At 44.2% G+C, this 92,575-nt stretch carries 86 protein-coding genes, 8 tRNA genes, 1 rRNA gene, 4 pseudogenes and 1 riboswitch (1 of these 100 running past the window's edge); of the genes and pseudogenes, 24 read left to right on the top strand and 75 right to left on the bottom strand.

The window, feature by feature from the left end:
- From OCV70_RS10455 to OCV70_RS10535, 17 genes are all read right to left on the bottom strand, one after another.
- On the bottom strand, positions 1–555 hold the start of the coding sequence (locus OCV70_RS10455; protein ID WP_195587826.1) for a M20/M25/M40 family metallo-hydrolase. It extends 708 nt beyond the left edge of the window; the window shows 555 of its 1,263 coding nt (coding positions 1–555); its start codon is at positions 553–555; its stop codon lies beyond the left edge, outside the window.
- 33 nt (positions 556–588) lie between these two features.
- Positions 589–1,545, bottom strand: a complete 957-nt coding sequence (gene dusB, locus OCV70_RS10460; RefSeq protein WP_195587828.1) for a tRNA dihydrouridine synthase DusB — start codon at positions 1,543–1,545, stop codon at positions 589–591.
- 83 nt (positions 1,546–1,628) lie between these two features.
- Entirely contained in the window at positions 1,629–1,967 is a 339-nt protein-coding gene (locus tag OCV70_RS10465; RefSeq protein WP_117852804.1) for a DUF6145 family protein, read from the bottom strand.
- A gap of 23 nt (positions 1,968–1,990) precedes the next feature.
- Positions 1,991–2,788 (bottom strand): biotin--[acetyl-CoA-carboxylase] ligase, encoded by a 798-nt coding sequence (locus tag OCV70_RS10470; protein ID WP_195587830.1) that lies wholly within the window; start codon positions 2,786–2,788, stop codon positions 1,991–1,993.
- Positions 2,788–3,789 carry an ornithine carbamoyltransferase gene (gene argF / locus OCV70_RS10475; protein ID WP_021926112.1) on the bottom strand — a complete coding sequence of 334 codons (1,002 nt, stop codon included), beginning with the start codon at positions 3,787–3,789 and terminating at the stop codon, positions 2,788–2,790. Before argF ends, OCV70_RS10470 begins: the two co-directional genes overlap by 1 nt.
- 19 nt (positions 3,790–3,808) lie before the next feature.
- A complete protein-coding gene (locus OCV70_RS10480; protein WP_195587832.1) occupies positions 3,809–4,750 on the bottom strand; it encodes an SPFH domain-containing protein in 942 nt (313 codons plus the stop codon).
- 17 nt (positions 4,751–4,767) lie between these two features.
- A complete protein-coding gene (locus OCV70_RS10485) occupies positions 4,768–5,196 on the bottom strand; it encodes an NfeD family protein (protein ID WP_021926110.1) in 429 nt (142 codons plus the stop codon).
- A 14-nt stretch (positions 5,197–5,210) separates the two neighbouring features.
- Positions 5,211–5,993, bottom strand: a complete 783-nt coding sequence (locus OCV70_RS10490; RefSeq protein WP_195587834.1) for a TrmH family RNA methyltransferase — start codon at positions 5,991–5,993, stop codon at positions 5,211–5,213.
- Positions 5,994–6,088: 95 nt separating this feature from the next.
- Positions 6,089–6,745, bottom strand: coding sequence for a potassium channel family protein (locus OCV70_RS10495; protein WP_195587836.1), 657 nt, complete (start codon positions 6,743–6,745; stop codon positions 6,089–6,091).
- A 55-nt stretch (positions 6,746–6,800) separates the two neighbouring features.
- The gene (locus OCV70_RS10500) at positions 6,801–8,093 is read right to left on the bottom strand and encodes a TrkH family potassium uptake protein (RefSeq protein WP_243176856.1); all 1,293 of its coding nucleotides are present in this window, start codon (positions 8,091–8,093) and stop codon (positions 6,801–6,803) included.
- Positions 8,094–8,204: 111 nt separating this feature from the next.
- Positions 8,205–9,194: a 6-phosphofructokinase gene (gene pfkA / locus OCV70_RS10505; RefSeq protein WP_117853022.1), complete on the bottom strand. Its 990-nt coding sequence runs from the start codon at positions 9,192–9,194 to the stop codon at positions 8,205–8,207.
- Between the two features lie 105 nt (positions 9,195–9,299).
- Positions 9,300–12,785 carry a DNA polymerase III subunit alpha gene (locus tag OCV70_RS10510; protein ID WP_021926106.1) on the bottom strand — a complete coding sequence of 1,162 codons (3,486 nt, stop codon included), beginning with the start codon at positions 12,783–12,785 and terminating at the stop codon, positions 9,300–9,302.
- Between the two features lie 103 nt (positions 12,786–12,888).
- Complete coding sequence (locus tag OCV70_RS10515; protein WP_117852791.1) at positions 12,889–13,734, bottom strand: CvfB family protein; 846 nt, start codon at positions 13,732–13,734, stop codon at positions 12,889–12,891.
- Between the two features lie 206 nt (positions 13,735–13,940).
- Entirely contained in the window at positions 13,941–14,681 is a 741-nt protein-coding gene (locus tag OCV70_RS10520) for an amino acid ABC transporter ATP-binding protein (protein WP_021926103.1), read from the bottom strand.
- Positions 14,682–14,683: 2 nt separating this feature from the next.
- Complete coding sequence (locus tag OCV70_RS10525; RefSeq protein WP_262579683.1) at positions 14,684–15,475, bottom strand: amino acid ABC transporter permease; 792 nt, start codon at positions 15,473–15,475, stop codon at positions 14,684–14,686.
- 23 nt (positions 15,476–15,498) lie between these two features.
- Positions 15,499–16,314, bottom strand: coding sequence for a transporter substrate-binding domain-containing protein (locus tag OCV70_RS10530; RefSeq protein ID WP_408610298.1), 816 nt, complete (start codon positions 16,312–16,314; stop codon positions 15,499–15,501).
- Positions 16,315–16,490: 176 nt separating this feature from the next.
- Positions 16,491–17,708: a glycerate kinase family protein gene (locus tag OCV70_RS10535; RefSeq protein ID WP_195587840.1), complete on the bottom strand. Its 1,218-nt coding sequence runs from the start codon at positions 17,706–17,708 to the stop codon at positions 16,491–16,493.
- Between the two features lie 298 nt (positions 17,709–18,006).
- On the opposite strand from OCV70_RS10535, the gene OCV70_RS10540 reads away from it, so the two are divergent.
- A complete protein-coding gene (locus OCV70_RS10540) occupies positions 18,007–19,026 on the top strand; it encodes an SPFH domain-containing protein (RefSeq protein WP_117852782.1) in 1,020 nt (339 codons plus the stop codon).
- The gene (locus OCV70_RS10545; protein ID WP_026649632.1) at positions 19,026–19,232 is read left to right on the top strand and encodes a type II toxin-antitoxin system antitoxin; all 207 of its coding nucleotides are present in this window, start codon (positions 19,026–19,028) and stop codon (positions 19,230–19,232) included. Before OCV70_RS10540 ends, OCV70_RS10545 begins: the two co-directional genes overlap by 1 nt.
- Positions 19,233–19,289: 57 nt before the next feature.
- Here OCV70_RS10545 and OCV70_RS10550 read toward each other — a convergent pair whose 3' ends face one another.
- The 5 genes from OCV70_RS10550 to OCV70_RS10570 form a co-directional block, all read right to left on the bottom strand.
- Complete coding sequence (locus OCV70_RS10550) at positions 19,290–20,120, bottom strand: alpha/beta hydrolase (RefSeq protein WP_021926097.1); 831 nt, start codon at positions 20,118–20,120, stop codon at positions 19,290–19,292.
- A 158-nt stretch (positions 20,121–20,278) separates the two neighbouring features.
- On the bottom strand, positions 20,279–22,291 hold the full coding sequence (locus OCV70_RS10555; RefSeq protein WP_117852779.1) for a beta-galactosidase: 2,013 nt from the start codon (positions 22,289–22,291) through the stop codon (positions 20,279–20,281).
- Between the two features lie 189 nt (positions 22,292–22,480).
- The gene (locus OCV70_RS10560) at positions 22,481–24,466 is read right to left on the bottom strand and encodes an extracellular solute-binding protein (protein ID WP_262579684.1); all 1,986 of its coding nucleotides are present in this window, start codon (positions 24,464–24,466) and stop codon (positions 22,481–22,483) included.
- 37 nt (positions 24,467–24,503) lie between these two features.
- Positions 24,504–25,433, bottom strand: coding sequence for a carbohydrate ABC transporter permease (locus tag OCV70_RS10565; RefSeq protein WP_021926094.1), 930 nt, complete (start codon positions 25,431–25,433; stop codon positions 24,504–24,506).
- Positions 25,434–25,449: 16 nt separating this feature from the next.
- Positions 25,450–26,391, bottom strand: coding sequence for an ABC transporter permease subunit (locus tag OCV70_RS10570; protein ID WP_117852777.1), 942 nt, complete (start codon positions 26,389–26,391; stop codon positions 25,450–25,452).
- Positions 26,392–26,731: 340 nt separating this feature from the next.
- Here OCV70_RS10570 and OCV70_RS10575 point away from each other — a divergent pair, with 340 nt between their 5' ends.
- Entirely contained in the window at positions 26,732–27,370 is a 639-nt protein-coding gene (locus OCV70_RS10575) for a YesL family protein (protein ID WP_117852774.1), read from the top strand.
- Positions 27,371–27,448: 78 nt separating this feature from the next.
- On the opposite strand, the gene OCV70_RS10580 is transcribed toward OCV70_RS10575, so the two are convergent.
- Both OCV70_RS10580 and OCV70_RS10585 read right to left on the bottom strand, forming a co-directional pair.
- Positions 27,449–28,150 (bottom strand): L-ribulose-5-phosphate 4-epimerase, encoded by a 702-nt coding sequence (locus tag OCV70_RS10580; RefSeq protein ID WP_021926091.1) that lies wholly within the window; start codon positions 28,148–28,150, stop codon positions 27,449–27,451.
- A gap of 196 nt (positions 28,151–28,346) precedes the next feature.
- The gene (locus OCV70_RS10585) at positions 28,347–29,057 is read right to left on the bottom strand and encodes an acyl-[acyl-carrier-protein] thioesterase (RefSeq protein WP_117852772.1); all 711 of its coding nucleotides are present in this window, start codon (positions 29,055–29,057) and stop codon (positions 28,347–28,349) included.
- 210 nt (positions 29,058–29,267) lie between these two features.
- Positions 29,268–29,364, top strand: a riboswitch (purine riboswitch).
- Positions 29,365–29,482: 118 nt separating this feature from the next.
- Here OCV70_RS10585 and OCV70_RS10590 point away from each other — a divergent pair.
- A complete protein-coding gene (locus OCV70_RS10590) occupies positions 29,483–30,811 on the top strand; it encodes an amidohydrolase family protein (protein ID WP_117852770.1) in 1,329 nt (442 codons plus the stop codon).
- A gap of 214 nt (positions 30,812–31,025) precedes the next feature.
- Here OCV70_RS10590 and OCV70_RS10595 read toward each other — a convergent pair whose 3' ends face one another.
- From OCV70_RS10595 to OCV70_RS10605, 3 genes are all read right to left on the bottom strand, one after another.
- Positions 31,026–32,333: an ATP-binding protein gene (locus tag OCV70_RS10595; protein ID WP_021926088.1), complete on the bottom strand. Its 1,308-nt coding sequence runs from the start codon at positions 32,331–32,333 to the stop codon at positions 31,026–31,028.
- Positions 32,334–32,734: 401 nt separating this feature from the next.
- A complete protein-coding gene (locus OCV70_RS10600; RefSeq protein ID WP_117852766.1) occupies positions 32,735–33,736 on the bottom strand; it encodes a GTP-binding protein in 1,002 nt (333 codons plus the stop codon).
- Between the two features lie 265 nt (positions 33,737–34,001).
- A complete protein-coding gene (locus OCV70_RS10605; RefSeq protein WP_117852764.1) occupies positions 34,002–34,538 on the bottom strand; it encodes a hypothetical protein in 537 nt (178 codons plus the stop codon).
- Positions 34,539–34,908: 370 nt separating this feature from the next.
- Between OCV70_RS10605 and OCV70_RS10610 the strand changes: the two genes are divergently transcribed.
- On the top strand, positions 34,909–35,550 hold the full coding sequence (locus OCV70_RS10610; RefSeq protein WP_243000244.1) for a LytR/AlgR family response regulator transcription factor: 642 nt from the start codon (positions 34,909–34,911) through the stop codon (positions 35,548–35,550).
- 23 nt (positions 35,551–35,573) lie between these two features.
- Positions 35,574–36,410 (top strand): GHKL domain-containing protein, encoded by an 837-nt coding sequence (locus OCV70_RS10615; protein ID WP_243280808.1) that lies wholly within the window; start codon positions 35,574–35,576, stop codon positions 36,408–36,410.
- Positions 36,411–36,483: 73 nt separating this feature from the next.
- Here the strand turns inward: OCV70_RS10615 and OCV70_RS10620 are convergent, their stop codons facing one another.
- The 9 genes from OCV70_RS10620 to OCV70_RS10660 all read right to left on the bottom strand — a co-directional run bounded on the left by OCV70_RS10620 (position 36,484) and on the right by OCV70_RS10660 (position 49,452).
- A complete protein-coding gene (locus OCV70_RS10620) occupies positions 36,484–38,046 on the bottom strand; it encodes a DUF5605 domain-containing protein (RefSeq protein ID WP_117852758.1) in 1,563 nt (520 codons plus the stop codon).
- Between the two features lie 66 nt (positions 38,047–38,112).
- A complete protein-coding gene (gene pgmB / locus OCV70_RS10625) occupies positions 38,113–38,748 on the bottom strand; it encodes a beta-phosphoglucomutase (protein ID WP_117852756.1) in 636 nt (211 codons plus the stop codon).
- A gap of 9 nt (positions 38,749–38,757) precedes the next feature.
- Positions 38,758–41,616 (bottom strand): alpha-L-rhamnosidase, encoded by a 2,859-nt coding sequence (locus tag OCV70_RS10630; protein ID WP_195587849.1) that lies wholly within the window; start codon positions 41,614–41,616, stop codon positions 38,758–38,760.
- Between the two features lie 37 nt (positions 41,617–41,653).
- Entirely contained in the window at positions 41,654–43,342 is a 1,689-nt protein-coding gene (locus OCV70_RS10635) for a glycoside hydrolase family 3 protein (RefSeq protein WP_173766185.1), read from the bottom strand.
- 109 nt (positions 43,343–43,451) lie between these two features.
- Positions 43,452–44,441: an ABC transporter permease gene (locus OCV70_RS10640; protein WP_117852750.1), complete on the bottom strand. Its 990-nt coding sequence runs from the start codon at positions 44,439–44,441 to the stop codon at positions 43,452–43,454.
- A 31-nt stretch (positions 44,442–44,472) separates the two neighbouring features.
- Positions 44,473–45,636 carry a type 1 periplasmic-binding domain-containing protein gene (locus tag OCV70_RS10645; RefSeq protein WP_117852747.1) on the bottom strand — a complete coding sequence of 388 codons (1,164 nt, stop codon included), beginning with the start codon at positions 45,634–45,636 and terminating at the stop codon, positions 44,473–44,475.
- A 58-nt stretch (positions 45,637–45,694) separates the two neighbouring features.
- On the bottom strand, positions 45,695–46,930 hold the full coding sequence (locus OCV70_RS10650; RefSeq protein WP_173766187.1) for an SGNH/GDSL hydrolase family protein: 1,236 nt from the start codon (positions 46,928–46,930) through the stop codon (positions 45,695–45,697).
- Positions 46,931–46,953: 23 nt separating this feature from the next.
- Positions 46,954–47,934 carry an ABC transporter permease gene (locus OCV70_RS10655; protein WP_117852743.1) on the bottom strand — a complete coding sequence of 327 codons (981 nt, stop codon included), beginning with the start codon at positions 47,932–47,934 and terminating at the stop codon, positions 46,954–46,956.
- Between the two features lie 12 nt (positions 47,935–47,946).
- Positions 47,947–49,452: a sugar ABC transporter ATP-binding protein gene (locus OCV70_RS10660; protein ID WP_117852741.1), complete on the bottom strand. Its 1,506-nt coding sequence runs from the start codon at positions 49,450–49,452 to the stop codon at positions 47,947–47,949.
- Positions 49,453–49,782: 330 nt separating this feature from the next.
- Here OCV70_RS10660 and OCV70_RS10665 point away from each other — a divergent pair, with 330 nt between their 5' ends.
- Entirely contained in the window at positions 49,783–52,281 is a 2,499-nt protein-coding gene (locus OCV70_RS10665; protein ID WP_173766189.1) for a GH39 family glycosyl hydrolase, read from the top strand.
- A 194-nt stretch (positions 52,282–52,475) separates the two neighbouring features.
- Here the strand turns inward: OCV70_RS10665 and OCV70_RS10670 are convergent, their stop codons facing one another.
- The 3 genes and pseudogenes from OCV70_RS10670 to OCV70_RS20175 all read right to left on the bottom strand — a co-directional run.
- Positions 52,476–53,780, bottom strand: a complete 1,305-nt coding sequence (locus OCV70_RS10670; RefSeq protein WP_117852736.1) for a sensor histidine kinase — start codon at positions 53,778–53,780, stop codon at positions 52,476–52,478.
- A 144-nt stretch (positions 53,781–53,924) separates the two neighbouring features.
- Positions 53,925–55,301, bottom strand: a complete 1,377-nt coding sequence (locus OCV70_RS10675; RefSeq protein WP_117852734.1) for an MATE family efflux transporter — start codon at positions 55,299–55,301, stop codon at positions 53,925–53,927.
- Positions 55,302–55,381: 80 nt separating this feature from the next.
- A pseudogene (locus OCV70_RS20175) lies at positions 55,382–55,429 on the bottom strand (DUF6783 domain-containing protein); the annotation flags it as partial.
- Positions 55,430–55,583: 154 nt separating this feature from the next.
- Here OCV70_RS20175 and OCV70_RS10680 point away from each other — a divergent pair.
- Positions 55,584–55,859 (top strand): hypothetical protein, encoded by a 276-nt coding sequence (locus OCV70_RS10680; protein WP_117852731.1) that lies wholly within the window; start codon positions 55,584–55,586, stop codon positions 55,857–55,859.
- Positions 55,860–55,882: 23 nt separating this feature from the next.
- Here OCV70_RS10680 and OCV70_RS10685 read toward each other — a convergent pair whose 3' ends face one another.
- Complete coding sequence (locus tag OCV70_RS10685) at positions 55,883–56,323, bottom strand: AraC family transcriptional regulator (protein ID WP_117852728.1); 441 nt, start codon at positions 56,321–56,323, stop codon at positions 55,883–55,885.
- A gap of 151 nt (positions 56,324–56,474) precedes the next feature.
- Complete coding sequence (locus OCV70_RS10690) at positions 56,475–57,950, bottom strand: nicotinate phosphoribosyltransferase (protein ID WP_173766191.1); 1,476 nt, start codon at positions 57,948–57,950, stop codon at positions 56,475–56,477.
- A gap of 232 nt (positions 57,951–58,182) precedes the next feature.
- Here OCV70_RS10690 and OCV70_RS10695 point away from each other — a divergent pair.
- A tRNA-Gln gene (locus OCV70_RS10695) sits at positions 58,183–58,254 on the top strand.
- 237 nt (positions 58,255–58,491) lie between these two features.
- Here OCV70_RS10695 and OCV70_RS10700 read toward each other — a convergent pair.
- From OCV70_RS10700 to OCV70_RS10725, 7 genes are all read right to left on the bottom strand, one after another.
- Positions 58,492–58,662, bottom strand: coding sequence for a hypothetical protein (locus tag OCV70_RS10700; protein ID WP_021926078.1), 171 nt, complete (start codon positions 58,660–58,662; stop codon positions 58,492–58,494).
- A 282-nt stretch (positions 58,663–58,944) separates the two neighbouring features.
- Positions 58,945–59,514, bottom strand: coding sequence for an aldo/keto reductase (locus tag OCV70_RS10705; protein WP_317259462.1), 570 nt, complete (start codon positions 59,512–59,514; stop codon positions 58,945–58,947).
- An 8-nt stretch (positions 59,515–59,522) separates the two neighbouring features.
- On the bottom strand, positions 59,523–59,648 hold the full coding sequence (locus tag OCV70_RS19055) for a hypothetical protein (RefSeq protein ID WP_317259463.1): 126 nt from the start codon (positions 59,646–59,648) through the stop codon (positions 59,523–59,525).
- A gap of 61 nt (positions 59,649–59,709) precedes the next feature.
- The gene (locus OCV70_RS10710; RefSeq protein WP_173766193.1) at positions 59,710–60,372 is read right to left on the bottom strand and encodes an aldo/keto reductase; all 663 of its coding nucleotides are present in this window, start codon (positions 60,370–60,372) and stop codon (positions 59,710–59,712) included.
- 3 nt (positions 60,373–60,375) lie between these two features.
- Positions 60,376–61,305: a glycoside hydrolase family 3 C-terminal domain-containing protein gene (locus OCV70_RS10715; RefSeq protein WP_173766253.1), complete on the bottom strand. Its 930-nt coding sequence runs from the start codon at positions 61,303–61,305 to the stop codon at positions 60,376–60,378.
- On the bottom strand, positions 61,233–61,505 hold the full coding sequence (locus OCV70_RS10720) for a hypothetical protein (protein ID WP_021926075.1): 273 nt from the start codon (positions 61,503–61,505) through the stop codon (positions 61,233–61,235). The genes OCV70_RS10715 and OCV70_RS10720 overlap by 73 nt, the downstream gene beginning before the upstream one ends.
- Positions 61,502–62,194, bottom strand: coding sequence for an alpha/beta hydrolase (locus tag OCV70_RS10725; protein ID WP_021926074.1), 693 nt, complete (start codon positions 62,192–62,194; stop codon positions 61,502–61,504). Before OCV70_RS10725 ends, OCV70_RS10720 begins: the two co-directional genes overlap by 4 nt.
- A 267-nt stretch (positions 62,195–62,461) precedes the next feature.
- Between OCV70_RS10725 and OCV70_RS10730 the strand changes: the two genes are divergently transcribed.
- The gene (locus tag OCV70_RS10730) at positions 62,462–62,926 is read left to right on the top strand and encodes a DUF2798 domain-containing protein (protein WP_173766195.1); all 465 of its coding nucleotides are present in this window, start codon (positions 62,462–62,464) and stop codon (positions 62,924–62,926) included.
- 97 nt (positions 62,927–63,023) lie between these two features.
- Here OCV70_RS10730 and OCV70_RS10735 read toward each other — a convergent pair whose 3' ends face one another.
- From OCV70_RS10735 to OCV70_RS10770, 8 genes and pseudogenes are all read right to left on the bottom strand, one after another.
- Positions 63,024–63,467, bottom strand: coding sequence for a sensor histidine kinase (locus tag OCV70_RS10735; protein WP_317259464.1), 444 nt, complete (start codon positions 63,465–63,467; stop codon positions 63,024–63,026).
- 84 nt (positions 63,468–63,551) lie between these two features.
- Positions 63,552–64,154 (bottom strand): thymidine kinase, encoded by a 603-nt coding sequence (locus OCV70_RS10740; protein WP_021926071.1) that lies wholly within the window; start codon positions 64,152–64,154, stop codon positions 63,552–63,554.
- 135 nt (positions 64,155–64,289) lie between these two features.
- Positions 64,290–64,739, bottom strand: coding sequence for a GNAT family N-acetyltransferase (locus OCV70_RS10745; protein ID WP_021926070.1), 450 nt, complete (start codon positions 64,737–64,739; stop codon positions 64,290–64,292).
- Positions 64,740–64,753: 14 nt separating this feature from the next.
- The gene (locus OCV70_RS10750) at positions 64,754–65,899 is read right to left on the bottom strand and encodes an aldo/keto reductase (protein ID WP_186901808.1); all 1,146 of its coding nucleotides are present in this window, start codon (positions 65,897–65,899) and stop codon (positions 64,754–64,756) included.
- A gap of 36 nt (positions 65,900–65,935) precedes the next feature.
- Positions 65,936–66,895 carry a ketopantoate reductase family protein gene (locus OCV70_RS10755; protein WP_186901807.1) on the bottom strand — a complete coding sequence of 320 codons (960 nt, stop codon included), beginning with the start codon at positions 66,893–66,895 and terminating at the stop codon, positions 65,936–65,938.
- 270 nt (positions 66,896–67,165) lie between these two features.
- On the bottom strand, positions 67,166–67,933 hold the full coding sequence (locus OCV70_RS10760) for a carboxymuconolactone decarboxylase family protein (protein WP_186901806.1): 768 nt from the start codon (positions 67,931–67,933) through the stop codon (positions 67,166–67,168).
- A gap of 13 nt (positions 67,934–67,946) precedes the next feature.
- Positions 67,947–68,416: pseudogene (locus OCV70_RS19775) on the bottom strand (flavodoxin).
- A gap of 174 nt (positions 68,417–68,590) precedes the next feature.
- Positions 68,591–69,463 carry a LysR family transcriptional regulator gene (locus tag OCV70_RS10770; protein WP_117852708.1) on the bottom strand — a complete coding sequence of 291 codons (873 nt, stop codon included), beginning with the start codon at positions 69,461–69,463 and terminating at the stop codon, positions 68,591–68,593.
- A 213-nt stretch (positions 69,464–69,676) separates the two neighbouring features.
- Between OCV70_RS10770 and OCV70_RS10775 the strand changes: the two genes are divergently transcribed.
- Positions 69,677–72,340 carry a CAP domain-containing protein gene (locus tag OCV70_RS10775; RefSeq protein ID WP_195587851.1) on the top strand — a complete coding sequence of 888 codons (2,664 nt, stop codon included), beginning with the start codon at positions 69,677–69,679 and terminating at the stop codon, positions 72,338–72,340.
- Between the two features lie 74 nt (positions 72,341–72,414).
- Positions 72,415–73,050, top strand: a complete 636-nt coding sequence (locus OCV70_RS10780) for a CatA-like O-acetyltransferase (protein ID WP_021926063.1) — start codon at positions 72,415–72,417, stop codon at positions 73,048–73,050.
- Here the strand turns inward: OCV70_RS10780 and nadA are convergent, their stop codons facing one another.
- Together nadA and OCV70_RS10790 are read right to left on the bottom strand one after the other, a co-directional pair.
- Positions 73,051–73,971 (bottom strand): quinolinate synthase NadA, encoded by a 921-nt coding sequence (nadA, locus tag OCV70_RS10785; RefSeq protein WP_207743322.1) that lies wholly within the window; start codon positions 73,969–73,971, stop codon positions 73,051–73,053.
- A complete protein-coding gene (locus tag OCV70_RS10790; RefSeq protein ID WP_195587853.1) occupies positions 73,943–74,212 on the bottom strand; it encodes a hypothetical protein in 270 nt (89 codons plus the stop codon). Before OCV70_RS10790 ends, nadA begins: the two co-directional genes overlap by 29 nt.
- On the opposite strand from OCV70_RS10790, the gene OCV70_RS10795 reads away from it, so the two are divergent.
- The 5 genes from OCV70_RS10795 to spoVT all read left to right on the top strand — a co-directional run bounded on the left by OCV70_RS10795 (position 74,193) and on the right by spoVT (position 78,345).
- Positions 74,193–75,605, top strand: a complete 1,413-nt coding sequence (locus OCV70_RS10795; RefSeq protein ID WP_195587855.1) for an L-aspartate oxidase — start codon at positions 74,193–74,195, stop codon at positions 75,603–75,605. The genes OCV70_RS10790 and OCV70_RS10795 overlap by 20 nt on opposite strands.
- The gene (gene nadC, locus OCV70_RS10800; RefSeq protein ID WP_173766236.1) at positions 75,598–76,455 is read left to right on the top strand and encodes a carboxylating nicotinate-nucleotide diphosphorylase; all 858 of its coding nucleotides are present in this window, start codon (positions 75,598–75,600) and stop codon (positions 76,453–76,455) included. The genes OCV70_RS10795 and nadC overlap by 8 nt, the downstream gene beginning before the upstream one ends.
- A gap of 32 nt (positions 76,456–76,487) precedes the next feature.
- Positions 76,488–77,036: a transcription repressor NadR gene (locus OCV70_RS10805; protein WP_195587857.1), complete on the top strand. Its 549-nt coding sequence runs from the start codon at positions 76,488–76,490 to the stop codon at positions 77,034–77,036.
- 62 nt (positions 77,037–77,098) lie between these two features.
- Entirely contained in the window at positions 77,099–77,680 is a 582-nt protein-coding gene (locus tag OCV70_RS10810) for a M15 family metallopeptidase (protein ID WP_021926058.1), read from the top strand.
- Positions 77,681–77,796: 116 nt separating this feature from the next.
- The gene (spoVT, locus tag OCV70_RS10815; protein ID WP_021926057.1) at positions 77,797–78,345 is read left to right on the top strand and encodes a stage V sporulation protein T; all 549 of its coding nucleotides are present in this window, start codon (positions 77,797–77,799) and stop codon (positions 78,343–78,345) included.
- Between the two features lie 85 nt (positions 78,346–78,430).
- On the opposite strand, the gene OCV70_RS10820 is transcribed toward spoVT, so the two are convergent.
- The gene (locus OCV70_RS10820; protein WP_021926056.1) at positions 78,431–78,793 is read right to left on the bottom strand and encodes a hypothetical protein; all 363 of its coding nucleotides are present in this window, start codon (positions 78,791–78,793) and stop codon (positions 78,431–78,433) included.
- 275 nt (positions 78,794–79,068) lie between these two features.
- Here OCV70_RS10820 and trhA point away from each other — a divergent pair, with 275 nt between their 5' ends.
- Both trhA and OCV70_RS20180 read left to right on the top strand, forming a co-directional pair.
- Complete coding sequence (gene trhA, locus OCV70_RS10825; RefSeq protein WP_021926055.1) at positions 79,069–79,731, top strand: PAQR family membrane homeostasis protein TrhA; 663 nt, start codon at positions 79,069–79,071, stop codon at positions 79,729–79,731.
- 31 nt (positions 79,732–79,762) lie between these two features.
- Positions 79,763–79,906, top strand: a pseudogene (locus tag OCV70_RS20180) (DUF6783 domain-containing protein); the annotation flags it as partial.
- Here OCV70_RS20180 and OCV70_RS20185 read toward each other — a convergent pair.
- Positions 79,875–79,952 (bottom strand): annotated as a pseudogene (locus OCV70_RS20185) (DUF6783 domain-containing protein); the annotation flags it as partial. The pseudogenes OCV70_RS20180 and OCV70_RS20185 sit on opposite strands and share 32 nt — an antisense overlap.
- Between OCV70_RS20185 and OCV70_RS19780 the strand changes: the two are divergent.
- Positions 79,926–80,018 carry a DUF6783 domain-containing protein gene (locus OCV70_RS19780; RefSeq protein WP_317259465.1) on the top strand — a complete coding sequence of 31 codons (93 nt, stop codon included), beginning with the start codon at positions 79,926–79,928 and terminating at the stop codon, positions 80,016–80,018. The pseudogene OCV70_RS20185 and the gene OCV70_RS19780 overlap by 27 nt on opposite strands.
- Here OCV70_RS19780 and OCV70_RS10830 read toward each other — a convergent pair.
- From OCV70_RS10830 to OCV70_RS10840, 3 genes are all read right to left on the bottom strand, one after another.
- Entirely contained in the window at positions 79,990–80,232 is a 243-nt protein-coding gene (locus tag OCV70_RS10830; protein ID WP_021926054.1) for a GIY-YIG nuclease family protein, read from the bottom strand. The genes OCV70_RS19780 and OCV70_RS10830 overlap by 29 nt on opposite strands.
- 414 nt (positions 80,233–80,646) lie before the next feature.
- Positions 80,647–81,450, bottom strand: a complete 804-nt coding sequence (locus OCV70_RS10835; RefSeq protein WP_021926053.1) for a M23 family metallopeptidase — start codon at positions 81,448–81,450, stop codon at positions 80,647–80,649.
- 111 nt (positions 81,451–81,561) lie between these two features.
- Positions 81,562–82,482 carry a SpoIID/LytB domain-containing protein gene (locus tag OCV70_RS10840; protein WP_195587859.1) on the bottom strand — a complete coding sequence of 307 codons (921 nt, stop codon included), beginning with the start codon at positions 82,480–82,482 and terminating at the stop codon, positions 81,562–81,564.
- A 159-nt stretch (positions 82,483–82,641) separates the two neighbouring features.
- Here OCV70_RS10840 and OCV70_RS10845 point away from each other — a divergent pair, with 159 nt between their 5' ends.
- Entirely contained in the window at positions 82,642–83,832 is a 1,191-nt protein-coding gene (locus OCV70_RS10845; protein WP_117852688.1) for a metallophosphoesterase, read from the top strand.
- Positions 83,833–83,875: 43 nt separating this feature from the next.
- Here the strand turns inward: OCV70_RS10845 and OCV70_RS10850 are convergent, their stop codons facing one another.
- Complete coding sequence (locus tag OCV70_RS10850) at positions 83,876–84,301, bottom strand: hypothetical protein (protein WP_021926050.1); 426 nt, start codon at positions 84,299–84,301, stop codon at positions 83,876–83,878.
- A gap of 265 nt (positions 84,302–84,566) precedes the next feature.
- On the opposite strand from OCV70_RS10850, the gene OCV70_RS10855 reads away from it, so the two are divergent.
- Entirely contained in the window at positions 84,567–86,531 is a 1,965-nt protein-coding gene (locus OCV70_RS10855; RefSeq protein ID WP_173766240.1) for a serine hydrolase domain-containing protein, read from the top strand.
- Positions 86,532–86,617: 86 nt separating this feature from the next.
- On the opposite strand, the gene OCV70_RS10860 is transcribed toward OCV70_RS10855, so the two are convergent.
- Positions 86,618–88,441 (bottom strand): M56 family metallopeptidase, encoded by a 1,824-nt coding sequence (locus OCV70_RS10860; protein ID WP_195587865.1) that lies wholly within the window; start codon positions 88,439–88,441, stop codon positions 86,618–86,620.
- Positions 88,438–88,833 carry a BlaI/MecI/CopY family transcriptional regulator gene (locus tag OCV70_RS10865; RefSeq protein WP_021926047.1) on the bottom strand — a complete coding sequence of 132 codons (396 nt, stop codon included), beginning with the start codon at positions 88,831–88,833 and terminating at the stop codon, positions 88,438–88,440. The genes OCV70_RS10860 and OCV70_RS10865 overlap by 4 nt, the downstream gene beginning before the upstream one ends.
- A 260-nt stretch (positions 88,834–89,093) precedes the next feature.
- Between OCV70_RS10865 and OCV70_RS10870 the strand changes: the two genes are divergently transcribed.
- A complete protein-coding gene (locus OCV70_RS10870; protein ID WP_195587874.1) occupies positions 89,094–89,330 on the top strand; it encodes a putative Se/S carrier protein in 237 nt (78 codons plus the stop codon).
- Positions 89,331–89,378: 48 nt separating this feature from the next.
- Positions 89,379–90,011: a sulfurtransferase-like selenium metabolism protein YedF gene (gene yedF / locus OCV70_RS10875; protein ID WP_195587882.1), complete on the top strand. Its 633-nt coding sequence runs from the start codon at positions 89,379–89,381 to the stop codon at positions 90,009–90,011.
- Positions 90,012–90,219: 208 nt separating this feature from the next.
- On the opposite strand, the gene OCV70_RS10880 is transcribed toward yedF, so the two are convergent.
- From OCV70_RS10880 to OCV70_RS10920, 9 genes are all read right to left on the bottom strand, one after another.
- Positions 90,220–91,497, bottom strand: coding sequence for a glycerophosphodiester phosphodiesterase family protein (locus OCV70_RS10880; RefSeq protein ID WP_186901797.1), 1,278 nt, complete (start codon positions 91,495–91,497; stop codon positions 90,220–90,222).
- Between the two features lie 124 nt (positions 91,498–91,621).
- Positions 91,622–91,694, bottom strand: a tRNA-Lys gene (locus OCV70_RS10885).
- 97 nt (positions 91,695–91,791) lie between these two features.
- Positions 91,792–91,864 (bottom strand) — tRNA-Phe (locus OCV70_RS10890).
- A 5-nt stretch (positions 91,865–91,869) separates the two neighbouring features.
- A tRNA-Met gene (locus OCV70_RS10895) sits at positions 91,870–91,943 on the bottom strand.
- Positions 91,944–91,968: 25 nt separating this feature from the next.
- Positions 91,969–92,041 (bottom strand) — tRNA-Thr (locus OCV70_RS10900).
- Between the two features lie 40 nt (positions 92,042–92,081).
- Positions 92,082–92,163, bottom strand: a tRNA-Tyr gene (locus tag OCV70_RS10905).
- An 8-nt stretch (positions 92,164–92,171) separates the two neighbouring features.
- A tRNA-Val gene (locus OCV70_RS10910) sits at positions 92,172–92,244 on the bottom strand.
- Positions 92,245–92,278: 34 nt separating this feature from the next.
- A tRNA-Asp gene (locus OCV70_RS10915) sits at positions 92,279–92,352 on the bottom strand.
- An 86-nt stretch (positions 92,353–92,438) separates the two neighbouring features.
- Positions 92,439–92,575 (bottom strand): 23S ribosomal RNA (locus tag OCV70_RS10920); the annotation flags it as partial.

Genomic DNA, 92,575 nt, shown 5'->3' on the forward strand with positions numbered 1-92,575 from the left:
AATAATCCCCGAGGTATTTTTATCATCAATAGAAATAAATCCATCAAATGGATGACGTGCACTCCCATCAACACCAAAAACATGCTTCGTCCCCCGCAAATCTCCCAGTCCCTCTTCACACACATTCGCGCAGAAAACAATATCTCCCTCGCCACGGATTCCTACAGCATTCATTGCTCTTGCGATGCTAAGAAGTTCTGCCACAGCTCTTGTATCATCTCCGATTCCCGGACAGCTGTAGCGGTTTCCATCCTGCTTCAGCGTCAGGTCTGTTTCCATCGGGAAAACTGTATCAGTGTGTCCTGCAAGCACGATACGAGGACCATTTCCGTTTCCCTTTCGGACACCCAGAACATTTCCCACCGCATCAATGTGCACATCTTCAAGACCAGCCTCCTGCATCTTACCAAAAACATATTCTGCTTTCTTCTCTTCCTGATAAGAGGGCGCCGGAATCTGGCACATTTCCAGAGTTTCCTGCAACGTCCTCTTGTCGTCCTTTTCTAAAAACCTAAATGCTTCCTGAACCGTCTTGCATCTTAATAACTCTTTCATGATAGTGATTGCTCCTTACCTGCCGTATCCTTGCTACAGCCGCTCCAACAGCTGCTGTAATTCCTCATAGCTGCTGATGTTGTTGGACTCTCTGCGAAGTCCGGCACTATGAGGCATTCCGGCTGTATACCATGCCACATGCTTCCGCATTTCACGAATTCCGATAAATTCGCCCTTCATCTGGATCTGCGCCCTCGCATGCTTCAGAATTGTTTCCTTAATCTCATCCAGCGTCGGTCTTTGCAGTTCTTCGCCCATTGCAAAGTAGTGATTCATTTCCCGGAAGATCCAGGGATTTCCCTCAACAGCCCTTCCAATCATTACAGCATCACAGCCGGTCTGGCAAAATAAAGCCTCTGCCTTTTTCGGAGAATCCACATCTCCATTTCCAATTACCGGAATAGATACTGCTTCTTTGATCCTGGCGATAGTTTCCCAGTCTGCGCTTCCGGAATAATACTGCTGCCTTGTCCGTCCGTGAACTGCAATCGCAGCCGCCCCGGCATCCTCAATACGCTTCACAATATCAATAATATCAACAGGCTCTTTCTCAAAACCAATTCGCACCTTCACAGTAAGAGGCTTACTGATTGCGGAGGATACGCTTTTCACAATATCTGCGATCAGCTCCGGGTTCTTCAAAAGTGCAGATCCTTCTCCGTTATTTACCACCTTGGGCACCGGACATCCCATATTGATATCCAGAATATCAAATGGCTCCTCTTCAATCTCCTTTGCCACCTCTGCCATCAGCTGTGGCTCACTTCCAAATAGCTGAAGAGAAATGGGATGCTCCACAGGATCTATTTTCATAAGCTCCCTGGTATTCTTGTTCTTATAGGAAATTGCCTTGGCACTGATCATCTCCATACAGAGAAGCCCAGCTCCCTGTTCCTTACACAGTTTGCGAAAAGCAAGATCTGTCACCCCTGCCATAGGAGCAAGAACAAAACGATTAGGAATCTCTACATTTCCAATTTTCCATGACATTTTTTCAGGAATTTTATGCATGGTATTCCCATTTTTCAAGTTACTGTCTAAATTACTATTCATATTAACCTTTATGTTCTGTCTTATTTTTCTTCCACATCTTCTCCCAGGAAAAATACCCGGTAATACATTTCCAGGGATTCCAGAAGTTCCTGTTTTTCCTGGCGAAGCTGTTTGATCTTCAATGCCCCACCGATATCATCATAAAAGCCATCTGCTTCTGCCGCTTCTGTCTTAAACTGAAGATCGCCCTGATTATCAAACTCCAGAGTAAAGATTCCTCCAATCTCCTCTGTATAGAGTACACACATAATCTGAAGCTCTTTCTTCACATGATCCGGCAGAGAATTAAAGTCTTTATTAAAATAATATTTCTGCTCATAAGCACTTGCACCGCAAAGCACTACATTATCCTGATACAAATAGATACCACCTTTCTTTTATTTCACACGTAGCTGTACAAGCCCCGCACAGAAACCTCTCCTGCGCTGACTTCCACTACTGTTCCATCCGTTTTTTCCACAAGCAGCTCCCCGCTGTCGGTGATTCCCCTGGCAATCCCTTCATAAGGCTCCTTTGCCAGTACACGGACAGGCTGATTATAATTAGCCAGAATACTTTCATACTCAGCTTTGAGTCCGCTGAGATTACAAGTCGCTGCAAATTTTTCATAATAATTTTCAAAGGCTTCCATTACAAGTCCCGGAATCTGGCTTCTGTCAAACTCTCTTCCGCTTTCCAGATAAAGAGAAGTGGCTTTGTCTTCCATTTCTGCAGGAAACTCTCTGATATTTACATTAATTCCCACGCCTATGACCGCATAATCGATTTTTTCATCACGAACTCCCATTTCAGTGAGAATCCCGCATATCTTTTTGTGGGAAACCACCACATCATTGGGCCACTTAATGCTTACCTCAAAGCCAAGCAGCTTCACAGCTTTCGCCACTGCCATACCCATTACCAGCGTCAGCATAGGTGCATACTGAGGCTCAAACTCCGGTCTCAAAAGAATACTCATCATTACGGAGGTTCCTTCCGGTACCTCCCAGGAGCGTCCAAGACGTCCTCTTCCTGCAGACTGAAATTCTGCAAGGGCAAGCGTTCCCTGCGGTGCGCCTTCTTTGGCAAGGCGCTTGATCCACAAATTTGTAGAATCCGTTTCTTTTGCAAAATGGACGGTTTTGCCCGCCCATTTTGTGTGTATCTGATCTGAAATTGTATTTTCGTTGTAAGCAAACATTATCTTGTCTCCGGCTCTCCTAAAGTAGCAACCATAACTGCTTTGATTGTATGCATACGGTTCTCTGCCTCATCAAATACCTTGGAAGCTGGGGACTCAAATACTTCGTCCGTTACTTCCATATCGGTAAGGTTGAAGCGCTCGCCCATCTCTTTGCCGATCTTGGTCTTAAGGTCATGGAATGCAGGCAGGCAGTGAAGGAAGATTGCTTTCTCACCAGCGTTCTTCATAACTGCGGAAGTTACCTTGTAAGGTGTCAGGTCATGGATTCTCTCTTCCCATACTGCATCCGGCTCGCCCATGGATACCCATACATCTGTGTAAATAACATCTGCATCCTTGGTTCCAGCCTCCACATCCTCAGTAAGAGTGATGGTTGCGCCAGACTGTGCAGCGTACTCCTGGCACTGTGCTACAAGCTCCTCATTCGGGAAATATTTCTTGCTTGTGCATGCTACGAAATGCATTCCAAGCTTGGAGCATGCTACCATCAGGGAGTTGCCCATGTTGTAGCGGGCATCCCCCATGTATACCAGCTTAATGCCCTTCAGGTATCCGAAATGCTCACGGATAGTCAGCATATCAGCAAGCATCTGAGTAGGATGATACTCATTTGTCAGACCGTTCCAAACCGGAACACCTGCGTATTTGGCAAGCTCTTCTACGATGTCCTGGCCAAATCCGCGGTACTCAATACCGTCATACATTCTTCCAAGAACTCTTGCAGTATCTGCAATGCTCTCTTTCTTGCCGATCTGGGAACCTGTTGGATCCAGATAGGTGCTTCCCATTCCAAGGTCATGAGCTGCAACCTCGAAGGAGCAGCGTGTTCTTGTGCTGGTTTTTTCAAAGATCAGGGCAATGTTTTTGCCTTTGTAATACTCAGTCAGCTCGCCAGCTTTTTTCTTTGCCTTTAAATCAGCGGATAAATCAAGAAGATACAGAATTTCCTCTGGTGTAAAGTCTTTCAGTGTCAAAAAATTTCTGCCTTTTAAGTTCATAATAATTCTCCTCTTTTGTTTATTCTTCAGTCTTCTTCTCATCCACTACAACTTCCTTCAAAGAAGCTGCAAGGCCCGCCAGGTTCTGAATCTCGGACGGGATAATGATCTTGGTAGACTTGCCGTCTGCCACTTTTGCAAGTGCCTCGAAGCTCTTCAGGGTAAGGACTGCACTGTCTGCTCCGGCTTCCTTAATCATGCGAAGACCTTCTGCATTTGCCTTCTGAACCTTCAGAACAGCCTCTGCCTGACCTTCAGCTTCCTTGATCATGCGCTCCTTCTGCGCCTCTGCACGAAGAATTGCAGCCTGCTTTTCGGCCTCTGCGTCAAGAATGGCTGATTCCTTTTTACCTTCTGCTACAAGAATAGTAGACTTCTTCTCACCCTCTGCAATAAGTATAGCTTCTCGTCTCTCACGCTCTGCCTTCATCTGCTTCTCCATTGCTTCCTGGATCGCAGCTGGCGGAATGATGTTCTTAAGCTCTACACGGTTTACCTTGATTCCCCACGGATCTGTGGCTACATCAAGTGACGCGCGCATCTTGGTATTGATAACCTCACGGGAAGTCAGTGTTTCATCCAGTTCCATATCACCGATGATGTTACGCAGAGTAGTAGCGGAAAGATTCTCGATCGCCATGATCGGGTTCTCTACGCCATAAGCATAAAGCTTCGGGTCTGTGATCTGGAAAAATACAACGGTATCGATCTGCATGGTTACGTTATCTTTGGTGATAACCGGCTGAGGCGGGAAATCAACAACCTGCTCTTTCAGGTTAACCTTCCTTGCCACACGCTCAACAAATGGGAGCTTAAAGTGTACGCCAGTTCCCCATGTTGCCTGATAAGCGCCTAAGCGCTCAAGTACGATCGCATATGCCTGAGGTACGATACGAATGCAAGATGCAAGGATCCATAACACCAGAATAATGACGATCAATAAAACTACCACTTTTCCCATATTTCCGCCTCCTGTTTTTATTTAGGCTCCACGATCAATCTGACGCCATGAACCGCCTTGATCGTTACTACAGTGTCAACCGGAATTGTTTTGGTATCATCGGATGTCCGGGCCATCCATTCAATATCATTAATGCGAACCTGTCCGGTCTGTGCCAGATTGTCGATTTTTTGAATCACAACAGCTGTTTTGCCCAGAAGACTATCCACATTTGTTTTCTCTGTGTTCTTATTCATAAGCTTCATGGCTACCGGTCTTGTGAAAATCAGAAGCACAAGAGAAACACCAAAAAACAGAAGAAGCTGAGGCACAATTCCAACTCCAATACCAGATGCAATGGCAGCTGCCAATGCGCCGCCGGCAAACCAGATGGTAGTAAGCGCCGTAGTAAGCCCTTCAATGACCAAAAGCACTGCCAGAATTCCCAGCCATATGATTGGTTCCATAAGACTCCCCCTTTTTATCGTCTCTGCCTTGCTGCTTCATACATCAGTATTCCTGCTGCCATAGCTGCATTAAGAGATTCCACTTTTCCACACATTGGAATACGGATAAGGCAATCCGCTGCTTCTGCCGCTTCTTCTGTCAGCCCGTTTCCTTCATTTCCAATCAGAAAAGCAGTGCCACCCTGATAATTTTCCTGATCATAGGAATTTTTCCCTTTCAGATGGGCAGCAAAGGTACGGATTCCTTTTTGCTTCAGTTCTGCTTTTAATGATACCACATCCTCCACATATAGAAAAGGCATTCTGTAAACAGATCCCATAGTGGAACGAATGACTTTTGGATTTGTGATATCCACACATGTCTTTGTGAGAAAAACTCCGGATACTCCGGCTCCTTCTCCGGTTCTGAAAATAGTCCCCGCATTTCCCGGATCCTGCAGATCCTCCAGGATCATAATAAGAGGAGAGTCTCCCCTCAGGATATCCTGTATTGTCCAAACAGGCTTTCTCAGCACAGTAAGAATTCCCTGCGGGGTTTTGGTATCACACATCTGACGAAAAACATTATCTGCTACAATCTCTGCTTTTCCCTCAGGCAGCATGCTTATCTGCTCCATTAATGAACTATCCGAAGTCAGGGATTCCGTTACATAGACTTTAGAAATCCAATCCCTGGGAGCCTCCCCGAACATTTTCCGTCCTTCTGCTACAAATAACCCCTGCTCTCTGCGGGCTTTTGCTTTCTGATTCAGCTGTATAATGTTTTTTACCTGTGTATTGCTCGCACTGGTTATCATAAATTATCCTCTGATGCTGGTACAATGAGCCTTAAATACCAAACCTATTGATTTATCTTAATTTTCATCATACCCGGTTGTTAGTTTTATTTAAATCATATGGTACGTTTCACCCGGTTCAGATCCTGATTTTTTCCGGCTGCAACCAAAACACATCCTTCTTTCAGTTTCTCTGCGGGATCTATGTTTACATTCACTTCGTCGCCAAGCTTCACAGCCACTACATTGATTTTATATTTCTCCCGGATTTTCAGCTCCGCCAGACTTTTCCCTGCCCAATCCGCCGGTATACGGAATTCAGCCATACTGAACTCTGATGATAACTCAAAAATATCTTCAAAACCATTGGAGGTCAGATTTCGTGCTACTCGAAGTCCCATGGAACGCTCCGGATAAATCACCTGATCGGCCCCGATTTTTTCCAGAATACGTCCATGAAGCGTATTCATAGCCTTGGAAACAACACAGGGAACGCCTAAATCCTTAGCCTGCATTGTTGCAGTAATACTGGCTTCCATATTTTCTGCAACAGCAACAATTGCCACATCCACATTCTGTACTCCAAGAGACTTCAGTATATCTGGTTCACGCACATCTGCCCGTACCGCATAGGTAACAGTCTCCGCAATCTCCTGAATATTTTCATCCTTATCATCGATTGCCAGCACATCATAATCTGCATTCGCCAGTTCTCTGGCAAGTGTCATTCCAAACTGCCCTAATCCGATTACTGCAAAAGATTTTGCTTTCATGGTCTGCCCTCATGTTTTCATAGTATAAATGCTTTTTAATGATTTTATTTTCTGGTTATCCAATCATAATATTTTCTTCTGCCAGATGTACCTTCTCAGATTTCTTCTGTGCACGAGATACAACAGCTGCACCTAATGTCAGCGGACCGATTCTTCCAATGTACATGGTAAAAATCACAATCCACTTGGCTGGTGTATTCAATACAGAAGTCAAACCTCTGGAAAGTCCTACCGTTCCCACTGCTGATGTCAGTTCATAAAGTACATCAATAAACGGGGCATCAGGCATTACTGCAAAAAATGCCAACAGGGAAACAAACAAAACACTCACTGCCATTCCTGCGACCACAAGTGCTGAACGGACATAGCTGCTTCGAATTTTGCGACCACAGACCTCCACATCCTTCTTTCCGCGAAGGTTCGTGATAATGCTCAGCACCAGAACTGCAAGAGTTGTCGTCTTTATACCACCTGCTGTTCCCATCGGAGAACCTCCAATCAGCATAAGAAACAGACAAAGCATTGCAGTTCCATTGGTAAACGCAGCCTGATCAACTGTAAAAAATCCTGCGGTTCTGGTTGTTACAGCCTGGAACAGCGAAGCCATCAGTTTTTGTCCCAATGTGAGTTTTCCTATTGAAGCCGGATTGTCATATTCAAACAGAAAAATCAGGAAGGTTCCTCCCACCAATAAAATGCCGGTGGTCACAAGCACGATCTTGCTCTGTAAATGAAGTGTTCTGTAGAATCTGCCAAAGGAAAGCTTTTTCTGAAAAATCAGCTTAAAACGTTTTCCCAAATCCCACCACACTGTAAAACCAAGCCCGGAGGCAATGATCAAACTGATGGTAGTAAAATTCAGCAACGGATTCGTCACATAATCAGCCAGACTATTATCTCCCAACAGATCAATTCCTGCATTACAGAATGCAGAAACCGCAGTAAATACAGCCTGACCGGCGCCCTTCACCAAACCAACTCTGGGAATAAAATAAATCCCATAGCTAATTGCTCCGATTCCTTCTGCTGCAAACACACACAGTACAACTTTCCGTACAACCTTTACAAGACCTGACATCTGCTCCAGATTATAGGATTCCTGGATCATTCGACGGTTTTTCATGCTAATTTTCTTATTTAAATAAATGAAAATCACACTTGCCAGCGCAATCAAACCAATTCCGCCAATCTGTATCAGCAGCAAGATTACCAGCTTGCCGATTAAGCTCCAGTGGGTAGCTGTGACTACAGTTACCAAACCGGTAACACATACGCATGTAGTTGCTGTAAACATGGCATCTGAAAATGATGTGGTTTGTCCCGGTGCTGTACACAATGGCAGCCACAAAATTAATCCGCCTACAAAAATTACCCCCGCAAAGCTGAGGGTAATTATTTGTGCTGTATTCAGTTTATGCAATTTATATTGCAGATTTTGAATAAACATAAAATTCCTTTATTATTTCTTATAGTTATGAGAAAGGGACTCACAAACTTCCCACATATATGGAGTTACGCTCTTCTCCATTGCAAGAGCTTCGTTAATATCAAAATCAACGAAATCGCCATGACGATAACCAACGACACGGCTCTTCTTGCCCTCAAGAAGAAGGTCTACTGCCATAGCACCCATCATAGATGCATATACACGGTCTTTACAGGTCGGGCTTCCACCACGCTGCATGTGACCAAGAATTGTCGCACGTGTCTCAATTCCTGTAGCAGCCTCGATACGCATTGCCATAGCCTGTGAATGGCCAATACCTTCTGCATTGATAATAATATGATGCTTCTTACCCATCTTACGGCTTTCAATAATGTTATTGATCAGCTTCTGCTCATCATAGTCATATTTCTCAGGAATAAGAACATCCTCAGCTCCGTTGGCAATACCGCACCACAGTGCAAGCCATCCGGCGCCACGTCCCATAACCTCGATGATACTGCATCTCTCATGAGAAGTAGATGTATCACGAACCTTATCAATTGCTTCCATAGCAGTGTTAACAGCGGTATCAAAACCAATAGTATACTCTGTACATGCAATATCAAGGTCGATGGTTCCTGGAATACCAATTGTATTGATTCCAAGATTTGCAAGCTTCTGAGCTCCGGCAAAGGAACCGTCTCCACCAATTACTACAAGTCCGTCAATACCATGCTTACGGCAGATTTCTGCACCACGCTGCTGTCCTTCCGGTGTACGGAATTCCGCACATCTTGCAGTGTAAAGAATTGTACCGCCGCGCTCGATTGTGTCAGATACATCTCTTGCTGACATATCGATGATTTCTTCACTTAAAAGGCCATTATAACCTTTCTGGATACCTTTTACTTTAAGTCCGTTGGAAAGTCCACGTCTTACAACTGCACGAATTGCAGCATTCATTCCAGGAGCGTCACCGCCGCTGGTAAGGACACCAATGGTCTTAATCTTGTTTTCTGCCATAATAATCTCCTCCATCTTATGAATCGTCGTGAGCTGTGTCTCCATTTTCATTGGAAACGCCCTCATTTTTCTATACACATATTCAGCATTAAGTTTATAGCATTTTCAAAGGTTTTTCAAGACTCTTTCAACAACTTTAACATTGTTATTTCCATATTTTTTACACATCTGGGCAAGCCAGTCATCCTGCACATTCACATGGTATGCTGCGGACAGTTTTTTCATCGCTTTTACGTCTTTTAAATAGACAATAACACTGTCCGTTCCCTGGGACTTTCGCAGATCCTCCAACAGTTCTTTTTCCTTCTGGCTGTAGTCTGCCTTGCTCTCAAACTGGATCCACAGTTCTTTTGGAATATCGGAAAAAGCGCGGACTTTTTCGAGAATCAGCTTGCTGGCTTTATCTTCCTCTGCTGATACACGCCCCTGAATAAAAACACGTGCATCCTCATTGATCATGTTCTGCCATTTCTCATAGTCTCTTGGAAAAACCATAACCTCTACAGTTCCAAGCAGATCTTCTACCGTAAGAAATGCCATGACTTTATTGGTCTTGGTGTACTTGATGTTTTTCTCCACGATCATGCCGCCGATGATAACCTTCTGGTTGTCTCTCACATGATTTTCATCTTCTTCATCCTCGTCTGTCGGCTGGAAATCTATGGTTCTGGCGGAGATCATTTTCTCCATCATATTGCGGTAACGCTCCAGAGGATGACCGCTTAAGTAAATTCCAAGAACCTCTTTCTCGTAGGCAAGAATGGTTTCTTTATCGTACTCTTCCACATTTGGCATGCGGATCTCAAACTCTTTTTTGTCCTCTTCGCTTGCAATGTCAAACAGGCTGAGCTGGCCTGCCATGGACTGCTTTTTGTTACGGGAAATGTCATCTACGATCTGACCGAAAACAATCATTTTCTGGTGGCGGTTTCCTTCCAGGCAGTCCAGTGCTCCGGCCTTGATAAAGTTCTCAAGAGCACGTTTATTAACTGCCTCTATATTGCGCTCAATAAAATTTTTCAGAGAAAGATACTCTCCATGTTCCTTTCGCTCTGCAACAATGGCATCAATTACCGGGCGGCCCACGCTTTTGATTGCGGAAAGAGCGTAACGGATAGAACCGTCTGATACGGAAAATCCATATTCTCCACTGTTAATATCTGGCGGCAGAATCGGGATGCCCATCTGACGGCAAACCTGAATATATTCCGCAACCTTGGTTGGAACGTCAATAACAGAGGTCATCAGAGCTGCCATATATTCTACCGGATAATAATATTTCAGGAAAGCAGTCTGATAGGTTACATACGCATATGCCGCCGCATGAGATTTGTTAAAAGCGTACTGGGCGAAATCAATCATCTCGTCATAAATTTTGTTAGCCACTTTTTCATCAATTCCGTTTTTAATGCAGCCGGGAACTCCCTCTTCTTCATTTCCGTAAACAAATGCCTGACGCTCTTTTTCCATGACATCCAGTTTCTTCTTGGACATGGCACGGCGCAAAAGATCGCTTCGCCCCAGGGTAAAGCCGCCAAGGCTCTGCACGATCTGCATTACCTGCTCCTGATAAACGATACAGCCATGGGTCGCCTTCAGAATCGGCTCCAATTGCGGACAATCATAATGGATTGTATCCGGTCGGTTCTTTCCTCTGATGTATTGAGGAATAAAATCCATAGGACCCGGACGGTACAGGGAAATTCCGGCGATTACATCCTCCAGGCTATGGGGCTTTAGTTCCTTCATGAACCCTTTCATTCCCCCACTCTCCAGCTGGAACACGCCATCTGTGCGTCCGGTTCCCAGAGAGTCCAGTACTTTCTGGTCATTGTAATCTATTTTTTGCATATCCAGAGATATGCCGTAATTTTTCTTAACATTTTTTACTGCGTTGTTAATAACAGTCAGGGTACGAAGCCCCAAAAAGTCCATCTTCAGAAGACCAAGCTCTTCCAGAGTGGTCATTGTAAACTGGGTCACGATAGTTCCGTCCTGGGCACGGGAAAGAGGAACATACTCGGAAACATCCTTCTGGCTGATTACAACTCCTGCTGCATGCATGGAGGTGTGTCTTGGAAGTCCCTCAAGACGTTTTGCCATATCAATGAGATGATGAATATCCGGCTGCTCGTCGTATGCCTTTTTCATCTCCGGATTTACTTCCATAGCCTTGTTAATAGTGACTACTTTCACACCCGGAATCTTAGTTGGGACCATTTTGGCAATGGTATCTACCTGTGCATATGGCATATCAAGGACACGTCCCACATCACGGATAACTCCCCGGGCTGCCAGGGTACCGAAGGTAACAATCTGAACCACACAGTCTTTGCCGTATTTGCGCACAACGTAATCGATTACTTCCTGTCTTCGCTCAAATCCGAAATCCACATCAATATCAGGCATAGATACACGTTCCGGATTCAGGAAACGCTCAAACAGAAGGTCATATTTGATGGGATCCAGCAAAGTGATTCCCAATGTGTACGCTACAATACTCCCTGCAGCAGAGCCTCGTCCCGGTCCTACCTCGATCCCGTTCTGCCTTGCATAATGGATGAAATCCCATACAATCAGGAAATAATCTACGTATCCCATATTTTGAATGGTGGAAAGCTCGTACTCCAGACGTTCCCGAAGTTTTGGGGTAACCGGATTGTAAAGTCTATCCAGGCCTTCGAAACAGAGCTTGTTCAGGTATTCCCAGGAAGTATAACCATCTGGCACGTCAAAGCGCGGCAGCTTGGTAACACCAAATTCAATTTCCACATGGCATCGCTGTGCGATCTTATGAGTATTCTCCAGTGCTTCCAGTGCATATGGAAAAAGAGCTGCCATCTCTTCTTCTGATTTCACATAATATTGTCCGCCTTCATAACGCATACGGTCAGTGTCAGACAATTTCTTTCCTGTCTGCAGACAGAGAAGAATATCATGAGGATCTGCATCCTCTGCATAGGTATAGTGGATATCGTTGGTGGCAACCAGATCGATTCCTGTTTCCTGATGCATGCGAAGCAGCTGCTGGTTTACATTCTGCTGTTCCGGGATGCCGTGATCCTGAAGCTCCAGGAAAAAGTTCCCCTTACCAAAGATGTCCTGGTAACGAAGTGCGGCCTTCTTAGCATCCTCATAAAGACCTCTGTTAATAAAACGAGCTACTTCACCAGCGAGGCAGGCGCTTAATGCAATCAGTCCTTCATGGTATTCCTGAAGAAGCTCCAGGTCTACACGCGGCTTATAATAAAAGCCTTCTTTAAAGCTCTTTGACACAATTTTCATAAGATTCTGGTAGCCCTTGTTATTCTCTGCCAGAAGTACCAGATGATAATAGCGGTCGTCGCCGCTGCCAATTTCCCTGTCAAAGCGGGAGCCCGGAGCAACGTAAACCTCGCAGCCCAGAATCGGATTAATTCCTGCGGCACGGGCAGCACGGTAAAAATCGATGATTCCGTACATAACGCCATGATCAGTAATGGCGGCACTGTCCATCCCAAGCTCTTTCACACGGGCAACGTATTCTTTTATTTTGTTGGAACCGTCCAGCAGACTGTATTCTGTATGGACGTGAAGGTGCGTAAATGCCATTTGTTATCTCCTTTTGTTAAAAACAAAATAGGAAAAAATTGCATACCCCACTCCGCGATTTAACAGCCAGAATAAGGTATGCGATTTTTAATATTTTTCTCTTTTAGTATTCTTTCTTATAGATACGTCTGTCTCTGATTTCAATCTTTCCTTCTTTCAGAAGGTGACCAACTGCACGCTTAAATGCATTCTTACTCAGGCCAAACTCTCTCTTGATCACATCCGGTGAAGCCTTGTCGTCAAACGGAAGAACACCTGCAAATTCTTCAATTACACTCAGTACACTCTCTGCATCTTCGTTAATCTGGAGATATGCTTTCTGACGATCGGTAACATTCATCTTGCCGTCTTCTTTTACTTCGGAAACGCGAAGGTCAAGGATTTCTCCCGGGCGGTATTTCCCATTGGCTTCTCTTGCCGGAATTAACGCAGAATATTTATCATCAACCGCTACAAATACCCCGAAGCGGTCACTGATCTCATATACACGCCCCTTTACAGAGTCTCCTACTACATACGGAGTTCTGGTGGAAAGATAGTGATATACCTTCATAGTGGCACAAAGCCTGCTGCTTTTGTCTACATAAAGTGCCACCAGACATTCCTGTCCCTCTCTTACACGGCTGGTCTGCTCGTGATAGGGAAGAAGAAGATCCTTCTCAAGCCCCCAGTCAAGGAATGCACCAATCCTGGTTACCTGAAGTACTTTCAAAACTGCAGTCTGTCCCACCTGCAAAAGAGGTTCCTTCGTAGTTGCAATAAGACGGTCTCTGGAATCTTTATAAATAAATACTTCCAGTGTATCGCCTTCTTTCGTTCCTTCCGGAATCTGTTTCCCGGGAAGAAGCACTCGCTCTTCCTGTCCCGCATTTTTATTCTCAGCCAGATAAACACCAAAATCTACGGTCTTCACTACAATAAGCTTCTGTTTTTTTCCTATTTCGATCATGAATTCTCCTTACTCAATATACTGAAATGCCTTTGCCAGGCAGTCTTTTAGTCTTTTTTCAGTATAGCACACATTTGCCTTCACTGTGAACACCAACTTATTGAAGTCAATATAAAAAATGCAGAAAATCGACTGGCGCATCTCTTCCCTTGCGCTCTGCTTCTATGATTCGCTGCATTTTCTATAAAATAACCGTACATGTAAATCTAAGCATTTCTAAATCGGCTTAGGAATTCCTTTGTCAACTGATCCTTCGGATTTTCAAAAAGCTCTTTTGGTGGGCGGTCTTCTACGATGATCCCGTTCGCCATAAAAATCACTCTTTTGGAAACGTCCCGGGCAAATGCCATTTCATGGGTTACAATGATCATGGTAAGTCCTTCGTGTGCCAGGTCTCGCATAACCTCCAGAACCTCACCTACCATCTGTGGATCCAGTGCAGATGTGGGCTCATCAAAGAGCAGGATTTCCGGTTCCATAGCAAGTGCTCTTGCAATTGCCACACGCTGCTTCTGACCGCCGGAAAGCTGTTTCGGCTTAGCATTAATATATGGTGCCATTCCAACCTTTTCCAAATAATACAGTGCTTTTTTCTCAGCCTCTTCTTTACTTTTTTTCAGGACCTTTTCCTGACCGATGGTACAGTTTTTCAAGGCAGTCATATTGTTAAACAGGTTAAAGTTCTGGAAAACCATTCCTACCTTGGAACGATACTCAGGGACATTTACATTTTTACTGGTAATGTCTGTTCCATGATAGTTTATCTCACCGCTGGAGGGTGTTTCCAACATATTCAGGCAGCGAAGCAAAGTGGATTTACCGGAACCGGAGGGTCCGATAATACAGGTTACATCACCAGCGCTTACAGAGAAGTCGATGTCGCGCAGAACCTGATTACTTCCAAAGGCTTTTCCCAGATGCTTTACTTCAAGAATTTTTTCACTCATGATCATTTCTCCTCCTTCTTTTTCGGATAAGAATACAGACCACTTGTGTGCGTCAGTGTATCCGTTGTCGCCAAATCATAGTTCTGCGGTCCTTCCATTTTATGTTCCAGAAGACGAAGCAGTCTGGAGCAGACAAAGGTCAGGATAAAGTACATTACCATGGCGATTGTAAATGCCTCGAAGTAGGTATAATATGCACCTGCAACGCCTTTTGTGGTGTAAAAAAGCTCTACAATTCCGATGATGGAAAGTACACAGGTGTCCTTAATATTAATGATCAGGTTGTTGCCAATCTGAGGCATAATGTTTCGCAGTGCCTGTGGAAGAATTACGTTTATCATAGTCTGCACGTGAGTCATTCCAATGGCTTTGGCACCCTCAGTCTGGCCTTCGTCAACGGAAAGGATTCCTCCCCGAACGGTTTCTGCCATATAGGCTCCTGTGTTAATAGAAACTACGAAAAATGCAGCAAACCACATGGACATGTTAATATTGAACAGGTAAGCACTTCCATAATAAATGAACATTGCCTGTACCATCATAGGAGTTCCGCGGAAAAATTCCACGTAGCAGGCCATGATGAATTTCAGAATTCCAACCAGTGTTTTCTTTACTGTGGAATCTCTCTGATCTACTGGAATTGTCTGAATAATTCCAACTATAAAGCCAATGAGGCACCCTAAAAAGGTGCCTACAATTGCTATGATCATTGTATTTCCGGCTCCTGACAAAAATGAGGTGCCGTATTGCTGGAGCAGATACTGGATCCGTCCCCAGAAGCTTTCAGGAAGCATAATTTTTTCTCCTCCTTGCTACATTATTCTGACAGCGGCTGTACGGAAATTGCCTCATCCATCATCTTGGTATAATCATCCTCTGTCATTTTGTCCAGAACACTGTTTAACGCATCCAAAAGCTCAGTATTGCCTTTCTGTACGGAAATACCGATGTTGATGTCCTCATCAGATACATCGAAATCTCCGTCTGTGCCTGAGAAGTCAAGAAGTTTAAAATCCGGATAAGCTACACATGCTGCCATTCCGGTTGGCATATCGGTTACAACGGCATCACATTTGCCGGATTCCAAAGCCACCAGCATAGCCGGTGCACTTTCCTGTGCAGGAAGGATATTTGCATCTTCAATCTGCGGCAGGCAGGAATCATACCAGATGGTGTTCTGTTGGGAAGTACAGGTTACTCCTTTTAAGTCTGCTACGCTTGCTGCATCAGCGTAATCTCCATCACTTTTTACCAATGTGATAATGGACGCATAGTAATATGGCTCTGTGAAATCTACCATCTGCTGACGCTCAGATGTAATTGACTGTCCTGCAATAACACAGTCAACTTTTCCGGACTGTACAGCAGGTACCAGGGAATCCCAGTCCAGCTTTACGATTTCCAGGTCATAGCCCAGCTCGTCGCAGATATGTTTTGCCATCATGACGTCATAACCATATGCGTAGTCAGAGCTTCCTGAAATGGGAACTGCTCCGTTGGAATCATCTGGCTGAGTCCAGTTGTATGGAGCATAGCTGCACTCCATAGCTACTTTTAATGTTTTCTTTTCTTCTGCCTGTACCATTGTAAGTCCAAGTCCCGGCATTGCAGTTACTGTAACCGCAGCTGCCATAAGACCACTTGTCATTTTTCTCCATAAATAGTTCTTCTTCATGTTTGTTTCCTCCTCTTAATAGCTTTTTATTAATCATATAACATGAGGTTTTTCGCCCCTTTTTCTTGTTTCAGGGTAAAAAAAATGCAATGGCGGCGTTATCTTGCTAACGCGCCATTGCGTTGTAGTTCATATTACTCTTGTTTGTGGGAGAAGTCAAGAGGGGAAACGGAATACATTTTAAATTCTTTTCCATAAATAAAAGACATTTTCAGCAAACGAAAGGTCTGCTCCACGGCAGCTGTCATGTTCCTTATTGCAGTGGCAGGGGACATGGCGGCTTCCAATGTGGTTACCTGACGCAGTATGGGAAAAAAGGCGTCTATTCCGGCTTGGTTGCATGCAGCGGCATCCTCAGTGACTGCGCCAGAGAAGGCGATGACGGGCTTGCCGTACTTTTTGGCAAGTCGGGCAATGCCGATAGGAGCTTTACCCATGACAGTCTGTCCGTCAAGACAGCCTTCGCCTGTAATCACAATGTCGGCATCTTTTATTGCTGTTTCGATTCCGATTTCTTCCAAAACAATATTAATTCCGGGTTCAAGCTTTCCACGAAGAAATGCGCGGAATGCAAACCCAAGACCGCCAGCGGCACCACAGCCAGGGTAATTGGAATCGTAGTTCTGCCTGGTACCAGCCATTTGGAAATATTCTTCTGTCAGTTTTGCATATTTCCTCATCCACTGATCCATCTGCTCTGCCATCCTTGGAGTTGCACCTTTTTGCGGACCAAAGATGTGGCTGCAGCCATTTTCGCCGCATAAGGGATTATCTACATCACAGGCAATTCGGAAGTCACATTCTTTCAATTCAAATAATATATGCTCACAGTTGATTGACGCCAGTTTTTCCACACCTCGAGCTCCAAACGGTACCTGTTTTCCACCTTCATCCAAAAATTCTGCACCTAATGCCTGAAGCATTCCGATTCCGCCATCGTTGGTTGCACTTCCGCCAATTCCGATAATAAAATGACGGCAGCCTTTTCCTATTGCGTCTTTTATCACTTCACCAACGCCGTAGGTTGTGGTGTTCAGCGGATTGCGAAGTTTCGGTTGAACCAGAGTAATCCCAGCTGCTCCTGCCATTTCTATAATTGCAGTTTTCTCCTCCACAATTCCATACTCACAAATTACAGGCTCTCCCAACGGTCCTGTCACCTTTACTTTTTCCAGTTTGCCGCCAAGCCCTTTCGCCAAAGCCTGTACCGTTCCCTCGCCACCATCTGCTAACGGATACACGATTGCTTCCGCATCCGTAAACACTCTCCGAATCCCTTTCTCTGCTGCCTCTCCCGCCTCTATAGAATCCATACTTCCTTTAAATGAATCAATTGCAATCACTGCTTTCATAAACTGTCATCCCCTTTTTCAGTCCTATCCACTCGTATATGGTGGAGCCTGCGTTTATATTAACATATCTTCTTCTGTACATCCTCAAATTTATTATATTTTTCCTGATATCACAAATCTCTGTATTCCCAAATTTAACCAAATAACTGCTTCCAAAACATTTATAGTTGACATTATGATATCTAAATGATATCATATCAATATCCAAAGGCAATATAAGACAGCTATTCCGTATCATAGCTGTCACATACATTCAGGGATATCTGTTATAATCGTTATCCCGGTCAGGAGGCTTATTATGCAGGAAAAAGTTTTGGATAACAAGAAAAATGGTATGGGTATGATGGTATTGTTTATTCTGCTTTACGTAGCAGCTGCTGCCTTTACTACAATCGGTGCCATGTTTTACTGGATTCCATTGGTGGTCATTGGAATTATTTGGCTATCCCTGGGATGGATTCCCTTTTGCGGATTAAAAGTGCTGAAGCCACAGGAAGCTCTGGTACTTACTTTGTTTGGTAAGTATGTGGGAACTCTGAAGAACGATGGTTTCTACTGGGTAAATCCGTTCTGTACAGCAGTGAACCCGGCAGCGAAGACCAAGCTGAATCAAAGTGGAGATGTAGACGGAGGAAACACTGCCAAGTCAGTTCTGACTCTCGCAGCAGCAGGAACCACTGCTTCTGCAAGCAGCTCTTACGTAAACAAGAAGATTTCCCTGAAGATTATGACTCTTAACAACAACCGTCAGAAAATCAATGATTGTCTTGGTAACCCGGTGGAAATCGGAATTGCGGTTATGTGGCGTGTGACCGATACAGCGAAAGCCGTTTTCAATGTTGACAACTACAAGGAATATCTTTCCCTGCAGTGTGACAGCGCACTTCGTAATATCGTAAGAATTTATCCTTATGATGTAGCTCCTAATGTGGATACTACCGGAGACGGAGTTGCAGATGAGGGAAGCCTTCGCGGTTCCAGTGAAATCGTAGCCGGGCGTATCCGTGACGAGATCCAGCAGAAGGTTGCAGAAGCAGGTCTTGAGATTATCGAAGCACGTATTACATATCTGGCTTATGCACCTGAGATTGCTGCAGTTATGCTGCAGAGACAGCAGGCATCTGCTATTATTGATGCCAGAAAGATGATCGTAGACGGTGCTGTTGGTATGGTAGAAATGGCGTTAGAACGGTTGAATGAAAATAACGTGGTAGAGCTTGACGAGGAGCGGAAGGCTGCCATGGTTTCCAACCTTCTGGTAGTGCTGTGCGGCAATCATGACGCTCAGCCGATAGTCAATTCGGGAAGTCTCTATTAATGGCAGATACCAGACCGAAGAAACAGATTCCCCTCAGGCTGTCTGCCAAGCTGTATGACCAGATTGCGGCCTGGGCTGAGGATGATTTCCGCTCCGTAAACGGTCAGATTGAATATCTGCTTACCGAATGTGTCCGGCAGCGCAAAAAGAACGGAAAATACGTTTCCGATACAATGGATGAACCGCCGGAACTGGATATTGAATGAATTTCATATTTTTCAGAACAGGGAGTGCCCCAAACTGCGCTCCCCTTTTTCTTATCCTTACTTATTTTCAAACATATGCTTCATCCAATCCCCAGCCAGCTGGATCCAGCTTTCGCATTCGGGCTGGATACCGTAGCCGTTGGGGCAGGCGGTTTCTGCAGTGGCAAGGCCAAGGCCGTGACCGCCTACTGGATAAATATGCAGCTCTGCCGGAATATCCAGTGCATGAAGTGCCTGGAAAAACAGCAGGGAATTCTCTACCGGAACGGTGTCATCCGGAGCGGTATGCCACAGGAAAGTCGGCGGTGTATCCTTGCTGACACTATATTCCAGCGATAAAAATCTGCGCTTCTCTTCATCTACATAGTCCTCGCCAAGAACTTTTTCAAAAGATCCCTGATGAGCCTTTTCCCCGGAAGTGATAACCGGATAGCTAAGCATCAGTCCATTAGGACGGAATTTCCCGGCATCCATTCCCAGAGCCTCCGCTACAAATGGCTTGTTCCAGAACACTCCAAGACTTGCTGCCAAGTGTCCTCCTGCGGAAGATCCCTGAACTACGATCTTGCCTGTATCAATATGCCACTTTTCTGCATTTTCACGAAGCATTGCAACTGCTGTGGCAAGCTGCAGAAGTGCTTCCGGGAACCGTGCCGGAGCTACGCTGTAGCGCAGAATTGCCGCATGATAGCCCATAGCCATAAACTTAACAGCCAGCGCCTCCGCCTCACGATCTGAAGTCATCTCATATCCGCCTCCCGGACAAATCAAAACAACCGGCCTCTTTCTCCCCAAATCAATCTCCGGTGAATTATCCAGGAAATAAGTGAACAAATTTGCCTTAAATTCTGAGTCCTTTAACTGGATTTCTATTTTTTCATGAATCATTGGTACAGCCTCCTATATATTGAATGATTTTTCAAACATAATTCTAACCCTATCTTAATACCAATTCATTAAAAATCAAGGGAAAATTGACACTCTGCGGAATGTTGCGACGACCTGCGGTGAATATACATTGCAAACGCACGTCCAGCAATCCACCGTCAATTTTCCAACAACATAACCCCTTTTGCCTCCAGCGTCACCACCGTTCCGCCTTCATACTGCTCCCCAGTAAGCAGATCTTTCCGCGCCTCATTCAGCACAAATACAGTCTCCTCATCATTATGGTTCAGCACAAACATCACGCCTTTTCCATCTTTAAACCTCTCCGTTGCCTCAACTCCCTCCGGAGCCTCCAGAACCGGAGAAATCCCTTTTTCTTCCATACGCTCCCGCATAAACATCCGGTAAAATTCCTGTGAAGACCGGGTTCCCACATAATACGCCTTTCCAGCCCCAAAGCTGTTTTCCGTAATCACAGGCGTGCCCGCGTAAAAATCTTCTTCATAAGAAGCCAGCTCTCTGGCCCCCTCCAAATGCATCAGATCACACAGCAAAGACGCCTCACAGGAAACACCGCCATACATAAAGTGATTTCTCTTATCCCGGGGAAGGGCATCGGACTCCTCCACCCAGATTCCCAGAATATCACGCAACTTTCCCGGATAGCCCCCTGTAATAACCAGGTCATGCTCATCCACAATGCCGCTGAAATAAGAAGTAATAAACGTGCCGCCCTTCTTCACAAACTGGCGGATCTTCTCATCCGTATTTCCCTTTGTCATATAAAGAAGAGGTGCGGTCACTACTTCATACTGCTCCAGATCGTCCTCCACGCCAATAATGTCCACTGCATAATTCTGTTCCTCCAGCGCCCTGTAATATAGAAAAACCTCGTCCAGATATTTCAGATCACGGCTCGGGCCGGCAGAGTACTCAATTGCCCACCAGTTGTCCCAGTCAACCAGAATCGCTGCCTTTGCCCGGCTTCTGGCACCCAGAGTCTTATCCCCAAGCTGCTGCAGTTCCTTTCCAAGCTGGGAAATTTCACGGAAAACTCTGGTATTCTCTGTCCCAACATGGTCAATCACTGCACCATGATACTTTTCACATGCACCAATGGAACGTCTCATCTGGAAAAACAGCACCGCATCTGCCCCATGCGCCATTGCCTGATAGCTCCACAGACGCATAACTCCAGGACGCTTCAGTGCATTATACGCCAGCCAGTTGGTCACACTTGGCGTCTGTTCCATCAGCACAAAAGGCTGTCCCCCTTTGATTCCCCGCATCAGGTCATGATTCATGGCAATTCTGGAGTAAGGATCTTCATTTGCCGGATAATTGTCCCATGAGATAAAATCCATGGATTTTGCCCACATCTGATAATCCAGCGGCTTATAAAATCCCATGAGATTAGTTGTAATTTTGGCATCCGGAACCACAGAACGGATTGCCGCAGCCTCTGCCTGGTAACATTTCAGCATCCCTTCTGAATTGAAACGGCGGTAGTCCAGGGAAATCCCCTGAAAAGTAGTGCGGTCTGGCTCAAAATGTTCACTCAGCATATTTGGCAGCACAATTTCGTCCCAGTCATAGAAGGTATGTCCCCAAAAGCTGGTATCCCAAGCTTTATTTACTTCCTCAATGGTGCCGTATTTTTCCTTCAGCCAGACCCGGAACTGCTTTTCGCAGTTTTCACAGTAGCACTCTCCGCCATACTCATTGCAGATGTGCCAGCCAATCACGCACTCCCGTTCTCCATACCGCTCTGCCAGCTTTTTCGCCAGAAGAACAGAATACTTCTGATAGGTTGGACTGTTCTGGCAGGAATTGTGGCGGCTTCCAAATTTTCGCTTCATGCCGCTAAACTCGGTGCGCAAAATATCTGGGTGGCGTTTCGCCATCCACGCCGGATGAGCCGCTGTAGAGGTGGCAAGGAAAACCTTCAGCCCATTTGCCTCCACCAGATCCATGATCTTATCCAGTTTTTCAAAATTATAAGTATCCTCACTTGGCTGCAAAGCTGCCCAGGAAAATACATTCAAGGTTACCTCATCAATTCCCGCCAGCTTAAAAAGCCGCATATCCTCTTCCCAGATTTCCTCCGGCCACTGCTCCGGGTTGTAATCTCCGCCATATAAAACTTTATTGATTCTGCTGTCCTGAAACATTTTTTCTCCTTTTCAAATATGCCGCATTTAGTTTACATAATTCTAGTTTTCCAAATTTAAATAATCTCCATTATAAACAAAAGCAGGAGAACCCCTTTACGGATCCCCCTGCCCTCGTTTATAAATCCGGCATTTATTTCATTCTGATTTCAACTACTGCCTTGCACTGCAAATCTGCTCCAATTATCTTTATTCTTCCGGAGCCTCAGTAACCTCAGCCTCAGCTGTATCTGCACTATCTGCTGCTGTATCGATCCCTGCAGATGTATCAGCTTCCGCACTGTCATCTGCACTTCCGTCTGCAGTCTCTTCAGCAGCTGCATCAGTTCCGTGCTCTTCCTCATACTGTTTTACAGTAGCTACGCGGGCATCGTTCTGAGCCTTTGCGCACTCCATGTCATAATCCAGTACAGTCTGATAATCCAGGCCTTCCAAAGTATCCTGCATTTCTGCAAGAAGAGAATTAAACTCATCTTCATTGGACGCAAATACCATCTTCCAGGAATAATCTACGATAGAAGCCTTACACTGACCGCGAAGCGTACTAATCTGAGAGTCTTCCTCAGGTACTGCATATCCGCTTCCAGGTGCCACCAAAATCTGGTCATGGCTTGTAAGGTAATCCATTGTTGTCTCTGCTCCCGTCTGAGTTTTCCAGTCAGCGTAGAGAGTATTGTCCTGATTTTCAAGAACAGAACTCCAGGTTGTATAATCATAACAGATTCCAGTTTCCGGATTCACATCAAGCTGGTTTACTGCTTTGTAATTCAATGCGGAAACACCATCTTTCCATGTACCACCGCCCCATTCGTCCGGAACATTTACAGTCTCACCATAAAGAGCCTGTTTACCAAAATCTGTAATAACCGGCTCACCATCTTTCATTTCCCAGGTAAGGCCTTCTGGCCCACAAGTACTTGCTGTCTGTGCACAGGATTCCATGATTCCCTCCGGAGAATACAGCCAGTCAATAAAATCTGCCAGTCTCTGCGGATCCTCTGCTTTACTTCCAATCATAATTCCAGCATTTCCACCGTTTCCGTTGACCTGACATCCATAAGAGAAAATACATTCATCTGCGATTGGAGCAAGCATGAAGCCTTTTCCCTCAGCTTTATTGGCATCTGTATTGTACGCAGACTGACCGAGCCATGGATATGGGGAAAACAAGATCTGTCCGTCCTGATATTTTGCAAACAGAGTGTCATAATTCTGAGTTGTAGATTCCGGATCTACAAGTCCCATCTGATTTGCCTCAAACAGGAATTTCAGAGACCTTACATATGCAGAATCACTGTCAATAAAGCTCTGATAATCAGAACCGTCTGCTTTTGCAAGCACGAAACCGATCTCATCATATCCATAAAGGCTTGCTTCCGGCTTTGCATTTGACATCAGGTTTCCATCCCAGTCCTTGAACAGGGAAATGGCATAAGTCTGTTTTCCGCTGTCGCTTGTAGGTACTGCTTCCTGCATTTTCTGAAGTGCCGGAAGAAGATCCTCCAATGTGTTCAGTTCCGGATATCCGGCTGCCTTGTATGCATCCCATCTGAGATAAGCGCCATAGTTTGGCTCAAGACCTTCTGAAGAGGTTGTCGGGGAGTTACTGGAAGATTCAGAAGGAATTGCCCAGATTCCATCTTCTTCTACAAGCTGACTCGTTGTTTCAATTGCGCTGTCATATCTGTGAACGTTCTCAGCATCCTTCAGGTAATCTGTCATATCAATAACCAGACCAGCTGTTACCAGGTTCTGAAGACGTCCATTTCCGCATCCTGTAATAATCAGGTCACCAAGGTCTCCTGCCGCAGAACGTGTCTGGAAAAGAGTATCACCGCCGCCGGCTACGTTCTGTGCAATAATATTCAGTTCCATATTGAATTTGTCTTTTACGATTTTTGCAAACCAGCCAGACTGGATTCCCTGATAGTTTGCCATGCTGTCAAATACATCAACTGTAATAAAGTCCTTGTATTTGGAGTTTCCTTCGGTCTCGCCATCACTGCTGTCCGCACTTTCTGTGCTGTCGCCTGTTGTGCTTTCTACGGCAGTGCTTTCTGTGGAATCACTGTTGTCAGAACCGCAGCCTGCCAGAGTTCCGGCAATAAGTGCTGCACTAAGCATGCGCTGATTGCTTTTCTTTTCATGTTTTCCATCCTCCATTGATGTTTTCATTTTACTTGCTATGTATAAGTTTGTCACTTATTTTTTATCAACCTTTTACAGAACCGATCATAATACCTTTGACAAAGAATCTCTGGAATAATGGGTAAATAAACAGGATCGGAAGTACAACGATTACGGATACGGTCATACGGATTGAGGTCGGGGTCTGCTGAGTGGCAATGGCCGCCATATTCAGTGCACCGCCGGTACTGTTCTTAACCATTGTTGCAAGGGAACTTGCCTGGTTGATGTAGGTGTACAGAAGATACTGCAGAGAGTAAAGCTTCTGATCGGTAATGTAGATCAGGGTATCCTGGAAAGAGTTCCACTGTGCAACTGCCGCGAAAATAGCAACGGTTGCAAGGATCGGGGTACAAGCCGGAAGAATGATCTTGTAGAAAATCTTAAAGGTTCCGGCTCCGTCAATCTCAGCAGCCTCCTGTAAAGCCTTTGGAATGGATTCCACATAGGTTTTAACCAGAATAATGTTGTACGGCTGCACAATTGCCGGAAGAATGTAAACCCAGAAGGTGTTGTTCAAATGCAGGGTTTTCATGGTGATAAACATTGGAATCAGACCTGCGTTAAAATACATGGTGATTACAATTACACGATACCAGAAGCTTCTTCCCCACATTTTTTCCTGCGTAAACATGAACCCAAGGAACGCACTTGCCAGTACGGTAAGTCCGGTTCCCAGCACGGTTCTTGCCACGGAGATCAGCGCCGCAGTAGAAAGACCGGAAAGCTGAAGTACCTGCTTGTAATTTTCAAAATGGATTCCTTTTGGAATCAGGGTAATCAGACCGTTGGCACTTAAATCGTTGGCACTGATGGTGTTAATGATCAGATAATAAAACGGATACAGGCAGATCAGTGTCAAAAGGCCAAACAGCAGATAGTTAAATACGTTAAAAACCTTATCGGAAGCAGACAGAGGTTTTTTCTTTTCTTTAAATACAACTTTTTCTTTCATCTCTTTCTCCTTCCTTTTAGATAATGGATTCTCCACGGGTCTTCTTGGAAACAAAGTTTACAACGAACAGCAGTACCACACTTACCACACTCTTCAGCATACTGATCGCAGTTGCAAGGGAAAGGCTTGATCCGGTCATACCGATGTTATATACGTACAGGTCAAGCACCTGGATATGAGCCTTGTTGAAAGAGTTCTGGAATACGAAATACTGGTCCATACCATTGTTCAGGAAGTTTGCTACGGAAAGCATCAGCATTACGAAGTAGGTTGGAAGCAGCGCCGGGAATGTAATGTGAAGCATGAGCTGGAAGCGGTTTGCTCCATCCACTCTTGCAGCTTCGTACTGTTCCTGGTCAATTCCTGTGATAGATGCCAGATACATGATCGCGCCCCAGCCAAGGCCTTTCCATGTATTCCACAGAAGCATTGTCAGCCATGTGTGGGAATCACTGTCCAGGAATTTAATTGGTTCGGAAATCCAGCCAAGGTTCTGCAGTAAGGTGTTTACCATACCAGTGTTGGAAAACAGACAGAACGCAACGGAATATACCATAACCCAGCTGATGAAGTTCGGCAGGGTTGTCAGGGTCTGTACCATTGTTTTGAACCATTTGCACTTGATCTCATTTAATAAAATTGCGAAGAACAGCGGGAGCATAGAAGTTGCAATTCCCAGCAAGCTCATTGCAAAGGTGTTCTTCATAACCTGGATCATCTGAGCAACCTGTGTCTTATTTCCAAATAGCATCTTAAACCACTGCAGTCCTACAAACTCGCATTTGCTAAGTGGAAGCGGCGGTTTGTAATCGTAGAATGCATAAATCCAGCCATGCAATGGGAAATAAGAAAACAGAAATACTAAAATTACAAAAGGTATGATCATAAGAGTCAGTTTCTTGTTTTTCTTAGAACCTTTTGGTGTTGCGGTTTTTGCCGCGGATGTAGCTTTCGCCATCTGTTTTTTCCCTCCTTCTTTTTAAAGATCTGTTTACCGCAAGTTGCAGCCAGCTGCTGCTTCTGCGTTCACAGCTCTCTTTTAGCTGTTGTCATGGTAGCACTAATTTTTATTGGAAAATACGGTGAAAATTTGACATGGTTTATGGAAATTTTAGAATTAATTCATAGACAAATGAGAAATCACTATTGCTGTACCCAAGATATGATTTTTACTGTAGACCGTAAAATTCTTTCTATATAATATGAGGGAGTAAGAACTCTAAATGAAACAATGTCATTAAGTAACATTGCTGAACAGTTGAGCTATTTACATCTGAATACTCTGGAGGTAAAACATTATGAAATTCAATCCCGACAGTCCATTTTTTCAGTTTATGAATTCTCTGGCGGCATTTATCGGACTGAACGTGATCTTTCTGATTACATGTCTGCCGATTTTTACCATAGGCCCGGCTCTGACGGCACTTTATACGGTAACCTTGAAAGAAGCACGCAAAGAAGGCGGATACATTTTCTCCACCTACTTCAAAGCATTCAAAGAAAATTTCCGCCAGTCTGCTGCGGCGTTTCTGATTCAGCTGGTTCTGGCACTTGTGTTTCTTTTTAATGCACATTTCTGGGGCGAACAGAATACCGTACTGGGAAATGCACTTATGTTTGTAATGACTGCACTTCTGGTGGTTCTTGCACTGACTTTTATGTACTGCTATCCTTTGATGGCAAGATTTGATAACACCCTGACGCAGTCCATGAAAAACGCATTTTTCGTTGCCATAACCCATCCTAAATTTACATTGGGGCTTGCGGGAATTTTGGCGGTATATCTATTCTTCTGCTTTGGATTTTCTGATTTTGCAAAGGTATTTATGATTTTGCTGGGATTTTCTTTTCTGGCATACTGCAATTCTATGCTGCTGATGAAGGTTTTTCAGGATTACGAAGAAGAACCTGTAGAATGTATTTTGGAAAAAGAATGATTTTTCTATGAGAAACAGCCTTCCGGAAAGATGTCGGAAGGCTGTTGATGTTTTGTTGAAGCGTATTTGCAAACTATGTTAGATTTCCAAGGTTCCCTGTCCGTAATAAGCATTCTCGCCATGTTTTCTGTAATAATGCTTATCCTGAAGCTCCTGCGGTGCCGGTTTCACATCTGGATTTATCAGCTCGCAGCGGGAAGCCATCTTGGCAACCTCTTCCAGTACAACTGCGTTGTGAACAGCTTCATGAGCATCTTTTCCCCATGTGAAAGGTCCGTGGTTCTTGCAGAGAACTGCGGGAACAGCTTCATAGTCTCTCTTCTTGAAATAATCTGCGATCAGGATACCTGTATTTCTCTCATATGCTTCTGCAATCTCGCTTTTATCCAGATTACGGACACATGGAACTTCTCCGTAAATGTAATCTGCATGGGTAGTTCCATAGCAAGGAATTGCGCGTCCTGCCTGTGCCCAGCTTGTAGCCCAGGAAGAATGGGTATGTACGATTCCGCCGATTTTCGGGAATGCATTGTAAAGCACTACATGAGTAGGTGTATCAGAAGATGGATTATATTTTCCTTCTACTTTATTTCCCTCTAAATCCACCACTACCATATCCTCTGGTGTCAGCTTATCATAATCTACGCCACTTGGTTTTATTACAAAAAGACCCTTTTCACGATCGATTCCGCTTACATTTCCCCAGGTAAAAGTAACCAGACCATATTTCGGCAGATCCATATTTGCTTTGTAAACTTCTTCTTTTAATTTCTCCAGCATAGTTGTGTCCTCCTTTGCACGTATACTATTATCTATACTATATCACTTGTACAGACGTATTTCCACTTGTATTTTGTATATTTCCGGTACTGTTTCATTATTGGCTGTAAAATAGCCAGCGGTCTGTTCCTATTATGTTTCAGCCTGGCTGCAAAATTTTTCTCTGCCTGGCAATACAATTGGCAATATATAGAAATCAGGCTTCTGTAAATTCTACCACAGCGTAGGGTTCGCCGCCTTCTGTGGAAAGGGCGACGGTAACTTTCCCGGTTTCCTGCTTCACTGACGGGTAAAAAATATCTCCCAGCAGTGCCTGTTTCTTGTACTCCGCTCTCATCTGACGGATCACAAAGCCCTCCGGCAGATAATCTGCTGCCATGCGGATATACTGGCAGTTGTTTACATGATGATGGGTGTCCAGATGGTGCTTCTGAATAGCAAAGGGTTCTTCCGCAGTCATGTTCTCCGGCAATGCAATTTTGCGCGGAGCATAATCCATGTCCAGTTTCTCATCCAGCACATAGCCTCTGGTATCTTCATCTGTAAGGCGTGCCGGCAGCCCGGTCTGGGTGTCAATATTTGTCCAGATGCTGTTCGCCCAGGATAAACGCTCCCCATCTTCTGTTTCCAGGGTAAAGTTACGCATTCCCAGGAAGCCCTTGAAACCATATGGGGCTGTGGTGGCAATGATGGATTCACCCATCTTGGGATAGCGTTCCACTATGATCTGCCAGGAAGAAAGTACCCAGGCTCTCTGGCGATTCTCAAGAACCTCCATTCCCTGTCCAATGCTTTCAGACTGGAATGTGCAGCAATCCTGATAATAATCCTGAATCCCCGGCAGGGTCAGGCATCCGTTCTCTCCTATTTCACTGTATCTAACACGGCCTTTAAAGCTGTAGCTCATATGATGTCAATCTCCTTTTTTTGCGTAGCGTAAAATCGCTTCCGTGACGGGAACCGCGAACTCCGCTTCGCTCCGTTTGCGTAGCGTAAAATCACCTCCGTAATTTTACTTCATTATATACCAAATTCTGTGACAATGGTATGAAAATATGGCGAACATTTGTGAAATTTTTCTTGATTTGGCATGCAATTCTGTGTACAATAAAGTTATAAAAACAAAACAGCGAACGCTTATATATGTCCATAATCCGGTTGGACGTTTCTACCAACTACCCTAATAGTTGTCTATAAGCTGCATGCGAGGAGGTGTGCAGGTGTAACATATTGCGGGTGGTTTTTTATTGGTCTGGCTTTGACTGAAACTGCACAGCCAAAAACTTCTTCCCATTATGCTTGGCACTTCTGTCGCGGAAAGGATGGTTTGATATGAAAAAAGAATTGTTTGCTTTAAAAGGTATGATCTGTTACAGCAAGAATCAGCGCGAAATGGTTTTCATGGAGGACTCCTATGTGGTCTGTGAAAACGGCATCTGCGCAGGTGTTTTTTCCCAGCTTCCAGAAGAATATAAGGATGTTCCAGTGGAAGATCTGGGCAACCGCCTGATTATCCCGGGATTTACAGACTTGCATCTTCATGCTCCCCAGTACGCTTACCGGGGAACCGGAATGGATCTGGAACTTCTGGACTGGCTGAATACCATTACCTTCCCACAGGAAGCACGTTATGCGGATCTTTCTTATGCGAAAAAAGCCTACTCTATTTTTGTAGATGATCTGAAGCACAGCTTTACCACAAGAGCCTGCATTTTCGCCACCCTGCACCGTCCGGCTACCGAACTTCTTATGGATATGCTGGAGGAAAGCGGTCTGGCAACTATGGTTGGAAAAGTAAATATGGACCGCAACGGCTCACCGGAGCTTCAGGAGGAAAGTGCGCAGGCATCTGCGGCGGATACCCGTCAGTGGCTGGAAGATATTAAGAGACGTTACGACCACACTTACCCCATTCTTACTCCACGTTTTACCCCATCCTGTACGGACGAACTGATGACGGAACTTGGTAAAATTCAGAAAGAATATCACGTTCCTGTGCAGTCACACCTGTCTGAGAATTTCGGGGAAATCGCATGGGTGAAGGAGCTTTGCCCAACCAGCCGATTTTATGGGGACGCTTATGACATGTTTGGACTGTTCGGAACGAAAAATGCAGAAAGCGAACTTGATTACACAGCAGCGTCCGCAAACAGCAATTCCTGCCCCACAATTATGGCGCACTGCGTCCACTCCACAGACGAGGAAATTCAGATGATCAAGGATCAGGGTGTTTACATTGCTCACTGTCCGGAATCCAATACCGACATTGCGTCCGGCATCGCGCCAATCCGCCGTTATCTGGACATGGGCCTTCACGTAGGCCTTGGCACTGACGTTGCTGGAGGTTTCTCCCTCTCCATGTTCCGCGCCATCGCCGACACCATCCAGGTATCCAAGCTCCGCTGGAGATTAATGGACCAGAACCTGGCTCCTGTCACTCTGGAAGAGGCCTTTTACATGGCCACCATCGGCGGCGGTTCCTTCTTCGGAAAAGTAGGAAGCTTCGAGAAAGGCTACGAATTCGACGCTATGATCCTGGACGACCACAACATCCGCCACCCCCAGGAAATCTCCACCCGCGATCGACTGGAGCGACTGGTCTACCTGTCCGATGACCGGAATCTGGTCGGAAAGTATGTGCAGGGACGGAAGGTAATTTAACATTCAAAACATCTTGACATTTTATTAAATATTGATAATATAAAAAAAGAAACGAGTTTTACAACCGTACAGCTATTGCTCAAGCGGCCAGCTCGTTTCTTTTTTTTCTTTATATATTTGTGGGAATTTTTACCAAAGTTTTTTCTATTTTCACCACAAAAAAACGAGCCAGGATTTCGAAATCCCAGCTCGCTTTTCACCTTGCCTTCATGAATTATTTTTCCAAATATTCTCTAATTCTATCAATATTGTACAAAGGAATGTTGGTCATCCATTCCTGTCTCCGATAATCCGACATTGATGTTCTTACTGCGTATTTCGGCTTATATTTTTCACAAAAAGCTTTAAGACTTTTTGCCCGTAAATTTTCTTCTGCCTTTACTTCCAATGGAACAATAGAGGTTCTTCCCTGTAAGAGAAAGTCAATTTCTCCACTGGAATTTGCTGTAGAATAATAGTATGGCTCTATACAATCCAGTGCGACCAGTTGTTGTAAAACATACTGTTCTGTTAATGCACCTTTAAATTCTGTAAAGATACGATTTCCATCAATAATTACCTGCGCGTTTATGTCTGTCATGGCCATCAACAGCCCCACATCCAGGAGATACATTTTAAAAACATCCAAATCCAGATATGCCTTCAGCGGAAGTGCAGCTTTCCCTGCCCTCTGTACCTTATGAATAAGTCCGCAATCCAAGAGCCATTGTATTGCCAACTCAAAGTCTTTCGCTCTGGCACCTTTCCGCACCTGTCCATAAATGTACTTTTTATTTTCCTTTGCAAGCTGCATAGGAATTGAATTCCACACCAGATTTAGCCTTGGAACTAAAGAAATTTCAGCATGTTTCGAAAAATCCTGCTGATAATAGTTCAAAAGGTTCTTCTGTATCTCTCTGACACGGTTAAAATCTTTGGTTTCCGCATATGTCTGTACTACTTCCGGCATACCTCCTACATAATAGTACTCCCGTAACCGATCTATATACTTGGACTTGAACATAGTCACCATATCGGTATCTGGTCCCTGCAGAATTTCTACAAAACGTTCTTCTCCCAGAGCACATAGAAATTCCTGAAATGTTAACGGATGTAAATCCATAAAATCCACTTTACCAACCGGGAAAGACGTTCCTTTGTGCAGTGCTACACCAAGAAGGGAACCAGCTGCCACGATTGCATATTCAGGTGCATTCTCACAAAAATATTTTAAGGAAGATAATGCCTTTGGAACTTCCTGCACTTCATCAAATATCAGCAGTGTATTTTGGGCATCAATAGAGATTCCTGTTTCCGCACTGATTGCCAGCACAATTCTCTCTATGCTGATTTCCCCTTCAAACACTTGCTGCATTCTTGTATTACTATCAAAATTTACATAAGCAACATTCTCAAAACAGGTTCTTCCAAACTCTTTCATCAGCCATGTTTTTCCCACTTGCCTGGCACCCCGGATAATCAAAGGTTTTCTGTTTGGTTTGGTTTTCCACTCTTTTAATTTTTCCAATGCAAAGCGTTTCATCTATTTCCCTCCCCATTGATTGTGTTAAATATCCATATGAATATTATATCCTGCTCTTTTCATTTTATTACCATCTCATGCTTGAGTCAACACTTTTAAGGCTGAGTTTATGTTGTAGCAAAACATTTTTAAGGTCGAGAATATGTATTATTAGAACATTTTTAAGGTGATATCATTATTCTGCAAGGATTCTACCCAAATTTTTCTATGGCTACGGCAACTGAAGTCAGACAAAATATACCGCGCAGTATTGGAAGAATTATTGTCGATTTTGATAGCATAAGAAACGAATATTTACTGGAAGATATAAAGAAATACGGAAAGCAAATTTATTAACCGATATAACATTTTGGGGAAGATTGCCGCAGAGCAAACACTTCTGCGCTGCCGCAAATCTCTAATTATTCCCTTTCCAGATACCCCCGTATCCGTTCTTCGTTCATATTCTCCCCGATCACAATCACCACTTCCTGGCCTACAGAAATTGGCCTCAGGGAAAATTCCTTGCGGGTGGCGTTGAGCTCCAGCCACTGGGCTCCATGGTCAGGAACGCCAGCTGGCGTCTTTGCCTCCTCATCACAGCTAGTATCCACCTGCTCAGCCAGCTTCACGAATCCCTTAATTCGAAAAACATCCCCGCACTTCGAATCTTCCAGGATCTCATGGGCCGCCTTTTCCAGCTTCTCCTCCGAAATTTTCAGTTCCATAAAATACAGTGACTGGAATCCCTCTTTCTCATCAAAGCACTGCTTCTCAAAGTCCTCCATCACATACCCACTGTGAAAAATCCTCTGGAAATCCTCATCCGTAAACTGCTCCCAATCTTTACATAGCACGTCCTGTTCTGTAAAACGCCGCTTGCACTTCACGCTCTCCAGTGCCCGGTTCAAATGCTCCACCGTTCCCGTAATTTCCTCTGCGGACGCCTCCTGGCTTTTACTCAGAACAATGCATCCGGCATCCGCTGCCTCAGATGCCAGCAGATATTCCGCCTGTGGCTGTAGCTTCTTCTCCAGCCTTGCGTCAAGAATGGTGATTACATTTCCAATCTGATACCATTTGTCCAACGGTTCTTCATAAAGCGCATCAAAAAATTCATCCACATCAAAAATTCCAGACGGCTCGATCAGCACCCGGTCATAACCGCACATTCCCATTGCGATCAGCTTGGTCTTAAACCTTCTTCTGTGGCAGTCCTTGTCACATCCGCCGGAAACCATTTCCAGCTCGCAATTCTCGCCTTCCAGATCATGAAGCAGCATCATATCCACATTCACTGCCCCGAAATCATTTTCCAGAATCCCAATATTCTGCCCCTGCTTCATCAGCCAGGATGCATATTTCTTTATAAATGTAGTTTTCCCTGAGCCAAGAAAACCTGTAATTAAGTCAACCTTTACCATTGTAGATTACCTCTTATCAGCCATATAATTATATTTTAGTCCAACATTTCGTTTTTTCTTAATTTTCCCACTCTTGTTATACCATTCACAACATTATTTGGAAAGGATTTTTCCACAATATGAGAAATATTCTTCCACAAATAAAAGAAGCCTCCGAGATTCATGCCTGATCCCGGAAGCTTCTTTTATTTATTGCTTCTTTTCCGTGCAATTTTTATTATTTTTTACTGAATCGTAACCTGTGTATAAGGTGTCAAAGTAACGCTTAATAAACCATCATAGAATGCCTCTGGATCCTCTGGCTGCATAAATCCGGTACCATACCAAAATCGCGTCCTTCATAACCGCTGTTTGCTGCGTACATTCTTGCATATAATGTTGTGGAAAGCTTAATGGTCAGTGTGTTTTCTCCAGAAACAAGATATCCGCCAAGATCCACTCTGTCACTTGCATTATTTGCATCCAGAGCAGTTCCATTAATTGTGATCTCACCGATCTGATCCTTTCCATAAGTTACATCCAGGTATGCTCCGGTTGTATCGCTCCAATCCTCTGGTAAAGTAAAGGTTGTCGTATACTCACCAACACCGGAAACATAAAGCATATCGGTTACGCCCAGCTCATTCAGCTGGTCTTCTGTAGCTGCAATATCTTTCCACTTACCAAGCTTCTGCTCGCCAAAATCAACGTCTGTGATCTTGCTTACACTTGGATCATTTTCATCCTCTCCAGGTCCATAGCTGTGAATGAGCAGATTCCAGGAAGCATCTGTAAGATCCAGAGTATCCAGTGTCTTTTCCACATCTGCAGAAGCTTCTTCACTAAGAACAGCCTCCCCCTTAAGGCTTTTTCCATTTGGTTTTGTTCTATGGTTATTTTTTATGGTAATACGAACATTATCACATATTTTTTGTGAAATCTACCCATTTTCGCAACTGGTCTTTTTCAGGCGCAACTGGAAACGCACAAGTAATCTTATACGTTTGACTTTTTATAAGTAATTTTATACAATATCGTTATCCATTTACGCATTCCCAGCATGCAGCATTTACGAACAGAAAGAAGGAATTTTATCCATGCATATTTTTATCTGTGATGACGACCGGATATTTGCAGACAAATTTGCAGAACTGGTTAAATAAGAACTACATAAACATCAGATTGATACAGACATCCATACCTTTTTATCTGCATCCGCACTCACAGATGCCTTTCAGAAAAAGCAGCCCTGTGATATTCTTTTTCTGGATATTGATATGCCCGAAACCAATGGAATTGATCTGGCTGTTTCCTTAAAAGCATACGAGATTAAGCCTTATCTTATTTTTGTCTCCACTGTGGAAAGCCTTGTATACCAGACCTTCAAGGTAAATCCTTTTTGGTTTATCCGCAAGCGTTTCTGTGAATCGGAATTACCGGAAGTTATCACTGCACTGCTGGCAGATATGCGCATCCATCTGCTGGAAACGATTACCCTGAATTGCGCACATTCCATTTACACGCTCCACCCGCTTAGCATTTGTTATGTGGAATGTCAGAACAAAATCCTGCACATTCATTACGCAAATCCGGTACAGAATATTTCCATTCCCTATACGCTTTCTTCCTTGGAAAAGGAGCTTTTGCCCTATGGTTTTCTTAGGGTGCATAAAGGTTTTCTGGTAAATTACCGCTACATTTTTACCATCAACCGACAAGACATCCAGTTGGACAACGGGGACCACATTCCGGTGAGCAAGCACCGTGTGGATCCATACGAAGACCAGACGATGTTTTTCCCTTACAGGAAGGTACACCCAATATCCGCCCGTTAATGCTTCTTATTTTTGCAGTTTTTATGGGCTGTCTTCTGACAAAAGCAACCTTAAGCCATCTGGTAATTCTGGCTCTTTTTTATATCCCGGTAAGCGGTCAGCTTCACCCGCTTTCCTATACCATTAGTTATCTGTGGCCAGCAGACTTGCTTCCTGGCTGGAATATGATTTATGTGATTCGTGCCCTGTGTATTTTGGTTTTGTCCGTACTGCTGACCTGGATTCTTATCAAGCTTGGGCGATTACTTATAAAGATTACAGACCCCTTTTTTCTGTGTCTGATTACGGTCTGCGCCCTTGGATTAAACATTGCGGATATCTACCTTGGTGCTATTATGAATTCTATGTTTATCCTGAATATCACCTACACTTTGCTGGTAATTATCTCCCTTCTAATCTTCCTTCTCATCGGAGAATCTTCCCGGCATCAGGCAGAAAATCAGCGACTTTTATTTCAGCAGGAAATCGAAAACAGCTATCGCAATTATATTTTTGAACTTGAAGAAAAATCCCAGCAGATCCGTCTTTTCCGGCATGAATACCAGGGAAAACTGCTCCTTATGAAGACTCTTTTGAAGAAGCAGGATTACCAGACACTGGACCAAGAATTGCAGGATATGCTTGAGGATATTCCCACAGCGGAACAGCTTGTAACTTCCGGCAATGTACTGGAAAATAATCCAGACCTGAAAACCACCAAAAGCAACCCCAGCTACCACGGCTACGGCATCCGTCTCATCCGCCAGATTGCCGAGAAATACAACGGCGCAGCGGACTTTTCCGCCACAAAAGAGTCCTTTATCTGCCGGGTCATGCTGACGCTGGATGGCGTGGATGAAGAAAAAAATACACCTGTATAAGGAAAAAAATGGCGGCAGCATATCGCTTTATGCTCCGCCATTTTTTGATTCTGTTAGTATTATTTTTTCCAATCTATTTCTTTATAATCCTAATCGCCATCCACTCTTGTCCTGGAAGCTCGACTTTCGTAAAGCCACTATGCACACCAGTATCGGTAATCGTCATGTTCCAGGTATCAATAACCTCAACCTGATAAGAGGCATCCTCCGGCAGTTCCAGTATTCTGTATGCAGGTCTTCCGATTCCGAAATAATGAAGTTCATAGCTGCACCATGTGGTTTGCATCCAGTTGCAGATTTTATTTTCCTCTACCGGAATACTGATTACTTCGTCAAAGGGTTCCTCATTGATTGCCTTCAAGCATCCCCCCGGTGTTTCATCCCAGATTTTTTTCAGGAATTTAAGCCGTGGTTCGCTGTCGCCATGAAGCACTCCACCCTTAGCCCACCAGAGAATGTCCTCTGGATGAATATATGTCTCTCCATGTCCGGCACATCCGCCTCGCAATACGCTCTCCCAGAACCGCCTAACCAGCTCCTGCCCGGAAATATTCCCCCAACCACGGTCAACATTTCCTTCATAGCCAATTTCATCCCATACTACTGGCTTTTTATACTTTTCCAGATGCTGTTCAGTTTTTTCTACATGTTCGTAAGTTGTATTTTTCTGCATACTGCAATGAGTAATCCAGTCTTCTGTATAGTCAAAAAATCCCATACAGTTATGAATAGAACATAAATGTCCGTATGCATCATTCTGGCGAACCAGTCTGCCATAATAATTCCATTCCTCTTTCGTAAATGGCATCAGATCATATTCATTTGCCATAGACCACCACACGTTGTGATATGCACTGTATCTCGCCACCATATATTGCAGATATTGCTCATTACAAGCCTTCTCCATAGTAGAAAATCCCCATTTGTCATAAGGGTGAAAAAGAATAATATCCGCTTCAATCCCAAGGTCTCTGAGCTGAGCAATTTGGTCGTCCACTTTTTTAAAATATGCAGAATTTGGTTTATAAAAATTAAAGTCTCTGATATCCTTCGCTTCTTTTGTTTGCGGAAAAGTAATTGGAATTTTCCCTGCAGCCTTTTCTTCATCCTGCCCTCTGCTTATTCCTCTTTCAAAAGGATAATACTGTGGTTCATTCTCGTTGAACTCATAATATTTGGGAAATATGCAGAAACGTATTTTATTGAAACAGCTGTTCTTCAAAGTTTCCAATGTCTGGCGCTGCAGTTCCTCTGTCTGATAAAGCCAGGCGTAACAGGTAGTTCCAACACTGTGATAAATAGTGCCATCTGCATATGCCAGATATCTACTGTTTTTAACCTGCACAGGGCCATGATTTCCACCGTCTGCGGCAATTACCTCAAATTCACCCTCATATTTGTCAGATTTCTTATTCAGCTGATAATTTCCAGTTTCAACTTTATAAGTATAATGGCCTTCGTAAGACGGCATAAAACGAACCTTGTAAACGTTGCCGCCATCATAAAAGCTTTCCACTTCCACAGTTTCCTTTTCCCCGTGGAAAGCCGCTTTCAAAGCTCCTGCCTGAACAGGCTCTGACATATTTTCTACACAAAAAGTCAATTCAAATATATCCCATTTCTTTACACTTTCCATTCTACTCCTCCAATGTTGCCCGTACTCTGGAATTTTTTATTTTCAGAACTGCAATTTACCGGACATTTATTCCTCCAATGTCAAAAGTTCTCCAAAGCTCTTGATTTTCTTATCCGTAGCTCCATATCCAGCTGCATCTCCAATTCCCACAGCCTGCATGCCTGCACTTTTTGCCGCGTCAATTCCTGCATAAGCATCTTCCACAACATAGCATTCCTCTGGCTTTTCGCCAAGAAACTCTGCCGCTTTCAGAAATACTTCCGGGTCCGGCTTAGACTTCGTAATATTCGTTCCATCAGAAATTGCATCAAATGCACCCAGCAGCTCTACCTTTTCCAGAATAAATTTCGCATTTTTACTGGAAGAGCCAAGTGCCAGTTTATAGCCCCTGTTATGCAGCTCAGCGAGTGTATTTCTTACTTCATCTGTCACATCATCAGGTGTCATACCACCTAGAAGTTCCTTGTAAGTATTGTTTTTGCCTTCCATTAATTCTGCTTTTTTCTCCTGAGAAAGAGCTGGTCCCTCATATCTCTCCAAAATAATTTCCAGGCTTTCTGCACGGCTTACACCGCGGAGACGGTTATTAATCGTCTCGTCAAAATAAATCCCCATCTCATCTGCCATTTTTTTCCATGCCAGGTAATGAAACTTATCTGTAAATACAATAACACCATCCAAATCAAAAATAAATGCTTTCATAATATACTCCTATTTATAAATTACATCTAACTGTAAAAGTTCCTCTGCAGCGCTCTGTACCATATCCGGATGAAAGCCCAGAAAAAACATATATTGCAGTTCGTTCAAACTCAGGTTCAGGTCCTCCGCATCTTTTCCCTGTATTTTTGCCAATGCTAATGGCATTTTTCTTTCCAGAATTTCCAGTGCCCGGGGATCATTCTGCATTTCCTCCAGACGGGAATCCATGGTGTACGCTTTTCTGTAATCGCGCTTCGTTCTGTATCGGAACTCATGAACACCAGGCTCCAGCTTTATCTCCTCCTGCAGATTTTTCTTTTCTGTTTCCGCCACTGACGGCAGTACTGCAGTTGCATGGCAGCCAAAGGGTACCTCAAAACGAACGGTTACCGAACCGTCCTCATTTACCGACCATGCAGAGGTATATTTTCCACTTACGGAATCGTACCTGTATTCCACAAATCTCAGTTTATTGTTCAGCTGCGGCGCAAAATGAACTGCTCCAAATCCAGCCTGTGTTTCCTGAATTCCAGCCATATAGCGGTACACATACTCCATAACAGAACCATAAGAATAATGATTCAGGGAATTCATTTCTGTTCCACTGATAGTTCCGTCATCCAAAATAGAATTCCAGCGTTCCCAGATCGTAGTTGCTCCCAGATTTACGCAGTGCATCCATCCCGGGAAGCCTTCCTGGAAAAGAATGTAGCTCGCCACATCCTCAAGTCCATTCTGTGCCAGCACCTGACAAAGCATTGTCGCGCCTACAAATCCGCCTTTAATCTTATAACAATCTTTTCTTAATCTTTCTTTTAGTCCAGAAATCAGTTTATTTTTATCACGATACACGCCAAAATTCAGACACATGAGATATGCTGTCTGCGTATCCACGGCAAGTCTTCCATTTACTGCAAAAAACTCATCCAGAATTGCTCCCTGGATTTTCTCTGCTTTCTCGTAATAATATTCTGCCTCCATCTTGTACCCCAGAATTTCAGCCGCCTTTGCCACTTTTCCGGTTGAAGCATAATAGTACAGAGAAGCAACCAGGGTATCATCCGTGCCACCCTTCATGCTCTGCGGACTAATTCCATCCTGTGCCAGCCAATCTCCAAAATGAAAACCGAAGTCCCACAGGTTGTGATTTCCATTTTGCTCCTCGCTTCGGATAATCCAGTCTACCCATTCTTTCATCATAGAATAATTTCGTCTCAGCTCATCCTTATCGCCATAATGCTGATACAAAACCATAGGCATAAAAGCTGCCACATCTCCCCACACACTGGAACCGCCCGGAAGGCCGCCTAAATTTGGAATAAAATTTGGAATTGCTCCGTTTTGTTTTCTCTGCTCAATGTGCAAATCCTTTAAAAACTTATGATAAAAAGCCCTGGTATCCATGTTATAACAGGCAGTTGGCGCAAAAACCTGCGCATCCCCAGTCCATCCCAGTCTTTCATCCCGCTGAGGACAATCTGTAGGCATATCCAGGAAATTGGACTTTTGTCCCCACATACAGTTTTTCGCAAGGCGGTTTAACTGAGCAGATGAGGAATTAAAATATGTGGTTGTTTCAAGATCAGAATACACAACACAGCCTCGGAAAGCTGATGGTTCTACCTCTCCTGGCCACCCATTTACACGGACATAACGGAATCCCAAAAAAGTAAAATGCAGGCGAACCGTTTCTTTTCTGCCATCTGAAATGTATTCGAATCTTGCTTTTGCAGTTCTGTAATTATCGTTATAGAAATTTCCATTCTGCAGTACTTCTCCAAAATCTAAAGTAACCTTTGTGCCTTGTGGAAGCGCAGACTCAAACTCCATAAATCCCACCATGTTCTGTCCCATATCCAGAACAGTCTCTCCTGCAGGCGTATGAATTACTTCCTGAACTGCAAGTTTTTCCTTTACAATAACCGGAAGACTGTAACGTTCTGTGAGGTGGGAAGGAATTAGGGAAATATTTCCCATCAGAGTTCCCTCATCCCGCTCAATTAATTCAGCCTGCTTCCATGGATTCTCCGTATTCTTCCACAACTGACGGTTTAATACTTCCCCGTCATAAATATCACTCATCTCAATATCACTGCCGCGATATTTCCATGTCTCGTCTGTTGCAATTACATCTTCTCTTCCGTCTTCATACCAGATATGAAGCTCCGCAATTGCAGCAAATCTTGTACCATAGCACTGGGATGCACCATCGTAACCCAGTCTGCCCTTGTACCAGCCATTGCCGCAGTAGATGGAAATGGAATTATCCTGACCAGAGCATAAGCAGTCCGCCACATCATAGGTCTGATATTGTATCTTCTCACGATAATCGTTGCAGAATGGCGCAAGAATATCATCACCAGCTTTTTTTCCGTTAATATATGCTTCGTATAAACCAAGACCTGTTATATACAATCTCGCCTGTGCAATCCCTGGCACAAAGCCATTTTCATTCTTTTCTGTTACCGAACTACTCTTAATTTCAAATTTCTTCTCAAACACCGGAAGAAACTTATCCTCTTTCGCCGTACTGATAAACTTTCCGTTCCATGGCTTCCTGCCCTTTCCTCTTTCGAAGAAAGCTATGCCAGACGCCTGGTCCCCCTTATCTCCAGTCACTGTAACCCGGCAGTAGTAGCGTGTACAAGGCTCTACACGCACCCCAATTTCCTGTCCAATACTTTTCAGTTCTGCCCCATCCTTTTTCCAGATACAATCTGAAAAATCCGCCTTTTTACTCACTTCAATCCTAATATTCTCAGCCCGGCAGGACTCACTTTCCCGTACCTTCCATGAAACCTTCACCTGATCCAGATGGAATCCTACTGGATTTGTAATGCCATTAATTTTAATATCACAGATTTTCATGCATTGTTTCCTCTGATTTTTCAAAGTCTCGTTATTTTTAATATTTCAAATACTCTTTTCCGCAGAACGGATCTACCGGGCTTTTTCCTTTAAATTCAGATCTTCCCATCAGCTTCTCCACGCACGCATCAATCACATAATCGTTGTTTGAGTAGCAGTTAATATAGGTCTGAATCTGCGGTATGTCTACAAGAGAATAAGGATTGGCCATACTTATGTAAACAACCGGAACCTCAGCTGTAAACCATGGACAATTGTCTCCATTGCCCCAGAATGTGTACCACTGGTAACGGTTTGTCACCTGATTGGATGCATTTTCCATATTTCCAACATAGAGAACAAGATCGTATTTGCTTACGAAGGTTCCAACGGAAAAATCAGGCGCAGATGAAAAATCTTCTTTCTCATATACAGAAACTTCAAAACCTTCTTTTTCCAGTAATGCTTTCCAATGCTCTGTAACACGGGTGCTTGACGGATAATTTCCCAAAATTTCCAGCAGAACGCGCTTTGTTTTTGCGGGAGAAAGAGGCAGAATGTTTTCGTTATTTTTTACCAGCGTCACAGATTTATCCGCACACTCCTTCGCCCAGTTTTCATATGTTTCATTGCGAAGAATTCTTAAGTCTTCTTTTCCTGGAACCAACTCTTCTTTTGTTTTTTTATGTAAACCAATTGCGGCTTTCGCAGCCAGAATTCTGGTCACAGCTTCATCCAGTCTCTTCTCTGAAAGAATGCCTTTCTTATAGCCTTCCATCATGTACTGATAGTCTTCATGAAGATCCTTGTTGAAAAGGAACATATCACAGCCTGCCTCAATGGAATATGGAACTGCCATTTCACGCTTCATTCCAACTGTAAAGCCAAGCATACAGGTGGAATCTGTACTAATCAGTCCATTAAAGCCAAGCCTGCCTCGAAGCAGTCCCTGAAGAAGCTCCGAGCTTAAAGTTGCAGGAACCAGTTTGTCTGGAAAATCCGGGTTGAAATGCTTCTGGTATGCCGGCTGGGCGATATGGCCAACCATTACCGTAAGTGCCCCATCATCAATTAGACCCTTGTAAATTTTTCCATAAGTTTCATCCCACTCTTCACAGGAAAGATTATTCACGCTTGTGAGAATATGCTGGTCAACTTCATCGCAGCCATCTCCTGGAAAATGCTTAATAGAAACTGCCACATTTTCCTCATCTGCGGCACGTTTGTATGCAAGTCCGCATTTCAATACAAACTCCGGATCATCTCCATAAGTACGCACGTTTGTAATGGGATTTCTCCAGTTTCTGTCAATATCTACCACTGGTGCAAAAGCCCAGTTACAGCCAACCGCTTTTCCCTCAGCACAGGAGACTTTTCCGAGACGGTATGCCTGCTCCGGATCACCAGTTGCGGCAATCTCCATCTGTTTTCCAAAAGAGGTTCCATCCGTTGCAATTCCATCACCGCCAGCTTCCAGATTGGCTGCAATAAACAGCGGGATTTTGCTGTGTTCCTGAAGCCATCTGTGGCAAGCCTGCATTTCCTCGCTTTCCCCACAGCGGTATAAGATTCCTCCAATATGGTGATCCAGCATTACATGCTGCAAATATCCCGGATCAGCAGAATATCCAATGGGAATCATTAATTGCCCGATTTTCTCTTCCAGGGTCATATTCTGTTTTGTCTCTTCTACCCACTTCACACCCTCGTCATCCAGGTTGAATGGTGCCGCTTTAATATCTATCATCGTTTTTTTCATCCTTTTTCACTAAATTTGGGTACAAAAATACTGCTGCAAACAGAAGCTCGCTTTTTCCGTCCGCATCTCCATTTGCAACAGTATCTGATTTCACATTTTATGCATGCGCTGCTTTTCTCTTTTCAAAGAAAGCTGCAATTTTTCCTGACTGGGAAGAAAAGGTATAGAAGCCCAGTACGAAAACTCCCATAATAATCTGCTGCCATCCGCCAGCTCCCAGATTCAGGCAGTTCAGACCATAGTTCATAATCTGCATTCCAATTGCTGCAATTGCGATTCCAATCACATCATTGCTTGCCAGTCCAATAAAAGTTCCCATAAATACCGGAACAATATAGGAGAACATAATGGATGAGGTTGCCAGGCCAGACTGTGGAGTGACATCATTCTGTGAGATGTACACGATTGCAGCCATTCCAATAATCAGCCCGGAAAAAATATAGGAAGTAAATACGTTTTTATTCTCATTGATTCCAATATTTACTCCAGCGCTCTGATTGTTTGCGAGAATTTTTCCTCTTCTTCCTGAAGCTGTAAAGTATGTATATACCACAAAAATGAGCATTGCCAGCACTGCTGGAAGAAGAACCAGCGGCATACGTCCCATTCTGGAAAGAGTCGGCGTGGAGTAAAACCCACGGATTCCCTGACCCCCAAACAGCAGATAGGTCAGTGATTCATACAAAAGTGTCATTCCAATGGTACAAATGATGATCGGAAGTCTTCCCACAATATATACAATGGCTGTTCCCATAGAAAGAACCACGCCCAGAGCTACGGCAACTGCAAATGCAGTCCACATGCTTCCCGTCTGCTGTCCCGCATAGCCTGCACCAATTGCGGCAAGTACCATGGAAGCACCTCCGGAAAAATCAAAGCGGCCGTTTTTTAGCTGAAGCCAGATAGCAAGTGCCACACATACTGTCATGCAGCTGTTGATCACAACCTGCTTGACCATATCTTTTCCCAGGAAAATATTGTGTCCATTTACAAAACATTTATCGCTGTTCATGGTGATGACAAGCATCACCACAAACATCAGCACTGGAAATGCCAGTGACAATAATACTTTTTTTACAGCTTTCATAGCATACTCCAATCGTCAGCCTATCTTCTCCTTAATATGTCAGAGTCTGTACAGCTTCTACAAGTCCGGCATAAGTCGCATCGGGATTTCCAAATGCAGTCATATTTAACACATCCTCCGGTGTATATGCTGCATTAGCTGCATCAGCGGTATTGTAAAGGGAATTAACATAAAGCTCCATATCCTCATCACTGTTTACAATATACAGTTCCGTGCTGATTCTCTCTGCCTTTTCTGGCATATCTGCAAATTCAGTATCATTAATCTTATTTAACATTAATACAAGCGGATAAACAATTGACTCTGCACCAGTAAATGCAATCTGCTGATAGGTCTGTGTTCCTGCGGATCCAAAGTTTGTTTCCTCTCCGCCGTCTGCACCAGTTGTAAACAGCTTAATATCGGAATCTACACCAGCAGAAACCATTGTAGGATATACAAAGCTTGTTCCTGCTGCGAAGCTCATAATTGCCTGTGTGTCAGGGTGTTTGGAGAAATAGGTGCTGTCAAGCGGAGCAAAGTTTAATACATCTACTTCTTCATCCAATGGATCTACTGTAATCGGTGTTTCAGCAGTTTTATTATACTCTTCCACATCGGCAACAAACTGTTCAGCAGCAGTTGTCTGTGCCGGGAAAGCCCATACCGGGAAAACCGCCATTGAAACATGAGTAAGCGGCGCATCCGCATTTCTTTCATTATATTCGATCAAGCTGTCAAAGAACTGATCTCCAATATTGACATCATCCGGGGCATGTCCATCAACAACTGTTCCAAGGAAGTTGGAATTTCCGAATACATCATCATAAGCAGTTGTGTAAGAAGTATCAAAGTCGCAAAGATAACCTGCATAATAAATTCCGGCCGCCTCACATTCAGAAAGAATGGACTGTGTTCCAAGATCCATAGTGCCAATGATTCCGTCTACACCGGAAGCAATTAACTCCTGTACCTTTGTAAGGTTTGCAGCTTCATCAGTCTGGGTAAATGTACCATATTTAAATTCTACATTTAATGTGTCAGCCAGGGATTCCAGAAATGCTTTTGTAGCATTCGGAGCCTTTCCTGTATCCTGGTAGAAGCAAACGCCAATTGTCGCTTTCTTTGGCTCTGCGGATACGGATACCACGCTTACAGAAGAAGCAGCCAGTGCACCAGTCAGTGCAAGTGCCATAATTTTCTTAGATGTTTTCATTTGATGATTCCTCCTTGAATTGTTTTTATTGTTATTGTTGTTATTCTTTTAAATTGCATTATTTTAATATTTCAGAAAGTGTTTCCTCAAACACAGGTGTCCACAGTTCTTTATAGCCAGTTGCATTTGGATGAATAGGATCTGGTTCATTTTCTGTTCCATATTTTGTCTTCATATAAGAATTGATTTCTCCTGAAAGACACATATCTTTCAGTTTTTCGTTGTTCCATAAATCAACTACATCAATATCCCATTTGTCTTTAAGTTCAAACAGTTTATCCACCATTGCCTGATATTCATCTGACTCAAAATATGTGCCTGTGTAGAATACAACCGGACAATCCCAGGTGCTTTTTACATATGAGATAATTGTTTCCATAGCACCAACTATAGTGGTATCATCGTATTCATCACTATCACTGATTTCACCTAATGGCATTCCATTTGTAGCATCATTCGTAGACAACTGTACCACAAAAGCATCAATATCCATATTCGGGTCTATTTCTTTCATTCTCTCAACATAAGAAGAATCTGAAGTATTAGTAAGCATAGTTCCGGAAATTGCATATTTATATGTGGAAACAGCACTGTGATTTTCTGCAACTGTCTCTGCCATACTATATCCATTATCCCCAAATGTAACTGAAGAGCCTAGCCATACAATTGTTTTTCCGGAAATAGGATCTGCCTCATCTGCATCTGCATTATTTTCTTGCGGAACACTGGCGTCATCCCCATAGCCGACTGCCACAGCGCTTCCAGCTTCATACAGATACATATTTCCCATTGGAGGCAATGCACAGGACATGGTTCCTCCCCATTCCATAGTGTATCCTGGTTTATAAGACACGGTAATTTTCTCACCGGCTTCTACTTCAACAGCTTTATCTACCACAAAAAGTCCTAACTCATTAATATCTGAATAAGTCTCATTACAATATTGGATTGGAATAATCGGCACATATTCTCTGGCATCACCAACAGTAATACCTACATAAGTTGTACCTGCTGCGTAAGGTGATTTACCAAGCTCCAAATAAACATCATATGTTCCCTCTACGCCGTCCGGAACATCAAATACCACCTCAGTATTATCTCCTACCTGTGTAATAACCCCAAGGCTTTCGTTATACCCGGACTCTACTTCTTCTCCATTCTGATCATAACCAGTTCCACTAACTTCTGCGTCAGAAGCTTTCAGCTCCACATTTTCCATTGCCTCAGCTTTAACCTGGACTCCAAACAACATAGATAAACAAACACCAGCTAAAAATAACTTTCTTTTCTTCATTTTCTTACTCCTTACATCTAATTTTATCTTGGAAGTACTCCATCACGCTTCCGGCAGGTTATCATAACAATAATGATAAAAATCACTGCTTTCAGGAAGTTGATCATATTCAGGTCAACGCCCATTGTGGTAAGGTCATTGCTGAGAAGCACGTAGGTAAAGGTTCCCACTAATGCACTGCTGACCTTTGACTTCATTCCGCCTGAAAGAGGCATTCCACCAAGGATCAGGCAGATCATAACGTCCATTGCAAAGCCCGTTCCAGTTCCTTTTCCAGCACTTCCTGTACGGGTAAGCATAATAAAAGCTCCAATTGCTACAGTCACGCCAAATGCCATATATGCAAATACCTTCCACTTTGTAGTATTTACGCCGGACTGTTCGGCCGCAATCTCGTTAGCGCCAATTGCTTTGGTATATTTTCCAAATTTCGTATATTTGAAGAAATATGTAACAAGCACTGCCACCACTGCAATTGCAATAATCAGCATAAGTGTGTACTGATTTCTGTCCATTGGCTTGATTTTTGCCTGAATGGAAATACTTGTATTTCCAGTTCCCTCCATGAGAAGCAACTGCGCTCCTGTGAAGAAGAACATCAGAAACAGGGAGGTTACGATTGACGGAAGCCCCAACCACACTGCAACAGCGCCGTTAAAAGCGCCACAGGCAAGGGCGATTGCCAGAACTACAATAAACGCAACCGCTACACCAGCAGTTGTTCCACCCATTTTGTTGGAGATCAGTATGTACAAAATCGCATATACACCAACCTGCTGACCAACGCTGACGTCCATAAATCCCATGGAGTAAACAAACACCGCTCCCAAGGAAATGATTGCATATGGCGCAACAGTCTGTAAAACTGTGGTCGCATTGTACATCAGCTTATCTCCGCTGAAAATCAGAAATAAAATTATCGTAATTACCAGTCCTGCATAAGCAGCCACATCATAAACATGTCCTTTCAGCCAGGAGGCTGTTTTATTTTTCTCTTTTTCCACTTCTTTGCCTCCTTATATCATGTACTCGATAATGTCGGTCTCCTTCAGTTCCGGAGCACGCATTACTTCGCCTGATTTTCTGAAATCTTTCATAATAATAATCTTATCTGCCATACCGATCAGTTCCGCCATTTCTTCACTGATCAGAATGATTGCCTTTCCTTCTTTCTTCATCTGGGCAATCAGTGCATACATAGACTGTTTCACGCCAATATCAACGCCTCGGGTAGGACAGTCCATAATCAGAACTTCCGAGCCTCTCGCTGTCCACTTTGCAAAAGAAACCTTCTGCTTGTTTCCACCGCTCAGAGTATTTACCCACTGTTTTCCAGTTCCGCATTTAATTCTGAAAGAATCAATTTCTTTATCTGCGCGATCTTTTTCAGAAGCCGGGTTTATGAAGGTTCCATGCTCCAGTGACGGAAGCAGCGGAAGTACGATGTTATCCTGAATAGAACCGTCCAGTATCAGTGCCTCTTTGTCACGGTTCTTGGAAATATATCCGATTCCGGATTCAATCGCCTGCAGACAGGTTTTAATCTCTTTTCCGTTTCTCACAACACTTCCAGATTCAAGCTTCTCTAATCCAAATGCGGCTCTTCCAACCTCATGCATTCCACATCCGGACAGACCGCCGAAACCAAGAATCTCGCCTTTATGTAAGGTAAGTGAAAAATCTTTAATCGGTCCAAAGGAGACATTTTTCAGTTCCAGCGCAATCTCATCGCTGTGGCTGGTATCGTAATCCTCGCGGTAATAAGCCTCTCCGATTTCTCTTCCAACCATCATGTAACGAATTCTCTGGACTGCATCCGGTGCATCCATTTCTTCCCGGTTCAGATGTCCGATAATATTTCCATCACGAAGAACCGTCAAGTCTGTACACTGTTCCAGGATCTCATCCATATCATGGGAAATAAAGATCACACATTTTCCCTTCTCCTTCAGCTCATGAATCAGCTTATACAGAATCTGACGACCTTCCAGGGAAAGAGCTGTTGTAGTCTCATCCACCACGAAAACTTCTGTTTCATCAGATACGCATCTCACAATCTCAATCAGTTTTCTGTCCTCGAATGTGAGCTTATTAATGCTGTCTTTTGCATGAATATTGGTGATTCCAAAGCTCAGAAGCATTTTCTCAGCCTCAGCATTTGCCTTTTTCATGCTGACGAATCCAAACTTTGAAAATTCATCAAATCTTCCAGCCAGCAAATTCTCTGCCACTGTACAATCTGGAATCGTGTTTGCTTCCTGAAGTACCATGCTGATTCCGGCTTTCTGAGCCTCCACCATATTTTCAGGTTTCCAGCTTTGCCCTTTGTATGTCATGGTTCCTCCGCTGGCAGCCTGCATTCCTGCAATAATTGAAGTAACCGTTGACTTTCCGCTTCCGTTTTCTCCGATCAGGCCGCGGATCTCTCCGCGGTAAAACCTCATGTCTACTCCTTTCAGAGCCTGAGTCGGTCCGAAAAACTTTGTCATATTTTTTACTTCAATGAGTAACTCTTTTTCCATAGTTTCCTCCGAATTGTTTCACTCCTGTGTCTCTTGCTTTTCATGATTATATTGTACCGTTTTCGGTCATGGTGCTTCAAGGCTACTTTTTTGCATTGAATCGTACACTTTTTAATAAAAATCATAAAATTTCTTCATAGAGCACCTCTTTCATCTTTTTTCACATAAAAAAATGTACATTTTTATATTTACATTTGGAAATACGTATATCATAATGAAGGTAACATAGTGCGGCACAGCCTACTCAGGCAATTGGTTAACATAATTTCATTTCGATTTTTAGGATAATCGCCGATGTTTGCAAAGAAATTCATAGAAAGGACATTCCCTATGTTAGACGAACGCCACGAAATAATTGAATTTGGCCCACACATTCCCCTGAAAATATTCATTCATAAGCTTGGCTCCGTTTCCAAGCACTGGCATTCCAGCCTGGAGCTGCTCATGGTACTGGAGGGAAACATTTCCATTACTGTAGATGGGGAAACCTGGCAGCTGAAAGACGAGGACGTAATTCTTATCAACTCCAACAGCATCCACGAAATTCATTCAGAAAACGGTGCTGTCATGATTGCAGTCCAGATTAAGCTTTCTTTGTTCAATCAGTTTCAAACTGATCTGACTTCTATTGTTTTTGACTGCAACAGTGCAACCACACCGGACTTCAAGAGGTATGCCAACATCCGCTTTGCTATTGCTTCTCTGATTCAGGCAAATTCCTATCATTCCGATGGAACGGACTACATGAACTATTCTCTCAGCTATTATCTGGTCTCCCAGTTACTGGAAAATTTTAAATCCAATGCTTCGGAGACTTTACAGAAACAGCAAAAATACATGGAGCGTCTTACCCGAATCATCAATTTCATAAATGAGCATTATGCGGAAAATTTTTCCCTCAGTGACCTTGCCGCCATGGAAAATCTGTCTGTACCTTACCTTTCTCAGTTTTTTGACAAATATATGGGAGTAAAATTTATCCAGTACTACACTGGCATTAAACTGGAACATGCAGTAAGTGATCTGATTTCCACTAAGGATTCTATTGAAACGATTGCTATGCGAAATGGTTTCACAGAATCCCACGCTTTTATCCGCGCGTTCAAAAAACAGTATCAGATGCTTCCAAGTGCTTTTCGCAAGCAACAGGCCCAGAATCCTACACTTACAGCCCACGCAAATGATATTAATTATCTGCTTCTTGAGCCAAGCAATTACCTGCAGGCACTCACCAAGTACCTTTCCACCAACGACCTTTCTGCTCACTCCATGCCGTCCGCGGTACACAAGGAACTGGTCGTATCAGACATTCCGGTAACCGAAACACTTACACCCCTTCGGCATACCTTCAAAACTTTCACAAGTGTAGGCCGCGCTGCCGAGCTTTTGGACCGGAATATTCAGGAAATGCTTATTGATCTACAGAAAAATGTGGGATTCCGTTATATAAAATTTCATGGGATTCTTTCTGATGACATGATGGTGGTCAGCCGCATCGGGCAGGAGCTTCGTTTTACCTATACTTTGGTAGACCAAGTTCTGGATTTTCTTTTGTCTATTCAGTTGAAACCCCTGATCCAGCTTTCTTTTATGCCAAAAGAATTAGCGGAAAATCCAGATAAAACGGTATGCTATTGTCCTTTTATTACCAGTCCGCCTGCTGATATGAAAGAATGGAACTTTTTAATTGAGGACTTTACCAGGCACCTGATTGAACGCTACGGACTTGATGAGGTGAAGCAATGGCCTTTTACTGTATGGAACGAACCGGTTACTTCCAAAAAGATGTTTGGCTTCGGAGATGATGCACTGTTTTTCCGCTTTTATAAACATACTTATGACACTGTGAAATCAGTTTGCCAGGATATTCAATTTGGAAGTCCTTCCATGCTGTATATTGAAAACCTTGGAAACGCGGACTGGATTTATCGTTTTGTAGGGTGGTGCCAGGAAAACAATTGTCTTCCGGATTTTATGAATATTCACTATTATGCAGATATTATTCTGCCAACATCCGGGGATGATTTTTTTCTTAACAAAGCAACCGCATCCTGTTTTCCCCAAATAACCGACGATTTCAGTCTTTTCATAGGCGGTGTCAAAAAAATATTTAAGACTCTCGGACTTCAGGATAAGCCGGTATACATGACTGAATGGAATTTCACCATGTCACACCGCAACCTGATCAGCGATACCAGTTTCAAAACCTGTTATATTATGAAAAATCTTCTGAAAAACTATGACAGACTGGATTCCTTTTGTTACTGGAGCCTTACGGACCTGATCCGGGAAAATCCGCTTCCGCCTAATCAATTCCATGGCGGACTTGGAATCTATACAAGCAGCGGACTGCGCAAGGGTGTATTTTATGTTTTTTATTTTGCCAATATGCTTGGAGATGAATTGATTGCTTCCGGAGATGGGTATTTCATCACACGAAAAGGCGACAGCTACCAGATTATCACTTATCATTACATCCACTATGGTGATCTTTTTGCTGCCGGAGAATTGTTCGATATTACAGAAACCAACCGTTATACCGCTTTTGATACAACGAAAAGCTTCGATATTTCTTTGCAGTTAACGGAGGTTGCCAACGGAAATTACAATGTGAAAGAGTATTTTGTAAACCGCCATCATGGAAATGCTTACGATATCTGGCTGGAGATGGGCGCTATTCCGCTTTCGCCCAAAGATACGGATCTATTCCGCGGATTATGTGTCCCAGGATTCCACCAGAGCAGGCTCTACGCAGAAAAACACGCGCTTACATATACTGCAGAGCTGGAACCTTTTGAAATTCGATTTGCGGAAATAAGTCCTTTGTAAAAAGATTTCGTTTTATCAAAATATATTGCGCTATTTAGAAATGTTTTATATCGTTATAGCATCAATCTTTCTGTATGTCGAATGGTATTTCGATATACAGAAAGACTTTTGCATTGTTTTACGTTTTTCAGAATTAATTTTATATCATGTCGTTCGTTTTATCGAATCATCTTTCGTTTTATAGAATATGTTCGCTACATATTTTTCAGCAGAAAACTGGCCTGGAACCGGTTTCCGTCGGCCTCAAACTTACAGGTGCCGCCGTTTTTCCCGCACAGCTTTTTGATGGAAAGGATTCCGATTCCTTCCTCTCCTTTTTCCCGCTTTTTGGAATAAATCTTATCTTTCTCCTGGAGTAAAATTCCGTCAAAGGAATTGTCTACTGTAATCAGCAGCATGTCGTGCTTTTTCTCTGAAAAAACTTCGATATAGCGTTCCCCCTCATATGACCCGGCTGCGGTTACTGCGTTGTCCAGTGCATTTCCCAGAATGGTGCAAAAATCTGTGTCCGGGATTGAGAGGTCTTTCAGATGACAGCACACGGAAAAGTCAATGTTTTTCGCCTTGGCAAGACAGCCGTAATGGTAGAGGACACCGTCTGCCGCAGCATTTCCCGTGTATGGAATATCCACTTTTCCCATTTGTTCCAGTTCCAGATTGTCACAGTAATCCCGCAGGCCCTGAAGGTCGTCAGCGTCAAGAAGTCCCTTGATTGCCGCCACCTGGTGGCGGAAATTGTGGCGTGCTTCCCTTTCTGCAAGAACCTGCCCGGTAAGTGCCTGGTAGTAACCTTTCTGCTGGTCGATCTGTTGATTCATCTTTTCCTCATTGCGGAAGCGCTGGTGATCGCGGGCAATGGCGATGCAAAGCAGTATGGTCGCCGCACCAATCAGACACTTGCTCAGCATCTGTCCAAAGGTGCTGGTATAAACGTCTGCGCTATCCGAAAAAATGCTTGCGAAAAACAAGGCAATGGGAATAAACCAGATAGAATCCCAATAGTTCTTGCAGTCGATTTCCAGGAATGGGGTAACGGTATACCTCATCAAACGTCTAAGCAATGGATACAAAACGGCATAGATGATAATCGCAATCACACTGGTCTGGGCAATCCCTGCTGCATCTCCCTGCATTCCAAGATGGGAGCTGATATACGCTCCAACGGCCAGTGTAATCATAACAATATCCGCCACAATTCCAAAGACAAATAAATGCACTTTGGTGTATCCGCGGACGATCTGCACATTTACCACTGCCATAACAATGCAGAAGACAATCAGATTCACCTTATAAAAAGGCACATCAATTACCTGATTGATTCCCATCCACATGCAGATCCCGAAATCCACAGCCAGACCAGCCAGATAAATTGCAGTTAAACGGCACTTGTCTTTAGCCGAAATTTTTTCATAAAATGGGACTATTCGCAGGAGCAGACTGGGGACGTGGGCAAAGATGCAAAGCAAGCTTACGACACCAATCATGAGTGTATTTTCCATATCAATATTTCTCCCTTTTTCGATCCTGTGCTTGAAATCTTTCGCAGCTATTCAGCCGCACTATTGCGCAAATCATTTTTTTGTAAACATAGTTCACAGAACGCCCAAGATGTACAGCGCGGATTTTCAGGCAGACCTTAACTATTAATTTCTTGTCGGTTGGTTTTCCATCCGCTTCAGCTCTGGCAGAATCGTTGCCAGCATGGTAACAAAACACAGCCCTCCGCCAATCACATTTGACACTGGCTCCGCCAGAAATACTCCATGTGTTCCCATGTGAAACACATAGGGAAACAGATAAGTAAGCGGCACCACGATCACAACTTTCCTCAGCAGGGAAAAGAAAATTGCCTGTTTTTTCTTATTCAGGGACTTGAAAACAGTCTGTCCAATGTACTGCAGATCCATGAAAATAAAAGCGGCAAAATAAGTTTTCAGCGCCGGAACCGCATCCTTCACAAGGAGCTTATCCGAACTGAATACTGCAATCAGATAATCCGGTGCAAAAATAATCACGCTCCACATTACAGCCGTGTAAACCAGAATCATCATAGCCATTGTCACCATAGCTTTGCGCACAAGTGCAGGACGATGAGCTCCATAATTATAGCTTAGAATCGGGGAAGTGCCCTCATTGATAGCATAAATAGGCGTCTCCACCATCTGCCGCACACTTGACACAATGGTCATAACCGATATGTACACATCCCCGCCAGTCACGCCAAGCACATTATTGCAGCAAATCGTTACCAGACTGTTGGTCAGCTGCATAATAAAGCCCGCCGTTCCAAGGCTTACAATATTTTTCGCGTATTCCACACAGCTGTGCAGTTCCTTTTTCTGTAAAAGCCGCGCCTTCATCTCCGCCTTTCGCTCCAGGAAAAGAAGCACATATGCTGCGGACAAAAACTGGGAAAGCACCGTTGCAATTGCCGCACCTTTGATTCCAAGTCCAAACACAAAAATAAACAGCGGATCCAGAATCAGATTGGCCACAGCTCCAATTGCAACAGACAGCATTCCCGTAGTGGCGTATCCCTGCGCATTGATAAACGGGTTCATTCCCGTGGCAATCATAGACGGCACCGTTCCGATCAGGTAAATCATCATATACGGGTACGCATGCACCAGCGCCTCCTCGGACGCCCCGAACATCACCAGCAACGGTCTTGCAAACAGAAGGCCAATCACCATCAGCACCACACCGCTTGCGCAGACCATAGTAAAGGAAGTGTTCATGACCATCTGCGCCTTTTGGTTCTCTTTCATTCCTCTGTTAATGGAAAATAAAGGCGCGCCGCCGCTTCCAAACAGATTGGCAAACGCCGTAATAATCATAATCAGCGGAAAGCAAAGTCCCACCGCTCCCAGCGCCGTCGTTCCCACTTCCGGAATCCTCGCAATATAAATACGATCCACAATGTTATACAAAAGGCTCAAAATCTGTGCCACCAGCATAGGAATCGCCGCACTGAAAATATTTCTGGTCACAGTACCGTTTTCAAAATCAATACGTTTCATATTACATCACAGCTTTCTATTATTACTTTTTATATAAGATAATTTTGCACATTGCAGTTAGAATTGTCAAGTAAGGATGTTCACGTTCTAGAGCCTGTTTGAAAAATCATTCCTGCAATCTGCACGCCCTAGCATTTCAAAGCTTCTCCAATATTACTGTCCGGTCATTTTTCTTTAGTCCGGATTTTACTACTTCAAGTCCATATATAGATTTTCTAATCTGATATTTTCGCGTATTATTAAATCAAAGATAAGAATTCATAAATGAAAGGAGTCCTGATTATGCTACAGTATAACATTCATTTAAGAACCGTAAATGACTTTAGAAACTATGCAAATATGATCGTCCGTTTCAATATTGCCGGATTTGTAAGAGTAAGAAAGGAAGAAATCAACATGTACGATATCCTGGAAATCATGTCCCAGGGGCCAGTGGATTCCATGATTCTGAACCTGACAAAATATACTCCGGCTCAGATTCCGGAACTTGAGCATTATATGGAGGAAGCCAATTTTTTTAATGACTTAAATACAGAGGATGTCAGTAACATTGCCTGATTCTCCACCACTTAGACCAAATTTTACAATCCGCTCCGGTACTGCACAGGCGTAACTCCGGTATGCTGACGAAATATCTTTCCGAAATAACTCAGTGAGCTGAATCCGCACATTTCACTGATTTCCGTAATTGTACGGGTGGTTGAGGTCAGCATCTCCTTAATCCGCGCAGAATCTTCTCTGTGGGAAGAAGGTTCGATCTGCACCGCAGTTATTTTATCAAGCAGCCTGCACCAGAATTCTTCCAGCTGGGTGCGCACCCGAATTTCATAGTACTGCGGTTCCTGAGATGACAGACGGATCATTTCTTCAATATACACAAATGCCGGATCTGATGCTGGAATTTCCACTCCGGAAATCTCTGAATTCAGCACCGGGGCAACATACTTCCGGAAAATTTCTCCATTGTACTGCCCGGCAAGCAGCACAGGCTCGAAAAGAAGCGCATAAATCCTGCACTTCACAGGATTTTCCGGCTGATAGGCATGAAATTTCCATTTTTATTACATCCACATAAAACAACATTACCCTCCACCACAAACGATAGAGGGTATGTCATATTTTTACATTCTGTTAGATTCACTGGCTTTTTTTCCCGAAGGCCCAGTCTCAAATTTACTCTTCCTCGAACTCCAGATCCTTGCGGCTCATTTCCTCGATCAGCTCTCTCTTCACCTCGAAAAGCTTCGCGGAAAGATCCACATAAACCTTCTGCGGATTGGAGAATCGTCTGGACTCATCCCAGAGTGTACTCTGCTCCTTCTGGCAAATAGCGCGCAGTTCCATGACAGACGGGGAAGTGTAGACGCGTTTGCCCTCTTTGATAACTGGTACCAGAAGCTCACGAACTTCATAAGTTCCGCCAAGAATTTTGGTCTTCTTCCAGGTGTCAACCGGGTCAAATACAACCATCGTCTCATCCGGATTGATCTTCTCATCTGCAAGACAAATCAGATCGGCCTTAATCTTGCCTGTGGATTTGCTGTAAATACGGTATACGGTCTTATTGCCAGGATTGGTTACTTTCGCAGTGTTCTCGGAAAGCTTAATCTTCGGCACAAACTCACCTGTCGTCGGGTCTTTCACTGCTGCCAGCTTATAAACACCACCAAATGCCGGGTTGTCATTGGAGGTGATCAGACGTGTTCCAACGCCCCAGGAATTAATCCTGGCATCCTGTGCTTTCAGGCTCTCAATCAGGTACTCGTCCAGATCACTGGACGCGGAAATGGTGGCATCATCAAATCCGGCTGCAGACAGCATCTTATAAGCTTCCTTGGAAAGATAAGCAAGGTCACCGCTGTCGATACGGATTCCATATTTTTTCAGCTGAATGCCTTCCTCCCGCATTTCCTCAAATACACGGATTGCGTTTGGAACGCCGGATTTCAGCACGTCATAGGTGTCTACCAGAAGGATGCAGGCATCCGGATACATTCTTGCATAAGTCTTAAATGCGGTGTACTCATCCGGGAAGCTCATAATCCAGGAATGTGCATGGGTTCCCAGTACCGGCACGTCAAACATCTGTCCGGTCAGCACGCAGGAGGTTCCGATACATCCGCCGATCACCGCTGCTCTTGCACCGAAAATACCAGCGTCCGGTCCCTGGGCACGGCGAAGTCCAAATTCCATAATTCCGTCTCCCTTAGCAGCATAGCAAACACGGGCTGCTTTGGTAGCAATCAGGCTCTGATGGTTCATGATATTCAAAATAGCAGTCTCTACAAGCTGTGCCTCCATAATAGGCGCAACCACCTTCACCATAGGCTCTCTCGGGAAAATAACGGTACCTTCCGGGATTGCATAAATATCACCTGTAAAATGGAAAGCGCGAAGATATTCCAGAAAATCTTCTTCAAATATGGAAAGACTGCGCAGATATTCGATATCCTCATCTGTAAATCTCAGATTCTCAATATACTCAATCACCTGCTCCAGTCCGGCACAAATGGCAAAACCGCCTCCGCATGGATTATCACGGTAAAACATGTCGAAAACGACAGTCTGGTCAGTTGGGTTTTTAAAATACCCCTGCATCATGGTAAGCTCATAAAGATCCGTGAGCAGAGTCAGGTTATTTGCTCTCATGTTTATTCTCCTCATCAATAGGACCTGTCAGTCAGGTAATTATTTTGCTTGATTATATCATATTTCCCCTGAAATTCACAGGGCAAAGCAGTATTTTTTCCCGTAAAATCAAGGCTTCCAGTGAATTGAATAAATTTTTTTAAAAATTTTGAAAAAAGGGGTTGACTTTTATATATACGTTGATATATAATACAACATGTCGCAAGCGAGAAAACAACTTGCTAAAGCACATAGGGCTATCGCCAAATGGTAAGGCAACGGACTCTGACTCCGTCATTTCAAGGTTCGAATCCTTGTAGCCCTGCTAAATGAAGCACCTCAGATGAGGTGCTTTTTTCATGTTATGAAAGTCCCGGAAGCCGCATATTTACTGGCTTTGCGGGACTTTTAAAATATTTCTAAGAATCTTTTCTCAGGACTCTGGCAGACAATTTTCCCCTTATTTTCCTTACTGATTTTTACTGCATTTTTGGTGGTTTTCAGATGCGATAGGTCAATCTTAGGTCAATTTAAAATGACGATTCCTCCGAATTCCGATTGTCTATTTCTTCTTTTTTATCATCTTCTTTTTCATCGCATTATATTCAACCTGAACCCATGCGATCTCAGCAAATAATACGATCATAAGAATACCCACCTGCAGCACAACGCCATCCAACTTTTCAATAAAATATGCAAAAACTGATAGCGTAATAAAAAGTGCACAACCCATTCCTCCAAACACTCCATATCAAGGTTTTGAAGAGCCTTTCTGTAACAGTCAAAGGATTCCGGATGCTTTTCTTCCATCCACTTTAATGTCTTTTTCGGGCCAAAATAGGGATGATGCATGATATCGAAAAAAATCTCCAGGCTATCGATCAGCACCCAATGCCAGCGAAACAGTCCTTCACAATCCCCTCGTTTTGCACGCTCAAACATTGATTCCATTTCCGGCACCATAAAAGTCCCGGAAGGGGCATACCTGCTTTCCGAGACTTTTAAAATTTTTTGTTTACTCCTCCGCCATTGCGTACTGCACAATCATGGGATCATCATATTCCGCCCACATGGATTTGTTCTCGTCCAACATTTTGAGTTGCTCCATTTCGTTGTCGGTCAATTTAAAATCAAAAATATCCATATTTTGCTTCATGCGTTCCTTATGCACACTCTTAGGAATTACAACAATTCCACGCTGAATGTGCTGCCGAAGAGCAACCTGTGCTGGTGTTTTCCCATGTGCATCTGCAATTTGCTTTACAACGGGATTTTCGAGGACTTCTTTCAAACGGTGCTGGGCAAGCGGTCCCCACGCCTCGTGCTGGATGTTGTACTTCACCATCCACTCGTGCAGATTATACTGCTGCCAAAATAAATGCGTTTCCACTTGATTAACCGCAGGCGCAATCCGATTAAAAGTTGCAATATCTGCCATACGTTCTGCACTAAAATTAGAAACACCGATAGTCCTGATCTTGCCCTCATCATACAAACTTTCCAGTGCATGATATGCTCCATAATAATCCGACAGGCATTGATGAATCAACACAAGATCAAGATAATCCGTTTTCAGCTTTCTCAAAGATTCTTCTACAGACGATACCCACACTCTATTGCATCATAGACACACTGCGCCGTATGCTCTGCCGGAATTTCAAATACTCCGAATCCAATTATGGGCATTTCCACACCATTATTTAATTTTACATATTCCATATTTTTTATTCTTTCGTCAATATTATTTACAAAAAGGCTTTTTTACAAGGGCAAAACAGCTTTACCAGTTCTTTTTTTCTTTACTGCTGTCATGCTGTGATTTGCGTTTCTCAACCATTTTTACAAACCATTCCACCATTGCCGCCGGGTCCTGATGTGAGAAAAATGCACTCGTAGACGTATCCAATTGTGAAATCTGGCTCATATCATTCTCATCAAGCCTAAAGTCAAATACATTAAGGTTCTCAATCATACGTTCTTTATGTACTGACTTTGGAATTACGATCACCCCTCTTTGAATATGCCAGCGGAGCATTACCTGAGCTGTTGATTTTCCATATTTCTGTCCGATTGCTTTCAGGACTTCGTTCTCAAAAAGTCCGTTTCTTCCTTCGCCAAATGGTGCCCACGCTTCCAGTCGGATATCATATTTGTCAGCCCATTCTTTTAATGTTTTCTGCTGGTTGAGAGGGTGCGTTTCCATCTGATTCACCATTGGCTTAATACTTGTAAAGTTTGCAAATTCTACCATGCGGTCTGCATAATGATTGGAAATGCCGATTGCCCTAAGTTTCCCTTCCCTGTACAGCTCTTCCAAAGCACGCCATGCACCGTAAGTATCACCAAAAGGCTGATGCAGCAACATCAGATCCAGATAATCGGTACGCAGTTTTTCCATATCTTCCACATCAAATTCTAATGTTAAAGTCTGGATATCACCCATTTCCTATTCAAATGTAGTATAACTTAATCCATAACCAAACGGATAAAGAACCGTGTCATCGTAATCAATCAGGTTCTCCTGATCTGCTGTTTCATAAAAACGATAGCCTACATAGATACTCTCAGAATAATTAACGAAAGATACAATTCCATCAGCTCTTTCCCAGGCCTCTTTTGCTGCATCTGATACATCCTGAGTGTTTGTGTATGCAAAATGTCCGATGTTATTAAAATATGGTGCCTGATGAAGATCCCTCAACCAGGTATCTGTAGTTTTTCCGGAAGAATTTACATTACCGGCAATAATATTTCCAAGAGCATTAAATCCCGTTGCGCCTGCTCTGGCACAAAGAAGAACACTCTTTATCTGCTTATAGTCTTCTGTCCATCCTAATTCAAGCGGATTTGCGCCATTGTAGATAATAATAATATCATCAAATTCGCTGCATACCATATCTACAAGATCTTTTTCTGTCTGGCTGAGTTCCAGATAAGACTGTCCAGCCTGAAAGTCATCATACTCTGAAGAATTATTGGTATAAGAACCTTTCATATATTTTGTACCAATATCCATTGTTGAACCATCCATGATCGGTCCCATATCTGTTGGAAGGTCGGCACCTTCACCACCGGTACGTGATATTACAATTGCTGCTTTGTCTGAAAACTCTTTTGCATTTTCCATAATCTCATCAGAGTAATCTGCTGCCGGAACTTCCGGAAGAGTCCAGTCCTGACTGTCATTAATACTAATGATTGGACGATCTGCCCTGTACTTTACATACATATCTGATAATTCTTCATTTGTTTCAAATCCAGCATTGTTCAGTCCCTGAAGAATTCCTACCGCTGTTGCTGTATCTACAGTTCCGGATCCTGTTCCGCCAAAAATCGGTCTTCTGTTTGAAGTACCAGTTCTTTTTCTACCTTCAATTTTGCAAAACGAATAGCCTTTTCAAGTTTATTCAAAAACACAATGTCCAAATCACCTTTATAATCCTCAACAAAGTTTAATCCATTATGAAACTCCTGTATACTGAATTTGGTATTGTGTTCTTCTTCATACTGCAGCAAAAAAGTGCGCATTTTCATTAAATGCTCGCATTCATCATCCACTAAACCAATATAAATCATCTTCTCAGCCTTCCCTTTACTACTTTCCCGGTTCTCTTTTCCATCACCCACGCAAACGCCTTCGCTGTCCTCACATCTGGTTCCTGAAAATGATTTCCCTGGTTCCATTCCAGGGTACAATTTATACCCTGCTCCGACATCCAGGAGCAGGCATCTCTGATACATGCCCCCACCTGCGCCATAACTGGATTTCTGGTCTTTTCCTCTCTATCGCCAAGGCTTAAATAAACAGTTCCGGTTTTCATCCTGTGCTCTCTCATATAAGCTGAAAAGCCCGGGAACCACACAGACGGAGAAGCTGCCGCAACACCGGAAAATCGATCCGTCTGGTACGCTGCCCACAGCGCAAACAGGCCAGCCAGAGAATATCCCCCAATATAATACGTCTTGCCCGGATCTGTACACAGTGCGAGAATCTTTTCCAAGGTTTCGGCCGCACCGCCGCCAAAATCTTCATTTTTAAACACTGCCGGGGCTTTCCACGGCGAAAGTTCATCATTCCAGTTCTCTACTTTTGCCGCAATAAACCGGAAATCCAGTTCTCCTGATGAAGCCCGTTTCCGGATTTCCTTGACCTCATTCTCAAGCACCGCCAGTTCATGCTCTCCCGTAAGCTGGATCAAAACAACATCCGCCTCCGGGTTTCCATATTCATACGTTGTTATCATACGCTGCTGTCCATTCTCCATATCACACCACGCCCGTCAGATTTGTCAAAAAAAAACATGCATATATTTTTTACCAGTATACCATATTTTTTGCCATCGAAAAGCAAATTTCTTTCTTGACTCCAATTTCATTTTCCATTAAAATAAAGAAGATAAATCAAATAAAAAAGACGCGAATAAGACAATAAATGTCGCCTATCCACTGTCGGACGGATGGGTACATTTGTTGTCTTTTTTTGTTGTCGGAGAGGAGAAAGTTTATGAAAAAAATGAATGGAGGAAAGCACGATGCCTAAGACAAAAGGAGAGTCAATATTTTTTACAGCTATTACAGCATGGATGATGGTCTATGTCATGACCTTGTATAACACAGTAATTGCCATGGGAAGCTTCACAAATGCCGCCTTTCTCATCGCACTGAAAGGAATGTGGATCGAGTACATCATCATCGCACTGCTAGCCTATTTCGTATCCGGCCATCTTGCAAAAATGTGCGCTTTCAGAGTAGTTCAGCCTGGTGACAGACCTATTTTTATTATTTTCTCGATCCAGATCTTCACCGTCATCTGGCAGGTTCTGTTTGCAAGCGTGCTTGGTGTATACCATGGTTATGGCTTCACCAGCAATTTCCTGCCTGACTATCTTACAACCTATTGCAGCAACTTCGTTATGGCACTGCCGCTGCAGCTTATTATCGTAGGACCGCTTGCAAGACTGATTTTCAGAACCATATTTAGACGCGCCAAAAATTAAGTTTATTGTAAGGCAGTTTCAGGTGGATTTTAATTCGAAAGAAGAACGCCAGCCCGATTTTCATTCAGGCTGACGTTCCAGTCATTATTTGATCACCTTATAAATCATATCCATCAGGATCAGATCGTACTGTCCCGGGGCTGCCTTTTCCTTCCTCACTTTTCACAGTGATGGTACCGCCCATCATATCCACAATGTTCTTGGTAATTGCCATACCGAGCCCAGTTCCCTGGATTCCGCTGACGGTAGAAGTCTCTTCTCTTGAAAAGGATTCAAAAATATGTTCCTGAAACTCAGGCTTCATGCCGATTCCGGTATCACGAATAATGAACTGGTAGCTTCCATATCCGGTAGGCGCAGATTTCAGCTGTTTTACCCGGATGCCGATGATGCCTCCAATTTTGTTGAATTTAATACCATTGCTCAGAATATTCAGCAGCACCTGTGTCAGTCTCAGTTTATCCGCAATAATGTCTTCATCTCTTACATCCACGGTATCAATAAGAAAATCCAGCTGTCTGGAAGCAATATTGGGCTGCACAATAGTTCGGATGTCATGCGACATATTGTTCAGGAAAGTCTAAATATATCGTCAACAAAAAGCCGCTGAATTTCAGTCCAATTTTTATTCATCGGGCCATAATTTTCCCTCTTTATAATGCTTTCTGCAAAGAGCTACGTAGCTCTCATTGGAGCCAAGGAAAATTTGGGCGCCTTCCCGTACAATTTTTCCGTTTGCGTATCTAGTGTTGCACTGAGCGCGCTTGCCGCACCAACAGACAGTGGGGACTTCCTCGATCACATCTGCGATTTCCATCAGCCGCCTGGAGCCTGGGAAAAGATGGTTCAGGAAATCGGTCCGCAGGCCGTAGCAGATTACCGGAATGTTGTAGAAGTCTACAAGGTCAGACAGGATATCCACTTCCTCCGGGGAAAGGAACTGTGCCTCGTCTACCAGAACTGCGTCTACTTTTTTCCCATGATACAAATATTCTGTGCTGTTTGCATTCCAGATTTGGGAAATCTCTTTTAAAAATTCATCTACATAATCCGCAGGCGCAGATAATCCCATACGGGACTGGATCTCGCGCTCTCCGTCACGATTGTCCGTCCGCGGCTTCAGCAGTACCGCATATTGTCCACGCTCCTCATAATTATAGCGAACCATCAAAATATTAGCAGATTTCGAACTGCCCATTGCTCCATAACGGAAATATAATTTTGCCATTTTTATAACCTCGTCGTGTTTTCTCTTTCATGATTATACATGATTGCAGAATAAACCACAAATAAAAAGCCGCCTTTCGGCAGCTTTTTATACGTTTTTAAGCGCAAATTTATGATAACCATTCAGGTATATTTGTCAATTTCCATGCCGCTTCATGTACAGGAGCGGATATGGATTTCCTTCTTCATCGTGATCGGTTCTTTTGTATGTTTCAAAGCCCAAATGTCTGTAGAATCCAACAGCCCCGGGGTTCTGTTCATTTACGGTTAATTCCTGTACATCATAATTTGCAGTTCCGTATTGAAGCAGTTGCCTTCCCAGGCCCTTTCCCCTTACTTCCGGGGAAAGAAACAGCATCTCCAGCCGTTTCTTTTCTACTCCCATAAACCCTGCCGTTTCACCCGATTCCTCCCGGGCAACGATCAGATGTTCCACCCCGCTTAACGCCTGGGGAACATACGTCTTAATTTTATTTACCTCTTCCTCCGAAAGGAAAAGATGGGTCTCCCGAACCGAAGCCTCCCAAACCTTCAAAAGCTCCGCCAGAATCTGCGGATCCCGTTCCTGAATTTCATATATTTTCATATCTTTCCCCGTCTTTAGCACCCAAATAATTTCACTGTTTTTTCCATTCGCTCTGCAATAGGAACGCCAAATGGGCAGCGTGCTTCGCAGGCATGACAGCCAATGCACTCGGATGCTTTGTGTTCCAGCAGTTCGTAATGGGACTGTACCGTTGCAGGCACCTTAGGCTGCATGGTTGCCAGGTCATAGAATTTGTTGATCATCGCAATATCCAGATTGGAGACACAGGGTTTGCAATGGCCGCAGTAGGTGCATTCACCGCTGTAGGAATGGAACGGCGCATTCGCGATCACAGATGCATAGTCTTTTTCCTCTTCTGAAGCATCTTCATATGCTGCGGCTGCATCAACCTGCTCTTTCGTATCGTAGCCGCACATAATGGAACAGACTGCGGGTCTGGTCAGCGCATAGTGGATACACTGCACAGGTGTCAGACTTACACCAAATGGGGAACGTTTTTCATCAAACAGTCTGCCGCCTGCAAAGCCCTTCATTACCGTAATTCCTACGTCATTCTGCTCACAGACCTTATATAACCGTGCGCGGTCTCCATCAATTCCTTTCAAACCGGCGTCAAACTCCTCCGCAAACATAGTGTCAATATTTTCACTTGCCGGAAGCATGTCAAAAGCTGGATTAATGCTGAAAAGAATCATTTCCACATATCCGGATTCTGCTGCTTTAATGGCAACCTTCGGGTTGTGGGAGCTGATGCCGATATGACGGATTACGCCGCTGTTTTTTAATTCCATTACATAATCCAGATAGTCAGAGTGCTGGATTTGTTCCCACTCTTCCTCAGAATCTACATAGTGAATCATTCCCAGGTCAATATAGTCTGTCTGCAGTCTTTTCAGCAAATCCTCAAATGCAGGGCGCACATATTTCATATCCCTTGTGCGGAAATACTGCTCATCCTTCCATGTGGAACCAATGTGTCCCTGAATAAACCAGTTGCTGCGGTTTTCCTTAATTCCTTTTCCAATAATATCTCTGGATTTCGGGTCCGCCATCCAGCAGTCCAGAATATTGATTCCAAGAGATGACGCATAGTGGATCAGCTCAATTCCTTCTTCCTCCGGGTGCCGCTCCAGCCACTCCCCGCCGAATCCAATTTCGCTCACCATAAGCCCAGTTTTTCCCAATCTTCGTGTTTTCATTGTATTTCCTCCTCATCCTTGTTTTATTGGCACCCATTATTTCGACCAGGTGCTCTCTTCTGTTTTGCCTTCATAATCAAAAAGTCCGTCGTTTTTCTCTTCCAGAGCTTTAATCATGTGGTAGGTGTATTCGTTGTATGGGGTTGGAATGCCACTTTCTTTTCCCATGCGGATCAAAGCGCCGGAGAACATGTCGATCTCGGTGTGACGTCCTGCGTCCAGGTCCTGAAGTGTGGAATAGCGGGCAAATGGGGGAACTGCACTGCCATGGCTGGAAGACGCTGCTGCCTTGCTGATATCAATTCCTTTCGCAGCCGCAACAGCCTCAAGCTCCTGCCGCAGCCCTTCACTGATCGCCTTCATGTGAATGCTGTCCCTGTAGCAGCCAACTCCCGCGCCCAGAATTGCCTGGGGCAGATTGTTGCACACATTCAACCGGAATTTACTCCACATCTCTTCCCGGATATAGTCTGTATGGCGGAAATGAATCCCCGTATCTGCAAAAAGCTCCTCGATCGCACGCACCCTTTCACTTTCATAAGGTGCTTCCAGTTCCCCGAAAATAATTCCGATGGTAGTCTCCGGGTCAAAACAATATCCATCTTCTTCCTTATGAGATGCCACCTTGATCAGAGAATACATGATATTAGCCTTGGGAATCACAGTAGAAATCATTTCTTCGCTGTCCACACCGTTCATAAGACTCATCACAATGGTATTCTCACCCACAGCTTCCCGTATACTCTCCAGTGCTCCCGGCAAAGCTCCGTATTTCAAAGAAACAACCAGCAGATCTACTCCATAAGCTTCCTGCGGTGTCCACACATGAGGATGGTAAACGGTATGATTAATCGTGCATCCCTTTTCCTTCAGGCGCTTCGCCCTCTCCCCTTCTGCCACAACACCAAGTTCAATATTTTTCACCCCGGAAAGTCCCCAGATCACATAAGAACCTACGGCTCCTGCTCCAAGAACTGCCACTGATTTTATTTCCATAATTTTGTCACTCCTGTTTTTCCATATGTCAGTTTCAGCCAAACGATTATTCTACCACTCAACTGCTTTACCCAATATAACGGGTTCTGATTTCCAGCTTATTGTTCATCTGTAACTGCATTGTAGCATATGCCTGTGGGTTCGTAAACTGCGTATAATCCCAATGCCTGCACCTTTTTGCAATCGCTAATTCAAAACTTCCATCGCAAAAAGCCGCCGCATTGCTCTCTCAAACCAACGCGGCGGTCTGTTATTGCCTATATGTTATTCTTATTTCAATTTGCTGTAAACTTCATTTGTCACCGGCTCACACCACTCATTAGAGCCTTCCTCGCCCGGTACTTCAATTGCCAGATGGCTGAACCAGCTGTCCGGTGCAGCACCGTGCCAGTGTTTTACTTCTGCCGGGATGTTAATGCAGTCACCAGGTTTCATCTCGATGGGATCCTTGCCCTCTTCCTGGTAGTAGCCCCGTCCTGCGACACAGACCAGAATCTGTCCGCCGCCGCTCTTTGCGTGATGGATGTGCCAGTTATTGCGGCATCCAGGCTCGAAGGTTACATTAAAGATTCCAACCTGGCTGGTAGATACCGGTGCCAGATAACTCTTTCCAATGAAATACTGTGCAAAAGCATCATTCGGCTGTCCGATCGGGAATACCATTTCTTTGGCATGAGCTCTCATTGCCTCATCTTCATAGGGAAGATCACCCTCATTTACAGCCCACACTTCTTTTGCCAGATTAAATACAGCCCAGCCTTTTGGCCAGCCAGCATAAAATGCCACATGTGTGATGATCGCAGCGATTTCCTTCTGGGTTACGCCGTGATCCTTGGCATTCTGCAGATGGAATTTCAGGGAAGAGTCTATGATTCCCTGCGCCATCAGCGCAACGACTGTAATAATGCTTCTTGTTTTTACATCAATGTCATTGTTGTTCCAGTTCTCACCAAAAAGAACATCATCATTAAAATGTGCAAACTCCGGAGCAAATTCTCCAAGAGCATTTCTTCCTGCTGTCTGTGTAATTTTTGCCATTATTTTCAACCTCCTACAGTGATTTTACCCATTTCTCAATTTCCTGTTTATTTGCACGGTTCAGAAGTCTTCCTTCTACAAATTCAGCACCCGGTGCGGACGGCTGTAACTCGGAGATGGTGTTTCCAAATCCTCTTCCGCCTGATGTAGCGAACAGAATAATCTTCTTGCCGGAGAAATCATATTTCTCAAGGAACGTATTGATAATTGTCGGTGCCACATACCACCAGATTGGAATCCCAGAAGAATCTCGTCATAATTTTCAATTCCGGCATCTGTGTCTGTCATCTCAGGTCTGATCTTTTTGTCGTTCATTTCCACGCTGCTTCTGGATTTTTTGTCCATCCAGTTAAGGTCAGTCTTTGTATATGCAACTGCAGGTGTGATCTCATATAAATCAGCTCCGGCTGCCTCTGCAACCATTTCTGCTGTTTTCTTTGTTGTGCCGCTTGCACTGAAATATGCCACAAGTTTTTTTTCCATAATTGCTGCCTCCTTTGAGCATGCTTTCTCTGCTTACCTGTTTATGCCAGGAAAAATCTGTTTCATCCTGTCATCACATATTAATCATAGGTAGCTGTTCATTTTCTTTACAGTTACAATTATAATGCCATTCTTAAATTATTACTAATACTTATAATGTATTTTATATTATGCCTAAAAGGCATTTATCTCCTCTATAAACAGCTGGATTGCCCTGGAATAGGGGATGTTTCGCCGCCAGGCGATTACAGTGCTGGACGTTATTTCCGGATACAGGCGTCTTTGAACCAGCAGATCCTCCCGCCAGTATTTTGCGGCACCCTGGATGGAAACAGGGTAGGCCAGCCCGTACATCGCCATCACTCCCGCGTTGGTTCCCAGATTGCTGGTAAAAGATAGGTTCAGCTTTTCAAAATCTTTTCCGAACCAGTTGGCAAGCTCACTCTGGATTCCAAGACGCTCTGGAAGAATAAGGGGAAGATTCAGAAGATCCTGTTTTGTGACAACTTCTTTTTCCGCAAGAGGATCATCCGGGCGCATTCCCACCACCCACTGGTCGCTGTCCGGGATTCTGATATATTCAAGATTTTCCGTACTTACCGGTTCCAGAAACAGCCCGATATCTACCAGACCTTTATTCATCATTTCCAGAATGGTATCCGCGGTTCCTGTATGCAGGGCAATCTGAACCAGTGGGTATTTTTCCTTAAAGGACCGACTGATCTGCGCAAGGATTTCCACTGCCGCAAACTCGCCGCAACCGATGGTAATAACGCCTTCGATCACGTCCTCGTTCCCTTTGATTTCGTCAATGATTTTATCTTCCAGATCCATAATTTCCAGCGCCCGCCTCTTCAGAAGCAGTCCTGCAGCGGTCAGCGTGATGCAGCGTCCGCCTCTGTTAAAAAGCGCAGTTCCAAGCTCCTCCTCCAGCGCCGCCAGCTGTCTGGAAAGGGTGGGCTGGGTTATATGCAGTTGTTCCGCAGCCTTAGTAAAGCTCTGCTCCTTTGCCACAGTCAAAAAATAACGCAGTACTCTCAGTTCCATAGGTGCTCTGCCTCCGTAAATTCTACTTGTTATAACGTTTTGTAAATATAATTTTATTATATTCATCCAATGGGTGGTGTCAATTTTGTGCAGCTCAATTCTGTGGGGCTTAGGGAAATTTTTTTACCGGCTTTTTTCAACTTATAATTGAAAACTTTTCTGAATTGTGTAAAATGAAAGCAAAGAAATTTATGTTTACGAAGGAGGAGCTTTATGAAACAGAAAAAGACAAATCATTACCTTCTTGGAACAGTTTTTTGCCTGCTTCTTTTGCTATTACTGACTCCGGGACAGGCAACTAAAGTTCAGGCGGCAACTGACAACAGCCTGATTGATGTGAAGCTGGCAGAAGGAATCAGACGTTACGATTACGCGTATGAGGTCCTGAATCTAGTGAACCAGGAACGTGCGAAATCAAACCTGCAGCCCGTAACTATGGACAAAAATCTTCTGGAATGCGCCATGACAAGAGCCCAGGAACTGACTCTTTACGCGTCCCATACCCGTCCAAACGGCACCAGTTGTATGACTGCTTTTCCATATTTCGGGTATAACTCAAGTGAAAACCTGGCAATTAATCAGGTATCTCCGGAAGATGTTATGAACTCCTGGATGAATTCCTCTGGCCATCGTACCAATATTATGGCTTCTGGAAATGTATCTGCAGGAATCGGATGCTTTTACCAGAATGGGGCACTTTACTGGATACAGTGCTTTTCTTCTCATGCTGCGCAGACCTGTTCACAGCCGGGAAATCAGAAGGTTTCCCCCACCATTTCCGCACTTCCGGATCTGGTAAATATCAGTTTCAGTGAAACTTCCCCTGTAAGCTTTACCGAAGCACAGAAAACGATGAAAATCTATGTGACATGCGCAGGATTTTCTTATATGAAATCCGTTCTGGATCCAACATCCTTTAACTGGTCAACCGGAGATTCCGCAATTGCTTCTGTAAACCAGAACGGCGTAATTCAGCTGAAAAATGCAGGAACTACTACGGTTACAGCATCTATGAAGTCTGCACCAACCAAGTCCCTGACGGCACAGCTGAATGCATATTTTGATCTGAATAATGCATATTACAATATTTCCCCTCGTTCCTATAACTACACGGGAAGCGCAGCAACACCTGCTGTAACAGTTACTTTCAACAGTCAGACGCTGACACAGGGAAAGGACTACACGGTTTCTTTTGAAAACAATGTGAATGCCGGAAGAGCCAGCTACACAATTAAAGGTCTTGGTCTTTACAAAGGCACCCTGACCTCCTATTTTTTCATTTACAATGCTTCAATCCGAGATGCAGAAATTACTTTTGACCAGTCCTCTTATATTTATAAGGGAACGCCGCTGACTCCCAAGCCAACTGTCACCTGGAAGGGAAAAACACTGACAGAGGGCAAAGATTATACGCTTTCCTGGAGCAATAATAATCAGCAGGGTAACGCATACATTACTGTTACTGGCAAGGGAAACTTCAAAGACGAGAAAAACAGCCATTTTTATATTGATACCACACCGATTCATACCGCTGTAATCGGCAATATTCCTACATATGACTATGCTCCTGGAAAAGAGTTTAAGCCGGAGCCCACCGTTACCCTGGACGGCGTGCTTTTGAAAAAGGATAAAGATTACGTCCTTTCTTACGGCAATAATAAGAATGCAAGTTCCAGATACAACAAGCCTTATGTAGAGATTAGCGGAATTGGTCTTTACAGAAGCGGTGTGAGAAAATATTTTACCATCAATCCGATTAAAGTTTCAGGCGAGACGGTCAAAGTTACAAAGACAAATTTCGGCAATGGAAGCATGTTGGATTTCCTGAAAAATAATGTAGTCGTTACTTACAAGGGCACTCAGATTCCGTCTGACTGCATGGAATTTTATTCTGTCTGGGGATCTTCTGATAATGAGATTCTTGCTTTTACCATTGAATATACAGGAAATTATACCGGAGAATCCAGAAATATGACTTCTTTGAAAAGATGTGCAGTTTCTGCGATTGGAAACCAGACTTATAAAGGAAGTGCACTGAATCCAAAGCCGACTGTAAAATTTGGTTCTACTGTACTGAAGGAAGGAACGGATTATACCCTTTCCTGGAGCAATAATACAAAGGTGGGAACCGGATCGGTTACGATTACCGGATTGAATAATTACTTCGCAAGCGTGACAGTGAATTTCAAAATTGTGGCACCTGCACCAACTGCAACGCCGACTCCGAAACCGACCGCTACGCCGACTCCGAAACCGACCGCTACGCCAACTCCGAAGCCGACCGCTACGCCGACGCCAAAGCCAACCGCCACTCCAACTCCGAAACCAACCTTGTCCAGGCCAACAGCGAAGCTGGCAACGGCATGGAACAGCGTCACCATCAGTTGGAAGAGAGTTGCAAATGCGCAGAGCTACATTATTTACAGACAAACTGGTTCTGGCAGATATACCAAGCTTAAAACACTGAATTCCAGAACATTTTCTTACAAAGATACAAAAGTTTTGGTAGGTACCAAATACACCTACAGAGTTCGCGCCTGCAGAAAAGTGGGTTCCAGTTACATTTACAGCGCCTATGCCAGAGCTGTATCCGCAACACCAACCCTTTCCAGACCAGCACTTACTTTAAAAACAACCACAAGAAGGCAAACCATTTCCTGGCGGAGAATTTCCGGTGCCAGCGGCTACTTACTGTATCAAAAGACTGGAAATGGTTCTTTCAAACGAATAAAGAAACTTTCTTCCAGAACTACTACGTACACAGTTAGCACCAGAAGAGGCACTGTTTATAGCTATAAGCTGCTCCCATACCGTGTAGTCAACAAAAAAGCAATATATGGTCCATCCAGTGCGGTAAAAAGAGGCAGAGCTAAATAACGTAAAATCAAAGGGAGGCTTCTCAGTTCAACCAAACTGCAGCCTCCCCCAATAATCTACGGAGGTAAACACCCATGGAAAAACAGATCGACCTTTCTTCCTGGAAGCGAAAAGAAATTTTTGATTTTTTCAGCCACGCATCCAATCCCTATTATATGGTAACCTTCCGCATAGATGTCGCACCGTTGTACGCCTACGTGAAAGAACATCATCTGTCATTTTATTATTCGCTGGTCTATCTGTGCACCCAGGCGATTAATGAAGTGGATGCATTCCGATATACCATAAGAGGGACGCAGGTATTTTACCTGGATCCGCGCATCCCAAGCTTCACAGACCTGAAAAAAGACAGTGAATATTTCCACATTGTCACCATGCCGACTATAAACTCCCTTGCAGAATTCAATGCAGAAGCCAGAAAGCGCAGTGCCGCTCAGCAGTTTTTCCTGGATACTACTCAGGAAACCGACCGCGTAATCTACTTCTCCTGCCTGCCCTGGGTAGACCTTACCGCTCTCACAAATGAGCACGATTTTTCCTCTCCTGACAGCAAAAACGACTCCATCCCCCGCATCGCCTGGGGAAAATACGTCCCAAACGGCGACCGCCTGGAACTTGGCATTTCTATAGAGGTAAACCACCGCCTTATAGATGGACTGCACATTGGACAGTTTGCGCAGAGGCTGGAAAAATTGATTGGGGAGTTGTAGCTACTCCCCCAGCGTAAGCATAGTATCAATACAAGCCTTTGCCTTCACCCTCACATTTTCATCCAGATTAATTTCCTCACCGCCCTGACCGCGGACGCAGTTGTAGACGTCCATCAGAGTGGTCAGCTTCATGTTGTGACATACGCAGTCTTTGGAAAGCGGGTAGAACTTCTTGTCCGGGCACTCGAACTGAAGGTGCTGGACAATGCTGTTTTCTGTGCCGATGATGAACTCTTTGGCATCACTTTCTTTGGCATACTTCATGATTCCGGTTGTGCTTCCGATATAATCTGCCATGGCGGAAACTTCTGACAGGCACTCCGGGTGAACCAGGAATTTCGCCTCCGGGTGCGCTGCCCGGGCCTTTTTCACATCTCTGACAGACATTCTTAGATGGGTAGGACATCCGCCGTGAACAAACTTAAATGTTTTCTCAGGCACCTGCTTCTCCACCCAGGCTCCCAGATTGCAATCCGGGATAAACAAAATCTTATCGTTATCAATGTTCCTCACGATCTTCACAGCCGATGAAGAAGTTACGCACACATCGCAAATCGTTTTCAGCTCTGAGGTGGTGTTAATATAAGCCACAACTGTATAATCCGGGTTGGACGCCTTCAGCGCAGAAAGCATCTCCACATCCAGCTGCTCCGCCATTGGACATCCGGCGCCGCTGTTGGAAAGGTAAACCGTTTTCTCCGGGGAAAGAATCTTCACCGTCTCTGCCATAAAACGAACTCCGCACATCAGCACATTTTTCTGAGGCGCTTTGGCCGCCTGCTGGCTCAGTCCGTAAGAATCTCCTGTATAATCTGCCACCTCCAGAATTTCCTGGCTCTGATATGCGTGGGCAAGAATGCAGATGTCTTTTTCTTTCTTTAAACGCAGAATTTCATCCTGCAGTTGTCTTGTAGTCATCATAATTATTTTTTCTCCTGTTTTCGGGCATTTTCTTAGGATTATATTCTCCTGCCGCTTCACTGTCAACCAAAAAGTTTACAGATATCTTGTCAACTGTAAAGTTTAGTGTTATACTACAGGGCATGTCACCTGGCAAAAAAGCCGCAGGATGCTCAAAACACTTCCCCTTTTCGTTTCTGCAGCCTGCACGCAAACTTATTTTTTCAAAAAGGAACCCAATTATGAAAACAGATATTCTCATCGCAGGCTCCGGCTGCTCCGGCCTTTACTGTGCCCTCCAGCTTCCCCGCGATAAAAAAATTACCATTATCACCAAGTCCGATCTGACCAGCAACGACTCCTACCTTGCACAGGGCGGTATGTGTATGCTGAAAGAAGAATCCGATTACGACAGCTTTTTCGAAGACACCATGAAAGCCGGTCATTACGAAAATGACAAAAAATCAGTAGAAATCATGATCAAAACTTCCCCGGAAGTAGTCAAAGATCTGGTTTCCTACGGCGCACGTTTCGAACGTAATGAGGACGGCAGCCTTTCCTACACCAAAGAAGGCGCCCATTCCACCAACCGCATTATTTTCCATGAGGATGTCACCGGCAAAGAAATCACCAGTTCCCTGCTCCGGGAAGTTCAGAAGCTTTCCAATGTTGAGCTTCTGGAATACACCACCATGGTAGATATCCTGGAAAAAGACAACCACTGCTACGGTGCTGTGATCCGCCGCCCGGACGGTTCCCTTGATACCGTAACTGCTTCCTGTACAGTTATGGCAAGCGGTGGAGTAGGCGGACTTTACCGGCATTCCACCAATTTCCGCCACCTTACCGGCGATTCTCTTGCCATTGCCCGCAAGCATGGAATTGAACTGCAGAATCCAGATTATGTACAGATTCACCCAACCACCTTCTATACCAGACGCCCGGAAGACCGCAGCTTCCTGATTTCCGAGTCTGTCAGAGGCGAAGGTGCCAAATTATACGACAAAAATATGAACCGTTTCACCAACGAGCTTCTGCCCCGCGACCTTCTTTCTGAAAAAATCCACGAGCAGATGGCAAAGGATGGCACAGATTTTGTGTGGGAAGATCTGCGTACCATCCCGGAAGAAACTCTCCGTCACCATTTTCCAAACATTGTTGAACACTGCAAAGAAATGGGCTATGATGTTTTCAAAGAATGCATCCCTGTGGTTCCAGCACAGCACTACTTCATGGGCGGCGTAAAGGTTGACCACCAGAGCCGTTCCTCCATGGAAAATCTTTATGTAGTAGGCGAAGCCGCATGCAACGGCGTCCACGGCAAAAACCGACTGGCAAGCAATTCCCTGCTGGAAAGCCTTGTTTTCGCCAAACGGGCAGCACAGGATATGGCAAAAAATGTTTTTTCACAGACAGATGACGCGGCAGACTGCGGCACAGATAGCAGCATCACAGAGATATCCAATACATATGCAGCAGCCAATACTGCAGATATTCACGATACACAAATTACTGCAGACTACTTAGCTTCCCATGTAGACCTTCACCAGTACGAAGACCAGCAGGCCCTTGCCGAAGCTTACCATCACCTTGCAACCGAAGCCATCACACTTGGCGCAAATACAGCCAACAGAAAGGAATTTTTATATGTTTGATCAGGTAACTCTTGGGTTAAATGTTGACCCATTTATTTTAAGCGCATTAAAAGAAGATATCACAAGCGAAGACGTATCCACCAACAGCGTTATGCCAACTCCTACCCCAGGCGTGGTAGACCTTATCTGCAAGCAGGACGGAATCATCTGCGGACTGCAGGTTTTTGAGCGTGTTTTTACACTTCTGGATCCATCCACAAAGGCTGAATTCTACGTAAAAGACGGCGACCATGTAGAAAACAAACAGCTGATTGGAAAAGTTTACGGAGACATCCGCGTGCTGCTCTGCGGCGAAAGAACCGCCCTTAACTATCTTCAGAGAATGAGCGGAATCGCCACTTACACAAGCCAGGTGGCAGCCCTTCTGGAAGGTACCGGAATCAAGCTTCTGGATACCAGAAAGACCTCACCGAACAACCGTATTTTCGAGAAATATTCCGTACGCATCGGCGGAGGAAATAATCACCGCTACAACCTTTCCGACGGCGTTCTTCTGAAAGACAACCACATCGGCGCAGCTGGCGGAGTGAAGCAGGCAATTTCCATGGCAAAGGCCTACGCACCTTTTGTCCGCAAAATCGAAGTGGAAGTAGAGAATCTTGATATGGTAAAAGAGGCTGTAGAAGCTGGTGCTGACATTATCATGCTGGATAATATGACCACCGAACAGCTGAAGGAATCCATTGATTACATTGCCGGACGTGCCGAAATCGAAGTTTCCGGAAATGTTACAAAAGAAAACATTGCCAGACTTACCGGTTTGGGTGTAAATTATGTATCAAGCGGAGCACTTACCCATTCCGCTCCAATTATGGATTTATCTATGAAGAATCTTCACGCAGTGGAGTAACTTCGCATAACAGGCAGACAGGAGATGAAATTATGAAGGGTGAAGAAAGAAGAAAACAGCTTTTAAATATCTTATCCTCCAGCACTGGTCCGGTTTCCGGCGGCACTTTGTCACAAGAGCTGCATGTAAGCCGGCAGATTATTGTACAGGACATTTCTCTCCTGCGTGCCAACGGTTCCACTATTTTTTCCACAAACAAGGGCTATCTGCTCCAGGAAGAGAAGAAATATTCCAGAGTCTTTAAGGTGTATCACACAGACGATCAGGTGGAGGAAGAGCTGAGCGCCATTGTAGATGCAGGCGGACAGATCCGTGATGTGTTTGTCTATCACAAGGTCTATGGCATCCTCAAGGCAGACATGGGGATTAAATCTCGCCGTGATATCCGCGCCTACATGGAAGAAATCAGCACCGGCAAGTCCAGCCTTCTGAAAAACGTAACCTCCGGCTACCACTACCACACCATAGACGCCGAAAGTGAAGAGATCCTGGACACCATCCAGGAAGAACTTCGTCAGCGCGGTTTCCTGGCCAAGCTGCAGGATTACGAACCCGTAGATTTCTGGGGCGGACAGGGCTAAAGAATATTTCCCCCTTTTCCTGCATACATATAAAAGGATGTTGCAGAAAGGGGGACTTTTTTATGCAGAATATTTATACTCGCCTGATCAACCGCAATCACCCGCTTCCACCCGACTATGTTCCCGAAAATCTTGTTGATATTGGAATTCCATTCGATACCCGTCCCGGGGATCCGAAACGTCTTCTGGAAAAAAAGACTGCTCACGCTGCCCTTTGCCTTATAAATGCAGCTTGCAAAGAAGGATTATGCCTTTATGGAATCTCCGGATATCGTTCTTATAAGCGCCAGCAGGAGCTTTACACAGGCAATCCCTATGTTGCCCAGCCTGGCACCAGTGAGCACCAGAGCGGACTGGCACTGGATGTTTCCTGTCCTGCCGTTGGCCTGGAACTGATTCCTGAATTTGCCCAAACTCCAGAAGGCAAATGGCTTACCCGCAACGCATCTCTTTTCGGATTTATTCTCCGCTATCCCCAGAACAAAGAAGACATTACCGGAATTCCATACGAGCCCTGGCATATCCGCTACGTCACACGGGAGCTTTCCGGATATCTGACCCTTACCGGAATGACGCTGGAAGAATATCTGGATTTTCCCGTTAAAACAAAATCCGCCAGCGGTTTCGAAAAATGGAAATTTTAATGTTTTGGAAACGCTAAAAAACATTAAATGTCAGGCATAATTCCCCCAATTTTTCACATACTATCCATACAGTACAAAATATGGAAGCAGATGAAATATACAGGAGGAACAGATAAATGAAAGCGACAGGAATTGTAAGAAGAATTGACGACCTGGGCAGGGTGGTCATACCCAAAGAAATCCGCCGGACTCTGCGAATCAAAGAAGGCACACCCCTTGAAATCTTTACCGACCGTGAAGGCGAAATCATCTTGAAAAAGTACTCCCCAATCGGAGAGCTGAGCATTTTCGCAAAAGAATACGCCGAATCCCTTTCCCAGTCCACCGGCATGCTTTCCTGCATTACCGACCACGACCAGGTAGTGGCTGCTGCCGGACCGGGAAGCAAAGAATTTATCGGGAAAATGATCAGCCACCAGTTAGAAGGCGTGATCAACGACAGGGAATCCAAATGCCTGAACACCAAAGACCGGGGCAAAATCCCCGTAGTGGACGAACAGCCTGACGTTTCCAGTTCCCAGGTCATCCACCCCATCATTGCCGCAGGCGACGCCATCGGCAGTGTCATCCTCATGGGAAAAGGCGACAAAGACATCATGGGTACCAACGTAAAACTCCTGGTCCAGACCGCCGCTGGATTCCTTGGACGGCAGATGGAGCAGTAACGCTTCACACACTTTTTCAGACAAAAAACTGCTGCACCCTGGTATATTTTTTATATGCCAGTCGGTACAGCAGTTTTATTTTTTCTTATTTCGCCTGCTCTCTCATCTTCTGTCTCTGTTTGGTAATATCGAAATACTCTGGAGAAATAATCCCATGCTTCACCAGCGCGTCAAAAACCTCTTTCTGTTCTGGCGTCATGGCCATTCCTACTGTGGAATTGTAATCTGTAAGCACGCATCCGGTTCTCTCGATCATCCAGAATAGTGCGGAGTCATTCTCCGGTATCATTTTCCAGATTTCTTTCTCCGGATATGGCAAAAGCGCCATCATGGTCTGGAGATGTCCATTCTCTTCGATCAGCCTGTAATCTCCATCCGGCATAATGATTCCATCTGAAAAATTCTGGATTTGATCAGCTTTCTGTAAAAGCTCTTCTGTTACCTTCACAATTAGTTACCCCCTGCAAATTCTTCGCAGCATTCTCTTAAATATGCTGCTTTCTTGAAACTCATTATACCATGCTGCAAACTTAAGTGCTATCTATTTTTGTCTTCCAGACAATTTCTGGCTGCCCCCAACCCCCAAAAACTTTTATTATAAAACTTTTCTAAAACCCCTTGCATTTTCGAAAAAAAGTGGTATAGTTATTGCATACTCGATGACATAGTTTTTAATACTACGTATATTAGTTTTCGTTTTCCATTTGTCTGGAGGTGTTGTTTATGAAATTCAAATTAAAAGATCCCGGAAGCGCGATTACCCACGGTATTGCCTTTCTTCTGGCTGCTGCCGGAGCTGCGCCGCTTTTGATTCGTTCCTCAGTGTGGAGCGACCACATTCATGTTCTGGCACTTAGCATTTTTATTCTTACCATGATGCTGCTTTACGCGGCCAGCACACTTTATCACTCCGTTGATTCTACAGACAAGGTGAACCGACGTCTGAAAAAGCTGGATCACATGATGATCTTCGTAATGATTGCAGGCAGTTACACACCAGTGTGCCTGATCGTACTTCACGGCAAGATTGGTTATGCACTCTGCGCTCTTGTTTGGGCAACTGCAATCCTTGGTATTGTATTCAAAGGATTTTGGGTCACATGTCCCAAATGGGTATCTTCCGTGCTGTACATTGGCATGGGCTGGCTGTGTGTTCTGGCCTTCGTTCCAATTATTCACGCACTTCCCAAGGCTGGGTTTGGATGGCTGCTTGCCGGCGGTATTATCTACACCATCGGCGGTGTGATCTACGCACTGAAGCTCCCCATTTTCAACGCCAGACACAAGAACTTTGGATCACATGAAATCTTCCATGTATTTATTATGCTGGGAAGTGCCTGCCACTTTATTGTGATGTATTGCTTTGTGGCAAATATGCCAGTGTAATGGCTTTTTCCTAAAACATATTTGAAAAAGGCTTTCTGCAATAATTTGTGAGACATTTTACCCGGATGAGGGACTCGTAGCTGGAGCCCGAATTCGGGTAAAATATACCGCAAATCAGGTATACAGGTCGAAATATTTTTTCCCATTCTGTCTACGGCAACTGAATTCGGACTAAATATACCGCAAAGTGGGGCGTGCAGATTGCGGGAATGATTTTTCAAACACGCTCTAGTCAGACGGCTGCTGCCCTCTGTCATCTCAAAATTCCATCAGCGCAAATTTCTTAGCCCGCGTCAGCTGCTTAATGGCATACTCCCGGCTCATCGCCTCCTCCTTCGTCGCGTATCCCTCATAATACACAAGGGTCACCGGCCGCTTCGTCTTCGTGTACTTCGCTCCGTTTTTCCCGCTGTTGTGCGCCTTCAGGCGCTTCTCCAGACAGTTTGTCCACCCGGTGTAAAGGGTTCCGTCCGCGCACTGCACAATATAAGTATAATTCATTTTTATCCTTTCCAATTCCCGAATCTTTTATAGAGCATTACCACGTTTTTTCCAGTTGATAAGTATTTCCTGGCTTCTGGCAGCGTCAATTTCATTCTATGTAAAGGAGCACCGCCTTCGTCTTTCCCAACGGCCAGCACCCCTTATCTTTATAAAAAGCAATCGGTCCAAACTACAGTATTTCACCAACAAGCCCCATCATTTCCCTGCGGAGCCGGAAAAAAGCAGGTAGGACACAACACCGACTGCGAATTTTCCCACCTGCTTTATTATACGTTGTTTTTACTCTTTTGTGAATGCTGCCATCCTGTTATAAACACAATTTATAGCATACAAAGAGTTACTGCTCACACCGAGATCAGTAACCGCTTTGTTATTCATAAGCGGTTACTATCAAGAGCCTAAGCTCCCATCTTACGGCAGATATGCGATCGGATCAATGGGCTCTCCGTCCTTCTTCATTGCGAAATACAGGTTGCTGCCTTCCTCACTGTAATACTTGGTAGGCGCTGCAACATAGCCGATGATCTCTCCTTTTTCAACCGAGTCACCTTCTGCCACATCCAGATCTGTCAACTGTCCGTAAATTGCCTGATAGCCGTTTCCAAGCTCCATGGTCACGGTAGTTCCTGTCTCAGCGTCATTCTCAATGGAGTACACAGTGCCGTTCACGGCAGACACAACAGGTGCCCCTTCCACTGCCTGTACGGAAATCGCAGGACTTAATTTATACTGGTCAAGAGTTGGAAAATAAACGCTCTGATCCATGCTGTAGTCGATCAACACATGTCCGTTCACTGGCCATTCCATCAATGTATCCTCAGAAAAATTGATTTCCGGACTCTGATTCAGGGAAACCTGGGCATTCACGCTGGTACTCTCTCCGATGTCCGCAGAATTTTCAACACCTGTAAGATCAGCCGCATTATCCACCTCATTGGCAGCTTCCTTCACTACAGCTTCCTCATCCAAAATTCCTGTATCAGACATTTCGTCCATATCTGCCTCAACCAGGCTGGTTCCTGCCTCTGCCAGAGTTCCGGAATCCGCGGAACTTTCCCCATTCGCCGTATCGTTTTCCTGTGTACTTTCCAGGGGAAGCACCTCCTGAATATGTTCCTGTTTGTTTGACACCTGATAAGCTGTCACGCCCAAAACTGCCATCACTGCCAGAAGCGCACCATTAAAAATAAATCTTGCTGTTCTGTTTTTCCTCATATTCTTTTCACCTCTACATACATTCTGTTCACAGCTGTTGTACCGTCTGTATTTATAGGGTGTCCAGAATAAACAGGCTTATTCATTTTATCTGCCAGATTTGTAAAAAATCTACACGGAATTTATATTTTGAAGCTCCATCTCCGGAAAATAAGCCTCCAGAATTTCCTCCCAGCTGCTGCCCTCCTTCGCCATCTCATTTCCCCCATACTGGGAAAAACCCAGCCCATGTCCTTTTCCCTTGCACAGAAACCGCACCGCATTTCCCACTTTTTGCATGGAAAAATCCGCCGAAGCCAGATGCATTCCCTCCCGGAAGCTCTCTCCTTCCAGCCAGCTTCCGTCTGCGGTCAAAGCAGTCACATAGCCTGCGCTGTCCCTTTTTTTGATCACAAGCCTGGCTGGAAGCTGACTTGCTGACACATATGTACTGTTTACATAATCCGGAGCATCCTTGTCCTGGCTGCTGTCCACAGATTTCAAATAGGAATATTCTTCATTATGAAAAACCTCCGCCCCATCCCTGGTCATTCCGCTGCTGATCTGGTGATACGGCACCAGCTTCAGTTCTCCCTGATAAGTAAGCACCTGCCCGGCAGTTGCATCTGCCGCGTTTTTATTTTCCTGCAGCGTATCAGCCTTTTTCATCATCTCCCAGATTTGGGACAAATGTCCTGGTGACAGAGTTCCAGCCAGAATAAACGAATACTCTCCACCGCTATTTCTGTCCGTATTTTTCCCGGTAACTTCCCCGCTTACTTCTTCCATAATTTTCCCCGCCTGCTCCCCTGCTGCCAGCCGCCTGTACAAATTCGACCTGGCGATCACAGCCTGAGCCTTCACCGCTTCCTCCTCATAATCCCCTTTCAGCTGCACCATAAGCAGCAGTGGAACCATAACCTCCTCATCCGGAGAAGAAAGTAAAAGTGCTTTATCCGCACCGTTTAACAGAATCGTACACACATAAGGCATCAACAGAACAAGGGGAATGAAAAATCCCGAAGAACAAAACTTCCGAAACCACTTTCTCATGCCAGCCCCGTGCCGCCTTTTCCCCAGTATCGTCCAGGCGCAACTTGCGGCACACTCGTCCTTATCATTTTCTCCCTATTATATGCACAATTGCAAAAACTTATGAACCGTAGTATACTGAACTTGTTTTACAGAATTTTATAAATAATGGAGGTTTCTATGGGAGCAATACTTCTTGCACCTGTGTACATCCTGATCAACTTTTATGTGGTCCGCTGGATGATACGCTGGATGGGCGCATGTCACAGGCTTTTCCAGACTATGGCATTCCGCGTTTCCTTTGTGGGAATTTATATTATACTTGCCACTGCACTGCTCACCGGTTTTCTTGTGAAAAAACCGCTCAGCCTGCACCGCATTTTGAAGCATATTGGAAATTACTTTCTCGGTACTTTTATTTACATTCTTCTTGTAATCGCTGTTGTGGATTTCGGACGCCTGATACTGAAATACGTTTTCCACGCGCCCTTTATCGGACAGCGGAGCACCTTTGTGATCACCGGACTGATCTGCACGGTTCTGATCATTGCAGTCAGCATTTACGGAATTCTTCATGTCGCCAATGTGAAAACCACGCCTTATGAGGTTACTGTGGAAAAATCAGTGGACGGCATGGATTCCCTGAAAGTAGTTCTTCTTGCAGACACTCATTTCGGCTACAGCATGGGCACCGCCCAGGCAAAACGCATTGTGAAAAAAATCAATGCCGAAAATCCTGATGTCGTCTGTATTGCCGGAGATATTTTCGACAACGAATACGATGCAATTTCTGAACCGAATAAATTAAAGAAAATTTTAAAAGGGATCAAATCCAGATATGGGGTGTACGCCTGCTGGGGAAATCACGATCTCAACGAGCCGATTCTTGCAGGATTTACCTTTAATGGAACAGAAGACAGCTACAACGATCCAAGAATGGAAGAATTTCTTACAGATGCAGGCATTCACCTGCTGGATGACGAATCTGTACTGATTGACAACAAGTTTTACATAGTTGGGCGCCGGGACGCCTCCCGCTGTGAAAAAGTAGAAGGCTCCCGTCAGACTCCGGCCCAGCTTACCCAAGCGCTGGACCAGAGCAAACCAATTATATTTATCGATCATCAGCCGAAAGAGCTTTCAGAAACAGCTGCTGCCGGTGTGGATCTGGACCTTTGCGGTCACACTCATGACGGCCAGATTTTCCCCGGAAATCTCATTATCCATCTATTCTGGGAAAATTCCTGTGGCTACCTTCAGAAAGGAAGCATGCACAACATTGTCACTTCCGGGGCCGGAATCTGGGGACCAAGCATGAGAGTAGGAACCGACAGCGAGATCTGTCCTATCACCATTCATTTTACGAAATAACACCGTTTACAAAACATTTTTCAGGCAATCCTTATAGCTTTCCTCACAAAGGACTGCCTCTGCACACGGACTGCCGCATATACGGCAGTCCTTTTTTGAAATAAACATCTCTTATCCGGTTGCTGTTTTTATGAAAAACATCCCTTATTCGGTTGCTTCTTTTATAAAAAACATCCCGTATCCGATTGCTATTTTTTCCGCGCATTTCTGCGGCCGTCACTTTTCTTTTCTCCGCATCTGCCGCATGCATTTCTTCTGATGTCATTTTCTGCAATAATTTTCCTGAAATTGATTTCTCACGGACACTACAGGGGCCTTCACTGCATCCTGATCTTAACCAAGTCTGGGCGCCTGCAGCCTGTCCGCTCACAAGTACCTTTACGAACTGAAGTGCATTACCTTTTCCACAAAATACTCCTGTGACAAAGCCAACCATAACAGTCATCATCATATCAAAAAAATGCTTCATAAAGGTCCTCCTTTTTTTCATGCCTGTCCACAACCGCGATGGAACTGCGCACTTTCCATGATTGTGCAGGTATAGTTATTCTTATGCCTGTCCGCTTGCAGGATAGAACCTGATTTCTGAAAAATTTTTGCCAAATCACAGCCGCACTTTCCTTTTTTGCCTTATTGACACCGCAATTGTCCACTGCTACAATAAGCTCAATCAACTTTTGGTTATACTAATATAGCAGTTACCTAATATTCCCTTCACCAGAAAGGAGCAGCCTATGGCAAAAGAACAAATTGCAGTTGCAGAACTGATCACCAATATCATTCTTGGAAAAACCGATGGCGCAAGCAGAGTAGATTTTTTCCCGCAAAAGCCCAAGTTCCCATTTGACAAGCCCTATGAGCAGCCATTTCCCAGAGCAACACCGGAAAGCCAGGGCATTTCTTCCGATATGCTGGCGGATCTGCTCCGTGATCTGGTGGCTTCCCACTATACAGACATGCATCATTTCATGGTTCTTCGAAACGGGAAAGTCATCTGCGAAGCCAACTTCGCGCCTTATCGCAGCGGAATCTGGCATGTCACCCATTCCATGTGCAAAAGCATCACAGGAATGGCTATCGGACTTCTTGTAGAAGAGGGCAAGCTTTCCCTGGACGAAAATATTTATGATATTTTCCAGAAGAATTTGAATACCTTCACCAAAATTTTCCGTCCCACCGTCACCGTGGAGAATCTTCTCACCATGACCAGCGGCATCACCTTCAATGAATCCGGCATTGTGTCTGGCAACGACTGGCTCACCAGCTACATGAATTCTTCCATCACCGGAAACCCTGGGGAAAATTTCCTATACAACAGTCTGAACACCTATGTTCTTTCCGCAATTATCACAGAGCGCACTGGTCAGACACTTACAGAGTATCTGGAGCCGCGGCTTTTCGCTCCCCTTGGCATTACCCGTTATTTCTGGGAAACCTGTCCTAAGGGCATTACCAAGGGAGGATGGGGACTTTTCCTTTGTGCGGAAGACATGGCTAAACTTGGACAGCTTTATCTGCAGAAAGGCAAATGGAACGGCCAGCAGATCATTCCTGAATTCTGGGTGGAAGTTTCCACAGCCAAGCATAAGGAGAGCATCGAGGGCACTTACGGATACGGTTACCAGATATGGATGGAGGCCCGCCCCGGCAGCTTTGAATTTAACGGAATGCTGGGGCAGAACGTAATTGTTTATCCGGACATGAATATGGTAATCGTCACCAATGCAGGCAACAACGAGCTGTTTCAGAACTGCGTCATGCTGAATATTATCCGCAAGTATTTTCCACGGAAATTTCACCCTGCAGACGTTCTCCCTGAGAATCCATGCGCGCAGAGCCTGTTGAACCGCCTTACTGCCCAGTTAGAAAACGGCACCGCCACTGCCCAGACACTTTCATCCCTTCGAAAAGGCGGCTGGAAAAAGAATCCTGCCGGACTTCGCCGCAGCACCGGTGCCCGCCAGAATATCTGGAATTATGTGAAAGGAATTCCTTCACCTGATCCCCATCAGGCAGCCTTACAACTGAATGGGAAAATTTTTGAACTTTCTCCACAGAGCATTGGACTTTTTCCTCTGTTTATCCAGGTTTTCCACAATAATATGACGGAGGGTGTGCAAAAGCTTTCTTTCACCTGTGAAAAAGGGGAGTTCTCTGTAAACTTCCTGGAATCCGGAGAGTGGCATCCCCTCCCGGTTGGATTTGGACAGGCAAAGGAATCCTGGCTTACGCTTCATGAAGAGAGTTATCTGGTTGGTACCTGCGGAGAATTTACCACTGACGAAAATGGCACCGCTGTCCTGAAGCTTGAGATTACTTTTCTGGAAGAATGCGTGCGCAGAAAAATCCATATTTTCTTCCTGCCAGAGGATGAACTTCAGATTCGCTGGTACGAGACTCCGGGAAAAGGCATGATTATGGAAGGACTTGAATCTATCACGGAAGAAATCTCCAAAAACTTCCTCTATGGCACCTTCAAAGGTGCCGGCGGCCTGGAACTGCTTCACCGCATTATGGAACAGACCATTGAACCGGTCTCACATGGATATCTGGTGACAGAAGAGGAAGATCCGGGGGATTCTGAAGAAGGAACACTTGAGAAAGAAAATGCTGAAGTACCTGGTGCCCAAAGCGTAGTTGCATCCGTTGCTGACGATGCTGAACCTGCGGGTTCTACAGCTAAAGATTTGCAGGAATGAAATTAAAAATCCCATCGAAATACCTTGAGTCAGATACTCAAATATTTCGGTGGGATTTCCACATTTCACATTATTTTATTTTTAACTTAATTCTCATACCACAAGGTTCCATCCGGCCCTGTAAACGTTCCGTCTCCATTATCCGAATACGCACCAGAAGCATTATTTTCCCATTCTCCGGCACTGTTCTGATAAAGAGTCTGATAGTTCAGCCCTTCCTCATCCACAACAACCAAAGACGCCTGCGCATTCTCAGAAGGTGTTTCCGGCGCATCTTCTGACCCCTGTTCACCAGTTGCAGCCTGGGTCCATTCTCCGCCGCCATTTTCATAATACAATCTTCCGCTGCCATCATACCAGTTTCCATCTGTGGCACGATATACATAATTTGCCCAGGAACCATCCTTCGCCCAAACTGTGACCTGTTCATCCGTTAAGGTAATTCCTCTGGTTTCGGCACTGCCTGTCACGGAGTCATCACTTGAATCCGTACCTGAATTTCCAGATTCAGAAGTACTGTCTGATGTACTTCCATCGTTAGTATCTATGCCCTCTGAATAATCAGCTTTACTCGTACTCTCACTGTTCAAAGTCTCGCTGCCATCTGCATTTATATTCCCGGAAGCAGATTGATTTCTTCCTGCAATGGAATCCTTGTCTCTTCCTGCTCCGTAAGAGCTATCAGAACTGTTTTCTGCTATAAGGTTTACATATTCTCCTGCAGCTCCCCGATCTGGCTGAAATTCCACCAGGTCACCTACAGCCGCCTGAACCGCATCGAAGGAAACTCCTACAAATACCTGAGCTCCCACCAAAATAGCTCCCAGCAATACTGCCGGAAAAACCTTTTCCTTCAGGCACCTTAAATTTTTCATATACAAAATACGGTCCTTAAAAACTTTCTTGCCATCACTGAATCCCACTGACATATAAGGAATGTGATTCTGGCTCGCCGCAATCTTTAGCAATAGCTCCCCATATTTCATCCGATTCTTCATGGTATAATGGGCTGCCATTTTTCCGTCACAAAGATTTTCAATATCTTTCTCCGCTTCTCGCTGCATCAGGTAAAGGGCCGGGTTAAACCAGTAGATGGTTGTAACGATGAGCATCAGCATTTTATACCACAGGTCATGTCTCATATAATGGGACAGCTCATGGGAAAAGATAAATTCCAGTTCTTCCAGCGTGAATGCCTTTTCCGGCACATAAAGTCCGGGATTGCGAATTCCTGCCAGCATCGGGGAGGTAAGCCCTTCCCATACAAGAAGCCTTGGCGGATTTTTGATATGTTTCTTACGGCAGAGCCTGAAATACAATTCCTGCATTTCCTCATTATCTGCGGGGTAACTCCAACGCTCCATCTTATGCAAGGAAAAATAATAGCGCATACCCCTGGTGAAGCCAAACAGAAGAATTCCGCACAGCCAGATGATTCCTGCCGCATTCAGAAGCTTTTCGAGCGGCAGCGTGCCGTAACTGAGAGTAATCGTAGAAATACCTTTAGAAAGTACTTGTCCACTCTTAGCACTTTCTTCAGCTGCATTATTTACAGCATTAGACTTCTCATCAACAACTGTACTGATCAGATTTCCCGAAAGTACTGCATCTGTTGTGGAGGTTTCCCCAGCTTCATTTTTATTCTCCGCCTGGTTGCTGGCATTTTGTTTTCCCCTCCAGGAACTGCTTGCACTGCTATTTGCTTCCTTCTGCCCGATCTGAATCCTAAGCAGACTTCCTCCTGAGAAATCCACGGGTATCAGCAGAAAAACCATAACAATCAGCCACATATAATATTTCCATTTCGATGAATATTTTCCCTTCGTAAAATGTCCGATCCACACAGTTGCGCAGATTATCAATGCTGCAATCACATTCATCTTCAAAATCAGAAACATAAATGATGTCATAAATCCTCTTCTTTATCCTCCAGCTCCTCTAAAAAGTCATGAAGTTCTTTAATGTCATCCTGATTCATTTTTTTGCCCTGGTACAAAGAAGCCACAAATTTCTTCAGAGAATTGCCGTACAGCTTCTCCAGCACACTTTTGCTTTCACTCTGCTGATATTCCTCCTGGGAAATCAGCGGCGTGTAAAGATTCATTTTTCCCTGTTTTGTCACTTTCACAAAATTCTTTTTCTCCAGTCTGGTAAGAAGTGAAAGTATGGTTGTTGGCGCTAAAGCTTTTTTCTCATTTACCACACGTTCAATCTCAATTCTGGTCATCGGCGGCTCATACTTCCACAAAACCAGCATAATATCCAGTTCCGAATCTGGAAGACGGTTAATTGTTTTTTTCATCCTACTCTATCCCTCCTTATTGACACATCAAACACGCATATTCCTATTTAAGTTCTCCTTGTACATCCTCTCTATCTATATTTCCCACAATAGATAGTATGGTAATTAGCTGCTGGTCCCACCATGCACAGTAACGCAGAATGCAGCCAGTGAATAATCACTTTAATTCTACACTTGTAGTAATACTTTGTCAACAAAACTTGCAAATTTGCAATTTTAATACTATACTGAATATAACACAAAACCTCAGGAGGTATAGAATGATATCCAGAGAAAAACGACTTATCATAACCTTTCGCTGCACCACAGATGCCATCGCTATGGAAAAAGCCTGCAAGGCAGCCCAGGCACCTGGGCGGTTAATTCCTGTTCCAAGGGCGATTTCCGCCAGCTGCGGACTTTCCTGGTGCGCAAATCTTAACAGCCGTCAATCTCTCGAAGAACTGCTTTCACAGCAGGACCTGCAGCCTGAGGGAATTTATGAATGCATGATTTAACAGAATACCGACAAGTACTTATTAAAAATTTTTAAGGAGGAACTTTATATGCAGAACAAAACTGTAGACGCAAGAGGCATGGCATGCCCTCTTCCCGTAGTAAATGCCAAGAAAGCATCTGAAGAAATGACTGAAGACGGTGTTCTTACCGTTCTGGTAGATAATGAAATCGCCGTTCAGAACCTGACTAAATTTGCAGCAAGCAGAGGCTTCCAGTCTTCCGCAGAGAAAAAAGGGGAAAAAGATTTCGCTGTAACCTTCCAGATTCCAGAGAAAGATGCACAGACTGCTGTTTCTCAGCCCACAGCCTCATCTGAACCAACCTGTGCTCCAGATTCCAAGAAGCACGGCCTTGTAGCTGTTCTGTCCGCCAACACCATGGGAAACGGAGAGGAACAGCTTGGCAAAATTCTTATGAAATCTTTCATCTTTGCCCTTACCAAACAGGATCATCTCCCGGAAACCATCCTTTGCTATAATTCCGGCGCTTACCTTACCTGCGAAGGTTCTGACTCTCTCGAAGATCTGAAGTCCCTGGAAGCAGAAGGCGTCAAAATCCTCACCTGCGGAACCTGCCTTGACTTCTATGGTCTGAAAGAGAAATTAGCCGTAGGCGGCGTTACAAACATGTATGAAATCGTAGAAATCATGGAAAACGCCGGAACTATTGTACGCCCATAATTCATTACTATAAAGCTTGTACACAGCAATACCTTTTACGAGATTGCAAGCCACCAAAGATAGATCATCTTGTGCACCCCAAAATAGCGTTTGCTGCGCAAATAATATTACAAAAAAATCCAAGTTTTTAAGTATTTATATTACTACTTAAAAGCTTGGATTTTTTATACACCTCTTAGATATTTATCTATTAAAAAATCAATGTCCTTTATAAAGTCTTTGTGGCCCAGGAAATTTCTTCCGTTGTGATATAATCCGCCTTCCAGCCTACATACTGCCGCATGATCTGCTCACTGGTTATATCCCAGACTGCGATTTTAATTCCCTGTTTATGCAGATCATCTATTGTCTTTTGGTTCACATACGCACTGCTTACGCTAAGTTGAAAACCATAAACCCTAGCATCTCGAAGCGCAGACTCTGTAATTCCCTCCCTCATAATATACTGAATGCCTATTTTTGAATTAATCTGTCTCAATTTAATTAACGGCTTTTCCCGGAAAGAAATAACAATTGGCTGACGTTTGGAAGTTAGGAAAATCTTGTTCATTTGCTCTACTTCAGCATCTTTGCAAGTCCATTTCAGCTCAATGACCGGAGTTGCAAAATATTGATTGCAAACATTAATGTATTCCTGCAAAGTCGGTGTATAATTACCTGGATACAATTCTGCATTCATACCGCCAATAATGGGATAGGATTTCAACTCAGCATATGTAATCTTCTCAATTCTTTTATCAACACCGCACATGCGCATCAAATTACTGTCATGAGCTACTACATATACCCCATCAAGAGTTTTTCGTACATCACATTCCAGATATTTTGCACCTCGTGAACCAGCTAATTTAAAGGAGGGCAGCGTATTTTCAGGAGCTTCTCTTAGAAGCCCACGATGCATAATGAAATTTGTCTTCGTATATGTATAAGAAGTTCCCCGTGCTTTTACCTGAATAGTAACAGATGCTGTATACTTATATTTTCCATAAGATGTATAGGTAATTTTTGTTTTTCCTTTTTTCTTCGCATATACGGTACCATTCGAGGAAACACTGGCAATACTCGGTGCTGAAGATTTATAAACTGTTACAGAGCCTTTCTTTTTCGGAACAAGTGTAATGCCCTCACCCGTTTTCATAGAAACGCTACTGCCGTATGAATAAAATCCTGTTTTTACAGTCTTAGAATATACAAAAATTTTGCAGCGAATGTTCTTCTTACCCCTGCTGGCTGTAATATACGCACTTCCAGTCTTCTTGGCACGTATAATGCCCTTAGAAGAGACGGTAACAATTCCTTTATTAGAAGACTTCCATTTAAAAAGATCAGCCTTCACTTTCTTCTTTCCAGAATATACAGGAATTTCTTTTTTACTTCCAGTCTTTATTACTACCTTGGAGGCACTAAACGAATAAGTCTGTGCCTCTGTTGAAACAGGAAAGCAAAATAGAAAAACAATCATAATTCCCCATATTAACTTCTTCATAACATGCCCCCGTAATTTTTATTATTTTTTATAATTGTACAGGACAGTTTTCTATTATGCAAGTCATGTTTTCAAACAAAAAAAAGACCGAAAACCTATTTGAAGGTCTTCGGCATTTTTTTAGTGAAGCATCGGGGATTCGAACCCCGGACAACTTGATTAAAAGTCAAGTGCTCTACCAACTGAGCTAATGCTCCATATTATATTTTTTATTTTAAACGTCTGGGCTGTTTAGAAGAAGCCTTTGACATTTAAAATGCTCAGGCTTTTTCTAAACAGCCATCGCATTCAAAATGCCCAGAGCCGGAATCGAACCAGCGACACGAGGATTTTCAGTCCTCTGCTCTACCAACTGAGCTATCTGGGCATAAGTAGCGGGAATAGGATTTGAACCTATGACCTTCGGGTTATGAGCCCGACGAGCTTCCAGACTGCTCCATCCCGCGATATTTTATTCTTTTTCAAAGAAAAAGCCGATGATCGGACTCGAACCGATAACCTGCTGATTACAAATCAGCTGCTCTGCCAATTGAGCCACATCGGCGCGTAACCATTGGCTACAACAGATGAAATTATTCATCAAGTGGATGGAGAAGGATTCGAACCTTCGAAGGCATCGCCAGCAGATTTACAGTCTGTCCCCTTTGGCCACTCGGGAATCCATCCATAATATATGGGACCTATAGGGCTCGAACCTATGACCCTCTGCTTGTAAGGCAGATGCTCTCCCAGCTGAGCTAAGATCCCATAATATTTAATTATTACTGATTTTCATCAGTAGCGACCCGGAAGAGACTCGAACTCTCGACCTCCGCCGTGACAGGGCGGCGCTCCAACCAACTGAGCCACCGGGCCAAATAAAGGTTTGCACCTTCAAAACTACATACATGTTACATCCTTGTTCGGAATTTGTCAAGAATCTTTTTTCAACCTTGCGATTGTTGGTCAAGCCCTCACCCTATTAGTAGCAGTCAGCTCCATGCGTTGCCGCACTTCCACCCCTGCCCTATCTACCTCGTCGTCTTCAAGGGGGTTTACTTCTTTCGAATGGGACATCTCATCTTGAGGGGGGCTTCAC

The sequence above is a fragment of the Blautia acetigignens genome (genome assembly GCF_025566865.1).
Classification (GTDB): domain Bacteria; phylum Bacillota; class Clostridia; order Lachnospirales; family Lachnospiraceae; genus Blautia_A; species Blautia_A acetigignens.

What these genes read in the sequence shown, in the direction of transcription:
- pgmB (WP_117852756.1), bottom strand. Translation starts at nt 38,748, where the DNA reads ATGAAAGCATTTATTTTTGATTTGGATGGTGTTATTGTATTTACAGAT.
- OCV70_RS10525 (WP_262579683.1), bottom strand. Translation starts at nt 15,475, where the DNA reads ATGCTTCCTGAAAGCTTCTGGGGACGGATCCAGTATCTGCTCCAGCAA.
- OCV70_RS10675 (WP_117852734.1), bottom strand. Translation starts at nt 55,301, where the DNA reads ATGAAACGTATTGATTTTGAAAACGGTACTGTGACCAGAAATATTTTC.
- OCV70_RS10835 (WP_021926053.1), bottom strand. Translation starts at nt 81,450, where the DNA reads ATGAGGAAAAACAGAACAGCAAGATTTATTTTTAATGGTGCGCTTCTG.
- OCV70_RS10545 (WP_026649632.1), top strand. Translation starts at nt 19,026, where the DNA reads ATGGCAGATACCAGACCGAAGAAACAGATTCCCCTCAGGCTGTCTGCC.
- OCV70_RS10860 (WP_195587865.1), bottom strand. Translation starts at nt 88,441, where the DNA reads ATGACATCATTTATGTTTCTGATTTTGAAGATGAATGTGATTGCAGCA.
- OCV70_RS10515 (WP_117852791.1), bottom strand. Translation starts at nt 13,734, where the DNA reads ATGATCGAAATAGGAAAAAAACAGAAGCTTATTGTAGTGAAGACCGTA.
- dusB (WP_195587828.1), bottom strand. Translation starts at nt 1,545, where the DNA reads ATGTCATGGAAAATTGGAAATGTAGAGATTCCTAATCGTTTTGTTCTT.
- nadC (WP_173766236.1), top strand. Translation starts at nt 75,598, where the DNA reads ATGTTTGATCAGGTAACTCTTGGGTTAAATGTTGACCCATTTATTTTA.
- OCV70_RS10880 (WP_186901797.1), bottom strand. Translation starts at nt 91,497, where the DNA reads ATGAAGAAGTTAATATGGGGAATTATGATTGTTTTTCTATTTTGCTTT.
- OCV70_RS10755 (WP_186901807.1), bottom strand. Translation starts at nt 66,895, where the DNA reads ATGGAAATAAAATCAGTGGCAGTTCTTGGAGCAGGAGCCGTAGGTTCT.
- OCV70_RS10865 (WP_021926047.1), bottom strand. Translation starts at nt 88,833, where the DNA reads ATGAAAAAAACAATTAACCGTCTTCCAGATTCGGAACTGGATATTATG.
- OCV70_RS10470 (WP_195587830.1), bottom strand. Translation starts at nt 2,788, where the DNA reads ATGTTTGCTTACAACGAAAATACAATTTCAGATCAGATACACACAAAA.
- OCV70_RS10700 (WP_021926078.1), bottom strand. Translation starts at nt 58,662, where the DNA reads ATGGGTTGTGCACTTTTTATTACGCTATCAGTTTTTGCATATTTTATT.
- OCV70_RS10770 (WP_117852708.1), bottom strand. Translation starts at nt 69,463, where the DNA reads ATGGAACTGAGAGTACTGCGTTATTTTTTGACTGTGGCAAAGGAGCAG.
- OCV70_RS10630 (WP_195587849.1), bottom strand. Translation starts at nt 41,616, where the DNA reads ATGAAAATCTGTGATATTAAAATTAATGGCATTACAAATCCAGTAGGA.
- OCV70_RS10495 (WP_195587836.1), bottom strand. Translation starts at nt 6,745, where the DNA reads ATGAAAGCAAAATCTTTTGCAGTAATCGGATTAGGGCAGTTTGGAATG.
- pfkA (WP_117853022.1), bottom strand. Translation starts at nt 9,194, where the DNA reads ATGGCAGAAAACAAGATTAAGACCATTGGTGTCCTTACCAGCGGCGGT.
- OCV70_RS10600 (WP_117852766.1), bottom strand. Translation starts at nt 33,736, where the DNA reads ATGGTAAAGGTTGACTTAATTACAGGTTTTCTTGGCTCAGGGAAAACT.
- OCV70_RS10565 (WP_021926094.1), bottom strand. Translation starts at nt 25,433, where the DNA reads ATGAAAGAAAAAGTTGTATTTAAAGAAAAGAAAAAACCTCTGTCTGCT.
- OCV70_RS10660 (WP_117852741.1), bottom strand. Translation starts at nt 49,452, where the DNA reads ATGGAAAAAGAGTTACTCATTGAAGTAAAAAATATGACAAAGTTTTTC.
- argF (WP_021926112.1), bottom strand. Translation starts at nt 3,789, where the DNA reads ATGAACTTAAAAGGCAGAAATTTTTTGACACTGAAAGACTTTACACCA.
- OCV70_RS10760 (WP_186901806.1), bottom strand. Translation starts at nt 67,933, where the DNA reads ATGGCAAAAATTACACAGACAGCAGGAAGAAATGCTCTTGGAGAATTT.
- OCV70_RS10615 (WP_243280808.1), top strand. Translation starts at nt 35,574, where the DNA reads ATGGGCTGTCTTCTGACAAAAGCAACCTTAAGCCATCTGGTAATTCTG.
- OCV70_RS10635 (WP_173766185.1), bottom strand. Translation starts at nt 43,342, where the DNA reads ATGATAGATATTAAAGCGGCACCATTCAACCTGGATGACGAGGGTGTG.
- OCV70_RS10745 (WP_021926070.1), bottom strand. Translation starts at nt 64,739, where the DNA reads ATGAAAATATATGAAATTCAGGAACGGGATCCGCAGATTCTGGCGGAG.
- OCV70_RS10750 (WP_186901808.1), bottom strand. Translation starts at nt 65,899, where the DNA reads ATGAAAACACGAAGATTGGGAAAAACTGGGCTTATGGTGAGCGAAATT.
- OCV70_RS10580 (WP_021926091.1), bottom strand. Translation starts at nt 28,150, where the DNA reads ATGCTGGAGAAATTAAAAGAAGAAGTTTACAAAGCAAATATGGATCTG.
- OCV70_RS10550 (WP_021926097.1), bottom strand. Translation starts at nt 20,120, where the DNA reads ATGATTCATGAAAAAATAGAAATCCAGTTAAAGGACTCAGAATTTAAG.
- OCV70_RS10805 (WP_195587857.1), top strand. Translation starts at nt 76,488, where the DNA reads ATGAAGGGTGAAGAAAGAAGAAAACAGCTTTTAAATATCTTATCCTCC.
- OCV70_RS10840 (WP_195587859.1), bottom strand. Translation starts at nt 82,482, where the DNA reads ATGAGAAAGTGGTTTCGGAAGTTTTGTTCTTCGGGATTTTTCATTCCC.
- OCV70_RS10620 (WP_117852758.1), bottom strand. Translation starts at nt 38,046, where the DNA reads ATGGAAAGTGTAAAGAAATGGGATATATTTGAATTGACTTTTTGTGTA.
- OCV70_RS10520 (WP_021926103.1), bottom strand. Translation starts at nt 14,681, where the DNA reads ATGAGTGAAAAAATTCTTGAAGTAAAGCATCTGGGAAAAGCCTTTGGA.
- trhA (WP_021926055.1), top strand. Translation starts at nt 79,069, where the DNA reads ATGAAATTCAAATTAAAAGATCCCGGAAGCGCGATTACCCACGGTATT.
- yedF (WP_195587882.1), top strand. Translation starts at nt 89,379, where the DNA reads ATGCAGAACAAAACTGTAGACGCAAGAGGCATGGCATGCCCTCTTCCC.
- OCV70_RS10870 (WP_195587874.1), top strand. Translation starts at nt 89,094, where the DNA reads ATGATATCCAGAGAAAAACGACTTATCATAACCTTTCGCTGCACCACA.
- OCV70_RS10855 (WP_173766240.1), top strand. Translation starts at nt 84,567, where the DNA reads ATGGCAAAAGAACAAATTGCAGTTGCAGAACTGATCACCAATATCATT.
- OCV70_RS10510 (WP_021926106.1), bottom strand. Translation starts at nt 12,785, where the DNA reads ATGGCATTTACGCACCTTCACGTCCATACAGAATACAGTCTGCTGGAC.
- OCV70_RS10775 (WP_195587851.1), top strand. Translation starts at nt 69,677, where the DNA reads ATGAAACAGAAAAAGACAAATCATTACCTTCTTGGAACAGTTTTTTGC.
- OCV70_RS10730 (WP_173766195.1), top strand. Translation starts at nt 62,462, where the DNA reads ATGCCTAAGACAAAAGGAGAGTCAATATTTTTTACAGCTATTACAGCA.
- OCV70_RS10480 (WP_195587832.1), bottom strand. Translation starts at nt 4,750, where the DNA reads ATGGGAAAAGTGGTAGTTTTATTGATCGTCATTATTCTGGTGTTATGG.
- OCV70_RS10780 (WP_021926063.1), top strand. Translation starts at nt 72,415, where the DNA reads ATGGAAAAACAGATCGACCTTTCTTCCTGGAAGCGAAAAGAAATTTTT.
- OCV70_RS10650 (WP_173766187.1), bottom strand. Translation starts at nt 46,930, where the DNA reads ATGAAGAAAAGAAAGTTATTTTTAGCTGGTGTTTGTTTATCTATGTTG.
- OCV70_RS10585 (WP_117852772.1), bottom strand. Translation starts at nt 29,057, where the DNA reads ATGAGCTACAGCTTTAAAGGCCGTGTTAGATACAGTGAAATAGGAGAG.
- OCV70_RS10710 (WP_173766193.1), bottom strand. Translation starts at nt 60,372, where the DNA reads ATGGGTGATATCCAGACTTTAACATTAGAATTTGATGTGGAAGATATG.
- OCV70_RS10560 (WP_262579684.1), bottom strand. Translation starts at nt 24,466, where the DNA reads ATGAAAACATCAATGGAGGATGGAAAACATGAAAAGAAAAGCAATCAG.
- OCV70_RS10555 (WP_117852779.1), bottom strand. Translation starts at nt 22,291, where the DNA reads ATGTTTCAGGACAGCAGAATCAATAAAGTTTTATATGGCGGAGATTAC.
- spoVT (WP_021926057.1), top strand. Translation starts at nt 77,797, where the DNA reads ATGAAAGCGACAGGAATTGTAAGAAGAATTGACGACCTGGGCAGGGTG.
- OCV70_RS10540 (WP_117852782.1), top strand. Translation starts at nt 18,007, where the DNA reads ATGCAGGAAAAAGTTTTGGATAACAAGAAAAATGGTATGGGTATGATG.
- OCV70_RS10795 (WP_195587855.1), top strand. Translation starts at nt 74,193, where the DNA reads ATGAAAACAGATATTCTCATCGCAGGCTCCGGCTGCTCCGGCCTTTAC.
- nadA (WP_207743322.1), bottom strand. Translation starts at nt 73,971, where the DNA reads ATGATGACTACAAGACAACTGCAGGATGAAATTCTGCGTTTAAAGAAA.
- OCV70_RS10830 (WP_021926054.1), bottom strand. Translation starts at nt 80,232, where the DNA reads ATGAATTATACTTATATTGTGCAGTGCGCGGACGGAACCCTTTACACC.
- OCV70_RS10680 (WP_117852731.1), top strand. Translation starts at nt 55,584, where the DNA reads ATGCTACAGTATAACATTCATTTAAGAACCGTAAATGACTTTAGAAAC.
- OCV70_RS10575 (WP_117852774.1), top strand. Translation starts at nt 26,732, where the DNA reads ATGAAATTCAATCCCGACAGTCCATTTTTTCAGTTTATGAATTCTCTG.
- OCV70_RS10725 (WP_021926074.1), bottom strand. Translation starts at nt 62,194, where the DNA reads ATGGAGAATGGACAGCAGCGTATGATAACAACGTATGAATATGGAAAC.
- OCV70_RS10690 (WP_173766191.1), bottom strand. Translation starts at nt 57,950, where the DNA reads ATGAGAGCAAATAACCTGACTCTGCTCACGGATCTTTATGAGCTTACC.
- OCV70_RS10670 (WP_117852736.1), bottom strand. Translation starts at nt 53,780, where the DNA reads ATGGAAAATACACTCATGATTGGTGTCGTAAGCTTGCTTTGCATCTTT.
- OCV70_RS10720 (WP_021926075.1), bottom strand. Translation starts at nt 61,505, where the DNA reads ATGATTTATATTGGTTTAGTGGATGATGAATGCGAGCATTTAATGAAA.
- OCV70_RS10590 (WP_117852770.1), top strand. Translation starts at nt 29,483, where the DNA reads ATGAAAAAAGAATTGTTTGCTTTAAAAGGTATGATCTGTTACAGCAAG.
- OCV70_RS10850 (WP_021926050.1), bottom strand. Translation starts at nt 84,301, where the DNA reads ATGAAGCATTTTTTTGATATGATGATGACTGTTATGGTTGGCTTTGTC.
- OCV70_RS10595 (WP_021926088.1), bottom strand. Translation starts at nt 32,333, where the DNA reads ATGAAACGCTTTGCATTGGAAAAATTAAAAGAGTGGAAAACCAAACCA.
- OCV70_RS10570 (WP_117852777.1), bottom strand. Translation starts at nt 26,391, where the DNA reads ATGGCGAAAGCTACATCCGCGGCAAAAACCGCAACACCAAAAGGTTCT.
- OCV70_RS10645 (WP_117852747.1), bottom strand. Translation starts at nt 45,636, where the DNA reads ATGAAAACATCTAAGAAAATTATGGCACTTGCACTGACTGGTGCACTG.
- OCV70_RS10845 (WP_117852688.1), top strand. Translation starts at nt 82,642, where the DNA reads ATGGGAGCAATACTTCTTGCACCTGTGTACATCCTGATCAACTTTTAT.
- OCV70_RS10485 (WP_021926110.1), bottom strand. Translation starts at nt 5,196, where the DNA reads ATGGAACCAATCATATGGCTGGGAATTCTGGCAGTGCTTTTGGTCATT.
- OCV70_RS10790 (WP_195587853.1), bottom strand. Translation starts at nt 74,212, where the DNA reads ATGAGAATATCTGTTTTCATAATTGGGTTCCTTTTTGAAAAAATAAGT.
- OCV70_RS19055 (WP_317259463.1), bottom strand. Translation starts at nt 59,648, where the DNA reads ATGGAATATGTAAAATTAAATAATGGTGTGGAAATGCCCATAATTGGA.
- OCV70_RS10490 (WP_195587834.1), bottom strand. Translation starts at nt 5,993, where the DNA reads ATGATAACCAGTGCGAGCAATACACAGGTAAAAAACATTATACAGCTG.
- OCV70_RS10810 (WP_021926058.1), top strand. Translation starts at nt 77,099, where the DNA reads ATGCAGAATATTTATACTCGCCTGATCAACCGCAATCACCCGCTTCCA.
- OCV70_RS10740 (WP_021926071.1), bottom strand. Translation starts at nt 64,154, where the DNA reads ATGGCAAAATTATATTTCCGTTATGGAGCAATGGGCAGTTCGAAATCT.
- OCV70_RS10530 (WP_408610298.1), bottom strand. Translation starts at nt 16,314, where the DNA reads ATGGCAGCTGCGGTTACAGTAACTGCAATGCCGGGACTTGGACTTACA.
- OCV70_RS10640 (WP_117852750.1), bottom strand. Translation starts at nt 44,441, where the DNA reads ATGAAAGCTGTAAAAAAAGTATTATTGTCACTGGCATTTCCAGTGCTG.
- OCV70_RS10535 (WP_195587840.1), bottom strand. Translation starts at nt 17,708, where the DNA reads ATGAAAGCAGTGATTGCAATTGATTCATTTAAAGGAAGTATGGATTCT.
- OCV70_RS10665 (WP_173766189.1), top strand. Translation starts at nt 49,783, where the DNA reads ATGTTAGACGAACGCCACGAAATAATTGAATTTGGCCCACACATTCCC.